At 58.9% G+C, this 115,343-nt stretch carries 97 protein-coding genes, 4 tRNA genes, 2 pseudogenes and 1 riboswitch (2 of these 104 cut by a window edge); of the genes and pseudogenes, 69 read left to right on the forward strand and 34 right to left on the reverse strand.

Annotation, left to right across the window (positions count from 1 at the left end; translation table 11 throughout):
- The 5 genes from J2T60_RS01335 to J2T60_RS01355 all read left to right on the forward strand — a co-directional run.
- On the forward strand, positions 1 to 6,624 hold the 3' portion of the coding sequence (locus J2T60_RS01335) for an RHS repeat-associated core domain-containing protein (protein WP_253444356.1). 2,892 nt of this gene lie to the left of the window's left edge; the window shows 6,624 of its 9,516 coding nt (coding positions 2,893-9,516); its start codon lies off the left edge, out of view; it ends in the stop codon at positions 6,622 to 6,624.
- Between the two features lie 1,050 nt (positions 6,625 to 7,674).
- Positions 7,675 to 8,127 carry a hypothetical protein gene (locus tag J2T60_RS01340; RefSeq protein ID WP_253444359.1) on the forward strand — a complete coding sequence of 151 codons (453 nt, stop codon included), beginning with the start codon at positions 7,675 to 7,677 and terminating at the stop codon, positions 8,125 to 8,127.
- 16 nt (positions 8,128 to 8,143) lie between these two features.
- Entirely contained in the window at positions 8,144 to 8,653 is a 510-nt protein-coding gene (locus J2T60_RS01345; protein WP_253444362.1) for a hypothetical protein, read from the forward strand.
- Positions 8,654 to 8,655: 2 nt separating this feature from the next.
- On the forward strand, positions 8,656 to 9,120 hold the full coding sequence (locus tag J2T60_RS01350) for a hypothetical protein (protein WP_253444365.1): 465 nt from the start codon (positions 8,656 to 8,658) through the stop codon (positions 9,118 to 9,120).
- 267 nt (positions 9,121 to 9,387) lie between these two features.
- Positions 9,388 to 10,032, forward strand: coding sequence for a hypothetical protein (locus J2T60_RS01355; RefSeq protein ID WP_253444368.1), 645 nt, complete (start codon positions 9,388 to 9,390; stop codon positions 10,030 to 10,032).
- A gap of 276 nt (positions 10,033 to 10,308) precedes the next feature.
- Here the strand turns inward: J2T60_RS01355 and J2T60_RS01360 are convergent.
- Both J2T60_RS01360 and ispB read right to left on the reverse strand, forming a co-directional pair.
- Positions 10,309 to 10,385: transfer RNA gene (locus J2T60_RS01360), tRNA-Pro, on the reverse strand.
- A 65-nt stretch (positions 10,386 to 10,450) separates the two neighbouring features.
- Complete coding sequence (gene ispB, locus J2T60_RS01365; protein ID WP_253444370.1) at positions 10,451 to 11,419, reverse strand: octaprenyl diphosphate synthase; 969 nt, start codon at positions 11,417 to 11,419, stop codon at positions 10,451 to 10,453.
- A gap of 256 nt (positions 11,420 to 11,675) precedes the next feature.
- Between ispB and rplU the strand changes: the two genes are divergently transcribed.
- The 3 genes from rplU to cgtA all read left to right on the forward strand — a co-directional run bounded on the left by rplU (position 11,676) and on the right by cgtA (position 13,479).
- A complete protein-coding gene (rplU, locus tag J2T60_RS01370) occupies positions 11,676 to 11,990 on the forward strand; it encodes a 50S ribosomal protein L21 (protein ID WP_253444373.1) in 315 nt (104 codons plus the stop codon).
- A 36-nt stretch (positions 11,991 to 12,026) separates the two neighbouring features.
- Positions 12,027 to 12,284, forward strand: coding sequence for a 50S ribosomal protein L27 (rpmA, locus tag J2T60_RS01375; protein WP_253444376.1), 258 nt, complete (start codon positions 12,027 to 12,029; stop codon positions 12,282 to 12,284).
- Positions 12,285 to 12,444: 160 nt separating this feature from the next.
- Positions 12,445 to 13,479, forward strand: coding sequence for an Obg family GTPase CgtA (cgtA, locus tag J2T60_RS01380; RefSeq protein ID WP_253444379.1), 1,035 nt, complete (start codon positions 12,445 to 12,447; stop codon positions 13,477 to 13,479).
- A gap of 155 nt (positions 13,480 to 13,634) precedes the next feature.
- On the opposite strand, the gene J2T60_RS01385 is transcribed toward cgtA, so the two are convergent.
- Positions 13,635 to 13,721 (reverse strand) — tRNA-Leu (locus J2T60_RS01385).
- 170 nt (positions 13,722 to 13,891) lie between these two features.
- On the opposite strand from J2T60_RS01385, the gene rnr reads away from it, so the two are divergent.
- The 8 genes from rnr to alr all read left to right on the forward strand — a co-directional run bounded on the left by rnr (position 13,892) and on the right by alr (position 21,749).
- Positions 13,892 to 16,192 (forward strand): ribonuclease R, encoded by a 2,301-nt coding sequence (gene rnr / locus J2T60_RS01390; protein WP_253444382.1) that lies wholly within the window; start codon positions 13,892 to 13,894, stop codon positions 16,190 to 16,192.
- Positions 16,185 to 16,919 carry a 23S rRNA (guanosine(2251)-2'-O)-methyltransferase RlmB gene (gene rlmB, locus J2T60_RS01395; protein WP_253444385.1) on the forward strand — a complete coding sequence of 245 codons (735 nt, stop codon included), beginning with the start codon at positions 16,185 to 16,187 and terminating at the stop codon, positions 16,917 to 16,919. Before rnr ends, rlmB begins: the two co-directional genes overlap by 8 nt.
- Positions 16,920 to 17,097: 178 nt before the next feature.
- Entirely contained in the window at positions 17,098 to 17,457 is a 360-nt protein-coding gene (gene rpsF, locus J2T60_RS01400; RefSeq protein WP_253444388.1) for a 30S ribosomal protein S6, read from the forward strand.
- A gap of 33 nt (positions 17,458 to 17,490) precedes the next feature.
- The gene (rpsR, locus tag J2T60_RS01405) at positions 17,491 to 17,721 is read left to right on the forward strand and encodes a 30S ribosomal protein S18 (protein ID WP_253444391.1); all 231 of its coding nucleotides are present in this window, start codon (positions 17,491 to 17,493) and stop codon (positions 17,719 to 17,721) included.
- 54 nt (positions 17,722 to 17,775) lie between these two features.
- Positions 17,776 to 18,681, forward strand: a complete 906-nt coding sequence (locus J2T60_RS01410; RefSeq protein ID WP_253444394.1) for a YybS family protein — start codon at positions 17,776 to 17,778, stop codon at positions 18,679 to 18,681.
- 25 nt (positions 18,682 to 18,706) lie between these two features.
- Positions 18,707 to 19,156, forward strand: coding sequence for a 50S ribosomal protein L9 (rplI, locus tag J2T60_RS01415; protein WP_253444397.1), 450 nt, complete (start codon positions 18,707 to 18,709; stop codon positions 19,154 to 19,156).
- A gap of 109 nt (positions 19,157 to 19,265) precedes the next feature.
- Entirely contained in the window at positions 19,266 to 20,654 is a 1,389-nt protein-coding gene (dnaB, locus tag J2T60_RS01420) for a replicative DNA helicase (RefSeq protein WP_253444400.1), read from the forward strand.
- 3 nt (positions 20,655 to 20,657) lie between these two features.
- Positions 20,658 to 21,749: an alanine racemase gene (gene alr / locus J2T60_RS01425; RefSeq protein WP_253444403.1), complete on the forward strand. Its 1,092-nt coding sequence runs from the start codon at positions 20,658 to 20,660 to the stop codon at positions 21,747 to 21,749.
- Positions 21,750 to 21,770: 21 nt separating this feature from the next.
- On the opposite strand, the gene J2T60_RS01430 is transcribed toward alr, so the two are convergent.
- The gene (locus J2T60_RS01430; RefSeq protein WP_253444406.1) at positions 21,771 to 22,433 is read right to left on the reverse strand and encodes an FHA domain-containing protein; all 663 of its coding nucleotides are present in this window, start codon (positions 22,431 to 22,433) and stop codon (positions 21,771 to 21,773) included.
- A gap of 46 nt (positions 22,434 to 22,479) precedes the next feature.
- Positions 22,480 to 23,301 (reverse strand): Stp1/IreP family PP2C-type Ser/Thr phosphatase, encoded by an 822-nt coding sequence (locus J2T60_RS01435; RefSeq protein WP_253444409.1) that lies wholly within the window; start codon positions 23,299 to 23,301, stop codon positions 22,480 to 22,482.
- Between the two features lie 210 nt (positions 23,302 to 23,511).
- Here J2T60_RS01435 and radA point away from each other — a divergent pair, with 210 nt between their 5' ends.
- The 4 genes from radA to bluB all read left to right on the forward strand — a co-directional run bounded on the left by radA (position 23,512) and on the right by bluB (position 29,377).
- Positions 23,512 to 24,906: a DNA repair protein RadA gene (radA, locus tag J2T60_RS01440; RefSeq protein WP_253444412.1), complete on the forward strand. Its 1,395-nt coding sequence runs from the start codon at positions 23,512 to 23,514 to the stop codon at positions 24,904 to 24,906.
- A 27-nt stretch (positions 24,907 to 24,933) separates the two neighbouring features.
- A riboswitch (cobalamin riboswitch) is annotated at positions 24,934 to 25,151 on the forward strand.
- Between the two features lie 140 nt (positions 25,152 to 25,291).
- A complete protein-coding gene (locus tag J2T60_RS01445) occupies positions 25,292 to 27,232 on the forward strand; it encodes a TonB-dependent receptor plug domain-containing protein (protein ID WP_253444416.1) in 1,941 nt (646 codons plus the stop codon).
- The gene (locus J2T60_RS01450) at positions 27,232 to 28,701 is read left to right on the forward strand and encodes a PepSY domain-containing protein (protein WP_253444418.1); all 1,470 of its coding nucleotides are present in this window, start codon (positions 27,232 to 27,234) and stop codon (positions 28,699 to 28,701) included. The genes J2T60_RS01445 and J2T60_RS01450 overlap by 1 nt, the downstream gene beginning before the upstream one ends.
- 19 nt (positions 28,702 to 28,720) lie before the next feature.
- The gene (bluB, locus tag J2T60_RS01455; RefSeq protein WP_253444420.1) at positions 28,721 to 29,377 is read left to right on the forward strand and encodes a 5,6-dimethylbenzimidazole synthase; all 657 of its coding nucleotides are present in this window, start codon (positions 28,721 to 28,723) and stop codon (positions 29,375 to 29,377) included.
- 191 nt (positions 29,378 to 29,568) lie between these two features.
- On the opposite strand, the gene J2T60_RS01460 is transcribed toward bluB, so the two are convergent.
- Both J2T60_RS01460 and J2T60_RS01465 read right to left on the reverse strand, forming a co-directional pair.
- Positions 29,569 to 30,855, reverse strand: coding sequence for an HlyC/CorC family transporter (locus J2T60_RS01460; RefSeq protein WP_253444423.1), 1,287 nt, complete (start codon positions 30,853 to 30,855; stop codon positions 29,569 to 29,571).
- Positions 30,856 to 30,942: 87 nt separating this feature from the next.
- On the reverse strand, positions 30,943 to 31,773 hold the full coding sequence (locus tag J2T60_RS01465) for a cytochrome C assembly family protein (RefSeq protein WP_253444427.1): 831 nt from the start codon (positions 31,771 to 31,773) through the stop codon (positions 30,943 to 30,945).
- 170 nt (positions 31,774 to 31,943) lie between these two features.
- Between J2T60_RS01465 and ffh the strand changes: the two genes are divergently transcribed.
- The 11 genes from ffh to sppA all read left to right on the forward strand — a co-directional run bounded on the left by ffh (position 31,944) and on the right by sppA (position 43,866).
- Positions 31,944 to 33,317: a signal recognition particle protein gene (gene ffh / locus J2T60_RS01470; protein ID WP_253444430.1), complete on the forward strand. Its 1,374-nt coding sequence runs from the start codon at positions 31,944 to 31,946 to the stop codon at positions 33,315 to 33,317.
- Positions 33,318 to 33,479: 162 nt separating this feature from the next.
- Complete coding sequence (gene rpsP, locus J2T60_RS01475; protein ID WP_253444433.1) at positions 33,480 to 33,746, forward strand: 30S ribosomal protein S16; 267 nt, start codon at positions 33,480 to 33,482, stop codon at positions 33,744 to 33,746.
- Between the two features lie 10 nt (positions 33,747 to 33,756).
- Complete coding sequence (rimM, locus tag J2T60_RS01480) at positions 33,757 to 34,299, forward strand: ribosome maturation factor RimM (protein ID WP_253444436.1); 543 nt, start codon at positions 33,757 to 33,759, stop codon at positions 34,297 to 34,299.
- Complete coding sequence (gene trmD, locus J2T60_RS01485; protein WP_253444439.1) at positions 34,300 to 35,082, forward strand: tRNA (guanosine(37)-N1)-methyltransferase TrmD; 783 nt, start codon at positions 34,300 to 34,302, stop codon at positions 35,080 to 35,082.
- 13 nt (positions 35,083 to 35,095) lie between these two features.
- On the forward strand, positions 35,096 to 35,440 hold the full coding sequence (gene rplS, locus J2T60_RS01490; RefSeq protein ID WP_253444441.1) for a 50S ribosomal protein L19: 345 nt from the start codon (positions 35,096 to 35,098) through the stop codon (positions 35,438 to 35,440).
- Between the two features lie 152 nt (positions 35,441 to 35,592).
- The gene (locus J2T60_RS01495) at positions 35,593 to 37,368 is read left to right on the forward strand and encodes a hypothetical protein (protein ID WP_253444443.1); all 1,776 of its coding nucleotides are present in this window, start codon (positions 35,593 to 35,595) and stop codon (positions 37,366 to 37,368) included.
- A 152-nt stretch (positions 37,369 to 37,520) separates the two neighbouring features.
- The gene (gene htpG, locus J2T60_RS01500) at positions 37,521 to 39,395 is read left to right on the forward strand and encodes a molecular chaperone HtpG (RefSeq protein ID WP_253444445.1); all 1,875 of its coding nucleotides are present in this window, start codon (positions 37,521 to 37,523) and stop codon (positions 39,393 to 39,395) included.
- Between the two features lie 146 nt (positions 39,396 to 39,541).
- The gene (locus J2T60_RS01505) at positions 39,542 to 40,081 is read left to right on the forward strand and encodes a peroxiredoxin (RefSeq protein WP_253444447.1); all 540 of its coding nucleotides are present in this window, start codon (positions 39,542 to 39,544) and stop codon (positions 40,079 to 40,081) included.
- 83 nt (positions 40,082 to 40,164) lie between these two features.
- Entirely contained in the window at positions 40,165 to 40,695 is a 531-nt protein-coding gene (gene ahpD, locus J2T60_RS01510; protein WP_253444449.1) for an alkylhydroperoxidase, AhpD family, read from the forward strand.
- Positions 40,696 to 41,055: 360 nt separating this feature from the next.
- Entirely contained in the window at positions 41,056 to 41,835 is a 780-nt protein-coding gene (locus J2T60_RS01515; RefSeq protein ID WP_253444451.1) for a DUF6502 family protein, read from the forward strand.
- A gap of 177 nt (positions 41,836 to 42,012) precedes the next feature.
- Entirely contained in the window at positions 42,013 to 43,866 is a 1,854-nt protein-coding gene (sppA, locus tag J2T60_RS01520; RefSeq protein ID WP_253444454.1) for a signal peptide peptidase SppA, read from the forward strand.
- 141 nt (positions 43,867 to 44,007) lie between these two features.
- Here the strand turns inward: sppA and J2T60_RS01525 are convergent, their stop codons facing one another.
- The 3 genes from J2T60_RS01525 to J2T60_RS01535 form a co-directional block, all read right to left on the reverse strand.
- On the reverse strand, positions 44,008 to 45,288 hold the full coding sequence (locus J2T60_RS01525; protein ID WP_253444457.1) for a M48 family metalloprotease: 1,281 nt from the start codon (positions 45,286 to 45,288) through the stop codon (positions 44,008 to 44,010).
- Between the two features lie 44 nt (positions 45,289 to 45,332).
- Positions 45,333 to 46,358, reverse strand: coding sequence for an L-threonine 3-dehydrogenase (gene tdh, locus J2T60_RS01530; RefSeq protein ID WP_253444460.1), 1,026 nt, complete (start codon positions 46,356 to 46,358; stop codon positions 45,333 to 45,335).
- A 182-nt stretch (positions 46,359 to 46,540) separates the two neighbouring features.
- Entirely contained in the window at positions 46,541 to 47,737 is a 1,197-nt protein-coding gene (locus J2T60_RS01535; protein ID WP_253444463.1) for a glycine C-acetyltransferase, read from the reverse strand.
- Between the two features lie 289 nt (positions 47,738 to 48,026).
- Here J2T60_RS01535 and J2T60_RS01540 point away from each other — a divergent pair, with 289 nt between their 5' ends.
- The 4 genes and pseudogenes from J2T60_RS01540 to icd all read left to right on the forward strand — a co-directional run.
- Positions 48,027 to 48,824: a DUF1295 domain-containing protein gene (locus J2T60_RS01540; RefSeq protein WP_253444466.1), complete on the forward strand. Its 798-nt coding sequence runs from the start codon at positions 48,027 to 48,029 to the stop codon at positions 48,822 to 48,824.
- Positions 48,825 to 49,230: 406 nt separating this feature from the next.
- On the forward strand, positions 49,231 to 49,611 hold the full coding sequence (locus J2T60_RS01545; protein WP_253444469.1) for an Hsp15 family ribosome-associated heat shock protein: 381 nt from the start codon (positions 49,231 to 49,233) through the stop codon (positions 49,609 to 49,611).
- A gap of 91 nt (positions 49,612 to 49,702) precedes the next feature.
- Positions 49,703 to 50,158 carry an NUDIX domain-containing protein gene (locus tag J2T60_RS01550; RefSeq protein ID WP_253444472.1) on the forward strand — a complete coding sequence of 152 codons (456 nt, stop codon included), beginning with the start codon at positions 49,703 to 49,705 and terminating at the stop codon, positions 50,156 to 50,158.
- 209 nt (positions 50,159 to 50,367) lie between these two features.
- Positions 50,368 to 51,609 (forward strand): annotated as a pseudogene (icd, locus tag J2T60_RS01555) (isocitrate dehydrogenase (NADP(+))); the annotation flags it as partial.
- 184 nt (positions 51,610 to 51,793) lie between these two features.
- On the opposite strand, the gene J2T60_RS01560 reads toward icd, so the two are convergent.
- The 3 genes from J2T60_RS01560 to J2T60_RS01570 form a co-directional block, all read right to left on the reverse strand.
- Positions 51,794 to 54,085 carry a GGDEF/EAL domain-containing response regulator gene (locus J2T60_RS01560; RefSeq protein ID WP_253444478.1) on the reverse strand — a complete coding sequence of 764 codons (2,292 nt, stop codon included), beginning with the start codon at positions 54,083 to 54,085 and terminating at the stop codon, positions 51,794 to 51,796.
- Complete coding sequence (locus J2T60_RS01565) at positions 54,082 to 55,542, reverse strand: ATPase domain-containing protein (protein ID WP_253444481.1); 1,461 nt, start codon at positions 55,540 to 55,542, stop codon at positions 54,082 to 54,084. The genes J2T60_RS01560 and J2T60_RS01565 overlap by 4 nt, the downstream gene beginning before the upstream one ends.
- A gap of 366 nt (positions 55,543 to 55,908) precedes the next feature.
- A complete protein-coding gene (locus J2T60_RS01570; RefSeq protein WP_253444483.1) occupies positions 55,909 to 56,160 on the reverse strand; it encodes a helix-turn-helix domain-containing protein in 252 nt (83 codons plus the stop codon).
- Positions 56,161 to 56,277: 117 nt separating this feature from the next.
- Between J2T60_RS01570 and J2T60_RS01575 the strand changes: the two genes are divergently transcribed.
- The 5 genes from J2T60_RS01575 to J2T60_RS01595 all read left to right on the forward strand — a co-directional run bounded on the left by J2T60_RS01575 (position 56,278) and on the right by J2T60_RS01595 (position 66,716).
- The gene (locus J2T60_RS01575; RefSeq protein WP_253444487.1) at positions 56,278 to 56,781 is read left to right on the forward strand and encodes a helix-turn-helix domain-containing protein; all 504 of its coding nucleotides are present in this window, start codon (positions 56,278 to 56,280) and stop codon (positions 56,779 to 56,781) included.
- 316 nt (positions 56,782 to 57,097) lie between these two features.
- Positions 57,098 to 60,229: a bifunctional proline dehydrogenase/L-glutamate gamma-semialdehyde dehydrogenase PutA gene (putA, locus tag J2T60_RS01580; RefSeq protein WP_301288338.1), complete on the forward strand. Its 3,132-nt coding sequence runs from the start codon at positions 57,098 to 57,100 to the stop codon at positions 60,227 to 60,229.
- 175 nt (positions 60,230 to 60,404) lie between these two features.
- Positions 60,405 to 61,775 carry an L-serine ammonia-lyase gene (locus J2T60_RS01585; RefSeq protein ID WP_253444493.1) on the forward strand — a complete coding sequence of 457 codons (1,371 nt, stop codon included), beginning with the start codon at positions 60,405 to 60,407 and terminating at the stop codon, positions 61,773 to 61,775.
- Positions 61,759 to 62,931 carry a hypothetical protein gene (locus J2T60_RS01590; protein ID WP_253444496.1) on the forward strand — a complete coding sequence of 391 codons (1,173 nt, stop codon included), beginning with the start codon at positions 61,759 to 61,761 and terminating at the stop codon, positions 62,929 to 62,931. The genes J2T60_RS01585 and J2T60_RS01590 overlap by 17 nt, the downstream gene beginning before the upstream one ends.
- A gap of 128 nt (positions 62,932 to 63,059) precedes the next feature.
- Positions 63,060 to 66,716: a bifunctional diguanylate cyclase/phosphodiesterase gene (locus J2T60_RS01595; RefSeq protein ID WP_253444499.1), complete on the forward strand. Its 3,657-nt coding sequence runs from the start codon at positions 63,060 to 63,062 to the stop codon at positions 66,714 to 66,716.
- A gap of 86 nt (positions 66,717 to 66,802) precedes the next feature.
- On the opposite strand, the gene J2T60_RS01600 is transcribed toward J2T60_RS01595, so the two are convergent.
- The 3 genes from J2T60_RS01600 to J2T60_RS01610 form a co-directional block, all read right to left on the reverse strand.
- A complete protein-coding gene (locus J2T60_RS01600) occupies positions 66,803 to 67,231 on the reverse strand; it encodes a DUF4168 domain-containing protein (protein ID WP_253444502.1) in 429 nt (142 codons plus the stop codon).
- A 207-nt stretch (positions 67,232 to 67,438) separates the two neighbouring features.
- Positions 67,439 to 68,089 carry an ankyrin repeat domain-containing protein gene (locus J2T60_RS01605; protein ID WP_253444505.1) on the reverse strand — a complete coding sequence of 217 codons (651 nt, stop codon included), beginning with the start codon at positions 68,087 to 68,089 and terminating at the stop codon, positions 67,439 to 67,441.
- Positions 68,090 to 68,245: 156 nt separating this feature from the next.
- Entirely contained in the window at positions 68,246 to 68,638 is a 393-nt protein-coding gene (locus J2T60_RS01610) for a DUF4168 domain-containing protein (protein ID WP_253444508.1), read from the reverse strand.
- Between the two features lie 204 nt (positions 68,639 to 68,842).
- Between J2T60_RS01610 and J2T60_RS01615 the strand changes: the two genes are divergently transcribed.
- From J2T60_RS01615 to J2T60_RS01640, 6 genes are all read left to right on the forward strand, one after another.
- Complete coding sequence (locus tag J2T60_RS01615) at positions 68,843 to 70,342, forward strand: sensor histidine kinase (RefSeq protein ID WP_253444511.1); 1,500 nt, start codon at positions 68,843 to 68,845, stop codon at positions 70,340 to 70,342.
- Entirely contained in the window at positions 70,339 to 71,724 is a 1,386-nt protein-coding gene (locus J2T60_RS01620) for a sigma-54-dependent transcriptional regulator (protein WP_253444514.1), read from the forward strand. The genes J2T60_RS01615 and J2T60_RS01620 overlap by 4 nt, the downstream gene beginning before the upstream one ends.
- A 106-nt stretch (positions 71,725 to 71,830) precedes the next feature.
- Positions 71,831 to 72,439, forward strand: coding sequence for a transcriptional repressor LexA (gene lexA, locus J2T60_RS01625; RefSeq protein WP_253444517.1), 609 nt, complete (start codon positions 71,831 to 71,833; stop codon positions 72,437 to 72,439).
- Positions 72,440 to 72,656: 217 nt separating this feature from the next.
- Positions 72,657 to 73,232: a translesion DNA synthesis-associated protein ImuA gene (gene imuA / locus J2T60_RS01630; protein WP_253444520.1), complete on the forward strand. Its 576-nt coding sequence runs from the start codon at positions 72,657 to 72,659 to the stop codon at positions 73,230 to 73,232.
- Positions 73,233 to 73,248: 16 nt separating this feature from the next.
- Positions 73,249 to 74,769, forward strand: coding sequence for a Y-family DNA polymerase (locus tag J2T60_RS01635; protein ID WP_253444525.1), 1,521 nt, complete (start codon positions 73,249 to 73,251; stop codon positions 74,767 to 74,769).
- Positions 74,770 to 74,970: 201 nt separating this feature from the next.
- On the forward strand, positions 74,971 to 75,768 hold the full coding sequence (locus J2T60_RS01640) for a hypothetical protein (RefSeq protein WP_253444528.1): 798 nt from the start codon (positions 74,971 to 74,973) through the stop codon (positions 75,766 to 75,768).
- Between the two features lie 9 nt (positions 75,769 to 75,777).
- Here J2T60_RS01640 and J2T60_RS01645 read toward each other — a convergent pair whose 3' ends face one another.
- Complete coding sequence (locus J2T60_RS01645) at positions 75,778 to 76,218, reverse strand: FxsA family protein (RefSeq protein WP_253444531.1); 441 nt, start codon at positions 76,216 to 76,218, stop codon at positions 75,778 to 75,780.
- A gap of 119 nt (positions 76,219 to 76,337) precedes the next feature.
- On the opposite strand from J2T60_RS01645, the gene J2T60_RS01650 reads away from it, so the two are divergent.
- The 3 genes from J2T60_RS01650 (at position 76,338) to J2T60_RS01660 (ending at position 80,523) form a co-directional block, all read left to right on the forward strand.
- Positions 76,338 to 76,640, forward strand: coding sequence for a GIY-YIG nuclease family protein (locus J2T60_RS01650; RefSeq protein ID WP_253444534.1), 303 nt, complete (start codon positions 76,338 to 76,340; stop codon positions 76,638 to 76,640).
- Between the two features lie 65 nt (positions 76,641 to 76,705).
- Positions 76,706 to 79,798: an error-prone DNA polymerase gene (locus J2T60_RS01655; protein ID WP_253444537.1), complete on the forward strand. Its 3,093-nt coding sequence runs from the start codon at positions 76,706 to 76,708 to the stop codon at positions 79,796 to 79,798.
- A 110-nt stretch (positions 79,799 to 79,908) separates the two neighbouring features.
- Complete coding sequence (locus tag J2T60_RS01660; RefSeq protein WP_253444540.1) at positions 79,909 to 80,523, forward strand: hypothetical protein; 615 nt, start codon at positions 79,909 to 79,911, stop codon at positions 80,521 to 80,523.
- A gap of 93 nt (positions 80,524 to 80,616) precedes the next feature.
- Here J2T60_RS01660 and can read toward each other — a convergent pair whose 3' ends face one another.
- The 8 genes and pseudogenes from can to arsS form a co-directional block, all read right to left on the reverse strand.
- A complete protein-coding gene (can, locus tag J2T60_RS01665; RefSeq protein WP_253444543.1) occupies positions 80,617 to 81,246 on the reverse strand; it encodes a carbonate dehydratase in 630 nt (209 codons plus the stop codon).
- Positions 81,243 to 82,124, reverse strand: coding sequence for an alpha/beta fold hydrolase (locus tag J2T60_RS01670; RefSeq protein WP_253444546.1), 882 nt, complete (start codon positions 82,122 to 82,124; stop codon positions 81,243 to 81,245). The genes can and J2T60_RS01670 overlap by 4 nt, the downstream gene beginning before the upstream one ends.
- Before the next feature lie 21 nt (positions 82,125 to 82,145).
- Entirely contained in the window at positions 82,146 to 82,757 is a 612-nt protein-coding gene (pdxH, locus tag J2T60_RS01675; RefSeq protein WP_253444550.1) for a pyridoxamine 5'-phosphate oxidase, read from the reverse strand.
- A gap of 67 nt (positions 82,758 to 82,824) precedes the next feature.
- On the reverse strand, positions 82,825 to 84,084 hold the full coding sequence (gene arsJ / locus J2T60_RS01680) for an organoarsenical effux MFS transporter ArsJ (RefSeq protein ID WP_445376047.1): 1,260 nt from the start codon (positions 84,082 to 84,084) through the stop codon (positions 82,825 to 82,827).
- Between the two features lie 12 nt (positions 84,085 to 84,096).
- Positions 84,097 to 84,621: pseudogene (locus J2T60_RS01685) on the reverse strand (type I glyceraldehyde-3-phosphate dehydrogenase); the annotation flags it as partial.
- Between the two features lie 104 nt (positions 84,622 to 84,725).
- The gene (locus J2T60_RS13265; RefSeq protein WP_301288286.1) at positions 84,726 to 84,860 is read right to left on the reverse strand and encodes a hypothetical protein; all 135 of its coding nucleotides are present in this window, start codon (positions 84,858 to 84,860) and stop codon (positions 84,726 to 84,728) included.
- An 81-nt stretch (positions 84,861 to 84,941) separates the two neighbouring features.
- Positions 84,942 to 85,733, reverse strand: a complete 792-nt coding sequence (locus J2T60_RS01690; RefSeq protein ID WP_253444556.1) for a DUF1499 domain-containing protein — start codon at positions 85,731 to 85,733, stop codon at positions 84,942 to 84,944.
- Between the two features lie 55 nt (positions 85,734 to 85,788).
- Positions 85,789 to 86,787: an arsenosugar biosynthesis radical SAM (seleno)protein ArsS gene (gene arsS / locus J2T60_RS01695; RefSeq protein WP_253444559.1), complete on the reverse strand. Its 999-nt coding sequence runs from the start codon at positions 86,785 to 86,787 to the stop codon at positions 85,789 to 85,791.
- 165 nt (positions 86,788 to 86,952) lie between these two features.
- On the opposite strand from arsS, the gene J2T60_RS01700 reads away from it, so the two are divergent.
- Complete coding sequence (locus tag J2T60_RS01700; RefSeq protein ID WP_301288341.1) at positions 86,953 to 89,040, forward strand: dihydrolipoyl dehydrogenase family protein; 2,088 nt, start codon at positions 86,953 to 86,955, stop codon at positions 89,038 to 89,040.
- 31 nt (positions 89,041 to 89,071) lie between these two features.
- Here the strand turns inward: J2T60_RS01700 and J2T60_RS01705 are convergent, their stop codons facing one another.
- The 3 genes from J2T60_RS01705 to J2T60_RS01715 form a co-directional block, all read right to left on the reverse strand.
- Positions 89,072 to 89,668: a hypothetical protein gene (locus tag J2T60_RS01705; RefSeq protein WP_253444565.1), complete on the reverse strand. Its 597-nt coding sequence runs from the start codon at positions 89,666 to 89,668 to the stop codon at positions 89,072 to 89,074.
- A gap of 71 nt (positions 89,669 to 89,739) precedes the next feature.
- A complete protein-coding gene (locus tag J2T60_RS01710) occupies positions 89,740 to 89,964 on the reverse strand; it encodes a hypothetical protein (RefSeq protein WP_253444568.1) in 225 nt (74 codons plus the stop codon).
- A gap of 170 nt (positions 89,965 to 90,134) precedes the next feature.
- Positions 90,135 to 90,353, reverse strand: coding sequence for an RNA methyltransferase (locus J2T60_RS01715; RefSeq protein WP_253444571.1), 219 nt, complete (start codon positions 90,351 to 90,353; stop codon positions 90,135 to 90,137).
- A gap of 76 nt (positions 90,354 to 90,429) precedes the next feature.
- Here J2T60_RS01715 and J2T60_RS01720 point away from each other — a divergent pair, with 76 nt between their 5' ends.
- From J2T60_RS01720 to J2T60_RS01735, 4 genes are all read left to right on the forward strand, one after another.
- Entirely contained in the window at positions 90,430 to 90,837 is a 408-nt protein-coding gene (locus J2T60_RS01720) for a secondary thiamine-phosphate synthase enzyme YjbQ (protein ID WP_253444574.1), read from the forward strand.
- A gap of 10 nt (positions 90,838 to 90,847) precedes the next feature.
- On the forward strand, positions 90,848 to 91,387 hold the full coding sequence (locus tag J2T60_RS01725) for a thioesterase family protein (protein ID WP_253444577.1): 540 nt from the start codon (positions 90,848 to 90,850) through the stop codon (positions 91,385 to 91,387).
- Positions 91,384 to 91,863, forward strand: coding sequence for a GNAT family N-acetyltransferase (locus J2T60_RS01730; protein WP_253444580.1), 480 nt, complete (start codon positions 91,384 to 91,386; stop codon positions 91,861 to 91,863). The genes J2T60_RS01725 and J2T60_RS01730 overlap by 4 nt, the downstream gene beginning before the upstream one ends.
- 52 nt (positions 91,864 to 91,915) lie before the next feature.
- Positions 91,916 to 91,991: transfer RNA gene (locus J2T60_RS01735), tRNA-Ala, on the forward strand.
- A gap of 243 nt (positions 91,992 to 92,234) precedes the next feature.
- On the opposite strand, the gene J2T60_RS01740 is transcribed toward J2T60_RS01735, so the two are convergent.
- From J2T60_RS01740 to J2T60_RS01755, 4 genes are all read right to left on the reverse strand, one after another.
- Positions 92,235 to 93,632 carry a methyl-accepting chemotaxis protein gene (locus J2T60_RS01740; protein ID WP_253444583.1) on the reverse strand — a complete coding sequence of 466 codons (1,398 nt, stop codon included), beginning with the start codon at positions 93,630 to 93,632 and terminating at the stop codon, positions 92,235 to 92,237.
- 148 nt (positions 93,633 to 93,780) lie between these two features.
- Positions 93,781 to 94,443, reverse strand: coding sequence for a response regulator transcription factor (locus J2T60_RS01745; protein WP_253444587.1), 663 nt, complete (start codon positions 94,441 to 94,443; stop codon positions 93,781 to 93,783).
- Positions 94,440 to 95,537: a PAS domain-containing sensor histidine kinase gene (locus tag J2T60_RS01750; protein ID WP_253444590.1), complete on the reverse strand. Its 1,098-nt coding sequence runs from the start codon at positions 95,535 to 95,537 to the stop codon at positions 94,440 to 94,442. The genes J2T60_RS01745 and J2T60_RS01750 overlap by 4 nt, the downstream gene beginning before the upstream one ends.
- A gap of 279 nt (positions 95,538 to 95,816) precedes the next feature.
- Positions 95,817 to 97,715, reverse strand: coding sequence for an outer membrane protein assembly factor BamB family protein (locus J2T60_RS01755; RefSeq protein WP_253444594.1), 1,899 nt, complete (start codon positions 97,713 to 97,715; stop codon positions 95,817 to 95,819).
- A 162-nt stretch (positions 97,716 to 97,877) separates the two neighbouring features.
- Here J2T60_RS01755 and J2T60_RS01760 point away from each other — a divergent pair.
- The 5 genes from J2T60_RS01760 (at position 97,878) to J2T60_RS01780 (ending at position 105,331) form a co-directional block, all read left to right on the forward strand.
- Positions 97,878 to 97,954, forward strand: a tRNA-Arg gene (locus J2T60_RS01760).
- A gap of 381 nt (positions 97,955 to 98,335) precedes the next feature.
- On the forward strand, positions 98,336 to 101,266 hold the full coding sequence (locus J2T60_RS01765) for a 2-oxoglutarate dehydrogenase E1 component (protein ID WP_253444597.1): 2,931 nt from the start codon (positions 98,336 to 98,338) through the stop codon (positions 101,264 to 101,266).
- Between the two features lie 52 nt (positions 101,267 to 101,318).
- Positions 101,319 to 102,572, forward strand: a complete 1,254-nt coding sequence (gene odhB, locus J2T60_RS01770) for a 2-oxoglutarate dehydrogenase complex dihydrolipoyllysine-residue succinyltransferase (protein WP_253444599.1) — start codon at positions 101,319 to 101,321, stop codon at positions 102,570 to 102,572.
- A 93-nt stretch (positions 102,573 to 102,665) separates the two neighbouring features.
- A complete protein-coding gene (gene lpdA, locus J2T60_RS01775) occupies positions 102,666 to 104,096 on the forward strand; it encodes a dihydrolipoyl dehydrogenase (protein WP_253444602.1) in 1,431 nt (476 codons plus the stop codon).
- Positions 104,097 to 104,188: 92 nt separating this feature from the next.
- Positions 104,189 to 105,331 carry a polysaccharide deacetylase family protein gene (locus J2T60_RS01780; protein WP_253444605.1) on the forward strand — a complete coding sequence of 381 codons (1,143 nt, stop codon included), beginning with the start codon at positions 104,189 to 104,191 and terminating at the stop codon, positions 105,329 to 105,331.
- 80 nt (positions 105,332 to 105,411) lie between these two features.
- Here J2T60_RS01780 and J2T60_RS01785 read toward each other — a convergent pair whose 3' ends face one another.
- Together J2T60_RS01785 and relA are read right to left on the reverse strand one after the other, a co-directional pair.
- Complete coding sequence (locus J2T60_RS01785; protein ID WP_253444608.1) at positions 105,412 to 106,335, reverse strand: glucosaminidase domain-containing protein; 924 nt, start codon at positions 106,333 to 106,335, stop codon at positions 105,412 to 105,414.
- Positions 106,336 to 106,354: 19 nt separating this feature from the next.
- A complete protein-coding gene (relA, locus tag J2T60_RS01790) occupies positions 106,355 to 108,517 on the reverse strand; it encodes a GTP diphosphokinase (protein ID WP_253444611.1) in 2,163 nt (720 codons plus the stop codon).
- A gap of 104 nt (positions 108,518 to 108,621) precedes the next feature.
- Between relA and J2T60_RS01795 the strand changes: the two genes are divergently transcribed.
- The 10 genes from J2T60_RS01795 to tolB form a co-directional block, all read left to right on the forward strand.
- Positions 108,622 to 109,173, forward strand: coding sequence for a YfaZ family outer membrane protein (locus J2T60_RS01795; protein ID WP_253444614.1), 552 nt, complete (start codon positions 108,622 to 108,624; stop codon positions 109,171 to 109,173).
- Between the two features lie 34 nt (positions 109,174 to 109,207).
- Positions 109,208 to 109,960 (forward strand): YebC/PmpR family DNA-binding transcriptional regulator, encoded by a 753-nt coding sequence (locus J2T60_RS01800; protein WP_253444617.1) that lies wholly within the window; start codon positions 109,208 to 109,210, stop codon positions 109,958 to 109,960.
- A gap of 51 nt (positions 109,961 to 110,011) precedes the next feature.
- The gene (ruvC, locus tag J2T60_RS01805; protein ID WP_253444620.1) at positions 110,012 to 110,548 is read left to right on the forward strand and encodes a crossover junction endodeoxyribonuclease RuvC; all 537 of its coding nucleotides are present in this window, start codon (positions 110,012 to 110,014) and stop codon (positions 110,546 to 110,548) included.
- Positions 110,545 to 111,141 carry a Holliday junction branch migration protein RuvA gene (gene ruvA / locus J2T60_RS01810; protein WP_253444623.1) on the forward strand — a complete coding sequence of 199 codons (597 nt, stop codon included), beginning with the start codon at positions 110,545 to 110,547 and terminating at the stop codon, positions 111,139 to 111,141. Before ruvC ends, ruvA begins: the two co-directional genes overlap by 4 nt.
- An 8-nt stretch (positions 111,142 to 111,149) precedes the next feature.
- On the forward strand, positions 111,150 to 112,202 hold the full coding sequence (gene ruvB, locus J2T60_RS01815) for a Holliday junction branch migration DNA helicase RuvB (RefSeq protein ID WP_253444626.1): 1,053 nt from the start codon (positions 111,150 to 111,152) through the stop codon (positions 112,200 to 112,202).
- A gap of 113 nt (positions 112,203 to 112,315) precedes the next feature.
- Positions 112,316 to 112,729 carry a tol-pal system-associated acyl-CoA thioesterase gene (ybgC, locus tag J2T60_RS01820; protein ID WP_253447522.1) on the forward strand — a complete coding sequence of 138 codons (414 nt, stop codon included), beginning with the start codon at positions 112,316 to 112,318 and terminating at the stop codon, positions 112,727 to 112,729.
- Positions 112,722 to 113,402 (forward strand): protein TolQ, encoded by a 681-nt coding sequence (gene tolQ / locus J2T60_RS01825; protein WP_253444628.1) that lies wholly within the window; start codon positions 112,722 to 112,724, stop codon positions 113,400 to 113,402. Before ybgC ends, tolQ begins: the two co-directional genes overlap by 8 nt.
- A 10-nt stretch (positions 113,403 to 113,412) precedes the next feature.
- A complete protein-coding gene (tolR, locus tag J2T60_RS01830; RefSeq protein ID WP_253444630.1) occupies positions 113,413 to 113,871 on the forward strand; it encodes a protein TolR in 459 nt (152 codons plus the stop codon).
- Positions 113,868 to 114,755 (forward strand): energy transducer TonB, encoded by an 888-nt coding sequence (locus tag J2T60_RS13360; protein ID WP_253444632.1) that lies wholly within the window; start codon positions 113,868 to 113,870, stop codon positions 114,753 to 114,755. The genes tolR and J2T60_RS13360 overlap by 4 nt, the downstream gene beginning before the upstream one ends.
- 3 nt (positions 114,756 to 114,758) lie before the next feature.
- On the forward strand, positions 114,759 to 115,343 hold the 5' portion of the coding sequence (tolB, locus tag J2T60_RS01840) for a Tol-Pal system beta propeller repeat protein TolB (RefSeq protein WP_374728463.1). It continues 753 nt past the right edge of the window; only the first 585 of its 1,338 coding nucleotides appear in the window; the start codon lies at positions 114,759 to 114,761; the stop codon falls past the right edge of the window.

Genomic DNA, 115,343 nt, shown 5'->3' on the forward strand with positions numbered 1-115,343 from the left:
ACCGGTGATGGGGCGGATGAAATTCTTTTGCCGGACGGAGCGTATCTCCTGGGAGTTTATCGTTTAAGTGATGGTGAGAGGATCGAGATTCTTGATTATGTAGTGAATGAGACACCTTATGAAATCGCCCGAGATGGGCAGGTTCAGGTGGCAGACTTCACAGGTAACGGATATCCGGATGTGCTTGTTGTAAGTCAAGGCCCTGGTACTCTACGTCCAGGGCGATTTTTCAAAAACGAGGAAGGCGTGTTGGGCGAGGATCAATACGCTGGGTTTGGGTTGGATGATGCGGAGCACATGAGCGTTGCGACAGTCCGGAATAATGGCCGTCCGGACATCATCACTTGGAGTAGTGATTGCGGAACCCCTACATGTGTTCAGGGTTGGACCTGGAGTCCGGCGGAAGAAAGTTTTGTTCGTATACCCGGTGCAGCACTGGATAATGACGATTCAACGTTGCAGGCCGTGTATCCTACTGACCTCACTGGTGACGGCGCTGCAGATCTGCTCATGGTTCGGCTCGTTGGAGGGGTAGGTAATCGACGTCAACAATTGGTTTTATATCCGGGGCGAGATGGAAGATGGGATGAAAGTGAAAGCGCTTGGGAGATAGAGGGGGAACCTGGTCGGTTCAATAGTCTTCGCCCATTAGATCTGCATGGAACTGGGCAAACAGAGGTTGTATATCAAGACCAAGAGGCGACTTCTTGGAAGAGGCTTGAGTGGGATGGTAGTGAGGAGAGTGTTTCAGTCCGAAGTTTTGGGGCACCCCTAAGATTTGATCATACTCAATTGAGGATGCTGGATTTTGAGGGCGATGGACGGGCTGGTCTCTTTTATCCCAATGGTCGCGGCGGCTGGGATTGGCGGGCTCCGGAAAATAGTAGCTCCAGGCAGATCGAGACGATTACCAACGGCTTGGGGAGTGAAACTCGCATTGCCTATGGCCAGTTGAGCGAGCGTTCAGGCGTCTATGGCGGCCATTCCGATGACGGCCTGTCGGGCGATGTTGAGTTTCCATTCTTCCACAGTCGTGGAAATGGCTTTGTAGTGAAGGCAACGGCTACTGATGTTGGTCCACACTCCGGTGGATCAGAGAGTAGTTATGTCGCCACATCCTATCGTTATCACGGCGGAAAGATGGACACTTCAGGGCGGGGGTTTTTAGGATTTCGTCGGGTTGATGCGGTCAATCACAACACCGGCATTGTGACAACCAACCATCACCGTCAGGATTTCCCATTCACGGGAATGCTGGAAGAGTCTGCACAGTATCGCCCTCCAAATGTTGCTCCTTCGCCATTTGATGAGCAACACTGGTCTGGCATTGTCTATGTTCCAGATGGTGGTTTTTGTGATGAGGCTGGTGCTTGCCGTGACTTGCCTCTTGGTGAAGATGCCCCGCTGTTGGCTACTGGTAGCGACGACTACGAAGGGCTGATCAAGAAAACCACGCAATCGTTGGATAGCCTTTCGAGTGCCGAAGCAGGAAGACCTTATCCCTATGTGGCCCAGAAAGAAAAGCGGTCTTTTGAGCTGGGCACTGGCGAGGAATACAGACGGGAAGTCACGGGCACGCAGTATGACTCCTGGGGCAACGTTGTTGATGTTTCTGTCAGTTATAGAGACGGTAGTGGCTCGGAATCTCTAAGTATTCACACAGTAAATTCCTATGATCAAGATGATCCGGGGAGCTGGTGTCTTTCGCGTCTGACCGAGAGCATGGTAACCCATTCCAACTCCGCTGGCAGTGAAACCAGGAGAGCGAGCTTTAATTATAATCCGTCCACCTGTGCGCTGGTGGAAGAAGTTTCCGGTGATCCGGATTCAGGTGCCTACAAGGTGAGCAGCTATCAGTACGACACAGATGGAAACCGTATAGTGGTCGAACGTGGGGGGCGAGGGTCGGATGGTACAGATGCGCCTACGCGAACGAGTAGCGTTGAGTATGATGCGTCTGGCCGCTATACAGTCAGTCAAACGGATGCGGAAGGCCACACGACATCTTTCTTGCGTGAACACCCTTTGCGCTTGAAGACCAGAGAAATAGGGCCGGATGGCGTAGCTCAGCACTGGAGTTATGATGACTTTGGCCGCAAGACCGGATGGGAAGGTAATCTTGATACCCAAAGTATGAGTATAAGCCGGTCATGGTGTGGCACCGCGGATGCTTCCTGTGAAGACGAAGGTCGGTCTCTTTATACGGTGAGCAGAAATCACTCCATTGAAGGTAGCTCGCGTACGGAATATGACCGATTAGGGAGGGCTGTCTGGGAATCCGAGCAGGATGCATTGGGCAATACCGTGACTGCGGAAACCCATTTTGATCCTCTGGGCCGGCCTTATTTGACGTCAAAGCCCTACCGGGATCGTTCCAGCGCTGCCTGGAGCCTTATTCGTTATGATGCACTTGACCGCCCCGTTATTGAAGCAGGCAGCACCGCGTCCGATTGCGTTGGGAGCCCGAATTCGCTCGGGATTAGCCATGATGATCCAGAGAGTACCGGCTGTCTGACGGTTTTCTCTGAAACAGCCTACAGTGGGCTTTCAACGATTAGCAAAGATGTAAATGGCCGTGTAAAAATGCATGTCAAGGATTCGGCGGATCGACTGTTGGCAGTAGTTGACGATCCCGGCGGAAAAAATATATCCACGGAGTATCAGTATCATCCGGCTGGAGATACCTGGCGAGTACTCCGCGACGGTGGCAATCATGTGACTGAGATCCATTATGATGCGCTGGGTCACAAGCTCGAAATGTCTGATCCGGACATGGGCACTTGGACCTACCGACACTCGCCGTTCGGTGACTTGGTTGAGCAAAGTAATTCACTGGGCGAGACTACGCTTATTGGATACGACCGGCTTGGGCGTCGATTGCACCGGGACGAGCCCGATCTCCAGACGGACTGGATTTATGATGACCAAGGGCGTCTGATTGCCGAGGTTTCTTCAAATGGTTATGCGGCTTACAGTTCCTATAACCAGCACGGTCAAATAGAGCGTCAGACGACCGTTATTGATGGGCAGGACTTCGAGACCCAATATCTTTATGACGAAGAGGGCCGGGTCGAGAGTAAAGTCTACCCGACTGGCATGGATCGTGATTACTGGATTACGGCCAATGCGAACCAGGCAGCCGGGGGCGTTGAGCTGGCATGGGGTATTCGAAGGGAACACCGGGCTTATGAATTGCATCGGCTTCCCCAGTCGGATAGTGACGTCCCCGAGAAGGTTTGGGCGTACTCTGACGGAGCAGGTGCACAAGAAGGCGTCGAAACCTTGGCGGATGATATTGTCGGCGAAGTCCAGGATTATGATGGAGAAACATTCGATTATGTACTCAAGGAGTGCATGCCGGATGGGTCCGCCTGCAGTGAGGTCGCACGGCGCTCTGATGTACATCTTCCACCACCCTTGCCGACTCAGCCAGGGTCGCCGAAGATTGATGTACCAGAGGGGCCAGTTCCCTATGGGGTCTATTGGGTCCAGTGGGGGGATGCCGAGTGGAGTGGCGACGGTTCGATCAGCTATCATGTCCAACGTTCCGGTACACGCTCATTTGACCTGAACGAGTCTGTCTCCGATGGCGAACCGGACGGCCCCTGCGGTGATGTGGAGACGGCGGCCAGCGGTGAAAATGAGTCGCTGGCGCATCGGTCACTCATGTGTCCCCGGCAAAGTGGGGACTACTACCACCGCGCCCGCGCCTGTTCTGAACTCTCTTCAGAGTGCAGTTCGTGGACCGATGAGCAGCAAGATCCAACTCAGCTTGAGCGCCGGCCCTTATTGCCAAGCGACGGTCTTGATTTTGTGGATGTTGTTCAGGTAGGGCTCACCGATACCACATTTTCCTGGGATACGCCTGAAAACCTACCCTCCGTTCAGGAGGGAACTATCGAGTACACCCTGCAACGGGTGACGGATGGTGATACCGAGACTCTCTATCAGGGAACGAGCCAGGAGTTTACGTGGAGCATCTATCACGAATGCCCTGAAGGCTATCGAATGCGGGAAGATCTGGAGCCCACGCCCGAGCCCGCCATTACACCCAGAACAGAAAGTTTCCAATTCCGTGCTTGTGATACCGGACGCTCCGGCTCGGATCGCTGCAGCTATTGGTCGCCGGAATTTGATGAAATCATCCAGCACCCGGCTGGCTTCGATCCCGTAAATGGAGACTGGTGTGAGCTTGACGACACCGGCGGCGGTGGGGGCGGCGGAGGTGGAGGTGGAGGAGGTGGTGGTGGTCACGAACCCTGTGACCCCAGCCATCCCTGGTGTGACGGTGGCGGAATTGATCCCCTGGACGGCGGGATTTACAACACATCCTCGGTGACAAACTGGGGTGATCCGGGTACCGCGAACTACCAGACCCGCTGGTCGGGACAGGGCGAAACGGGTCAGCTTGAAGAGCTGAAAGCGCCGGATGCCGAGGTTCCGCCAGAGTTCCAGGAAGTCCAACGACCAGCCTATGTTGTGACCTACGCTTACTCTAACACCGGTGCGGTTGTCAAGGTGAAGGGTGGTCTGGAAGACCGAGAGCAGAAAAGTCACTGGGTCCTGGATACGGTGGATGCAAATGGCCGAGTCACCGGCGCCAGTCTCGCTGGAGGGGCTGTCGAAGACCAATATAATTTTGACCCGCAGACCGGTAGTTTGGATAGCCGCTTGACTCGTCTTAATGACAGCACGGAAGTGGATCGCAGCTACGACTGGGATCTGGCCGGCAACCTTACAGGGCGGACAGACCATCGGCGTGGGCTTGCAGAAAGTTTTACCTATGATGCCCTCTATCGCCTTAAGGATGTGACGCGCAGTTTGCCAGGATTCGGCTCCGATGCGGTAAGCCCCGCGACATTGACCCATGAATACGATGACCTGGGTAACCTTCGCTCGAGAGGGGTGGTGACTGATTACCGTTATGAGGGCAGTGGCCATGACCATGCACAGCCGCACGCGGTCACTCGCGTCAATGCCGGTCGCGAGACTCGGACCTTCGAGTACGACGAGGCAGGCGGTATCACCAACAGCTCTCGCTATCAGGTGGAATGGACCAGTTTCCGCAAGCCGGCGTCTATCGAGAGCGAAGACGCCAGCTCCGAGTTCCGCTATGGCCCCAATCGGGCCCGCTTCCACCACGAAGTGCGGGATAAGGACAACCTGGTCCGCGAGACCTGGTATGTGGGGGGCGACTTCGAGCGCATCGTCGACCATGAGGACGGTAAGGTGATTGACCGCCACAACATCCGTGCTGCCGGCCATGTAGTGGCCCAGGTGGATGTGCCCCTGGATCCCGCCTGGGAGGACGATGACAGCCCGGATCCAGATCTTACTGTCCGCCACCTGATTCGTGACCACCAGGACTCGGTGATTCTGACGATCACGGGCATTGGCGGCTCTGCCAGTGTTTCAGAGCGGATGGACTACGAAGTCTGGGGCGAGCGGCGCCCTGCCGTGGGCGGCTGGGACATGAGCACACTGGAGCAACTGCAGGCCAGCCTGTCCGCCTCCGAGCGGGGCTACACGGGCCACGAGCACCTGGACCACCTGGGCCTGATCCACATGAACGGGCGGGTCTATGACCCCTTCATTGGGCGTTTTTTGAGTCCGGATCCATTCGTGCAATTCCCCCGTAGCACCCAGGGTTTCAACCGCTATACTTATGTGGGTAATAACCCCCTGTCGCATACGGATCCCAGTGGTTATTTTGCGGACGCCATTGCGACGGCATTCATATCGGTTTTGAGTGTGGCGGTTCCACCGGCTGGAGCGGCATTTGCTGCAGTTTGGGGCTACATGACGACTGACAGTCGAACCGTTGCGGTTTACTCAGCCGTTGCGTCCTATGCTGGCGGTCAAGTGGGTTCTGCTGCCGGATCGATGGGCTGGGGGGTAGCCCGGACAGCACTTGCGCAAGGGGTTACCCAAGGTGCGCTGTCATATGCGGCTGGAGGCCGGTTCCAGGACGGGTTTATTGGCGGGGTATCTGGCTCGCTGGTAGGCCAGCTCCAAGGTGGGAGTCTGGATACAGGCAGTGGTATGGTGGTGGCGTCGATCGTTGGCGGGACGGCGTCCCGGATGACCGGCGGACGGTTCACAAATGGGGCGGTGAGTGCCGCTTTTGCTTATGCGTTTGCGCAGGCGGGTTCTGAAGGTGAAGGTACGACGCAAAGGGACGCCCAGTCGGACGGTGAAGTTACTCCAGGCGAAATTGACCCAGATGGGCCTCTTTCGCATTCAGAAGTTCGTGGGGAAATGCGTGAAGCGTGGCATGAGAGCCTTCCTGGATCGGCTTCACCAAGAGAGCAAGGCGGTTGGATTGTGAAGTACGAAGGAGCTCTGGGGAAACTCCGGTCTGCGCTCGGCATGTCTGAGGTTTCGGTTCATCGCGCACCTCCGGGACGGGCTGATGCCATTAATCTCGGGTCAGCGCCTAAGTTTGGAACAGTCATCGGAAAGTTTCATACGCATCCGCTTTCGGATTTCCCAGTCGGTACCTATCCAAATGATCTGTATAACGCTGTCCCTGCATATGTGATCGCTGGGGGCGGCGTCACGAGGATTAATTTGGACAATACTCAGAACTATTTAGGAACGCGCCAAGAAGTGCTGTCACCGTGACCATTAGGAGTCTATATTGTGAAAATGTCTTATCAGCAGAAACTGCTACTGGCGTGCCTCTTTCTGAGTCTTTTCGCCGTCACTGTTGCAATTGGCCCTTGGCTGAAGCATCGAGGCGAGGCGGTTTCTAGTCGAATATTCGATCGCCCTATTGAACCAGCTCCTATCCAGCTAGTCTCGCATCCTGGCCGGTTTGATCACGCACTAGTTTCAATTGTCGGGCAGTGCGTAATTCGATTCGAGCATATGGTGGTCCAGGGCTCGAGTGATCCCAATAATTGGACTTCGGGTGTTTGGTTGGTACTCAATGAAGATCAGGTTGATCATTGGGAAACACTGGAGCCAAAGTCGTGCCGGGTGACCGGTGTTATTAGGAAAGGCCCGGGTGGGCATATGGGACGATGGCCTGCTGAGTTGACTCCCGTCCGTGACATCATCTTCTACAATAATTAAAACTCACCTGGGTCAGTTTTCACAAACGGGGCGGTGAGTGCGGCTTTTGCCTATGCGTTTGGGCAGGCGGCGCAGAGAAACCGGGTCACCGTTACTGGATCCGGTGCTGATGGTGGCGATTCGGCAGCGGTGCCCGAAGAAGATGTCGTCGCAACACCTGAAATGGACGAAGCGGCGGAGGCCCATAGATCTAAACTGGAGAGGCACCGTCATAAAGAATCCGGAGTTGTGGTTCTAAAAGATGGATCGACGGTGGATCCAGTCGCTTGTAGTAATTATCACTGCGACTTCGATGTAGACTTATCTCAAGTTGATTTCGTAGTCCATCGTCATGTGGAGAGTAATCATCCTGATCCGCAAATTCGTAGGGCAGAGACGGCTGCGAGGGAATACCCGGGGCCAGGTGATCATATGTTCCCTGTAAGAGCAGGTGCACCGAATTATTTTGAGACGCCAACCGGGGCTTTCCGAGTCTTGGAGTACGCCGACGATGCATGGCGCGTCCGGACAATATCAGGAAGACGTGTCAGGAGTTCTGGTTGGAGTCCGTGAATGCGATGTACGGCCCCATGATCGGTTTCCACGATGAGGTTAGTCATGATTAGAACGGCTTTTCTATTTCTAATGCTTTTTTATTGTTTCTTGCCTTTGAAAGCTTTAGGTGAGCCATTGAAGTGTCAAACCGAATTTACAGAGAAGGCAACAGACGATGAGCGGTACAAGCCACTCAAGCCTGTATCGATATTCTCCGTTATTTCTGATCCTGAAGAGTTCCATGGGGAGCGAATCAGTGTTGTTGGTAGGCTTAAGGTATACCAGGATCGGATAGCTATATACCCAACGAAAGAGCACCTTTCGCACGGAGATATTTCTTCTTCGTTTTGGGGGCATATGCCACGCTGCGCAACACTGGAGGATCGCGAGAGATTGACGAATTGGGAGGGGCAGTTTGTTCAGGTTAACGGGGTATTTAACTCGAAACTGAAGAACTGGAGCGTGGGTACATTGGAGCATGTTGAGTTAATCCAGCTCTGGCAGACAGGCCGGTAACTTCACAAACGGGGCGGTGAGTGCGGCGTTTGCGTTTGCGATGGGGCAGGCGGCTCAACGCGAGCAGGATGAAGGACGTTCGCTGACAGAAAATGAGATTGAGGCTGCCCGTAGCGAGTACGGTGACGACATAAATTATGATGAAGTCCGGGTTTACGACCGCAAATGGGCCTTCTTCCAAGGGGATGACTTCGCAATGGCGCCTGACGGAAATATTTATTGGCCCGGTGCGGAGCATTGCACCGATCTGACGGCATGTACGATCACCTTATCAGATGGGCGTCAAGTGGAGACGCTGGGAACGTTCATACATGAGATGGCTCATGTGAAGCAGCATCAACAAGGTGTGAATGTTGTGGCGAGAGGGTTCTGGATACAGGCCAGGCGTTTTTTCTCTGGGCAGATGCGAACGCCCTATATGACTCGACAGCAATTTCATCAAATTCCAGGGCCAGAAGGACTGAATATTGAGCAACAAGCTGATTGGCATAGGCATAATTTCTGCTCGCGGTCAGGGAGGTGCTGATCATGACTCGTTGTTTCTATTCGGCATGTGTGGCTGTATTCATTCTATCTTCAGCGTGCTCTGCAGGAGAGTTGCAGTCGGGAGCGGATTGCCAGAGTTACAGGTTTGAGGGAGATGTTGATATTCAGGTCCAGGACCGGTTTGTTAAGACAATAAACATGCTCCTGGAGCATAGAGCGCCGGATGTCCTAACCAGTATGAGGCTTAATTTACACGGGGTGGATAGTATTGATTTGGGGGTTTCAATAGAGGAGGCTCATATCGCCGCATATTTCCGTCCGTTGGAGAATGGTCAGGTTGAATGCCAGCTTATTGAGAGTTCAGAGAATTCACGCTGCTACATGGTTTTGCCTGATCTCTCAATGCAAGTCGCTGCTGTTTTTCGGATGGAAGATGATCTGAATGTTGCTTCGATCATGGAGGATCTGGGTGATTGGGTTAGAGCGGAAGCTCTTGATTGTGAATAAGCGTATTTACTCAAGCCGACTTCGACAAAAACTGTACTAGTTTAGTTATTACCCGGCACCCGAGGTCTCCGTCGGCATGCGGCTTGATTGGCAGTAGATGTTTCTCTTTTGAAACGAGTGAGCATGGGTGGCGTCGGTTCTGGCAGCATTTCAGAGCGGATGAGACTGCCAAAGTCTGGGGCGATCGGCGTCCTGCTGTGGGCAGCTGGAACAGCGTAAGCGGATCCAAAAGTGAGTTTGGCTATTCGACCGATTATGGAGGGGGCTATGAAGAAATCTTCGTTTTTTTTGTTGGTTTTATCTCTTCTATTGACTGCCTGTACCGGTGGGCAAAGGGCTCTTGATAATATTCAATTGCCGGAATCCACAAGTGAAGGTGAGGCATCTGGAGAGGTCTATATAAAAAGCATAGTGGATGAACGCAATTTTGTAGAAAATCCCAGGGATCCATCTGTTCCTTCTCTGGCGCATCATTTGCGCGATGCCCCTGAAGAGGAGCTTTCCACCTTGATTGGAAGGCAGCGAGCCGGGATTGGGGCTGCAATGGGCTATATCACACTCCCGGAGGGAGTTACGGTCCAGGATATTGTACGAGAGGTATTGGTTGAGGGCCTGGAGAGTCGTGGATATACAGTCGTAGAGAATGGGGGCGCCGAGCACCAGGTGTCTGTAGAAGTGGACCAATTCTGGGCTTGGTTTTCTCCCGGGGTGACATCAGTCAGTTTTGAGAAGAATATAGAAACCAGTATTTCATTTGTTCATGAATCTTACTCTGAATTCTTCAAGGTGGAAGGCTATAGTATAAATCGTGGGAATCTCCCAAGTAGCGAGAATTGGGAGCTAGCGATTGAGAAAGCACTCGATGACTTTTTGAATAACCTGAACCAACGGCTTGATGAATTGGATTTATAGCATCAGTTGGATCGCCCTAATTCGGGGGCGCCAGTTCAAATTCTCATCCGCAAAATTGATGGGCACAAAAAAGCCCACTGTCGGGAACAGTGGGCTGCTAGCCAATCTAGTGGTCGGGCTGAGCGCCCGGGCCAAGGATGGCCCGGGCCGGGTTTTCCGTAAACGAGGCAGGATAGCCGAGTAGGAAAATGAACCGGAGGTTCAAATCCTCGCCCGCAAAATCGATAGACACAAAAAAGCCCACTGTCGGGAACAGTGGGCTGCTAGCCAATCTAGTGGTCGGGGTGAGAGGATTTGAACCTCCGGCCCCTGCCTCCCGAAGACAGTGCTCTACCAAGCTGAGCTACACCCCGACGGCAGCGCGAAATGATACGGCATACCCTGTGGCTTTGCAATCAGCCTCTGGGCCTGACGGGGCTTAGCTGGCCCGTTCCACGGAGAAGCGGGCCAGCTTGCCCAGGGCTTCCTTGTAGGGGCCGTCGGGCAGGGGGGCTAGCGCCTGTTCGGCACGGTCGGCGGCGGCGTGGGCCTGTTGGGCAGCGTATTCCAGGGCACCGGTTTCGCCCAGGGTCTTGAGGATGGCCTCGATCTGGTCCAGACCACCCTGCTCGATGGCCCGGCGGATCATCTCCCGGTCTTCCCGGCTGCCTTCCCGCATGGCGTGGATCAGCGGAAGGGTCGGCTTGCCCTCGGCCAGGTCATCACCCACGTTCTTGCCCATATCCTCGGCCGAGGCGCTGTAATCCAGCACGTCATCAATAATCTGGAAGGCCTCGCCCAGGGCCATACCATAGTCTTGGAGGGCCTTTTCGGTGGCCTCCGGGGCATCGGAGAGAATGGCCGCCGTTTGGGTCCCGGCGGCGAACAGGGTGGCGGTCTTGCGGCGAATGACTTCCAGGTAGCGTTCTTCGGTGGTGTCCGGATCGTTGCAGTTGAGCAGCTGCAGCACCTCACCCTCGGCGATCTGATTGGTGGCATCGGCCATCACGTCCATGATCCGGGGCCGGGCCAGGGAAACCATCATCTGGAAGGAGCGGGAGTAGAGAAAATCGCCTACCAGCACGGCTGCCTCGTTGCCCCACAGCGCATTGGCGGTGTCCCGGCCCCGGCGCAGTTCGGAGGCGTCCACCACGTCGTCGTGCAGCAGGGTGGCGGTGTGGATGAATTCGATGACTGCGGCCATGGTGACCGGCTTTGCCCCCTCGCTGCCCGCGGCCCGGGCGGCCAGCAGGACCAGCAGCGGGCGTAGGCGCTTGCCGCCACTATTGATAATGTAGTGGCCGAGCTGGTTGATCAGCACGATATCGGAATTGAGCTGGCGCTGAATTTCCTGGTCCACGGCCGCGAAATCGTCCCGGACCAGTTCGCGAATCGACTGCAGGGGCATGGTTTGTCATCGTCCACAGTATGTAAAGGCGGGGGAATCCTAGCAGCCCGGGGCAGGGGCGACAAATCAGTCTTGTCCGTAGCGGGATTGGGCCCGGAATTAGCCCCTTTTCGGGGCTTCGGGCCCTGGCGGGCTTGCCCATTCGGGGGGGGCTGGGGCATTCTATCTGCGGACGTAAGTGAGCGTTTGACCTCTCGGCCCGGTCCCGCTACAATGCGCGGCTTCGCTCAAGGGCCTTTAGTTGGAGAAAGTCCTGATGTACGCCGTAATTAAAACAGGCGGGAAGCAATACCGCGTCAGTGAAGGTGACACCATTCGCGTCGAGACCCTGGGCCTCGGTGAAGGTGAGTCGATCGAATTCGACCACGTTCTCATGGTCGGGGAAGAGGGCAAGGAGCCGACAATCGGCGCTCCCTACGTGGAAGGTGGCAAGGTGACCGGCACGGTCAAGGCTGAAGGCCGCCACAAGAAAATCGACGTGATCAAGTTCAAGCGGCGCAAGAACTATCGCCGCCACTATGGTCACCGCCAGCCCTATGCGGAAGTGGAAATCACTGGCATCAAGGGTTGATTGAGACATCCGCAACCGGTTGCGAGGTAATGAGAGATGGCACATAAAAAGGCAGGTGGTAGTACACGCAACGGTCGCGATTCCGAGTCAAAACGGCTTGGGGTCAAGCGCTTTGGCGGTCAGGCCGTAAATGCGGGCAGCATTATCGTGCGCCAGCGGGGCACCCAGTTCCACCCCGGTGAGGGCGTGGGTATTGGCAAGGATCACACCCTGTTCGCCACGAAAGATGGCAAGGTGTCCTTTGTGACCCGCGGGCCGAAGAGCCGGAAGTTCGTCTGCGTCGAAGCAGACTGAACACCGCTGCTGGCCAGTTAGTCGAGACCCCGTCAGCCCTTGGCTGTCGGGGTCTTTTCGTTTGTGCATTTTATTCAGGCGGTTTCTTCCGATCGGGAGCGGGCCTTGCGGATGGTGTTCATCAGCTTGCGGCTTGTAGCTTGAAGCTTGGAGCTTTGCAGTGAAGTTTGTAGATGAGGCGACAATCAAGGTCCAGGCCGGGGACGGCGGCAGCGGCTGTGTCAGCTTTCGCCGCGAGAAGTACGTGCCCAAGGGCGGCCCCGACGGCGGCGATGGCGGTGATGGCGGCAGTGTCTGGCTGGTGGCCGACGAGGGCATCAACACCCTGGCGGATTTCCGGGTAACCCGAACCTTCAAGGCCCAGCGTGGCGAGGACGGTCGGGGCAAGAACATGACGGGCCGTAGCGGAGAGGACCTGGAAGTGCCGGTGCCCATCGGCACCCTGATTTATGACGCCGACACCGGCGAGCTGATCGGGGACCTGGTGGACCATGGGCAGCGCCTGCTGGTGGCCCATGGAGGCTGGCACGGCCTGGGCAATACCCGCTACAAATCCAGCGTCAATCAGGCCCCACGACAGTTCACCACCGGCACCCCCGGGGAACGTCGCAGCCTGGAGCTGGAGCTCAAGCTGCTGGCGGATGTGGGCTTGTTGGGCTTGCCCAATGCCGGCAAGTCCACCTTGATCCGCGCGCTGTCCAATGCACGCCCCCGGGTGGCGGATTATCCCTTCACCACTCTGCATCCCAATCTGGGGGTGGTCTCATTGGGGCCCTTGCGCAGCTTTGTGATGGCCGATATTCCCGGTCTGATCGAAGGGGCCGCGGAAGGCGCCGGCCTGGGTATCCAGTTTCTCAAGCATTTGCAGCGCACCGGTCTGTTGCTTCATGTGGTGGATGTCTTGCCGCTGGAGGGCGATCCGGTGAGTGATGTGAAGACTGTGGTGAACGAGCTGTCCAAGTTCAGCGAGGCCCTGGGGGATCGGGAGCGTTGGTTGGTGCTCAACAAGATGGACACCTTGGCCGAGGAAGAACGGGCCGAGATGCAGTCGCTGATGGTGGACGAGCTGGGTTGGGAGGGTCCGGTGTATCGGATTTCCGCTGAAACCGGCGAGGGCACCCAGGCCTTGGCCCAGGCGATCATGAGCCGCCTGGAAGAAAAGCGGGAAGCGGCTACTGAGCAGCCCGACGCTTGAGGTCCACGAGGAAAGATATCGCCGTAGGAGCGGATTCATCCGCGATAACCATAAGCGCCCTCGCGATATCGACAGGGCAATCGCGGATGAATCCGCTCCTACAGCTAATATGGAGAGATAAAAAAAGGGCTCCCGAATGGGAGCCCTTCTCAAGATGGTGCCGAGGAGAGGACTTGAACCTCCACGGGGTTACCCCCACCAGCACCTGAAGCTGGCGCGTCTACCAATTCCGCCACCTCGGCAAGGATCGTTTCGCGGCTGCGAACTCGATCAAGGCCGCGCACTTTACCGCCAGCGGATGGGCTTGTCAACGCTTTAGCGGCGAACCAAGCCCGGCCTGAAGGCCGCCCCGGGGACCGCTTGGGGCGGCTGGGGCTGTCCGTTGGACCGCGAATAATGAGACAATGAGCATATGACTGATACAAACAACAAAACACGCTGGAAAGACGACCCGAAGGCGGGCCGCGAGGCTCGTCGTTACGAGAAACCCATTCCCTCCCGGGAGTACATCCTCAAGCATATGGAGGAGTTGGGCGAACCCCAGGAGTTTGATGAGCTGGTGGAGAGCCTGGGCCTGATGGATCCGGAAGAGGTGGAAGCCCTGGGTTTCCGGATCAAGGCCATGATCCGCGATGGGCAGCTGATCACCAACCGCCGCGAGGCCCTTTGCCTGGTGGACCGGGTGGGATTGGTCACCGGCACGGTGGTGGCCCATCGGGACGGCTTCGGGTTTTGCACGCCCGACGACGGGGGCGGTGATATCTTCATGCCGCCCCGGGAAATGCGCGAGATCATGCACGGTGACCGAGTGGCCGTGCGGGTGATTGATGTGGACCGGCGGGGACGCTCGGTGGGCTCACTGGCCCGGATCCTGGAGCGCAATACCGAGGATCTGATCGGTCGCTATTTCGAGGAATCCGGCATCAGCTTCGTGGTGCCGGATAACAGCCGTTACAACCAGGACATCTTCGTGCCGCCGGAGAAGCGGGGCGGGGCCAAGCACGGCCAGATCGTGCAGGTGTTGCTGGAAATGTACCCCTCCCGCCGCAACCAGCCCATTGGCCGGGTGGACAAGGTCCTAGGTGCCCATCGCGATGCCGGTATGGAAATCGATATCGCCGTGCATTCCCACGGCCTGCCCCGGGACTGGCCCGAAGGCGTGGAAGCGGAGGCCAAGGCCTTTGGTGATTCGGTGGCCGAGTCCAGTAAAGCCGGCCGCAAGGATCTGCGTGATCTGCCCCTGGTCACCATCGATGATGAAACCGCCAAGGATTTCGATGATGCGGTGCTCTGCGAGCGCCTGGATAACGGCGGTTTCCGCCTGATGGTGGCGATTGCCGATGTGGCCGAGTATGTACAACCCGATAGCGCCCTGGATGCGGAAGCCTATCGGCGCGGGACTTCGGTGTATTTTCCCGGCCATGTGATCCCTATGCTGCCGGAGGTGCTTTCCAACGGTCTGTGTTCCCTGAATCCGGACGTGGATCGCCTGACCATGGTCTGCGAGTTGATCATGGACAAGGAAGGAACGGTCAAGGAAAGTCATTTTCACGAAGGGGTGATTCGCTCCCACGCCCGTCTGACCTACAACAAGGTCTCGGCCATGTTGCAGGGGGACAAGGCTCTTCGCGAGCAATACCAGCATGTGCTGGGCAATGTGGAAAACCTGCATGAACTGTTCAAGGTCCTGATTAAGCGCCGTCAGCAGCGGGGTGCGATTGATTTTGACACCATCGAGACCAAGTTCGTCTTTGATGATTTCGGCAAGATCGAGAAGATTGTGCCGGTGGAACGCAACGACGCTCACCGCATTATCGAGGAGTGCATGATCGCGGCCAATGTGGCCACCGGCCGTTTCCTGGCCAAGCACGAGATGCCCACCCTGTACCGGGTGCATGAAGGCCCGGCGGAAGAGAAGGTCAGTGATCTGCGGGACTTTTTGGGCAAGCTGGGCCTGACCCTGAAGGGCGATGAAGAGCCCGATCCCGGGCACTATGCCGAGGTGCTCAAGCAGGCCCAGGGCCGGGAGGATTCCACCCTGATCCAGACGGTCTTGCTGCGTTCGCTAAAGCAGGCCGTCTATAGCCCCAAGAATGTGGGCCACTTTGGCCTGGCGCACGATACCTATCTGCATTTCACTTCGCCGATCCGGCGTTACCCCGATCTGCTGGTTCATCGCGCCATCAAGCATGTGCTGAGAAAGCTGCCCGAGGATGAATATCCCTACAGCGTCAAGGATATGGAGCGGATCGGCGGGCATTGTTCCTCCACCGAGCGTCGGGCCGACGAAGCCACCCGGGATGCCGCCGATACCCTCAAATGCGAGTTCATGCAGAGTCGGGTGGGCGAAGAGTATGACGCCATGATCGTGGGGGTGACCTCTTTCGGTCTGTTCGTGAAGCTCAAGGAAGTGCATGTGGAAGGGCTGGTGCATGTCACCGGCTTGCCCAATGACTATTACAAGTTCGATCCCGCCGGCCATCGCATGGTGGGGGAGCGCTCCGGGCGTATCTTCCGACTGACCGACACCATTCGGGTGCGCGTGGTCCGGGTGGATCCGGATGAGCGCAAGATCGATCTGGAACCGGCGGAAGCCAGCGAGGAAAAGCCCTCCGACCGGGGTGGTCGCAAGCCCAAGCGCAAGCGGGGCGGCAAGAAGGGCAGCCGTAAGAAGGCCGCGAAGAAGCCGGATAGCGAGGGCAAGGGTGACTGAATTTCTGGCTGGCGTGCATCCGGTTCGGGCGGCCCTGGCTGCCGGCCGGGTGAAAGAGTTGCACGTGGCCGCCAGCAATCGCCGGGTGCGTGAGCTGGCGGATACCGCCCGGGGGGCGGGCATTCCCGTGCTAAGTACCGACAAGCAGCAGCTCACCATCCTGGCCGGCACCGACCGCCACCAGGGCGTGGCGGCCCGGGCCGAGATCGGTGAGAACCAGACCGATATGGACCAGCTGGTCCAGCGGGCGGAGGCGGGCGAGTCCCTGTTGCTGCTGGTGCTGGACGGGGTTCAGGACCCTCAGAACCTGGGGGCATGTCTGCGCACTGCCGATGCCGCCGGTGTGGATGCGGTGATCGTCCCCAAGGACCGTTCCAGCCCCCTGAGTCCGGCTGCCCGCAAGGTGGCCGCCGGGGGTGCCGAGACCGTGCCTTTCCTGCAAGTCACCAATCTGGCCCGGTCCCTGGAGCAGCTCAAGACTGCCGGGGTGTGGGTGGCCGGCTTGGCCGGGGAGGCCGATCAAAGCCTCTACGAGCTGGATTTGACCGGCCCCCTGGCCCTGGTCATGGGGGCGGAAGCGGATGGATTGCGGCGGTTGACCCGGGAACATTGTGATTTCCTGGGCTCGTTGCCCATGGCCGGGACGGTGGAAAGCCTGAATGTCTCGGTCACGGCCGGGGTATGCCTCTACGAAGCCGTCCGTCAGCGGGGCGGAGGGGGGCGGTGAACTGGGGCGGGCTTGCCTCTGTGGCCGCCTTGCTCTAGAATTCGCTGACTAATCCCCGGGCCCAGGTCCGGGGGTTTTTGTTTTTTACTGCGGCGCTGGATGGTCCAGGTCGCACTCTCTGCTTCACCGTCCGGGATGGCCCTGGCGGGAGGCCGAATCCGAAGGGAGTTTTAACGCAATGCGTCATTACGAAATCGTTTTTCTGACCCACCCGGACCAGAGTGATCAGGTCCCGGCCATGGTCGAGCGCTACCAGTCCATTATCGAGTCCGCCGATGGCAAGGTTCATCGCATGGAAGACTGGGGCCGCCGTCAGCTGGCCTATCCGATCAACAAGGTGCTCAAGGCTCACTACGTTCTGATGAACGTGGAGTGCACCAAGGAAGCCCTGGACGAAATCCTGTCCGCCTTCCACTTCAACGATGCCGTCATTCGGCATCTGGTCATCAGCCGTGAAGAGGCCGTGACCGAGCCCTCTCCGCTGTCCAAGCCGGAAGGCGAAGAGAAGAGCAGAGAAGAAGACACCGCCAGCGCTTAAGCGCGGCCATCGATCGGATCAGGAGTACACCACATGGCACGTTTTTTCCGTCGTCGTAAGTTTTGTCGTTTCACCGCTGAGGGCGTCAAGGAGATCGATTACAAGGATCTCAGCACCCTGCGGGCCTATGTCACTGAAACAGGCAAGATTGTTCCCAGCCGGATTACCGGTACCGCCGCCTTTTATCAGCGTCAGCTGTCCAAGGCCGTAAAGCGGGCCCGTTATCTGGCGCTGCTGCCCTACAGCGACAGCCACTCCAACTGAGTGGCTGCCTCGCCCGAGCCTTCGGGCCGGGCGTGGCGCCGATAGGAGCACCCCATGCAGGCGGTACTCGCTTGGATAATGAGCAGCCGCTGGCGGGCCGTCCTCAGTGTCTGGATGATGGGCGCTGTGCAGTGGCTGGGCCTGCTGGGCGGCGGTCTGGTGGCCCTGGTGGGTCTCAGGCAGGGGCCCCGGGAAGGGTTGGGTGTGGCCTTGCTGGCCGCGGCGGGATTGATTCCTGTTTCCCTGATGGTTGGGGCTTCGGCTTGGCAGATTTCGGCCGCCGCCCTGTCACTGTGGTTGCCGGTGTTGGTCATGACCTGGGCGCTGCATCGCAGTGGCTCCTTGGCACGGGCCTGTCAGCTGGCCGCGATATTTGCCATCGGCCTGGTGCTGATGCTGCATACGGCCGAAGATGAGGTCATTCGTCTCGGCCGGGCGATCATCGATCAATGGCTGATGCCCTTGTTTGAAGAGCGCCCGCAAGGGCCGCCTTCTGATCAGGAGCTGGATCAGATGGCCCTGAGATTGCCGGGTATGTTGGCGACAGCCTTCAGCCTAGCGCTGATCCTCAGTCTGTTTCTGGGGCGCTGGTGGCAAGCCATCCTGTATAATCCGGGTGGATTTCGGGCGGAGTTCCACGAATTCCGCCATGGGCAGGTCGCGATCCTGCTGGGTGGGGCACTGTTTATCCTCTCGGCTGTGACTAACCTGGCCGTGCTGGATAACCTGGCCCTGGTGGCCATCATGGTGATGATGCTCCAGGGGCTGGCCGTCTGCCATGCCATGGTGCATCGACGCGGCCTGAGCGGCTTCTGGCTGTTGCCGGTCTATGGCCTGCTCTTGCTGTTCTCGGTAGCGGCCATGAGTGTGCTGGCGGCATTAGCCATACTGGACAATGTGATTGATTTCAGAGCCCGTTATGCGCCGGCTAAGCAGCCGCCGAACGGTTCGGATGATTAACCAAAAAACCACGTAGGTAGACGCTATGGAAGTCATTCTTCTCGATAAGGTCGAAAACCTCGGCGCCCTGGGTGACAAAGTCACCGTCAAGCCCGGTTACGGCCGTAACTATCTCGTTCCTTACGGCATTGCCAAGCCGGCGACCAAGGAAAACGTTGCTGAGTTCGAGGCCCGTCGTGCCGAGCTTGAAAAACAAGCCGCCGAGGCCCTGGAAGCGGCCAAGGCCCGCGCCGAGAAGCTGGAAGGTATTAACCTGGAGATCACGGCCAAGTCCGGCTCCGAGGGTAAGCTCTTCGGCTCCGTGGGGCCCATCGACATCGAAGCCAAGCTCAACGAGCAGGGCCACGAAGTCGAGCGCAAGGAAATTCGCATGCAGGATGGTCCCATCCGCGAGGCCGGCGAGTATCAGGTGGATTTGCATCTGCATAGCGATGTGGACGTGAGCATTACGGTCACGGTCATCGGCCAAGAGTAAGTTATCGGTGCACCGCCGGGTATCCACCCGGCGGTGCATAATCAGTGATTGATCCCGGCCACGGCCCGGCCTGGGGTGAATGCATGTGCTAGTCCGTCGGGGAGGCAGTATGGTCGGCTCGGCAGAATCCTTTTCCAAGGGTGACCCGGCGGCGGACGCCATCAAGGTCCCGCCTCATTCCGTTGAGGCCGAGCAAGCGGTGCTTGGTGCCCTGATGCTGGACAACAGCAGCTGGGACCATGTGGCCGATCTCATCTCCGACAGCGACTTCTATCGTCGCGATCACCAGATCATCTTCCGTGCCCTGGCCGCATTGGCTGAAAAGGGCGATCCCAGTGATGCGGTCACCGTCTCCGAGTTTTTGGACAATCGGGGTGAGCTGGATGACGCCGGTGGTCTGGCCTATCTGGGTGCCCTGGCCAAGGATACCCCCAGTGCCGCCAATGTTCGCGCCTATGCCGATATCGTTCGCGAACGCTCGGTACTGCGCCAGCTCATTCGCATCGGCAATGAGCTCAGCGAAAGCGCTTTCGTGCCGGATGGCCGGGGCAGCAAGGAGCTGATCGAGGACGCCGAGAAGCTGGTCTTTGAGATTGCCGAACAGGGCAGTCGCAAATCCCAGACTTATATCCCCATCAAAAGCCTGTTGCGAGATGCGGTTGAGCGGATCGACGAGTTGATCAATTCCGATGAGTCCCTCACGGGGACCGCCTCTGGAATCGACAAGTTCGACGAGATGACCTCCGGCATGCAGCGCAGTGACCTGATCATCCTTGCGGCACGGCCCTCCATGGGCAAGACCTCCCTGGCCATGAACTTTGCCGAGCATGCGGCCATTCATTCCAAGCAGCCGGTGGCGATTTTCAGCATGGAGATGTCCGGTGAACAGCTGGCCATGCGGATGATTTCTTCCCTGGGCCGGGTGGATCAATCCAAGGTTCGCAACGGTGATATCTCCGAGGAAGACTGGCCCCGGATCACTTCGGCCATTCATCTGATGTCCGAGGCGCCCATTTTCATCGATGACACCCCGGCTCTGACGCCCACGGAACTGCGGGCCCGCTGTCGGCGTATCAAGCGGGAGCACGGCCTGGGCCTGGTGGTGGTGGATTACCTGCAGCTGATGCGGGTGGCGGGCATGTCCGAGAACCGTACCAATGAGATTTCCGAGATCTCCCGGGGCTTGAAGGCCCTGGCCAAGGAGTTGGACGTGCCGGTGATTGCCTTGTCCCAGCTGAACCGTAACCTGGAGCAGCGTCCGGACAAGCGGCCCAAGATGGCTGACCTGCGTGAATCCGGGGGCATCGAGCAGGATGCCGACGTGATTGTGTTTATCTACCGGGATGAGGTCTATAACCCGGACACCCCGCACAAGGGCATGGCCGAGTTGATTATCGAGAAGCAGCGTAACGGACCCACAGGCAAGGTGATCACTACCTTCCTGGGCAGCTTTACCCGCTTCGAAAATTACATCAGTGAAGACGAGTTCATGGAGTAATCCTTGACGCGTGCGACCCGTGCCCGAATCAACACCGATGCCCTGCGTCACAATCTGACCCGGGCCCGTGAAATCGCCCCGGGTACGCGGATCATGGCCTGTGTGAAGGCCAATGGCTATGGACACGGTTTGGTAGAGGCGGCTCGGGCCTTTCGGGGGGCGGATGCCTTTGCCGTGGCCTGCCTGGAAGAAGCCCTGGAAATTCGTTCAGCCGGTCTGGGACATCCGGTGGTGCTATTGGAAGGCATTCATCGTCAGCGGGAAGTGGAGCTGGTTCGCGAGAATGGCTTTGAGTTGGTGCTGCACGATCATGCCCAGCTGGACGTGCTGGAAGCCTCCGGCCTGCCCCAGAAGCTCTGGCTCAAGATCGACACCGGCATGCATCGCCTGGGTTTTCCCCCCGAGCAGGCAGAAGCCGTTCTGGCCCGGATACAGCGGGGCAATCTGGCCGAAGGCCCCCTGCGCTACATGACCCATCTGGCCTCCGCCGATGAACTCCAAGGCACGCCCGATACCGGCGAGCAGATTCGCCAATTCAAGGCATTGACCCGGGATTGGCCGGGTGAACGTTCCATCGCCAATTCCGCGGGTGTTATCGACTGGCCGGAATCCCATGAACAATGGATTCGCCCGGGTATCATGCTCTACGGCGTTACCCCCTTTAGCGATCGTCATGGCCGGGATGTAGGTCTGCTGCCGGCCATGACAGTCAGCACCGAACTGATCGCCATCAAATCGGTGGAAAAGGGCGGTCGTGTGGGATATGGCGGCGGCTGGTCGGCCGCCCATGACATGCCTCTGGGGATTGCGGCCATTGGCTACGGCGATGGCTATCCCTGGCATGTGGCGAATGGCACGCCGGTATTGATCAATGGTCGGCCGAGCCGGGTGGTGGGCAGGGTATCCATGGACATGATCACCGTTGATCTCAGCGATCATCCCCAGGCTCGGGTGGGGGATGAAGTGATTCTATGGGGGGAAAGCGAAGGCGGTGAGGCCCGGCTACCGGTGGAAACGGTGGCCCGCCATGCGGGCACCATTCCCTATGAGTTGCTTTGCGGGGTGACCCGGCGGGTCAAGTTCGATGTGGACTAGGCCTCGCCAGCCCGCCGCCTGCTAGACCGGGTTCTGCCGGAAGGCCAGGCGGACACCGGCCACTTCCAGTTCATCGCCATCGTTCAGCCGCACCGATGCGGGGCCATTCTCGCGCCCGTTGATTCGAGGACTGCCGCCGGCCACCGGCACCAGATAGAAACCGTCCCGGCGCCGGGTTACCGCAGCCACCTGCTTGCCCCGCACGCCTACCGTGGTGATGGCTTCTTCCAGCACCAGAGCCTCACCGGCATTGTTGCCGTTGAGTACCTCGATGCGACTTTCCTTCCCATCATCAATGGGGTCATCGGCCACTTCCGCCATGACCTGATCCACATCGGATCGGGAATCCTTAATATCATCCAGGTGGAGAATCATGGTGTCCTGAAAGCTGGGAGGGGCGCTGGGCCCGCTGAAGCGGACCTGGAAGGGGCCGATGTGAAAGGCATCGCCGTTCCGAAGGCCCACCCGGCGGATGCGACGATCCCCCAGGTAGGTGCCATTGGTGCTTTCAAGATCCTCCACACAGAAGTGATCATCCCGAATGACCACCCGGGCGTGGTGACCGCTAACCGTGGATTCATCCAGGTGAATATCGTTATCTTTCTGGCGACCGAGGGTTGCCCGTTTTTTGATTTCGAATTCGCTGTAGAGCTTGCCTCGATAGAAAACACTCAGCTTTGCCATTCTGTTCTCCCTGGGGTGTTCGGTACGAATAGGTCCTGCTTGTCGATCATGGCTGGGCCCGTTTGGATTTGAGCCACTCTCCCAGTTGCCTGGCCAGCTGTAACAAGGGAGAGCGGTCCAGGCCTTCCAGCGTCTGGCCGGCCTGGACCAGGATGACCGAGATATTGTCCCGTCCGCCCAGCTCGTTGGCGCGCTTGATCAGCTGATCGGCCCGTTCCTGCAGATCACCCCCGGCATTTTCCAGGGTGTATCGAATGCTGTGGTCATCCACCATGTCGGTGAGGCCATCCGAGCAGAGCAGGAAAATATCCCCATCCGCCACGGTTTCCTCACAAATGCTGGCTTCCACCTGCGGGCCGACACCCAGCGCACGCGTGATCACATGCCGGTTATTGGCCTGGCGGGCTTCCAGGCGGGTGTAATAGCCACGGTCCAGCAGTTCCTGGTTCAGGGAATGGTCGGTGGTGAGTTGCTTGAGCCGTCCCCGGCGCAAGCGATAGACCCGGGAATCCCCCACATGGGCCAGGGTGACGCGCCGGCCCCGGAAAAGGCAGATGGCCACCGTGGTGCCCATGCCCTGGCGGTCGGGATCTTCCTGGGCCTTTTCCAGAATGATGCGGTTGGCCTTGGCCACGGCCTCCTGTAATACCCGGTCGCCGCGTTCCATGGGGCTGGCATTACGGACAACCTGCAGGACGGTTTCCACGGCCAGTCGGCTGGCCACTTCCCCGGCGCTGTAGCCGCCCATGCCATCGGCCAGCACCATCAGGCCGGCTTCCGGGGCCATTTCAATGGCATCCTCATTGTGCGGACGCTTGCGGCCGGTGTCCGTGCGGCCGGCTGCAGCCAACTGTCCCTCGGCAGCCATACGATCCCCTGTCCGCAGTCTCTCCCCGGCCCATTATTGCAAAGGGCCGCTGCCGAGCCTGCCTGAACCACCCGGAGGGGGGTCCCCCCGAACCTCAATGGACCTGAGTATACCGGCAACACCGGGTGGCGCGGCAAGCACCCGCTTGGGCAATGATAAGATGCTTCACCGCAAACCATGATTCATTTGGATTCAATCAGGGATTGAGCTATGGCCAAGGCAAAGACCGTTTATGAATGTGAGGCCTGTGGTGCCCAGGCACCCAAGTGGTCCGGGCAGTGCATGGATTGCGGTGCCTGGAATACCTTGGTGGAGAGCCGCATCGGGGCCACGCCTCCCAAGGTCGGGGGCGGAAGCGCCGGCGGTCGCAACCGGGGCCAGTACGCCGGATCATCGGGTGTGGTGGTGAGCCTCAATGAGGTGCAAAGCAAGGAAGCCCCCCGGACCTCCACCGGCGTGGGCGAGCTGGACCGGGTGCTCGGCGGCGGTTTGGTCTCCGGTTCGGCCGTACTGATCGGCGGTGATCCGGGCATCGGGAAATCCACGCTGTTGCTCCAGGCCTGTGCCCGGCTGTCCGAAAACCGGGGCGTGTTGTATGTCACCGGGGAGGAGTCCCTGGAGCAGGTTCGTATTCGGGCCGAGCGGCTGGCCGTAGGGGAATTCCCTCTGCGCCTGGCCGCGGAGACCTGCGTGGAGCAGATCATTGCCACCGCCGAGGTGGAAAAACCCCGGGTCCTGGTGGTGGATTCCATCCAGACCATCTTTTCCGAGGGGGTGCAGTCGGCCCCCGGGGCCGTGGGCCAGTTGCGTGAATCCGCCTCCCAGCTGGTGCGTTTTGCCAAGCAGACCGGCACCGCCGTCTTTCTGGTGGGCCATGTCACCAAGGAAGGCCAGATTGCCGGGCCCCGGGTCCTGGAGCATATGGTGGATACGGTGCTGTACTTCGAAAACGACGCCGGCAGTCGTTATCGGGTAATCCGGGCGGTGAAAAACCGCTTTGGCGCCGTTAACGAGCTAGGAGTATTCGCCATGGACGAGGCCGGCCTGAAGGAAGTTCGCAACCCTTCGGCCATCTTTCTTTCGGGCCACCAGAGCGATGTCAGCGGTTCGGCGGTTATGGTGGCCCGGGAAGGCAGCCGGCCCCTGCTGGTGGAAGTCCAGGCCCTGGTGGACAGCTCCCAGACCCATAATCCTCGCCGGGTGGCGGTGGGCCTGGATCAGAACCGCCTCTCCATGCTGCTGGCGGTGATGCATCGCCATGGCGGTATTGCCATGGGGGATCAGGACGTCTTCATCAATGTGGTGGGGGGGCTGAAAGTGGAAGAAACCGCCGCCGACCTGCCCCTGCTGCTGGCCGCCTTGTCCAGTTTCCGGGACAAGCCCTTGCCCAAGGGTATGGTGGTGTTCGGCGAGATTGGCCTGTCCGGCGAGGTGCGGCCGGTCTACAACGGTGAAGAACGCTTGTATGAGGCGGCCAAGCACGGGTTCAAGCTGGCCATCGTCCCGCGCGCCAATGCCCCCCGCAAGAGCCCCGACGGCATGAAGATCATCCCCGTCCGGCGTCTGGGGGATGCCATCGACGCCATCCTTCGAGATGCCGAATAGATCTTTGACGATTACCCTCCAGAAAGGTAGATTAGCCACCGCTTCGGAAAGCGCCACTTTTGGGTGGTGCAGGGAACCCGGTGAGAATCCGGGACTGACGCGCAGCGGTATTGGGGAACGAGGATCACAGGGGGCGACCCCAGGCACTGTCCCGCACGGGATGGGAAGCCGTGATCCAAGGTCCATGTGACGATCCGTCACACTCGCCCCTAAGTCCGAATACCTGCCGAAGCGCGGCCGATTGATCGGCCGCTGACCGAGCCTTCGCGTCTAAGGTGTTCGGATCCAAGGTATCTTCCTCTGCCCCCCTGGGCGCAATAACCTTGTATCCCCGATAACGCTTCGTGAGGGCTCCATCACTTACCTGTAGTGAATGGAGACCTGAATGTTTAGATTACGACCTGCCGTTTTTTGTCTTGTTTGCCTTCCCCTTTTGGCCAGTGCCAGCGATCACGGCCTGAACCTGGACACCGTGGTGGTCCATGGTTCGTCTTTGGAAGAAACCTTGCCGACGGATCTTTCCCGCTATGGCGCCGAGTTGTGGATTCTCGACCGGGAGGTGTTGGATCGTAGCGGCGTCAGTGATGTGGGTCAGGCCTTGCAGGGCAGTGTGCCGGGTCTGTTCGTCTCTCCCCGGGCCGGGCGCGGGGATTATGCCTCTGTCTCTCTGCAGGGCTCTCGCAGTGAGGACGTGCTTTGGTTGGTGGATGGGGTTCGGATCAACAACCGTCTGTTTGGTGACACCTCTCCCCTGGACTCCATCAGCACCCACATGATCGAGCGCATTGAGGTGCTGAAAGGCGGGCAGGGCCTGTTTTATGGGACCCAGGCGGTGGCCGGCGTGGTAAATATTGTCCTGCGCAAACCCGGCCCCGAATCCGGCGGCAGTATGAGCGGGGCTGTGGGCTCCTTGGGGGATCGCCGCCTGGGCGGCCATGTTCGCGGCAGCGATGCCCTGGGGCATTGGATTGTTTTCGCCGAGCAGGATCAGTCAGAAGGCTATCAACCTTACCGGGATGAAGCCTACCAGGAGAACGCCCGGCGCCTGCCCCGGGGCTTTAACCGGACTTCCTACGGTGGCCGCTATCATCTGCCGCTGGGCCAGGACCAATCCTTGAATTTGCTCTTTCTGAGAAACGACGTGCGGGCGGACTTTCCCCGGCCCGTGGCCAATTTCGAAAGCTTCAATGACCGCTCCGAGCACATCCTGTCGTTGAAATGGGATCAGCAGTTGAGCGAGCGAACGGGCTATTTCCTCAAGGCTTATTGGCATGAATGGTGGACGGACTACACCCGACTGTCCCTCGACCAGGACGGCCAGGTGGATGTGATCAATGATCGGGATCCCTGGGGCTTTGATGACCAGGGCATCAACCTGACCGCCCGTCATATCACCGAGTCCGGCTCAGAACTGCTGGGTGGATTGGATTACCAGCGCTACCAGGGGGAGGACTTTGTACTGCGTATTGACGGCAAGGCTGAAGCCGTCGCGGCCGCCTTTGTCCAGTACCGGCCGCGATTGAGCTTTTCCCCGGACAGCCGATTGGCAGTGGGGGCGCGTTTCAACCGCTCTGATTTCGGTGGTGATCAGTCGATCTGGAACCTCAGCTTTGCCCAGCCCCTGCCCGGGCACTTGGAATTGACCGCCGGTGCCGGCAGCAACTTCCGTTTGCCTTCCGCCTTTGAGCTATTCGTGGTTGATGAAGATTTTCCCGCCGGCAACGAGGACCTGTCGCCGGAGGAAAGCCTGAATTTCAATCTCGCAGTCAGCGGGCCCTTGGGCCTGAATGCTCAATGGCAAGTCGGTGGTTTTTATCGGGAAATCCAGGACCTGATCTCGGTGGCCGACGGCATGTATATCAATAGCGAGCGATCGGTCCGGGTTCGCGGTGGTGAGGCCACCCTGACGGTGGGTGGGCAAACAGGCTGGTCGGGGGATTTAAACCTCACCTGGGCCGATGCCCGGGAGAAAGGACAATCCCAGCAGATTGACGGCATTCCGGAATGGTTTATCAATGCCCGTGTTGCCTGGAATGCGCCGCAATATGGTTGGCAGTTACAGGCCCGCCACACAGGTTCCAACACCAGCACCCTGGCGGATTTCGGTCCCCAGCAATACGGTGATTTCACGGTTCTGGATGCCAGTGCTTGGCGTGCCTTTGGTGCTCATGGCGAGCATCGGCTTACGGTTCGCCTGGAGAATCTGCTGGATCACCGCTATGCCTCGGGGGTGAGTCAGGCGATGACGCCAGACGGCGGGCCCTTTCAATACGAGACCCTGGGCCCACCCCGTAATCTTCAGCTGGCCTATGGCCGGCGGTTCTGATGGCCGGCTCGCTGAAAAAACAGCTGCTGCGATGGCTGATGCCCCTGCATCGCTATCTCGGTTTGGGGCTGAGCCTGCTCATGCTGCTGTGGTTTATCTCCGGCATCGTCATGATGTTCCATGGTTATCCCCGAATGGCGGACAGTGAACGCTTATCCGCCTTGTCGACAATGGAAACGGAGAAACTGGCGGTCCCAGTGGAAGCAGCGGCATCCCGTCTGGGGCTGGAGGCGATCGATGGTGTTCGCCTCAATCAACCCTGGGATCGCCCCAAGCTGCATGTCCTCAGTGAGCACGGTTGGCAGAGTCTCTATGCCGATTCCGGCGAGGTAGTCCCTCCACTGGACCGGGTCACCCTCGAATCCCGCCTGGATGAAGAAACGGCCTGGGTGGTCCGGGCGATTGATCGTCTGGAACGCCCCGATCAGTGGACTCTTTCCGCTGGCTTCGATGCCTTTCGTCCCCTGTGGCGGGTCAGCTTGGCGGATTCGGTGTCCACCACACTCTATTTCTCGGAAGCCACCGGGGAGCGGGTCCATCAGACCACCGGATCAGAGCGTGGCTGGGCCTATGCCGGTGCCATTGTTCACTGGATTTACCCCACGCGACTGCGGGAGATGAGTGGTTTTTGGCGGCAGCTGGTGATGTGGCTGGCCGGCCTGGGACTGCTTGCTTGCCTGAGTGGCCTGATCCTCGGACTGATGATGCTGAAACGCCGGCGCCGTAAGGGCATGAGCCCTTACCGGGGTTGGATGCAATGGCACCATTACCTGGGGCTGGCCTTTGGTGTTTTGGTGGCCACCTGGCTGCTCAGTGGCTTGCTCTCCCTGGACCCTTTCCGATGGGCCTCCGCGGATCGTGCGCCAGTCTCCATGGATGTCACCATGGGCGCGCCCATGAGTGGATCACTGGGGCAGTGGCTGGCCATTGAACCAGCGGGCGTTCCAGAGCGGCACGCATCCTCAACACGGGAGGTCAAGCTATGGCAGTTTATGGGCCGGCCGTATCTTCTCCTAAGCAATGAAAGCGGTGAGCGTGAATTGTGGTCGGCTTCCGAAAGCCCCTCTGAGATGTTTTTGTCTCGGCAGCAGATCAGAGAGGCGGCTGATGGTTTGCCGGGCATGAGTCTGCAGGGGTTTCATCGGCAAGCGGATTATGATCATTACTATTATCCTGGCCGTGCCGCGCGGGTCAGAGGGGAAAAGCCACCCTTGCCGGTTTATCGGGCCGAGTATGACAATGGGGTTCATCTCTACATTTTCCCCAAGACCGGCGAAGTCTTGCGCCAGTCCACCCCCCGCCGTCGCTTGAATCGCTGGCTGTACAACGGCCTGCATAGCCTGGACTTTCCGGTGCTTAATCCCGGGAGTATGGGCTGGTACGCATTGGTGGTTGTGTTGATGAGTGGTGGGGCCTTGTTTTCCTTGACCGGTGTCTGGTTCACGGTTCGTTACTTTAAACGCAAATAACGCAAACAAGGGGAATTTCATGACATCCCATGCCTTCAGTGAAGCCGAGCGGGCTGCGGTTTATCGCGTCATTGCCGAGCGACGGGATATGCGTCATTTCCTCCCGGATCCGGTATCGGAGGATTGTCTGGCCCGGGTGCTTTCAGCCGCCCACCAGGCCCCCAGTGTGGGCTTGATGCAGCCCTGGCGCTTCATCCGGGTGACGGACCGTGCTGTGCGGGAAGGCATCGGCGGGGTGGTGGAGGCCGAACGGCAACGCACGGCCGAGGCCTTGGGGGAGGACGGCAGTGCATTCATGCGTCTTAAAGTGGAAGGGATTCAGGAGTGCGGAGAGTTACTGGTGGTGGTATTGCCCGACAAGCGTGAGCAGCATGTCTTTGGACGGCGGACCATGCCGGAGATGGATCTGGCCTCCGCCGCCTGCGCCATTCAAAACCTTTGGCTGGCGGCCCGGGCGGAAGGTCTGGGCATGGGCTGGGTGTCGCTCTTCGAGCCCGATGCATTGGCCCGCTTGTTGGCCTTGCCGGCGGGGGCCAGTCCCATTGCCGTTCTCTGCCTGGGCCATGTAGAGGCCTTTTATGAACGACCCATGCTGGAGCAGGAAGGCTGGACACGTGCCGAGGCCTTGGAGCACTTCCTGATGGGAAACCGTTGGGATGAGAGCAAGTCCTTTTGATCATCCCCATGCCAGGGACGCATGGACCCATCCCTGGGGCTCTGTGCGCGACATCCCTGCCGCGCACAGCCCTGGCCAGTCCCACCCTGCACTCGATCCTCCAGGCTGAAAGCAGTGGAGGTGATGAGTTCGCTTGGGCTTAGTTCGAATCGCCCAGTCGTGAGGCCTGCTGCTCAGCAGGGCTGGGTGGCTTAGGCCGTGGCCTCCCCATCGTGGTCCGGCAACCGTGGCTTGATGCGGACGGTTTTCACCGCGCTGGCACTGCTCTGGACGATCTCCAGAGGATAGCCGGCCACCTTGATGCTGGTGCCGGGTTCGGGGATGGTCTCCATATGCTCCAGTACCAGGCCATTGACCGTTTTGGGGCCGTCGGTGGGAAGCTTGATGGACAGGATCCGGTTCAGCGTCCGCAGGGGCATATTGCCGTTGACCATGCAGCTGCCGTCTTCCTCCCGGATAATTCCCTTGATACGGGTGGCGGTGGGATCGGTGGTGAACTCGCCCACGATTTCCTCCAGGATATCTTCCAGGGTGACCAGGCCCTGGATATCCCCGTACTCATCCACCACCAGGCCGATACGGCGCTGGGTATTCTGGAAATTGATCAGCTGCCGGTGCAGTGACGTGTTCTCCGGGATGAAATAGGGTGGCCGAACGATATCTTCCAAGGTCTCCCGGGTCAGCTCCCCCCGGGAGGTGGAATTGAGCACTCGGCGGGAATGCAGTATTCCCACGATATTGTCGATGTTCTCCCGGAAAACCGGCAGGCGGGTGTGCTGGCTGTTGGTGAGGGCTTCCAGGATCTCGTCCCAGGGATCCGCCAAGTCGATGCCGACAATCTCATTGCGCGGCACCATGATGTCTTCCACCGTGGCCTGTTCCAGATCCAGGATGCTCACCAGCATTTTCTGGTGACGTTTGGGGATTAGACGTCCCGCCTCGGTGACCACGGTGCGCAGTTCATCCGGACTCAGGGAATCATCTTGATTCAGGCCGGGACGAATGCCAAAGGGCCGGAGCAGGGCGTTGGCAATCAGATTCACCATCCAGATGACAGGGTAGAGAATCCTGATCAGGGGCGTATAGACGTAGGCGGCTGGATAGGCCAGACGTTCCGGGTGAAGGGCTGCCAGGGTTTTCGGCGCCACTTCGGCGAAGATCAGGATAACCAGGGTCAGCAAACCGGTGGCAATGGCAATGGCCGCCTCACCCCCCAGGCGAAGGGCGATAACCGTAGAAAGTGCGGACGCTGCAATATTGACGAAGTTGTTGCACAGCAGAATCAAACCCAACAGGCGATCGGGGCGGCTCAGCAATCGTTCGGCGAATACGGCCCCGCGGTGCCCATCCTGAGCCTGGTTGCGCAGGCGATAGCGATTGAGGGTCATGAGGGCGGTTTCGGAGCCGGAAAAGAACCCGGACAGTACGATGAGAACGCCCAGCGTGCCGAATAGAGCACCTAAAGGAATGGATTCCAAAGTGTTTTCAACCTCCCCCGAGAAGTGGGTGACTATTGTCGCCGAGCGGAGGAAGCCCGGGCAAGTGGATTGGGTGAATCACCCCGGTCAACCCCAGCGTTGACCCAGGAACACTTCCAATACGATGCGGCTGCCGAAATAGGCCAGTGCCAGGAGGGCGAAGGCGGACAGGGTCCAGCGAATAGCCACCCGGCCGCGCCAGCCGAATTGCAGCCGTCCCCACAGGAGGGTGCCGAACAGCACCCAGGCGGCCAGGGATAGAACGGTCTTGTGGACCAAGTGTTGGGCGAAGAGGTTGTCGACAAAGAACAGGCCGCTGAACAGTGCCAACGTCAGGCCGGCGAAGCCCAGGGCAATCAGCTGGAACAGCAGTCGCTCGGTGATCTCCAGCGGCGGCAGGATGCGAAGCAGGCCGCCGGGATGCCGGCCACGCAAGCGGCGCTCCTGGAAACTCAGGACAATGGCCAGCACCGCAGCGATGCTCAACAGGCTATAACTGGCAATGGAGAGAAAAACATGACTGACCAGGACCGGATAGGGCTGATCAACCAGGGTGGGTAAACCTTTATCGCTCAACAGGGTGGATAGGACTGCCAGCGTACCCACCGGGAGCAGGGGAATGGCCAGGTTGAGCACTCGCTGTCGCAGGGCCGATAGCAGCATGACGCCGGTGACCACCCAGCCCACCAGGGAAATAATGTTGAGCAGGCCCAGATTCAGTCCGGCAGGGTGGACCACCACCATCCAGAGACTGACCCCATGCAGGAAGGTGCCCAGCAAGCCCACGGTGAGGGCCGTGCCCCGCATGCGGTCGGTGGCCAGGGGCGAGGCGGTTCTCCGTACCAGTCGGATGACCAATAGGAGCATGGCCAGCAGGTAGCAGACAGCGGCAGTGACGGTGATGATGGGGCCTAGCATGATGCGCCTGAATTTCCCGAGTCGGTATTTGGGCGCCGTCCATCGACGGCTGATTGCCCGATATTCTCTCAGATTACCCGGAAAAGGCGCCTGTTGGGAACCGGCGGGATGCGAAAGTCGGGTCAGGACAGGTAGAATACCCGTCTTCTTGCCTTATCCAGAGTTTACGCATGTTCAAGGGTCTTAGCGAAAGAATTGGTCATAGCCTGGACCGGGTCAAGGGTCGCGGGCGGCTTACTGAAGACAATATCAAGGACACCCTGCGGGAAGTGCGCATGGCCCTGCTGGAGGCCGATGTGGCCTTGCCGGTGGTCAAGGAGTTCATTGAGCAGGTGCGCGAGCGGGCCGTGGGCCAGGAAGTGCTCAAGAGCCTGACCCCCGGTCAGGCCCTGGTCAAGGTGGTCCATGAAGAGCTGATCCGGGTGATGGGCTCGGAGCGTGAGGCCCTGAACCTGCGGGGCCGGCCGCCGGTGGTGATCCTGCTGGCTGGCCTGCAGGGGGCGGGCAAGACCACCACCACAGCCAAGCTGGCCCGCTATCTGCAGGAAACCGAGAAGAAAAAAGTCGCCCTGGTGAGTACCGATGTTCGCCGGCCGGCCGCCATCGAACAGCTGGAAACCCTGGCCGGCGAGGTAGGCTCGAGCTTCTACCGGGCGGCGGAGGGCACCGCGCCGAAGCAGATTGCCGACCAGGCCATGGAATACGCCCGGCGTCAGCATGCCGATGTGCTAATCGTGGATACCGCCGGTCGATTGCATGTGGATGAGGACCTGATGCAGGAGGTCCGGGACATCCACGCGGCCGTGGAGCCCCTGGAAACCCTCTTCGTGGTGGACGCCATGACCGGCCAGGACGCGGTTCGCTCCGCGGAGGCTTTTGGACAGGCCCTGCCCCTGACCGGCGTGGTGCTGACCAAGGCGGATGGCGATGCCCGTGGCGGGGCGGCCCTGTCCGTACGCCATGTTACTGGTAAGCCCATCAAATTCATGGGCATGGGCGAGAAAAGCGATGCCCTGGAGGCCTTTCATCCCGATCGGGTGGCCTCCCGGATTCTGGACATGGGCGACATGCTCAGTCTGGTGGACGAGGTGGAGCGCAAGGTTGATCGCGACAAGGCCGAGAAGCTGGGCAGAAAGCTTAAGAAGGGTCGGGGCTTCAATCTGGCGGATTTTCGGGATCAGCTGGAGCAGATGCAGAGCATGGGCGGGGTCAGTGCCCTGATGGAAAAAATGCCGGGTGCCGGCAAGCTGCCGCCCGGCATGGCCAATCAGTTCGATGACGGGGTGATCCGGCGCCAGGTGGCTATCATCAATGCCATGACCAAGCAGGAACGGCGCAAGCCCGCGGTGATCAACGGCTCCCGCAAACGGCGCATTGCCCAGGGTTCCGGGGTCCAGGTTCAGGATGTGAACAAGCTCCTCAAGCAGTTCACTCAGGCGCAGAAAATGATGCGCAAGATGGGCAAGAAGGGGGGCATGAAGAAGATGATGCGGGGCATGCAGGGCAAGTTGCCGCCCGGCATGGGGGGCGGATTCCCCGGCTAGCCCGCCGGTTCCGCCCGATGCTGTCTGCCCGGGCCGGGGCGGCTTGGGTCGCTGCCCGGAGCTTGTAGCTTTCTGCCGCTTCGCGTAAAATGCCCGGTTTACCGAAGCGCCGGTCGTTGGCCGGTGCCGGAAACCTTTTGTCCGAACCGAAAGAGAGACGGCATGGTCACGATTCGTCTAGCCCGGGGTGGTATGAAAAAACGCCCCTTTTATCATCTGGTTGTTACCGACAGCCGCAATTCCCGCGATGGTCGCTTTGTGGAGCGTCTGGGCTTCTTCAACCCGGTTGCCCGGGGTAATGACGAGAAGCTGCGGGTGGATCTGGAACGCGCCGATTACTGGCTCTCCCAGGGTGCGCAGCCGTCCGAGCGGGTTGCCAAGCTGCTGAAGGTTGGCCGCAAGCAGGCGGAATCCCAGGCCGAAGCCTGAGACACCGGCCATGATGGACCGGCCCGACACGGCCCGCAGTGATATGCCCCCGGACACCGAAATGGTGGTCATGGGGCGTGTCTCCGGGCTGTTCGGGGTACGCGGTTGGGTGAAAATCTATTCCCATGCCCGGCCGCGGGAATCCATTGTGGATTTTCAACGCTGGTTTCTGCGCGGCCCCGGCGGTTGGCAACCCTATTCGGTTGTCACTGGCCGCAAGCATGGAAATGGCGTGGTTGCCCAACTGGAAGGTGTGGACGACCGGGATCAGGCGGCAGGCCTCATGGGGCGGGATATCGCCATCGCCCGTGACGATCTGCCGGCCACGGATCCGGATGAGTTTTACTGGGTCGATCTGATCGGCCTGGTGGTGGAAACCGAGCAGGGTGTAACCCTGGGCCGGGTTGTCGACCTGGTGGAAACCCCGGCCAATGATGTGCTGGTGGTTCAGGGCGACCGGGAGCGGCTTGTGCCGTTCGTGCAGGGCCCTTTCATAAAGACCATCGATCTGGATGCAGGTTGCATGGTGGTGGATTGGGATCCGGAGTTCTGAATGCTTCGATTCGCCGTCATCACCCTGTTTCCGGAATTGATCCGGCCGGTCACTGAATCTGGCGTGACCGGCAGGGCGGTGGACCGGGATCTGATTTCGGTTGAGACCTGGAATCCCCGGGATTTTGCCCGGGACCGGCATCGTACGGTGGATGACCGGGCCTATGGCGGTGGCCCCGGCATGGTGATGCAGGTGGAGCCGCTGGGCGAGACCATTCGCCAAGCTCGGTCCCAGCTGCCGGCAGGCAGTAAAACAATCTATCTCAGCCCCCAGGGTCGTCTGCTGGATCAGGCCCTGGTGGAGGAATTGGCCGCTGCACCGGGTTTGTTGCTGGTGGCGGGACGCTACGAAGGCGTGGATGAGCGACTTCTGGAGCAGGAAGTCGATCTGGAAGTGTCCATCGGAGACTACGTCTTGAGCGGTGGCGAGCTTCCGGCCATGGTGGTCATCGATGCCCTGGCCCGGCTGCAGCCGGGGGCACTGGGGCATGCCGAGTCCGCCAGTCAGGATTCGTTTTCTGCGGAGGGTCTTTTGGACCATCCGCATTTCACCCGGCCGGAAACGGTCGAGGGACGGGCTGTTCCGCCGGTGTTGCTGGGTGGCGATCATGAAGCCATTCGGCAATGGCGGTTGAAACAGGCCCTGGGAAGAACATGGCAGCGTCGCCCGGACTTGTTGGCGCGCCGTGAATTGAGTGAAGAGGAGCGCCGCCTGCTGGACGAGTTTATCGCCGAGCAGAGTGGACAGGATGGGGCGACGTGCTCCGGCAAATCAGAAGACTGAAGCAGGTGAAGTCATGAGCGACATCATCAAAGAACTCGAGCAAGAACAGATGAAGACCGATGTGCCGGAGTTTGGTCCCGGTGATACCGTGCTGGTCCAGGTGCGCGTGGTGGAAGGTGACCGCGAGCGTCTGCAGCCCTTTGAAGGCGTGGTCATTGCCAAGCGTAACCGGGGGCTCAATTCCGCCTTCACCGTGCGCAAGACCACCCATGGCGAAGGTGTGGAGCGGGTGTTTCAGACCCACAGCCCCAATGTGGCCGAGATCAAGGTCAAGCGTCGGGGTGATGTGCGTCGTGCCAAGCTCTATTATCTGCGCGACCGTCAGGGCAAGGCCGCTCGAATCAAGGAAAAGGTCTGATCCAGACCGATTCCGGCGTTGTGCCGAATCTGGCGGGCGGCTTCCTTCGGGGAGCCGCCCGTTTTTTGTGGTTGTCTGGATAAGCCGCGTCTTTTGCTGGACAATCCCGTCTGGAGGCCGTCCCTTTCCGTTTTGGAATCATGGATACCACGATGCGTGTTCTAGTCCTGACAGCTCTGATTGCCACAATGTTATTCGCTCAGCAGGTGCGGGCAGCGGATATCCAGGAGGTCTCGGGGATTGCCCGCTCCGGGGCGGTGGAGCTGGCCATGGAGCTGATGGATCGGCATCAGCCTTCGGTGGACGAGGATCCGGTGGCCTGGATGCGCTGGGAACGGGAGCGATTGTTCCTCTATCGCAGTCGCAGCCAATGGGCCCGGATGGAAGAACGGGTGGCCGATTATCCCGAGAGCCTGAATCGGGATTTTCTGCGTTGGGCCAATACCGAACGGGTTCGTGCCCTGCTGTCCCTGGACCGACCCGAGGAAGCCCGGGCCGTCCTTCGTACACTGATCTGGTCCACCAATCCCGCCGATACTGAACGACAACGCCCCTGGCGGCGGCTGGTGGTGGAGTCCTATCTGGAAGCTGGAGAGGTCCAGGCCGCTCGAACGGCATTGCGCCGCTTTCGTCAGGATTTTGGCGATGAGGACGGCGGCAGCCGGTTGATGGAAGCCCGGCTGTATCTTCAGGAGGGCGATGGTCACCAGGCCTTGCGGGTGTTGCAGGCTTTGCCCGAGGCTGACTATCGAGCGCTGCGTCTGGCTGCCTGGTTGATGGCGGAGCCGGATCAGGCCGGTGAAATCCTGAGCCGTTCCATCCAACTGGGTTTTGACGAGGATGCGGATCTGGCGCAACGACGCATGGCTTGGTCCCTGGCGGCTCGGGCCGCGGAGAAGACCGGCAATCGATCAGCCCGTATCGGCGCGCTGGAGCGCGGCTTGGGCTACCGGGAAGATCCCGAGCGCCTGGACCCCATGTTTCGCCTGGACATTGACGAACTCTGGACGGCCTATCAGGAATATGGCGAGCGCCTGGGGAATGAGGCCCGCATCCTGGTCGGTGATGATCCCATGTGGTTCGACAAGGCTCAGGGCTATTTGGGCAGTGACCCTATCAAGGCGCGGGCCCTGCTCAGTGTGATTGCCCATGAGAGTTATGAATCCAGCGCCAGAAACCGGGCCCATGCCCTGATCGCCGGCAGTCTGGACACTGTCCGGCATGGACCGGCACTACTGCGCCGGCTCTATCTCGACAGCCATCGATTCCCGGATGCCGAAAGCATTCCCCGTTCCGTTCGCTATCAACTGGCGGAAGTGGCTCTGGATGAAGCGGATATCCCCCTGGCTTCCGAGCTGATGCGAGGCCTGCATGAGGCCCCGGAAGGCAGCGATCCCCAGGAATGGCAGTTGCAGAGAGGGCGAGTGCTGCTGCTGGGCGGTCAACGTGCGGAAGGCTTGGCCGTGCTGGAAGGACTGCTATCCGATATCGAGGCATTGGATGTGGATCGTTTTCTGCAAGTGATCTTTGATATGCAAAACATGGGAGACCATGAACCAGCCTACGAGATGCTAATGACCTTGATGGAAGGGGAGCTCAGCGATCGCCAGCATCGGGAAATCCTCTTCTGGGCGGCGGAATCGGCGGAAGGGCAGGGGGACCAGGCTGAGGCGGCCCGTCTCTATCTGCGCTCGGCCGGCTATCTGGATCCCTTCTCAATGGATCAGTGGGCCCAGACAGCCCGATACCGGGCGGCGGATGCCCTGGCGGATGCCGGTTTGGTGAATGATGCCCGCCGGCTTTACCAGTCCCTGCTGAATGCCACGGATGACGAGGCGCGCCGTTCGGTGCTTCGCAATCGAATCCAGCGGCTCCAGACCCGCCCCCTGGAGTTGACGCCATTGGAAGACAGCCCTCGCCCGGAATGAAGCGGTTCTGAATCGGCGACGGGGAATCCGTTTCCGCGCTCACTTAATCTTTTTGCCTTGAAATCATCAGCATCGTTCCCATATTGGCGGTGAGCCGATAAAGGCACCCCGTTTTCTTGAGTTTCATCGTTTCGGAGAGAGACAGGATTCCCATGGCTAAAGCGAACGCAGAGACCCGTCAATTCGAGGCCGAAGTCCAGCAGATTCTGCAGTTGATGATTCACTCCCTGTATTCCAATCGGGAGATATTCCTGCGGGAGCTGATATCCAATGCCTCGGATGCCTGTGACCGATTACATTTTGCCACCCTGAAGGATGAAACCCTGTTGCAAGGCGAAGGGGATCTGGCGATTCGCATCAGCGCTGACAAGGAAGCCGGAACGGTGACCGTGAGCGACAACGGCATCGGCATGAGCTATCAGGAAGTGATTGACAACCTGGGCACCATCGCAAGCTCCGGCACCAAGCGTTTCCTGGAATCCCTGTCCGGGGATGAGCGCAAGGATGCCGACCTCATCGGCCAGTTCGGCGTGGGTTTCTATTCCAGCTTCATCGTGGCCGAGCAGGTCACGGTGGAAACACGCCGAGCGGATGAGGATAAGGGCGTGCGCTGGCAGTCCGATGGCAGCGGTGAGTTCACCATTGAGGAAATAGAGCGGTCCGAGCGGGGAACCACCATCACCCTCAAGCTTCGGGACGATGCCGAGGAATTTCAGGCACCGGAACGGCTGCGCCATATTATCCGGCGTTATTCCGACCACATTGGCCGTCCCATTCTGATGCCATCCGATGAGGAAGGGCAGGACTGGGAGAAGGTCAATGAAGCCGCCGCGCTCTGGACCCGTTCCAAGGAAGAGTTGGAAGACAAGGATTATGAGGGCTTTTATCAGCATCTGACCCATGACCCGGAAGAGCCCCTGGACTGGACCCACAATCATGTGGAAGGCCGCCAGAGCTACAGCCTGCTGATGTACATTCCCCGGCGGGCGCCTTTTGATCTCTGGGATCGGGAACGGCGTCGCGGTATTCGCTTGTATGTACGCCGGGTCTTCATCATGGACGAGGCCGAGCAGCTCATGCCCGGCTGGCTGCGTTTTGTGCGCGGGGTGGTGGATTCGGCCGACCTGCCGTTGAATGTCTCGCGGGAAATCCTTCAGGACAATCGCCTGGTACGCAGCATTCGTGCCGGTGCGGTGAAAAAGGTCCTGGGCCTGCTGGAAGACATGGCCCGAAATCGGCCCGACGATTATGCCCACTTCTGGGAGCAGTTCGGCAAGGTGCTCAAGGAAGGCCCGGCGGAAGATCCGGATAACACCGATCGCATCGCCAAGCTGTTGCGTTTCTCCTCCACCCGGGAGCCGGATGGGGAGACGGTATCACTGCAGGACTATGTAGATCGGATGAAGCCGGATCAGAAGGCCATCTACTATGTGACTGCCGATAATCACGAGACAGCCCTCAACAGCCCGCACCTGGAGGCCTTCCGCAAGCAGAACGTGGAGGTATTGCTGCTTTCGGATCGGGTGGATGAATGGCTGGTGGCCAACCTCACCGAGTTTGACGGCAAGCCCCTGCGTTCGGTGACCCACGGCGAGCTGGAAGCGGATGAAGTGGGCGACAGCAAGGACGACGAGGCCAAGGATGAGCGCCACAAGCCCCTGCTGGACAAGCTCAAGGGGCAGCTGGAGGATCAGGTTTCGGATGTGCGGGTTTCCCGGCGTCTGGTGGATTCGCCGGCTTGCCTGGTGGCCGAGCAGGGCGGTCTCAGCCTGAACCTGCAGCGCCTGCTAAAAGAAGCCGGTCAGACGGTGCCCGAATTACGTCCGATCCTCGAGGTGAACCCGGACCATCCCCTGGTCCGTCAGTTGTCGGAGTTGGAGGATGAGGCCCGGCTGGGGGACTGGTCCCAGTTGCTGTTTGATCAGGCCTTGCTGGCTGAGGGGGGGCAGCTGGCTGATCCGGCCGGCTTCGTCCGGCGTTTGAACGCTATGTTGACCGGTCAGTCCCGTCAGTCTGAGCAAGCCTGAACGACTTGTCTTGGCTGAGTGATAGTAGCGATCTATGCCGCTGATAGGTTTTCTTTCCTTGACCGATGATGGCGAATTGCGTTGTAATAGTCATATCAAATTGATAGTTAGTTTTTAATAGCAAAACCACAACAGGAGGTTATTTAATGCTGGGTATTGGTGAAAAATTTCCCGAGTTTTCCGTGAACGCCACCGTGTCCACGGACGAGAAGAACGCCTTTGAAGAAATCAACAACAAGAGCTTCCCGGGCAAGTGGACCATCTACATGTTCTATCCGAAGGACTTCACCTTCGTGTGCCCGACCGAAATCCAGTCCTTTGGCGACATGGCCGACGAGTTCGAAGACCGGGATGCCCAGCTGATGGTGGCCAGCACCGACAGCGAATTCGTGCACCTGGCTTGGCGCACCCATGACGAGCGCCTGAAGAACCTGCCGGTGCCGATGCTGGCCGACCTGAACCGCAACTTGGTGTCCCAGCTGGGCATCCAGGACAAGGAAGAGGGCGTTGCCCAACGTGCCACCTACATCGTTGATCCGGACGGCATCATCCGCCACGTCTCGGTCAACGACATGAGCGTGGGCCGCAACCCCAATGAGATCCTGCGGATTCTGGACGCGCTGCAGACCGACGAGCTCTGCCCCTGCAACTGGGAGAAGGGTCAGGAGACCCTGAGCGCCGCTTAAGACGGTCTCAGTGGAGTTTTTGGGGCCGTCTCCCGGCGGGAGGCGGCCCTTTTTTTAGCGCCGAATGATTTAGGAGGTGACCCATGAGTGTTACGGAACTCAAGCAATCCCTGCCGGATTACGCCAAGGATATCCGGCTCAACCTGTCCTCCGTGCTCAAAAAAGAAGGGGCCCCGGGCCTCAGCCAAGAGCAGGTCTATGGCACGGCCTTGGCTTCAGCCTACGCCTCGGACAATGTAGTGTTCGCACGCCAGGTGGAAGCTCTGGTCAAGGACGAAGTCGCGGAAGAAACCGTCAATGCTGCCAAAGCGGCAGCGTCGATCATGGCCATGAACAACGTTTATTATCGTTTTCTGCATCTAGTGGGCGACGAGGAATATGCCCGCATGCCAGCCAATCTGCGTATGAATGTGATTGGTCGTCCGGGAGTGGAGAAGGTGGATTTCGAGCTGTATTCCCTGGCTGTTTCTGCCATTAACGGCTGTGGCCTGTGCGTGGAGAACCACGAAAAGGCCTTGCGCAAGGCGGAAGTCAGTCGTGAGGCGATCCAAAGTGCCGTGCGGATTGCTGCGGTGATCAAGGCGGCTGCCAGCACCACTCGATTCGCTGCTTGAAGCATCCGCTGATCGACAAAAAACCCGGTGTTTCCGGTACCTCAGCGCCGTCTTGACTGTGAGGTTTTGACCGAAAGGACCGGGTTTTTTGTTTCCCGGCACCCGGTTTGTCGGTTAAGTTGGATGAGCGGTGGCAGTTTCTTGCCAGCTGGGCGATTCTGTCCAGAAAAAATGGCTTGCGTGGGCTTCTCGGGCTGGCTAGAATTTATCCCGGAGCTGTTTTTAGAATCAATCTATTTTGCATAAGACGGAATGGCGATTGAGGGTGAGACCGTTTGGCGTGGGGACCTGACGGATTAGCCCTTGTATTTGTTTGAGTGAGTCGTCCATTGCAAACTTTTTACATAAGAGAGTTAACCCATGAAGCAGAACGAGCATCTCAACAAGGCCCTGGCGGCCATGCTTCGTCCCCTCGCCCGCATGCTGCTGCGTAATGGGGTCAGCTATAAAGCGTTTGCCGAACTGGCCAAACGGGTCTTTGTGGAAACGGCCCGGGAGGAATTCCGTATTCCGGGGCGCAAGCAGAGTGATTCCCGTGTGTCGGTGATTACCGGTTTGTCCCGGAAAGAGGTCAAGCGGGTTCAAACCGAGCCGCCCCGGGAAGGCGAAGGCATGCTGCGTCTCTACAATCGGGCGGCACGGGTGATCTACGGATGGGTAAATGATCCGGATTTCCAGGACGGCAATGGTGAGCCGGTTCGCTTGCAGATGGAGTCGGAAGCAGGGGAGCTGGATTTTGTACGTCTTGTGCGTCGTTATAGCGGCGATGCGCCGGCCCGGGCCGTCCTGGACGAACTGGACCGGGTCCATGCCGTGGGACGTCATGATGATGGTTTCCTCTCCCTGCGGATTCGCAGCTACGCGCCCCCCAATGAAATGGACCCGAAAAAACTGGATTACCTGGGCCAGGCGGGCGCGGCCCTGGTGGAGAGTGTGGATCTGAACTGGCAGGACAGCGATGCTGCCCATTTCCACGGACTGACGGCTCACTCGGTGTCGGCAGAGAGTCTGGCGGCTTTCCGAGCGGCTGCGATGGACAAGGGCGACAAGGTTTTCCAGCAGGCCGAAGCCCTGTTGCCCAGCCAGAAATCCGGCTCGGATCAGGAAGCGGGGGTGGTTTTTTTCACCTTCGAGCGATAATGCCATCGCCGATTGCGCGATGACTTTTATGAAGCCGGCCCTGGGGGGCCGGCTTTTTTGTGTCTGTCTCCCTGTGGACTCGAACCTTTGCGCTAGCCTGTCCTGAGGGTATAGTCATGCCTTTATGACCCACCTTGGTGGGTATTTCTCAGTGTTTCTGCAATGGAGTGGCTTGTCATGAGCACAGGTTCTGAGCGTCCCGGCTTGATGCGACGCATTGGTCGGGGCATGGATACGACCCGACGCGTGATCGTCAACCTGGTTTTCTTCCTGGTTCTGCTATTCGTCCTGGTATTGCTTTTTTCGCCCGAGGATCGGCCCGAGGTTGAGGACGGCGTGGCCATGGTGGTCAATCCCCAGGGATTCCTGGTGGAACAGAAGACCGGCACCCTCCTGGAGCGCGCGCTCGATCGGGCTCTGGGGCGGGAAATTCCGGAAACCCTGGTCCGGGATGTGGTTCGCAGTATCGACTTGGCGACGGAAGATGACCGTGTTGATGCGCTGGTACTGGACCTGGGCGATCTTTACGGTGGCGGTCTGAGTAAGCTTCAGACCATCGCCGAGGCCATCGACCGCTTCCGCGATACGGGCAAGCCCATCTACGCCCTGGGTGATTCCTACTCCCAGCCCCAGTATTTCCTGGCCTCTCAGGCGGATGAGATCCTGATGCACCCGGGGGGGATGGTGATGCTGACCGGGTTTGAGACCTATCGGAACTACTACGCCGGTACCATTGATTTGCTGGATGCGGAATGGAATGTCTTCCGGGTGGGCGAGTACAAATCCTTCGTCGAACCGTATACCCGGGACGATATGTCCGAGGAAGACCGTGAAGCCCGCTTGGCCTACATGAATAGTCTCTGGGACGGCTGGCTGGCGGATGTGAGCGAGCGGCGGGGCATGGGGCCGGATGATATCCAGTCCTATATCAACGACATTCCCGATAATCTGGAAGCCCGGGATGGGGATTTCTCCGCGCTGAGCCTGGAGCTTGGGCTGGTGGATCAGCTTATGCCCCGTGATCGCATGCGTGACCGGGTGATCGAACAGGTGGGTGAAGATCCGGAGTCGGGTAGTTTCCGGCAGATATCCATGAGCCAGTATCTGGAAGCCAAGCCAAAGCGCAAGCACCGGGAGCGTGGCGGTCGCATCGCCGTGGTACCCGCGGTGGGTCCGATCATGGATGGGGTTCATCCGCCCGGCACCGTGGGGGGGGATTCCACGGCTGCCTTGATCCGGGAAGTCCGGCGGGACGATGCGGTGGAAGCCGTGGTCCTGCTGGTGGACAGCCCCGGTGGCTCAGCCTTCGCGTCGGATGTGATCCTGCGCGAGCTGGAGCTGGTGCAGGAGGTCGGCAAGCCGGTGGTGGTGTCCATGGGGAGCGTGGCCGCTTCCGGTGGTTATTGGATCGCCATGGCGGCCGACGAGATCTGGGCCCATCCCACCACCATTACCGGCTCCATCGGCATTCTGGCCATGTTCCCCACCTTCGAGGAAACCTTGAGGAAAGTGGGGATCACCACGGATGGGGTGGGCACCACGGATCTGTCCGGTGCCTTCCGCCCGGATCGCGCTCTGAATCCGGACGTGGCCCGGGCCCTGGAGCTTTCCATTGAGCATGGCTACGAAGAATTCATCAGCAAGGTGGCCGATCATCGGGATATGTCCCGATCGGAAGTGGATGCCGTGGCCCGGGGGCGGGTCTGGAGCGGGGTCGATGCCCATCGGGCCGGCCTGGTGGATCAACTGGGGGGCTTGGAGCAGGCCATCGAGAGTGCGGCTCGGCTGGCGGATTTGGAAGAGTGGCATATCCGTTATCAGGAGCATGAACCCAGTTGGCAGGAGAAGCTGATTGCGGACCTACTGGGTGGGGCCAGTGCCCAGCTGCCCAGCGCCTTGGAGCGCCGGGTGCATCAGGCCCCCCACCGCCAGCTGCTGCAGTCCCTGCAGGATGACTTGGAGCAGCTGGACAGCTTCAACGATCCCAATCACCTCTATTACTACTGCCATGCCTGTGTGATAGAAGACTGATTGCTGTCGTAGCAAGCCTTAAAAAGCCCCGGTTTCCACCGGGGCTTTTTTTTGGGGTCTTCGTGATTTCCCCCGGAATTCCATGAGGAACGCTTCATAGGGGGCGTGGTCGTTCTTGCTGGAGGAGCGCTTGAACAGGGTCTAGCCCAGCCCCATCTCCTCAAGTGCGCTGCGTGCCTGGCGGCCGGCTTCGGAGTCGGATTGGGCGGCGGTTTGGTAATGCTGGATGGCCGCTTCCCGGTTGCCGGCTCGGCGCTCGATATGGCCCAGGTGAAGATGGGCCGGGGCGGTGGGGAGCAGATCGATGCTGCGCTTCAGTGCCTGTCGGGCCTCGTCATCCTCGCCTTTGGATTCCCGCAGCATGCCGATCATCAGGTGATGCTGGAAATAGCCATCCTCCAGATTGGCGGCTTGACGATAATGGGTCAGGGCTTCTTCCTCGTTGCCCCGGCTTCGGTAAATATCACCCATCAGGCCTCTGAAGCGGGCTTCTTCAGGGACCTGGGACTGGGCCTTGCGGGCCAGGGCCATCGCCTCGTCGGGCTTGTCGGCCTGCAGCTTTTCCCGGGCTTGCTGCGCCAGCTCGTAGGCCGGGGCATGGGTCCGCAGGGTTTTCATGGCCTGTTCAAAGCGATCTCGATGCCATTCCCCCTCCCGGCCCAGGCGTTCAGCGGTCTCCTGATTGGCCCGGACTCGTTCCTGGGAAGGCGGATGGCTGGCGAACATGCCCTCCAGCCAGTTTTCTCGACGGCCCTCTGAAAGCGCCATGAAGCGCTCCATGAGCTTGACCGAGCCGTCCGGGTGATAGCCGGCCGCGTGCATGTAGCGGGTGCCATAGAGATCCGCCTCCAGCTCGGCGCTGCGGCTGTATCGTTGCCCAATGAGGCCGGCCCCCAGGGCGGCTGAGCCCACGATGGCACCGGCGTAGCGGCTATCCGAGCTGGCTGCGGCCACCGCCAGAACACCGGCCTGCAAGACCAGTTGCCGTTCCATTTGCTGGGCACTGTGCCGGGCCGCCGAATGTACGATTTCATGGCCCAGCACGGCGGCCAGTTCCGCTTCGCTTTCGAATTCCATCAGCAAGCCCCGATTGATGGCAATTTTTCCGCCGGGCAGGGCCCAGGCATTGGGGACATCGCTGTGAATTACCACGAACTCATAGGGCAGGTCGGGGCGGTCGCTTTCCCTCGCCACCCGCTGGCCCACTTCGTTGACGTAGTCGCTGAGGGCCGGGTCCACTTGATAGTCGCCGCCCTGCATCTGGCGTAGGGGCGCGTAGTTTTGCTCCCCCATGGCGATTTCCTGGCTTTCGGACACCAGGCGGAACTCGCGTTCGCCGGTAACGGGATTGACGGCGCAGGCGGACAGCAGCCCCAGGAGGAGGGCAAGACCAATAAGACGGAGATGCGGGGCAATGGCCATGGTGATCCTCCTGGGGTGTTGATCACTTCACTATTGGTGAAATATCAGGACCAATCAAGCACCACTTTGCCGGATTGCCCAGAGCGCATGATATCGAAGCCCTTCTGGAATTCATCTGCCCCCAATTCATGGGTGAGAACGGGGGAAATATCCAGTCCCGAGTCCAGCATGGCCAGCATCTTGTACCAGGTCTCGAACATCTCCCGGCCGTACACGCCCTTGAGAAACAGGCCCTTGAAGATCACTTCATTCCAGTCGATGGCAGTGTCGGAGGGCGGGATACCCAGAAGAGCGACGCGCCCGCCATTGGTCATGCTGCTGATCAACTGGCGAAAGGCCGGTCCGGCGCCGGACATTTCCATGCCCACATCGAAGCCTTCCACCATGCCCAGCTCGTCCATGACCTGCTTGAGGTTCTGGTTCTGAACATTGACCGTGCGGGTGGCCCCCATCTGGCGGGCCAGGTCCAGGCGGTAATCATTCATGTCCGTGACCACCACATTGCGGGCACCGGCATGCTTGGCGATACCCGCGCCCATCATGCCGATGGGGCCGGCCCCGGTGATGAGCACATCCTCACCCACCAGGTCAAAGGACAGGGCGGTATGAGTGGCATTGCCGAAGGGATCCAGGAAGGCGGCGATCTCATCCGACAGGGAATCCGGCAGGGGATAGGCGTTTTCCGCCGGGATCACCAGGTACTCGGCGAAGCAGCCCGGGCGATTGACACCCACGCCCACGGTGTTGGGGCAGAGGTGGCGCCGCCCGGCCCGGCAGTTGCGGCAGACCCCGCAGGTAATATGCCCTTCGCCGGAGACCCGCTGGCCCTTTTTATAGCCCTTGACCTCCGAGCCCATGTCCACCACCACGCCGGAGAACTCATGGCCCACGGTCATGGGAACCGGGATGGTCTTCTGCGCCCATTCATCCCAGTTGTAGATGTGGATATCGGTGCCGCAGATGGCGGTTTTCTTGACCTGGATAAGCAGATCGTTGGGGCCGGGTTCCGGCTCCGCCACGTCCTGCATCCAGATCCCTTCTTCCGCATGTTTCTTCACGAGCGCGCGCATAAGCACCCCTTGATGATTGATTTGAATTCCTGGAACCATCGACGATGCCGATTTGCCGAGAGCCCCTCCGTAGGAGCGGATTCATCCGCGATGGCGTTCGGATGCCACCGCGGCGCTCTACGCCAATCGCGGATGAATCCGCTCCTACGGGGCCAACTCGGTGATTCCCCTGTTTTTCCCGCTTATTGGATAATGCCCATATCCCGGCCTACCTTGGCGAAGGCGGCCACGGCCCGGTCCAGTTGGTCCCGGCTCAGGCCGGCGGACATCTGGGAACGGATGCGGGCCTTGCCCCGGGGGACTACGGGGAAGGAGAAGCCGATCACATAGACCCCTTCCTTGAGCAGGCGGTCCGCCATTTCGCTGGCCAGCTTGGCATCACCCAGCATCACCGGGATGATGGGGGTCTCGCCCGGCAGCAGGTCAAAACCCAGCTTTTCCATTTCAGTCCGGAAGTAACGGGTGTTGTCCCACAGCCGGTCCCGGAAGCTGTCGTCTTCGGACAGCATTTCCAGCACCCGGATAGAGGTCTGGGTAATCACCGGCGCCAGGGTATTGGAGAAGAGGTAGGGCCGGGAACGCTGACGCAGCCATTCCACGATTTCCTTCTTGGCCGAGGTGTAGCCGCCGGAGGCACCGCCCAGGGCCTTGCCCAGGGTGCCGGTGAGAATATCCACCCGGCCCATCACATCGCAGTGTTCATGGGTGCCGCGGCCGGTTTTGCCGAGAAAGCCGGTGGCATGGCAATCATCCACCATCACCAGGGCATCGTATTGATCCGCGAGATCACAGATGGCCTTGAGGTCGGCGATATAGCCGTCCATGGAGAAGACTCCATCGGTGGCGATCAGCTTGAAGCGGGCTCCTTGCTCTTCGGCTTCCTTGAGCTTGGCTTCCAGGTCCGCCATATCGTTATTGCGGTAGCGGAAGCGCTTGGCCTTGCACAGGCGCACCCCATCAATGATGGAGGCGTGGTTGAGTTCGTCGGAGATCACCGCGTCCTCCGGCCCCAGCAGGGTCTCGAACAGACCGCCGTTGGCGTCGAAGGCGGAGGGGTAGAGGATGGTGTCTTCCTGGCCCAGGAAATCGGAAATCTTGCTTTCCAGGTCCTTGTGGATGTCCTGGGTGCCGCAGATGAAGCGCACCGAGGACATGCCGAAGCCGTGGTCGTCCAGGGACTTGTGGGCGGCCTTGACCAGCTCCGGGTGGTTGGACAGACCCAGGTAGTTGTTGGCGCAGAGGTTGATCACCTCCTTGCCGTCGGCCAGGGCGATTTCCGCCTCCTGGGGCGTGGTGATGACCCGCTCGGCCTTGTATAGGCCTTCCTCGCGGAGGGTGTCCAGTTCTTTGCGAAGATGCTCCAGGATGTCCGCTTTCACGCTCTGCCTCCAAAACGGTGGGAAAGCCTCAGATTATAACAGTTTGGCCCGTGGCCCCGCCGGAATACCCATTCACGACCGCGGTCATGTTTGCAAAATTAATTGTAAGTTAGTTGCATCGTTATTGTATAATTTAATGTCACAAGACAGCGACAGAGAGTCAGTGGCGCATGTTCTTCATGGCCAGCGAAGAGTTTTTTGCTTTCCGCAACAGCGAGGAATGGTGGGTCTCCCATTATCTTTTTGAAAAGCCAGCGGTCTATTTTTCCAGGCCAATGAGGAGCAATTCATGTTCGAAAACCTGATAACGGCTGCCTTGGCCGGCCTGGGCGTGGCCATTGGCCTGATGGTTTTCGTTTGGTTGATTAGTCTGTTCTGTCGGGATGCCAGTCTGGTGGATCGCTATTGGGGGCTGGGTTTCGTGGTCTTGGCTTGGTTCTGGTGGCTGACGGGCGCCCGAGACGAGTTGGCTTTGATCCCGGTCGGCTTGGTCACCCTGTGGGGCTTGCGCCTGAGCCTGTATTTGACCTGGAGAAACTGGGGTCATGGCGAGGACTATCGTTACCGGGAAATGCGGGACAAGCACCAGGGCCATTTCTGGTGGGTCAGCTTGTTTACGGTGTTTCTGCTTCAGGGGGTGATCATGTGGGTGGTGGCCATGCCGCTACTCGTGATCGGTCAGGTGCTGCCCGAGCTGAGCGGGCCGTTCGTGGCCCTGTTCTGTCTTGGGGGCCTATTTTGGCTCACCGGTTTTGTCTTCGAATCCCTGGGCGATTGGCAGCTGGCCCGGTTCAAGGCGGATTCGGACAACCAGGGACGGGTCATGGACCGGGGCCTATGGCGCTATACCCGCCATCCCAACTATTTCGGTGATGTCTGTGTCTGGTGGGGCTATTGGCTGATGAGTCTGCCGGCGGGTGGTTGGTGGACGGCCTTCGGTCCGGCCCTGATGACTTTCGCCATTATCCGTTTTTCCGGCGTCAGCCTGCTGGAGAAAAGCCTTAAAGATAAAAAGCCGGAATACGTTGACTATGTCCGCCGCACCAATGCCCTGATTCCGGGTCCGCCTCGGCCCCGTGGAAGTTAATGATGCGATGAGCGAAGACACCAGCGAACCCCGCTTCCGCGAACGTATTTTGGGGCGGCGTTAGGGGCTTGAATTGGTATAAAAGCAGTGACACGAAGGACACGAAGGAATGATTAATGCGCGAAAAGGGTTGGGGATTTGGAAAGGGCCGGGCAAGGCCTAACCCCAGCATTGCTCCGTGATCTCCGTGGCCCTCCGTGTCCTCCGTGTTCCTTTTATAGATTGGAAATTTAACACGGAGCTCACGGAGAACCACGGAGGACACGGAGAGGAAAAAGCGCAAGCGCCTCCCACCGAATACCCCCTTCGTGCCCTTCTGCTTTTCTTCGTGTCCTTCGTGTTCGCCTTTACCAAGCTGATACCGCCCCCAATGCCCTCAACCGCCCAGGCTTGCTAGAATGACCCCATGAGTGATGTTCGGATCGACAAGTGGTTGTGGGCGGCACGGTTTTTCAAGACCCGGGCCATGGCCCAGAAGGCGGTGGCCGGGGGCAAGGTGCATGTGAACGGGCATCGGGTGAAGCCGTCCCATGGGCTTAAGCAGGGCGATGAGGTCCGGGTCACCAAGGGCCCGGTGCAGTTCGATATCGTGGTCCAGAGCCTGTCGGAAAAGCGGGGCCCGGCCAAGGTGGCCGAAGGCCTCTACGAGGAAACCGAGGCCAGTATCGAAGCACGCCGCAAGCAGGCCGAGATTCGCAAGATGGAACGCCTGGCCCGGCCCATTCCGGAACGGCGCCCGGACAAGAAAGAGCGCCGCCAGCTTCGCAAGATGACCGGCAAGACCTGATCCTTCGGACCTGAAGGGCGGGGCGGTTTTACGCGATCCGCGGCCCAATCCTGTTATCCTCCCAGCAACATCTTTGTTAACGGGAGTCTCCATGCCTCGACCCGAAACCCCTTTGCTGACCGTGGACGTGGTCATTGAAAAGCCTGATACGGGCGATGGGCGGATTGTGCTCATTGAGCGCCATCACGAGCCTTTGGGCTGGGCCTTGCCGGGGGGCTTTGTGGATGTGGGCGAGACGGTGGAGCGGGCCGCCATGCGGGAGGTCTGGGAAGAGACCGGCCTGGATGTGCGCCTGGTGACACTCCTGGGTGTCTATTCTGACCCCCGCCGGGATCCCCGGGGGCACAATGTCTCGGTGACCTATGTGGGCCGGGCGGTTGGTACGCCCCGAGCCGGCGATGATGCCAAGGCCATCCAACTGGCCGACCCGGCCCACCCGCCGCCCCTGGCTTTCGATCACGGCCTGATCCTTCATGATTACCTGCGTTGGCGGGACAAGGGCGAGTGCGCCCCCGTCCGCCCCCTGCCCATTCCCAACAACAGCTGAAGACCCGTAGGAGCGGATTTATCCGCGATTGCTTCCGGCGGTTACCGTGCCGCGCTATGGTAATCGCGGATGAATCCGCTCCTACGGCAGATCGGTGTACACGATAGCCTCGGGAAATAGCCGGCGAATTTCGGTATAATGACTGTTTTTCGCCCCCGGCGCTCGGCTCGGGGGCGGTTTCGTATTGGAAAATCCTCAAGGAGTGCCCCATGGCTTATCAGCATGTGAAGTTGCCGGAAGGCGGCGAAAAGATCACGCGTGAAAACGGCGAACTGAAGGTGCCTGACAATCCCATCATCGGCATGGTGGAAGGCGACGGGATCGGTGTAGACGTCAGCCCGCCCTGCCGGAAGATCTGGGATGCCGCCGTGGAGAAGGCCTATGGGGGCAAGCGTAAGATTCACTGGGCCGAGCTCTACATGGGTGAGAAGGCTGCCGGCATTTATGACGGTGACTACTTTCCCGCCGAAACCCTGGAGGCCATGAAAGAGCTCCAGGTGGCCATCAAGGGCCCGCTGACTACGCCGGTGGGCGAGGGCTTTCGTTCCCTGAACGTGTCCCTGCGCCAGAACCTGGATTTGTTCGCCTGTGTGCGTCCGGTGAAGTATTACAAGGGCGTGCCCTCGCCGCTGAAAAAGCCGGAAGAAATCGATGTGGTGATCTTCCGTGAGAACACCGAGGACGTGTATGCCGGGATCGAATATCAATCCGGCACCGATGAAAACAAGAAGCTGGCCGGCTTCCTGCGCGACGAAATGGGCGCCAAGTTCTTCGACGATGCCGGCCTGGGCGTGAAGCCCATCAGCCCCTTCGGCTCCAAGCGTCTGGTCCGCAAGGCCATCGAATGGGCCATCGAGCAGGGCCGTGAAAGCGTCACCCTGGTGCACAAGGGCAACATCATGAAGTTCACCGAGGGCGCCTTCCGCCAGTGGGGCTATGAAGTGGCCAAGGAAGAGTTTGGTGACAAGGTGATCACCGAGGACGAACTCTGGGACAAGTACGACGGCAAGCGTCCCGAAGGCAAGGTGGTGATCAAGGACCGCATTGCCGACATCATGTTCCAGCTGATGCTGCTGCGGCCTACCGATTTCGATGTGATCGCCACCATGAACCTCAACGGCGATTACCTCTCCGACGCCTGTGCCGCGGAAGTGGGCGGGATGGGCATTGCCCCCGGCGCCAACATCTCCGATGAGGTGGCCGTGTTCGAAGCCACACACGGCACGGCTCCCAAGCACGCCGGCAAAGACAAGGTAAACCCGGGTTCCCTGCTGTTCTCCGGCACCATGATGCTGGATTACATCGGCTGGGGCGAGGCCAGTGCCCTGATCGAGAAAGCTTATGAGAAGACTGTGGCCAGCAAGCAGGTGACCTATGACTTCGCCCGTCTCATGGACGGTGCCACGGAAGTCAAGACCAGTGAATTTGCTGATGCGGTGATCAAGAACATGTAATCAACACGTTGATTGCTTAACATCGCTGATTTACGTGATTAAAGGCCTGCTTTCCTTGTTATTGGAAGCGGGCCTTTTTTTGGGCTGGGTGATTCAGGTATTGATGGGTCTATCCGGTATTTCCTTACTTTCCGCCTTCATGCAAAAATCCGCATGCCAATGGTCATATCCAAAAAACGGCTCAACGATCCTGCTGTGGCTTGTATAACGATTGGAATTCCTCGGCCGGAATCGCCTTGCTGAACCAGAAACCCTGGCCCCATTGCACCCCCAGGTCTTGCAGGTGTTTTCGTTGTTGGTCGGTTTCGATTCCTTCGGCAATGGTTTCCAGGCTCAGGCTCGTCGCCATTTTCTGGATGATGGGAGCCAGTACGGCCCCTTTGGTGTGAGTATGGCAAATTTCGTTGACGAAGCTCCGATCGATTTTGAGGGTGTGAATGGGCAGGTGTTGCAAACGGCTCAGGGAAGAGTAGCCGGTTCCGAAGTCATCGATGGCCAGGCGAAATCCATGACCATTGAGTTCTGTCAGCAACCCCTCGATTACTTGTGGCTCACGCATTAGCGCATTTTCCGTCACTTCCAGGTGAATGTGGGAAGGATGGACAAAAGGTTTGACCCGTTTTGCCAGTGCTTCGGTATCGCCGTGTGGGTAGAGTTGATTCAGGCTCAGGTTGATCGCCATCCACAGTGGCATGCCCTGATCTTGCCAAGCTTGCAGCTGTCGGGCGGCCGTCTCCAGCACCCAGTCACCCAGCGGCCGGATCAGTCCAGTTTCTTCCATCAACGGCATGAAACTGCCGGGCATCAGCAGTTCGCCGTCCTCCTGTGGCCAGCGGATTAGGGCCTCGGTGGACACGATGCGTAAAGAGGCGAGCTCGAAGATGGGTTGGTAGTGCAGGGTAAATTTCTGGTGTTCCAGCGCCTGGCGGAGACGGGCTTCCATGGACAGGCGTCTATGGCGTTTTTCGGTGATGTCTTCCGAGAAAAGATGCCCCCGGTTGTCTTTCCGCTCCTTGGCCGCGAACATGGCCTTGTCCGCATTCTCGATTAGCGTGGCGGCGTGATGGCCGTGATCAGGACAGAGACTGATTCCCACACTGGCGCCGAGCCGATGACTGTGGCCGCCGGCGGTCAGCGGTTCATTCAGGTGCGTAATGATTCGCTCGACCAGAATGTGAACATTTTCCAGGAATGTCTCCCCGTCATCCACTTCGCCCCGGCGTGGTTCATTGAGCATCACCACGATGAATTCATCACCGCCCTGTCTGACGACCAGGTCGGAATCACGCACAGAGGTCTGGAGACGTTGACCGATCTGAATAATGACCTCGTCGCCAACATCATGGCCCAGGGCGTCATTGATCAGTTTGAAACCGTCCATGTCAATGAATAGGACGGCAGCCTGAGTTTCCTCTGTTTGGTTTCGACTTAGCGCCTTGTCCAGGAAGTCGAGAAGATGGCGACGGTTAGGCAGCCCTGTCAAGGCATCCGTATAGGCCAGGCTGTGAATCTCGGTCGCCTGGGCTTCACGTTCCTGCCGCATGCGAAGTGTATTGATGCCAAAGACGAGGTTATCGGCCAGTCGGGAGAGTAATTGCCGCTCTTCCACGGAGAAGGGTCTGGGTGTTGCCGAGTATATTGTCAGGCAGCCGGTCGGGCCGGTGGTCGGTTTCAGGGACAGGGTGATGGCGGCGCCCAGACCGTGTGTCAGGGCGTGATCACGGGCAGCGGATGCCGGTTCCATGGCGATATCATGGATTACGGCGGTCGTGCCACTCCGAATGGTACGAAGAACGCTGCTTTGATTGGCAGAGTTTTTCCGCCAGCTACTTTCAAGCGCTTCAACAAAGCCTGTCGCCGGCCCCGCACTGGCCCGGATTCTGACTGGGCAGCCCTTGTCCTGGTGGACAAAACCGATCCAGGCCAGGCGATAGCCTTCCTCGTCGATAATGGTCTGGCAAAGGGTCTGCAGAAGTTCATCTTCACTTTGTGCGCGAACCACAATGCTATCGCAGGCATTCAGTGTACTCAGCGCATTGACTACACTGCTTAACTGCTTGCGAGATGCTTCCTGCTCCCGCGACAGGCGTCCGAGACGTAGCAGGTTATCGATTCGGGCCAGCAGTTCGGCCCGGCTGGTGGGGATGCGGAGGATGTCGTCTACGGTATCGCCCAGTTCTGCCGTGATACGTGAATTGGGTCCCGCCCGATTGTCGGTGACCAAAAGTACCGGCAGAAAGGGGTGGTTCGTCTGTGCGCGTAGCGTCTTGATCTGATCTCGGTGGTGATTCAGTGAGAAGCCATCAACGATGATCAGTTCGCAGTTCTCAAACTGGTTGCCGTCTCCTTCGAGACCCCGATGCGAATCGTAGTCATTGCCGAGCAGGCGTTCCAACAGTTGGGCATTCGCGGCGTTGACCAGACCGATGGTGATCAGAGGTGGTGCACGAGTGGGAGCCGGAGGGGCTGTCATGACGAGCCTTCCTCCCTGGGGGTGAGCACTTCCGGGGTACCGCTGAGTATTCCCCTGAGCCCCCGCAAGGGAGCGCCAATATTGATGCCTTCCGCCGTGATATCAAATTCGCGCAGACTTTTCTCGAATCCGCCGGTACGCTTTTTCAGTACACCGACGGTCTTGCGCAATTCGCCGTCTATTTCCAAGTAACGCAGCAGCAAGATGTTGTCGGCAACATAGCTGAGGCCGTACTCAGAAACCCGAGCCTGGGTGCCGGCGATGGAAAAGACTTCGTTAACCAGGATGACGGTGACGCCCATGTTGATCAGATAGCGACAAAGGGCGTGAACCCGGGCTTGCAGATCTGCGCCGCGCACGGATTGTTCGTAGCCGGAGAGGCTGTCGAGCATCACCATGGTGGTGCCGTTCTCTTCCACATCCCGCCGTACCTTGGTCGCGAATTGGTCCGGGTGGTAATGCAGAGGCTCGATTGCTTCGGCGTGAAGCATGCCCTTCTCGATCAATGCGTCCACCGGCATTCCCAGTTGTCGGCAGCGGGTGATGAAAGTGGACCAGTTTTCGTCAAAGTTGTAGATTGCGCCCCGCTGATTCTGCTCGGCGGCGGCTAGCATGAGCTGGGTACCCAGGGTGGTTTTACCCACACCCGTGGGACCGGACAGCAGCGTTACCGTGCCGCGTTCAATTCCTCCGCCAGTGAGCCGGTCGAGCTCGGGGACGCCGGTGCTCAAGGGAATGTGCTCCACCGTCCGGTGGTGGTGTCTGGGAATCAGTCGGGGAAAGAGTGTGATGCCGCCTTCGCCCAGATAATAGAAATGCTCACCGGCGGCGAAGTCTGAGCCTCGGAATTTGCTGACCTGGCACAGGCGGCCATGGGCTGTATGTGCCAGGTTGATGACGCCATCGCTTAGGAAGGGCAATGCCTCATCGTCTTCCGTGGGTGATTTCTCGGAAGTGGACATCACAGTGGCGCCGCCGCCGATCAGTACACGGAGCAGTGACATGACCTGTTTTCGGAACTGGAAGGTATCGGCCGACAGGAATCGCATCTGGCTGAGCGAGTCGATCAATATGCGACGGGGGCGATACTTTTGGGCATATTCGATAATGCCATCGTGAATGGCATTGCCTTCCACATCCCAGCTTTCCAGCAAGCTGTAGGTGCCGCTATGCTCATCCGTCTTGCCCGGGGACAGATCAAGCACCTCTATACCGTCCATGGACAAGCCCATGAGTGCGGCGTCCTCGCGCAGCTGAGTTTCCGTTTCCCCCAAGGTGACGAACAGGCTCTCGCCCACGGGTTCGGTAGCAAGGAAATGCAGTCCGAGGGTGGTTTTGCCGCAGCCGGGGCCCCCGCCCACCAGATAGCTTCGGTGGGGTAACAACCCCCCATTCAGGACCTGATCCAGACCTTCAATACCTGTGCTGATGCGTGGTGTGTTGGTGGTGGAATCCATATCATCTCCATTGTTCGGGCTTGTCTTGTTTGCCTGAACTTGAGGGCTGGGGAGCGGTCAAGAGGAAAACATTGGCCATGGCAGAGTCCGGCGGTAAATGCCGGGTTGCGGGACTTGGTCTAGGCCGGTTATTCCTGTACTTAGCCGTGATTGGTTTCAATCTGTCTTTATGGGACCTCCTGACGCCCGGGCCCTTTGGCGATGATCACCATGTAATGGCCCGGCGATTGCCCCCAATGAATGGTCTGAGCGGGGTTTGTTTTGAAGCGGAGTGCCCACGAGATCCATTAAGGGGCACTTGTTTCAAGGCTTGAGAAAAAGGTCATGCCACCGGCCTGTTTTTGTTCGGATCAATAATAATTGGGCTCAAGTGTTACGCTTGTCCGAATAACGGCTTGGCCAGAGCTCGGCCGGATTCATGTTGAGGGCCTCGGCGATCAGGCGCTCGCCTTTCGGCCAGGGGCGGTCCAGGGCATGGGTCAGCGTGGTCGGAGAGGCATAACCGTGATGTCGCGCCAGCCGTCTCAGGCTCCAGCCCGCCTTGCGCAGCGCCGCGACGATGTCGGCGCGGTGCCAGTCTTGAAAAGCCGAGCTTTTTTGAGCGTGGTATTTGGTCATGTGCTAAAAAGTCTTCAGTCCAAGTTAATTTGAGCCAGCTCTATAGAGCGAGCTTGTTTTCATAATGTAGCACTCAAAAGTGAATATTCACACAATAGTGCCCTTTAATGAGTCGATATGGCTAAAAAACCAACAAAAACAGACCCTGAGAGTCTCTATATAGTTTTGGCAGAGGAGCTGCAAAAGGAGTTCCCCCATCGACTCAGACAGGCAATTGGACCTCGCTCGGTGCTTTCCTTTGCCCGCGCCTGCGGCTTAAGTGACAGCTTGGTCAGGAAATACCTGAGCGGCTCCCTGCCGGGGTTGGGCAATGCCCTGGTGATGGCCCGGGAGGCGGGGGTGAGCCTGGAATGGCTGGCTACCGGCCGCGAGTGGGTGGCTCCACGAGAGTCATCAGAAGCAGATCCCAAGGCCTATCTGACCCGCATGGAGGAGGTGATTGCCTTCTCCCGGCTGCAATTCCAGCGCCGCGGGATCGAATTGCCGCCCGAAAGCGAAGCCAAGGTGATTCGCGTGATCTATGAGGCCTATGTGCGGGATGGTCGCGAGATGGACGGCGCCAGCCTGGAGGATATGGGCGTGGGCGTGGACATGGATGCGGAAAAAACCATCCCGGACTAAGGATCCCTGATCCGGCCCGGATCCGGGCACCGGTCCCGGTCCCGGGGCAGGGAGTGGGGCCAGCCGCTTAGCCGGATTGACTCATTCGAGCAGTGCCCCTGCCGATCAGGACAACGCGCCGTGTTAGGTGCGGACACCAGCAATATCTGACCCCCGTGGCTGTCAGCGCCTGCCTATTTCGTTAGAATGTCCCTTTACGGCCCTGTGCGGGCGCCATCCAGTTCTAATAGCAATCGCGGGAGTCTTAATCGTGGCACTACCCGAGCGTACCCAAGCAGCAACCACCCCTTTCATCTTCGAGCATGGCCGTCCCGAGATGGACGATCTGCGAGCGGAGATGAACCAGCTCTACCTGGCCGATGAGGCCGAATGCATGGAGCAGCTGCTGCCCCAGGCCCGGTTGGATGACGCCACCCGCCGCCGCATTGTGGCCAAGGCCGAGTCCCTGGTGGAGGTGGTTCGCAAGAAGGGCGGCAAGAAGACGGGTATTTCCGCCTTCATGCAGCAGTACGACCTGTCTTCCCAGGAAGGGGTGGTACTGATGTGCCTGTCCGAGGCCCTGATTCGGGTGCCGGATTCCATCACCGCCGACAAGCTGATCCAGGACAAGATCGCCTCCGGCGACTGGCGTTCCCATCTGGGCGAGAGTGATTCCCTGTTCGTGAATGCCTCCACCTGGGGCCTGATGCTCACTGGCGGCGTGGTCAAGGTGGACAAGCGCACCCGCAAGGATGTCTCCGGCTTCATGAGCCGTCTGACGGCCAAGATGGGCGAGCCGATGATCCGAGGTGCCATGCGCCAGGCCATGCGTATTCTCGGCTTTGAGTTCGTCATGGGTCGGGATATCAAGGAAGCCTTGAAGCGCGCCCGTAGCAAGGATCACCGGGATTACCGCCACAGTTTCGACATGCTGGGTGAAGCGGCGCTCACCTGGACGGATGCGGATCGCTACTGGCAGGCCTATGCCGACGCCATTGACGCCACCGGCAAGAGCGTGGGCAAGGATGAGACCATCTGGCAGGCCCACAGTATCTCGGTGAAACTCTCCGCCCTGCATCCCCGTTATGAGTTTGCCAATCGGGAAGCGGTACTGGATGAGCTCACCCCCCGCTTGCTGCGTCTGGCCGAGCGCGCCCGGGATGCAGGGATCCAGTTGACCGTGGACGCAGAAGAGGCCGATCGCCTGGATCTCTCCCTGGAGGTGATCGAAGCGGTTTATCGTTCGCCCTCCCTGGAAGGGTGGGAAGGCTTTGGCCTGGCCATTCAGGCCTATCAGAAGCGCTGCATCAAGCTGGTGGACTGGCTCAATGTGCTGACCAATGACGTGGGCCGCAAGATGCCGGTTCGCCTGGTTAAGGGTGCCTATTGGGATAATGAAATCAAGTGGGCCCAGGTGGAGGGTGAGCATGGCTATCCCGTATTCACCCGCAAGGTGAACACCGATGTCTCCTTCCTGGCCTGTGCCAAGAAGCTACTGCAGGAATGCGATCAAATCTATCCCCAGTTTGCCACCCATAACGCCCATACCCTGGCCAGCATCCTGGAGATGGCCGAAGGCCGCTCGGATTACGAGTTCCAGCGCCTGCACGGCATGGGCGAAGAACTGTATGAGGAAGTGATGGGGGAGCGGGCCGAGATCGCCTGCCGGGTCTATGCCCCAGTGGGGCGACACAAGGAGCTGCTGCCCTATCTGGTGCGCCGTCTGCTGGAGAACGGCGCCAATACCTCCTTTGTGAACCACATCATGGATTCCAAGGTGCCGGTGAGCCAGATCACCCGGGATCCGGTGGCGGAAGTGGAAAAGCTGGAGATCATCCCCCATCCCAAGATTCCCCTGCCCAAGGACATTTATCGCAGCTTTGGCCAGGAGCGGGAAAACTCGGCCGGTGTGAACCTCACCGACCCCGACGAGTTGGCGCCTTTGGCCGAATCCATGGAAAAAGCCATGGAGCAGCGCTGGGAAGCCCGCGCACTGATTGGCGGCAAGATTCACGGCGGTGGCAAGGAAGTCCGGGCGGTGGACCCCAGCGACAACCGCCGTTCCCCGGGGGTCTACTACGAGCCGGAAGAGTCGGCCATCCGTGAGGCCATCGGTGTGGCCCACAAGGCCCAGCCGGAATGGGATGCCACCCCGGCCGCCGAGCGGGCCGCGATTTTGCGCAAGGCCGCCGATCTTTACGAAGAGCATATGGGCGAGCTCATGGCTCTGTGTAGCCGGGAGGCCGGCAAGACCATCCCGGACGGGGTGGCTGAGGTTCGTGAAGCAGTGGATTTCCTGCGCTACTACGCCAATCAGTGCGAGGAAAAGTTCGGCGCCGAGATTCCCCTGCCGGGCCCCACCGGCGAGAAGAACACCCTGCGTTTGACCGGCAAGGGGGTGTTTGTCTGCATCAGCCCTTGGAACTTCCCCCTGGCCATTTTCACCGGCCAGGTCACCGCAGCCCTGGCCGCCGGCAATGCCGTGCTGGCCAAGCCGGCGGAACAAACCTCCCTGATCGGTTCCCTGGCAGTCAAGCTGCTGCACAAGGCCGGTATTCCCGGTGAGGTGCTCAACTTCCTGCCCAGCCGGGGCAGCACCATCGGCAAGGTCGTCACCCCGGATGAGCGAATTATCGGTGTCGCCTTTACCGGCTCCACGGAAACCGCCCATGTGGTCAACCAGACCCTGGCCCAGCGAAAAGGCGTGATTCCCACCCTGATTGCCGAGACCGGTGGCCAGAATGCCATGCTGGTGGACAGCTCGGCCCTGCCCGAGCAGGTGGCGGACGATGTGGTGCAATCCGCCTTCCATAGCGCCGGGCAGCGTTGTTCGGCCCTGCGGGTCCTGTTCCTGCAGGAGGAGATTGCACCCCGGGTGCTGGAGATTCTCAGCGGCTACATGGACACCCTGATCGTGGGTGATCCGGCCCTGTTGCGGACCGATATCGGTCCGGTTATTGATGATAAGGCCTACAAGGGGCTCAAGGAGCATGTGGAATGGGTCAAGACCCAGGGCAAGCTGATCAAGGAAGCCCCCCTGAGCGCTGAATGCGCCAATGGCACCTTCCTGGCCCCTGTTGCGGTGGAGATCGACGACATCAGCCTGCTGGAGCGGGAGCAGTTCGGCCCGGTCCTGCATGTGGTTCGCTATAAGGCCAAGGACCTGGACAAGGTGATCGATTCCATCAACAAGACCGGCTATGGCCTGACCCTGGGTATTCATACCCGCATTGACAGCGAGGCCGATTACATCCAGCGTCGCATCAAGGTGGGCAATGCCTATGTGAACCGCAACATGGTGGGTGCGGTGGTGGGCGTTCAGCCCTTTGGCGGCCAGGGCCTCTCTGGCACCGGCCCCAAAGCCGGCGGCCCCCATTACATGCTGCGCTTCGCCAATGAGCGTACCCTGACCATCAACACCGCGGCCGTTGGCGGCAACGCCAGTTTGCTGGCCTTGTCTGACGAATGAAGCTTCAAGCAGGCCGTGCTAGCGGCGATGCCGTGCTGTTTCGGGAGATAATGTGCCTGTTTAAAGCTTGCAGAAGGCACTAGTTCTGCAGATGCAGTAGGCCACAAATGTGGCATGGTCAGCTTGAAGCTTGCGGCTTGTAGCTTGCAGCTAAAAACCCGAAGGAGTTTTTCCAGTGGCAGTCAGTGTATTCGACATGTTCAAGATCGGGATCGGGCCGTCCAGCTCCCACACCGTGGGGCCCATGCGGGCGGCGCTGGCTTTCTGCGAAGACCTGAAAGCCCAGGGTGGTCTGGAAGCCACCCGCCAAGTGGTGGTTAAGCTCTACGGTTCTCTGGCCTTGACCGGAATAGGGCACGGTACGGACAAGGCCGTGATCCTTGGGCTTATGGGGGAGACCCCCCGGGATGTGAATCCCGATACCATCGACGACATGCTCGCCCGGGTACAGGAAAGCAAGCGGATATCCCTGTTGGCTAGCCATGAGATCGCTTTCGATCCCCAAATTGAGATCGAATTTCACAAGGACGAGCGTCTGCCGCGCCATTCCAATGGCATGGGGCTGGTGGCCTTTGACGAAAAAGGCCAGGTGCTTCATGAAGAGATTTTCTATTCCATTGGCGGTGGTTTTATCGTCCGTGAGCACGAAGAGGACGGCGATGGGGCTTCCGATGAAGGGGGCCAGATTCCCTATCCCTTCAATACCGCCGAGGATTTGCTGAGCCACTGCCGGAACAACCAGCTGGCCATTTGGGAGTTGATGCTGGAAAATGAGAAAACCTGGCGGGACGAGGCCACGGTTCGCAAGGAGTTGCTGGCCATCTGGCAGGTGATGCAGGAATGCACCCAGCGTGGCTTCAGGGTGGAAGGCAATCTCCCGGGCGGTTTGCAGGTCAGTCGTCGGGCCCCCCGCCTGTACAAGGAACTGCAGGAACAGCATGACGATGAGCATCTGGATCTGCTGGATTGGGTGAATATCTTTGCCATGGCGGTGAATGAGGAGAATGCCGCTGGCGGCCAGGTGGTTACCGCCCCCACCAATGGCGCGGCCGGTATTATCCCTGCTGTTCTTCACTACTATAAGCGCTTTGTCACGGACGCCTCCGATGAAGGCGTCATCCGCTTCCTGCTGACAGCCGGCGCCATCGGCATCCTTTACAAGAAAAACGCGGGGATTTCAGGCGCCGAGATGGGCTGCCAGGGGGAAGTGGGGGTTGCCTGCTCCATGGCAGCGGCCGGATTAACGGAAGCCATTGGCGGTAGCCTGGGGCAAGTGGAAAATGCCGCGGAAATCGGCATGGAACACAATCTGGGGCTGACCTGTGACCCGGTGGGCGGCCTGGTCCAGATCCCCTGTATCGAGCGCAATGCCATGGGCTCTCTCAAGGCCATCAACGCCTCCCGCATGGCCATGCGGGGGGATGGCAAGCACAAGGTCTCGCTGGACCAGGTCATTCGGACCATGCGCCAGACCGGCGATGACATGAAGAGTATTTACAAGGAAACCTCCCAGGGTGGCCTGGCGGTTAATGTTCCCGAGTGTTAGATGGCCGTTACTCGGCCTGGCAGCTCTGTTGCTGGGCGGCTGCGCCAGCCAGCCCATTGAACCGGGCCCCATGGCAGATGGTGAGCTGGCTGGTCAGTCGCTTTCTGTTCCCCTGGATGACCCCAAGGCCCGCTATTATCTGACCACCTATCCCGAATCCCATCCGGAAGGCTGGCATGAATGGTTGGCCGAGATTGAGGCCCAGCTGGAAGACGGCGTGGTGGATGGCGGTGAGCTGGGGCCATTGATCGATGAAAATGTCTCCGTGGATTTGGCCGCTTTGCTGTTCATTTACGGAGTCCTGTCCGATCCCCAAAATCGCCGTTGGCAGGAATGCCTGAATCGCGTGAGTGATGCGGTGAGTTTGGGATATATCGCTTACGAGGATCTTCTGCCCGAATGGCATTCGGACTACAAGATCGTGTTTGCGCCGGGCTATCTCTATGAAGATCATCCCCAGACTGAAGCGGATTTCTCCAGGACACGACAAACCCTGAGTTCCCAGGATGTGCCTTACCATTTCATTCCCAGCGTGCAGGATGCTTCGGTAGAGGAGAATGCGGAACAGATCGCGGATGTAATCCGCTCGTATCGGGATGATGGCCGGGAGCTGATTTTGGTTAGCGCCAGCAAATCGGCCTCGGAAGTCCATTGGGCCATGGGGCATTTGCTCTCAGAGGAGGAGTCAGCCCATGTAGTGGCTTGGCTTAATGCGGGGGGCGTGGTGGCCGGTACCCCGCTGGTGGACCGGTGGACGCGGTTTCCTCGCAGCCTTATGGCAAGGGGAGCCTTCCTTTGGTACGGCTGGTCTTTTGATAGTCTCCGCTCCATGCGTACGGATCGCTCCCAGGATCGCCTGTCTGCCTCCCAGCTACCGGAGGACCTGTTTATATTGAATTATGTAGCTGTTCCCATGCGTGCCCAGGTAAGCCCTGCCGCACAGGAGCGTCATCGCTATCTGGCCCGTTATGGCCCCAGTGACGGTCTTGCGCCTTTGTGGAAAACGAAGGTTTATCAAGGGGTTACTATGGTAGAGCCCGGTGCGGATCACTATTTTCATGCCGTCGACATCCGGCTCCGAACCCTGGTTCTCATGGCCATGACGCTTAACCATTTGCAGGGTAAGGGATGTCCTGATGTGCCTGAAGAGGGCTAGAAGCGGCTCCAGCTCACCTTATCCAGTATTTTGCATTACACTCGGTCTATGGCTGTTCTATACATAATAGATGGGCCGGTTGATGTCGGGCAGCACTCTGATGGCTACTTATGGCGGGGGTGGTTGTTGTGAAGTTTGCCGAGTGGTTGAGCCGCGGAACCCCCAGCCAGGACAGTGGCCACCCCCAGGTTTTGTTCAGTCTTTCCCTGATCGCTTTATGCCTGCTCCTAATATTGATCACCCTGGGAGCTTGGCGCCTGGCTCTCCAGGCGGAGCGGGTAGAGCAGCACAGTGAATTGCTATCTCAGCTGGGCGGTGTAAATCGAGACATTGAAACCAAATTGGGGCAATACTTTGCATTACTCCGATCCGGTTCAGCGGCCATTGGCTTTATGGGAGAGCCCGAGCCAAAGGCCTGGCATCGCTTTGTTGAGGGATTGGATCCCTCAATAAATTATCCCGGCATTGCCAGTATGGCCTATCTTCGTCGAATCCCAAGGGATGAGGCGGCTGTATTTGAGCGCCGTATTCGCGAGAACATGTACCCGAATTTTCAGATTGTCAGCGATTACCAGCGGCCCTATCTCTGTGTGATTCTCCATTCGGCCCTCTCCGGCGGAGGAGGGGCAGTGGGTTATGATGCCTGTCAAAGCCATACTTCCCGTGAAGCACTGGAAGCGGCTTCTCATCAGCGGGAACCGGTGATTTCCGACATGTTGCAGCTGATTCGGGAAAGTCCAAACCAGCAAGTGGATGCTGAACATCAAGGGGAGCCCGGGTTCGTAGTGGTTAATCCGGTTGGTGACCGGGGTGAAGATGGATGGGGATATTCCAGTGGATGGATAGCGGCAACAATAACGTCGGAAGCGCTCTTTATTCCTCTGGTGGAGAGGCTTGGAGAACAGCATCTTCTCATACAAGACGAGCACGATGGCCAGTTGACGACCTTGTTTGAGGCCGGTGAAAGGGAGATGCGGGCAGAGGCGTTAACGGCATCTGAGGTGCTTTTGATCGGGGACCGACAGTGGCGTATCCATCTCAGCCAGGGCTTTCAGCCCGGTCCCTTTCCCCTTGTGGTTCTGGGGGGCGGTCTGTCCCTTAGTCTTTTGTTTATTGTCCTTGTTCGGAATAGTTATCACCTGCGCTCACGGGCAGAGGCGTTGGCTGAGCGCATGACCGATGCATGGCGGCAAAGTGAAGAAAGCCGCAGAAGAACAGAAGAGATTGCTCTGGTAATGGTGACCCATGTGGACCCGAAGGGCTGCTGGGAAAAGGTTACGCCAAGACTATGCTCACTGCTGGGATATCCTGAATCCCGTCTGATTGGTCATTCTTTTCTGGACTTTCTGCATCCTGATGATCAAAAGCCCTTTGAGAATACGCTTAATGCCCTGGTGGAAAGCGCTGACCATTCCTTGCGACAGGAAGGCCGTTTCCTAAACGCTGAGGGCACTGTGGTCTGGATCGAAGTTAATGCTTCTCCCGTTCGGGATGAGACAGATCAGCTGATCTGTCTATTGATGTTTATCCAGGATGTGAGTGACAGAAAGGCCTGGGAGAGGCAGCTTCATCAACGTGATCGTTTGCTGGAGGCAGTGGCAAGGAGCCTGAATCGTTTAATTATGCCTGGCGATTTTGATGCTGCGGTTAATGATTCACTTGGGATTCTGGCCAGAGCCGCCGATGTGGATCGTGCTTACATCTTTACCAACCATCCTCATTCAGTGACGGGGTTGCCGGCCCATAGCATGCGCTATGAATGGGTCGCGCCAGGTATATCACATCAAATCAATAATGCTGCGATGCATGACCTTCCCTATAATGACCTACCGGAAGAGTGGTATGAGTCATTGGAGAATGGTCGTCCTGTTCGTGCGTTTCCCCGGTATCTTGAGGGGCCGGCACGAGAAATGTTGTTATCCCAGGATATCCAGTCCTTGTTGCTAGTTCCCATTATGCTGCAGGGAGGATTTCAGGGCTTTGTCGGTCTGGATGATTGCCATCGTGAACGCCAGTGGCCGGAAAGTGAGGTGGCAACTCTGATGGCAGCGGCTGCAAGCATGGGAAATGCCTTTCATCGGCAACAGACAGAAGAAGAGTTGGAACATAATAGGGAGCTTCTGACTTCCATCACGGATAATATTTCGGAAGGCATATACCGAAGCACTCCGGAAGGGAAACTGGAGTACGTGAATAATGCATTAGCAGAGATGTTTGGCTATTCGTCGCCAGAAGAAATGATGCAGGTTTCTGCGCCTATCCATTATGTGTCACCGCTTCGTCGTCGTGAATTGGCGAAGAAAGTGGAAGAAAGGGGCTATTACCGGGATGAAGAGGTAGAGTTTCTCCGTCGGGATGGGAGCCGCTTTATTGCCCTGAATAATACAGTGGCAGTGAGTGATGAGGTGGGTGGTGTTCAATATCTTGATGGTGTGATCTCGGATATTACTCAAAGGAAGGAAGCTGAGCGAAAGATTAATTACCTGGCACATTACGATACATTGACAGGCCTTCCAAACCGAACTCTACTTCGGGATAGAATGGAGCAGGTTTTGGCGAAGGCACGCCGGGATAGCACTCGTGCAGCAGTTCTTTTTATAGATCTTGATCGCTTCAAGAACGTGAATGATTCACTGGGCCATGCGGTGGGTGATCGCCTTTTGTCAGAAGTGAGCCGACGCTTGCAGAAGGCTACGCGCGCTAATGATACGGTGAGCCGGCAGGGCGGTGATGAGTTTATCGTTTTGCTTCCAGAAATAGATGAAAGTAACGAAGCGGCGCAGGTGGCTTCAAAGCTTCTAGGTGCATTGGGTGAACCGTATCGAGTGGGTAATCATGAGTTGCATGTTACCCCCAGTATCGGGATCAGTCTTTTCCCTAGTGATGCCGAAGATATTGATGATCTGATCCGAAACGCGGATGCAGCCATGTACCAAGCCAAGGAGCATGGGCGCTTTAACTTTCAATTCTTTACCCATGATTTGAGTGTGCAGGCCTGGGAGAGGCTGTCTCTGGAGAATCAGCTACGTCGCGCCATTCAATGGAAAGAGTTTGTCTTGTACTACCAACCTCAGCTTTCCTTGGAGACTGGCGAGATTGTCGGTATAGAGGCACTCATTCGCTGGTGGCATGAAGGACGGCTAATTTCTCCATCGGTCTTTATTCCGGTGGCAGAGCAGACAGGGATGATTGTTGAGATTGGGGACTGGGTAATGGGCGAGGCCTGTCGGCAGCTGAGTAGCTGGCAGGCAGAGGGGTTGGCCGATATTCCTGTTTCAGTGAACCTCTCGCCTTTGCAGTTCCGTCGTCGTGACATCCGTAGTCATATCCAGCAGGCCCTTGCCAGTTCAGGTCTTTCGCCCGAATACCTCATGCTGGAACTGACGGAGAGTACGGTCATGGATGAGGTGGATGAAAGTGTTCGTATGCTGGGCCAACTCAGTCGATTGGGCGTACGCCTTTGCATTGATGATTTCGGTACCGGCTACTCCAGCCTGAGTTACCTCAAGCGCTTCCCCATCGACAAGCTAAAGATTGACAAGTCCTTTGTCTCTGATATTCCCACGGATACGGATGACATGGCCATTACGGCCGCCGTAATTGATATGGGGCATAATTTGAATCTGACAGTGGTTGCAGAAGGCGTGGAAACGCGTGAGCAACTGGAGTTTCTCAGGGAGCGTCGTTGTCAGGAAATGCAAGGTTTCTTGTTCAGCCGGCCGGTGACGGCAGAGGAGATGGCAGAGCTGTTACGTAGGAAAGCAAGTTTGGACCTGGTCTCTTGAGATCCAGGTACTTCTAAAAAAACAGCCCGGGTTCTCACCCAGGCTGACAAACCTCGTTCGCGATGGATTTCCTACAGGCCGGTGTTTTAGTCCCGACGTATTGCGGCCACTTCGGACATGATCTTTTCGTGAATATCCGTGTCAGCGCGGGAAGCGCTGCGGATTGCATTGTACTCATCAAGATTCAAGCCGGTGTCTTCAACGGCGGAAAGCTTCAGGCTCTGCGCTTCCTGTCGTGCTTCCGCTACCGCATCCTCATCTTCCAGGCCTTGGGTCTTTTCCGCGTACTCATCCCGAATGGCATTGACTTGCTCATAAGCTTGGGCGAAACGTTTGGCATCCTCTTCCGATACGTCGATATCCAGGCTTACTTCTTCATCGGCTGTGGACTCTTCCGGCAGAGGTTCAATGTCTCCCGCCTGATCCTGAGTTTCAGGTGCCTGCTGGGCCTGCAGCGCCGGCGCACCCATCAGGCCGATTCCCACAATTAGGATAATTAGCGACGGCATTTTCATGGTTGCCTCCTAGGCGTATTGGATACAGGGTTGATCGCTTGAAGGTTACCGTTGCATCTCTCATGCCAGAATGCCGAAAGGCCTTCGATGGCGGCTTCGTGGCTTTTCAGGTGGGGTTTGGCGGCGGTCAGGGATGGCGATTGTTGCGATTTAGAGCGTTGCAGTCTGTGACATGTCCGAAAACCGGGACCATGGCTCAGCAAGGTATCAGAGAATATCGGCGATCTCGTCGAATCCATTGTCCACAGCCAACTCGGCGGGACGCAATCCATTTGGGGCTCGCAACTCGGGATCGGCACCATGATCACCCAGCAAGGCAACCATCTCGATTTGGCCAGTGGCGGCGGCCGCCATCAACGGTGTCAGACCATCTCCCTGGCGGCGATCCACCATGGCGCCCGCATCCAGCAATTCTTCTGCGCTTTCCAGGCTGGCGCCTGCTACGGCCGCATGAAGTGGAGTGAAGGCCAGGGGGTTTTCGGAGATCATGTCAGGCGGCGTGCCCCGTGCCAAGAGCAGGGCCACCACCGTGGGTTGGTCAAAGCGAGCGGCGAAGTGCAGTGCATTCATGCCGTCGGCACTGATGTGATGTCCGGCTTCTGGATCCATTTCCAGGCTGCGTTCCAGATGGCTTAGCAGCCCCAGGGATGCTGCCTCGAAGATATCCAGGCCACTGCGCTGGTCGGCGATTAGTCGGGCCAGCCGTCGTTGGCCGGTATACATGGCAAGCATGAGGGCGCTGACACCGGCTGCGGTTCGGGTATCGGCCAGGCCGGGGTTGGCGGCCATCAGATCGGCCAGCTGGTTGACGTCCTGATCCTTGATGGCCTGTATGACGGTCTCTTCTTGTGGACTCATGGTTGGCCCCCTTGCCAAAACCCCATTATAGAGCAGGCTGGCAAATGACTTGCAAAAAGTGCCGCTGCGCTTCGGCTGACCTCGGTGGGATGCGGTGCCAAAAAAAACCCCGGTCACCTGCCGGTGCCGGGGTTTTTGGGTCTGTTAGCTGGCGACTTAAAGGACGCCGCGTTCTTCCAGCATCTGTGTGACCTGCTCACGCACATCAGAGTCGGCACTGACGGCCATGGCCACATTCTGATATTCCTCAACGCTCAGGCCACTGTCCTCGATGGCGGCAGTCATGGCGTCATTGGCTTCCATCTGCAGGGCCTGGGCTTCTTCCTGGTCTTCGGCTTCCTGCAGACGCGCGGTGTACTCTTCCCGCACATCGTTCACGGCCACATAGGCATCCACGAAGCTGGCGATTTGCTCATCGCTCACCTCGGGTGCTTCCTGTTCCTGCGGCATGGGCTGGGCCTGCTGCTGTTGGCCTTGTTGGGCCAGGGCCAGCGGGCTTGCCAGCAGAGCGGTCAGGGCCAGGGTAAGAATGGTCTTGTTCAGTTTCATGAGAAATCCCCTCTATTTGTGTGAAGTCAGTAACTTATAAAAGCACGAAACATGCCATTTTCGGATTTGTAGGCGAAATTTCTACAAGTGTATGAATTTATTAGGGGGAGGTGGGGTCTCTAGGCGGTATGGGACTTTTATTGATCTTCAAAAAGATGTAACAATATGAAACATGTTATGCCATGTTACACATTCGGAGGGGCCATGGGCCGCTTATCCCGCCTGAGTCTTCACCTCCGCCTCAGTCTCCGTGTTCGTCTTCTGTTGGGGATTGTGCTGCCCTTGTTGGTGGCGGTTTTGCTCACCATGACGGCGGTGCTCGCAACCATTGAGCAGCGGGCCGAGCAGCGGATGCAGCAGGATATTGAACTGATCGCTCATGCGATCCAGCTTCCGGTGAGTTACAGCATGGAGCGGGATCGTCGTGGTTCCGTCCACCAGGCACTGGAATCGGTATTTCAGCTGGATCAGGTCTACGGGGCCTATGTCTACGATTCGGACGGGGAGCAGATTGCCGCTGTCGGGGCGGTCAGGCCTCGCCATGAGCCGGATATTGTTCAGGATGTCACCCTGACCGGTGAAGATGAGGCCGGCCAGTATGAGGAGATTGATGGCCGGGATGTTTATTCCCATTACGTCGCGCTGACGGATGACGCGACCGGCCAGATTATCGGCTGGTTACAGGTGACGCGACGGGCCAGTGATTTCGAGGAGCATCGCCAGGAAGTCCAGCGTCAAATGCTGGCGGGCCTGTTGGCGGGGACGGTGGTGGTGTTGCTTCTGGTCATGGTCGGTCATCACCGGGCGGTGGGCCGTTATCTGGGGCCGCTTTCCGGCATCATGTCCCGCATTGAGAAGGGTGAGCGGGGCGTTCGGGCGGATGTGGATGGCCCGCGGGAATTGTCCATGCTCGCCCGTTCCCTGAATACCATGCTGGATGCCATTGAGCGGGCGGAGCAGGAGATTCAGGAGCGCCGCAATACTCAGCTGGAACTGGAAGAGCGTCTGCGGCATTCGGAGAAGCTGGCAGCCATCGGCCGCCTGGCAGCCGGTATCGCCCATGAGCTGGGGGCCCCCCTGTCGGTGGTGGACGGGCGCGCACGACGGTTGCTGAAAGCGGAATCGGAATCCCTGAGCCTGAAGGAGCAGGGCAACCTGAAGGATATTCGTCATGAAGTTCAGCGCATGAGCCATATTGTGCGCCAATTGCTGGATTTTGGCCGTGCTTCCAGTCGAGAGCGGCGCCCTATTGATTCCGCTTCCTTGGTAGATTCCTCCGTGGAACAGGTTCGCGAATTGGCTGAAGCGCGGGCAGTGAGTCTGCAGTTGGATGGTGAAAGACCGGGGCCCACTCTGGAAGTGGATCGCATTCGTATTGAACAGGTTTTGGTGAATCTGCTGCGGAACGGGATTCAGGCAGAAGGGGTCAGCCGGCTGAAAGTACAGTGGCAGGCAGAAGACGAGGGGGTCTGCTTTACAGTGGAAGATGATGGCCGGGGAATTGATCCCGAGGATATGCCACGCTTGTTCGAGCCCTTCTTTACTACCAAATCCGTAGGTGAGGGAACCGGTCTGGGATTGGCCGTGGTCCACGGCATTGTCAATGAACATCATGGCTGGATTCGGGCGGAGGACAGTGAACTCGGCGGCGCCTGTTTCCGTCTCTGCTTACCGGTACGAATCGAGCGGGAGGAAGAACGATGAAAAAGCATCAGGAGCGTATTCTGCTGGTGGAAGACGACCCTTCCCTGTCCCGGCTTATTGTGGAAGAGCTGGAAGAGGGGGGTTGGGAAGTCCGGGCTGTGGATACGGCGGAGAAGGCAGTGCCCTTGCTTGAGCAGTGGGACCCGGCCCTGGTGTTGAGTGATCTGCGTCTTCCGGGGGCCAATGGCATGAGTCTGCTTGAGGAAGCCCAGTCCATGTCTCTGCCACCGGCATTTGTGATTCTCACCGCCTTTGGCAGCATTGAACAGGCCGTGGAAGCCCTCAAGGCCGGTGCCGACGAGTTCCTCACCAAGCCCATTGATGTGGACCACCTGCTACTTACGGTCAAGCGGGTATTGGACAATCATCGTCTGCGCTCCGAGGTCCAGCAGTTCCGGGAAGTGTTCAGTGGTGATGATTTCCACGGCATGGTGGGGGAAAGCCGGGAAATGCATCGTCTATATGACGAGATTCGTAGTGTGGCGGTGGCCAGTGGTCCGGTGCTGGTGATTGGTGAGAGCGGTACTGGCAAGGAGCTGGTGGCCCGGGCCATCCACGAGGAAAGCGAACGCCGGGACGGACCTTTCCTGGCGGTCAACTGTGCCGGTATTCCGGCGGACTTGCTGGAAAGCGAATTTTTCGGCCACACCGCGGGGGCTTTCACCGGGGCGGTAAAACGCCATGAAGGGATTTTTTCCCAGTCCGATGGGGGCACACTGCTACTGGATGAGATCGGCGAGATGCCCATGAACCTGCAGGCCAAGCTGCTTCGGGTTTTGCAGGAAGGGGTGATCCGTCCGGTGGGCGGAGAATCGGACATCTCGGTGGATGTGCGTATCGTGGCGGCCACCAACCGCAATCTGGAAGAGCTGGTGGCGGATGGCGGTTTCCGCGAGGATCTTTTTTATCGCATGGAAACCTTTGCCTTGAATGTACCCCCTTTGCGGGACCGGGGAATGGATCTGGAAATGCTGGCCGCCCGCTTCATGCGTCGCTTCAGCTTGCAGCAAGGCCGGGAGGTGGAAGGCTTTTCCAGTGAAGCCATGGCGGCCCTGAAGCGCCATCCCTTCCCCGGCAATGTCCGGGAGCTGCAGAATGCGGTGGAAAGGGCCGTGACTTTCTGCCACGGCGACACCATTCAGGTGGAGCACCTGCCCACCCGCATTCGCAATTATCGGGAGGACGAGACCAGTACCCATGCGGGCGGTGTTCGTACCGGCCTGCTGGAAAAGCTCACCGAAGGCCAGGCCCTGCCCAGTCTGGAAGAACTGGAGGGACGCTATATTCGCCATGTACTTGAGCAAGTGGATGGCAACAAGCGCCAAGCTGCCAGCATTCTGGGGGTCAGCCGTCAGACCCTTTATCGCAAACTGCCTTCCTGACCCTCCCCTGAGCTGATGCGAATTTTTCCCGTGTAGGGCTTGTCCTGCGGCAATGACTGTATATACTGACAGTAACTGTCAAAACATACAGTCCCGGAGGTAGGCAATGGATGACTTGACACTACGCCAGGCCGAAGTGCTTGAGCTAATTCGGCAAGTGATTGAAAACACAGGTCGCCCGCCCACCCGGGCCGAGATTTCCGAGCATCTGGGCTTCAGCTCGGCCAATGCCGCCGAGACCCATTTGCGGGCCCTGGCTCGCAAGGGTGCCATCGAGCTGGTGGCCGGCTCCTCCCGGGGGATTCGCCTGGTGGAGCTGGAAGAACCAGGCCTGCCGGTGGTGGGGCGGGTTGCCGCCGGTACTCCCATTCTGGCGGAAGAGCATGTGGAAACCCGTTACCGGATGGACCCGGAAGTATTTCAGCCGCGTGCCCATTACCTGCTACAGGTCAAGGGCATGAGCATGAAGGATGTGGGTATCTTCGAGGGTGATCTAGTGGCCGTGCATCGTGCCACTGATGTACGCAATGGGCAGATCGTGGTGGCGCGCCTGGACGACGAAGTCACCGTAAAGCGCTTCAAGCAGCGGGGTAAACAGATCTGGTTGCTGCCCGAAAATGAGGAATTCGAGCCCATCGACGTGGATCTGGAAACCCAGACCCTGGTGCTGGAAGGGGTCGTGGTTGGTGTCATCCGCAACGGCCGAATTCAATGAGCACCCCGCTGATTCATCAGCGGGGTGCTAGCTACAAGCCACAAGCTACAAGCAGTTAGGTGGCATCCCTGACCACCTTGCAGAAATTGGCTCATGCAGATGGGAGTCATTTGTTAGGGAAGGCTGTGATCTCTGGAAAAGCCGCTTGCAGCTTGTCGCTTGAAGCTTGTAGCTCCTCCTTCCTATGTCTCTTGAAGACGTTTTAGCGGATCCGCGGGTGTTTCGGCCGCGGCGGGCGGATCAGTCGGCCGGTCCGGTGTTGTCCACCGGATTCGCGGCGCTGGACCAGGTCCTGCCAAGCGGTGGCTGGCCGCGAGGCGTGCTGGTGGAATTGCTGGCCGAACAATGGGGCATGGGGGAATTGCGTCTGATCATGCCTGCGCTGGCTTCACTGTCGGCCCGGGGGCGCTGGCTGGTATGGGTGTCACCGCCCTATCTGCCCTATGCACCGGCCCTGTCTGCCCAGGCGATCAATCCGGGCCATTGCCTGTTGACCCGGCCTGATCATCGGGAAGAACGGGTCTGGGTGGCGGAGCAATCGCTCAAATCCGGGGCTTGCGGAGCCGTGCTGGCCTGGGATTGTCCCATGAGTGACCGCCATGTCCGGCGTCTGCAGCTGGCCTCGGAAGCCAGCGATGCGCTGGCTTTCATCTTTCGGCCTGTCAGTGCTGCCCGTCAGCGTTCACCGGCCGCGTTGCGCTTGCAATTGGCGCCGGAACCGGCGGGTCTGCGGCTTACCCTGCTGAAGGTGAGAGGCGGCCAGGCAGGTCGTGTCAGCCTACCTCTGGATTGATTCGAGTCAGTGCCTTATGACCCTGCCCCTGTTTCCGGAACTGCATGCCTCTTCGACCCAGCCGGCCACCTCGCGGCAACCTCATCTTAAGGCCCTGGCGCCTGCGCGTCCGACTGTACGAAAGCGTCATCCGGTGCTCTGGCTGTGTCTGCGTTTTCCCGGGTGGTCCCTGCAAGCGTTGAGTGGTGAGCGGGATGTCCCCCTTGTGGTGCTGGAGGGGGAAGGCGGCATGGCCCGGGTGCTGACTATGAACCATATTGCGGCCAGGGCGGGGGTGTTGCCCGGGATGCGGCTTTCCGCAGCCCTGTCCCGCCTGGACCGGTCCTGTCTGTTGCACCGGTCTGATGAACGGGAACAGGCTTGCCTGGCAAACGCGGCGGAGGCGGCCATGGCCTTCACCGACCGGGTGAGTCTGCTTCCTGGGGAAGGGCTCCTGCTGGAAGTGCGGGGCAGTCTGCGATTGTTTGGGGGATTGGAACCATTGCTGGCGGCGGTGAGCCGGAGCATGCAGGGATTGGGGCTGGTGTTTCGTCATGCCGTGGCCCCCACGCCCCTGGCGGCCCAATACCTGGCCCGGGCTGCACCGGCGACGGTGGTGGAAGACAGGTCGGCGTTGGCTGCTGTGCTGGGCCGTTTGCCCTTGGGCTGCCTGGTCCTGGATGCCCGGACGCAGGCGCAATTGCAGGGAATCGGCTGCCGACGTTTGGCGGATGTGCTGCGTCTGCCCCGGGATGGATTGATGCGTCGTTTTGGTCCCGAATTGAGCGGCTTGCTGGATCGGGCCCTGGGGCGTCAGCCGGATCCGCGGCCTTGCTGGCGGGGACAGCTGCGGTTTTATGCGGAGCAGGAATTGCCATCGGAAACCGACCGGATTCCCACGCTGATCCGTCATTGCCGGCCCCTGCTGGTCCGGTTTTGTCATTTTTTGCGTCGACATGACAGCCAGGTGGCTTGCTTGACCCTGTATGGCCGAACGGAAAGCGGGCCGGCGCTTAGTCTGCGTCTTGCTTTACTGGACAGCCCCCGCACAGCGGATCATTTGGCCGAATTGCTGGCCATTCGTCTGGAATCACAGCGTCTTGAGGCCCCCATCCGGGAGATTGAACTTGAGAGCAGCCCCCTGTATCGCTATCAGGGCAGAAGCCGGGGCCTGTTTCCTGAAGCGGGTGATGCGGGTCGGGAAGGGGAGTTGCTCAATCGTCTGCGCGCCCGTCTGGGGACGTCCCGGGTTTATGCGCTCACCGGCCGGCCCTGCCATGACCCGGCCCATAGCTGGCAGATCTGTGAGCCGGGGGAGAAAGGGCCGGATTATCGGCGTTCGGATCGCCCTCTCTGGTTACTGCCCCGGCCCCGGCCCATTAGCGATCTGTCGGCCTATCGGCCGCTAGCCGGCCCGGAGCGGATCGAGACCGGCTGGTGGGAGAGCCGGGACATTTGCCGGGACTACTATCGGGCCATTGGCCGGGACGGGGGCGAGGCCTGGATATTCCGAGACCGCAGAAACCGATGCTGGTATCTTCACGGCCTGTTTGGCTGATTCACGCCCAATTTTTCGGTGGAACCATGAATGGAACCCTGCGCTTTCTTCATCAAGAATCTGCTTTTCAGCCTCTGCAATATGCTTGAATGCGTTGGTCGCATCCTGCGGATCGTTGCTGATGTCACATGGGAACTTCCATTGTTTCATTAAGACTGATGAAGGGAGGTGGATGTGGTCTAGCATTGGATGGGAGCCGTCATGGTTCGCAAGGAGGCTGGAAGTTTCGATAACCCTTTTCTGTCAAATGGATCGGGCCGAGGTTCTCATCGACATATTCACTGGATGTTGCTTGTCTCCCTGGGGTTGCATTTAGGTTTAGTGGTTATGCTTGTAAGCTGGCATCCTTTTTCTTGGCCTGTGGATGATGAGTCGGTAGTCAGGGAGTATGTCGTTTCCCTAAACTTGGCGCGTCAAGATCAGCCTGGGACCGACGGTAGTGAGGGGGCAGTCGCTGACGAGGGGCCAGTGGAGGAGGAAGAGACTGAGGAGGGAATCCAGGAAGAAGCGCCTCAGAGCGAAACGGAAACCGAGGAGCAGACAGAGCCAAGCGAGGAGGACGCACCCCCCGAGCCTGAAGCCCAGGAAGAGCGTTCGGACACTCCCGCGAGGACCAGAGCGGAGGACGATGATGAGCAAGCAGAACCGTCACATCGTCTGGATACCAGCACTTTGAGTGAGGATGTACAGTCAGCTGCCCGCAGTGTGGTTGAAGATAGTCAGGTAGATCAGGATGGAGAGGGAAGATATGGACATGTCTTCAGCCCATCGCTTCGGCAAGATTTGTCACAAAGCCAACGCCCGGAACGTCCTCAGCCAGCCGGCTCGGAGCGGGTGCAGTCATTCTATGGGGACGATTATATCTTTGGCGAAAACCACTGTTTTCGTGTCAGCGCTACCCAGCACAGTGGTGAATCGATCGTTTTCCCCATTCCCTGTCCCGATACCGGAGAAGACTCCTTTTCCTTGGATGGCCGCCAAGGTGGATCAGAGCCCTGAGCGGTTGGATCAGTCCCGGCGTTCGTAATCCCCTTCCAGGGTTCGGCGTCCCGCCCGGTCGTGGCCCGGGTGCTGTTGTTGCCAGGCGGGCCCGTACTGGACCTGCATGCGGGAGAGGGCCCGCTTGATGGCCAGACGACGCAGGGCGGGGATCAGCATGAAAAAGCCCAGCACGTCGGTGGCAAAGCCCGGGGTCAGCAGCAGGCCCCCGGCAATGGCCAGGGCCACGCCCTCCAGCATTTCCATGGCCGGGGCCATGCCCTGATCCAGATTGCGCCGGGCCCGCATCAGGGTGGACAACCCCTGCATGCGGATCAGGGTGGCCCCCGCAACCGCAGTGAGAATACAGAGCAGAATAGTGGACAGGGCGCCAATGGACTGACCCACCTGGATCAGAATATAGAGTTCCACCAGTGGGACGCCGAAGAACAGCAGCAGGAGAAAGGGCAAATGACACCTCAATTGGCCAATAATGAGTTTGTTCAGACAGATTTGGGGGTGATTCTGTTCAATTCAAGCGCAAATGCCTCTGATATGAGGCTGCGTCCATATTCAATTGAGTCCTGATCATGGAAAGTGCCTGGTATCTTTACCTGCTGGATTGTGATGGCCGTCTCTATACTGGCGTGAGCACGGATGTAGCGCGCCGTCTGCGTGAACATCGTCAGGGCCGTTCCCGGGCTGCCCGTTTTACCCGCGGTGCAGGGCAGATCGAGCTGGTTTATCAGGTGGCATTGCACAACCGCAGCGAGGCCTTGCGCGCCGAGGCCCGCTTGCGTCGCTTGCGGCGGGCGAGCAAGCAGGCCGTGATTGAGGCAGAGCTGGACAGGGAGGCCTTGCTGGATCGTTTGAATATGAGGGCTGGGATTTAGGTGATCTCTTGGCCCGTTTGGCCTAATGCGATACTGTATGCATATACAGTTTTCGTGGTAGGCCCATGTCCCCTTACGCCGAACTTCATTGCCTAAGCAATTTCAGCTTCCTGCGCGGGGCCTCCCATCCCGAGGAACTGGTTACGCGTGCGGCCAAGCTGGGTTACCGGGCGCTGGCTATTACCGATGAATGTTCTGTGGCGGGTTCTGTTCGAGCCCATCGGGCGGCTCTTGCTCAGGGCCTGCCCCTGATTCACGGCAGTGAGTTTCATCTCGACGATGGTCTTCGCTTTGTGGCTCTGGTCACGGACCGCACGTCATGGGGCCGGCTGTGCGCCCTGATCACCACGGGTCGGCGGGCTGCGGCGAAGGGGACGTATCGCCTGTCCAGCCAGGATGTGGCCGATAACGGCCTGGCGGGGTGCCTGATTCTCTGGCTACCGGAGCGGACGCTGGACCTGGCCGCCCTGGCCTGGCTGAAGGGACAGTTCCCGGGCCGGCTCTGGATTGCCGTGGAGCTGCTGGCCGAAGGCGATGATCGCCACCGCCGCGAGATCCTCATGGCCCTTGGCCGACGAGAGGGACTGCCTTGTGTGGCCGCCGGGGATGTGCACATGCATGTCCGTGGCCGCCGGGTGTTGCAGGATACCCTGACCGCGCTGAGACATCGTCTGCCTTTGTCCGAGGCCGGTCTGCGCCTTTTTCCCAGTGGGGAACGGCATCTTCGTCCCCGGCAGTGTCTGGCGCGGATGTATCCTGCTTCCCTGCTGGAGGAAACCGTTCGCATTGCCCGGCACTGTACCTTCAGCCTGGCCGAGCTGCGTTATGAATATCCCGCCGAGCTGGTGCCGTCCGGGGAAACTCCCACCACCCATTTACGCCGCCTGACCCTGGAAGGGCTGTACCGTCGCTGGCCCTCGGGAGTGGCCTTTCGCATACGCCGGCAGATTGTTCGGGAGCTCAAACTGGTGGCCGAGATGGGCTATGAGCCTTTTTTTCTCACCGTCCATGACGTGGTGCGCTTTGCCCGTAGCCGCGGCATTCTCTGTCAGGGGCGGGGGTCGGCGGCCAATTCCATGGTTTGTTACTGCCTGGGTATTACCGAGGTGGATCCGGCTCGCCTGGAGGTGCTGTTCGAGCGTTTCATTTCCCGGGAGCGGGGAGAGCCACCGGATATTGATGTGGACTTTGAGCATGAGCGCCGCGAGGAAGTGATTCAGTATATCTACGGTAAATACGGCCGCCGTCGGGCGGCTCTGGCGGCCACAGTGATTACCTACCGGTCCCGTTCGGCGGTCCGGGATGTGGGGCGGGCCCTGGGGCTGGATCCAAGCCGGCTCGATCGCATGGCCACGGCCTTTCAGTGGTGGGATGGGCAGCAAGCCCAGGGGGCGTGTTTGCGGGAAGTGGGGGAAGACCCGGAGAACCCGGTGATCCGGTGCTTGATGGAACTGGTCAATTGCCTGGTGGGTTTCCCCCGCCATCTTTCTCAGCATGTGGGTGGCTTTGTCATCTCCCAGGGGCCGCTGCATGCCTTGGTGCCCGTGGAAAACGCCGCCATGGCGGCGCGTACCGTGATCCAGTGGGACAAGGATGATCTGGAAGCACTGGGGCTATTGAAGGTGGATGTGTTGTCCCTGGGTATGCTGACCGCCATCCGCCGCAGTTTTGACCTGATCGAACAATGGTGGGGACAGGGGCGGGGCAGGGGTTTGACCCTGGCCAATATTCCGGCCGAGGATCCCGCCGTCTACGACATGCTTTGCCGGGCCGACACCATGGGGGTTTTCCAGGTGGAATCCCGGGCCCAGATGAGTATGCTGCCCCGGCTCAAGCCCCGCTGTTTCTATGATCTGGTCATTGAAGTGGCCATTGTCCGCCCCGGACCCATTCAGGGGGACATGGTGCATCCCTACCTGGCCCGTCGGGATGGCGAAGAGACAATTGAATATCCCAGTGAGGAGGTCCGGGGTGTTTTGAAGCGGACCCTGGGTGTGCCCATCTTTCAGGAACAGGTCATGCAAATGGCTATCGTGGCCGCCGGTTTCACCCCCGGTGAGGCGGATCAGCTGCGCCGGGCCATGGCAGCCTGGAAGAAGCGGGGCGGCCTGGGCCATTTTGAGGATCGTCTGATCCAGGGCATGCGCGAACGGGGCTATTCCGAGGATTATGCCCGCCGGATCTTTCGCCAGATTCAGGGCTTTGGGGAATACGGCTTTCCCGAATCCCACTCCGCCAGTTTTGCCCTGCTGGTCTATGTGTCGGCCTGGCTCAAGTGCCATGAGCCGGCTGCCTTCTGTGCAGCTCTGCTGAACAGTCAGCCTATGGGCTTTTATGCCCCGGCCCAGTTGGTTCGGGACGCCCGCGAGCACGGCGTGGAGGTGCGTCCGGTGGATGTGTTGCACAGCCAGTGGGAATGCAGCCTGGAGCCGGGGGCCGGACAGGAACCGGCCCTGCGTCTGGGGCTGAATCGGGTCAAGGGTCTGTCCCGGGTGGCGGGGGAAAGGGTTGTCGCGGCGATTCGCGGTCACGATGAACCGCCCTTGAGTTTGGAGGCCCTGTGCGTGCGGGCTCGTCTGGACCGGCGGGCCGTGGATGCCCTGGCCGATGCGGGGGCCCTGTCCGGTCTCCTGGGCCATCGTCACAAGGCCCGCTGGGCCGCCGTGGGGGTTGAGGCCCCCACACCCCTGTTTGGTGAAATGGCCGTGGCCGAGGCCACGCCCATGCTGGCCGTGCCTGCCGAGGGGGAAGATATCGTTGCCGACTATGGACGGCTGGGGCTCACGCTGGGCCGCCATCCCTTGGCCTTGTTGCGTGAGCAGATGGCGGCCCGAGGCGTCATGAAGGCAGCCCAGCTCTGGGAGCAGCCGTCCGAGAGTCTCGTCATTACGGCAGGGCTGGTCATTAACCGTCAGCGCCCGGGCAGTGCGAGGGGGGTGACCTTCATGACCCTGGAGGATGAAAGTGGCATCATCAACCTGATCTGCTGGCGCAAACTGGCCGAGCAGTATCGCCCGGTGGTACTCAATGCCCGTCTGTTGCTGGTATCAGGCATCGTGCAGCGGGAATCGGGGGTTCAACATGTGATTGCCCGGCACCTGGAAGACTGGAGCCACTGGCTGGGCCGGTTGCAGACCCGGTCCCGGGATTTTCAGTGAGCCCGATGCGGATCGCCCCCTCAAATGGGGGATTGCTCCGGCGCGAGCCCGCCCATCAAGCTAGCTGGCATGATGATCCGAGGATAGAAACATTGACGGGAGATGGATGTATGAGAGGACGGATGCGGGTATTGGCTATGACGGCGCTCATATTGCCCGGGCTTTGGGCCTGTGGTCATCTGGAAGACCAGCTGGACGAGGCCCAGGGGGATCTGGATCAGGCCGAACGGGAAGCCCGCCAGGAAGCTGAACGGCCGGAGCGTGAGGCGGAGCAGACTCGCCGGGAAGCCGAGTCGACCCAACGGGAAGCGGAAAGCGATGCCCGTGCCCCCGAAAGAGAGCTTGAGCGGCAAGAACGGGAGGCCCGCCATACCGCGGAACGACCCGAGCGGGAGACACGCGCGCGACAGGAAGCGCTCGAACAGGAGATCCGGGAGCTGGAACAGGAACTGGAGCGTGAAGAGGCCGATGTCCGTCACCAGGCCGGCGCTCCGGAGCGGGAATTGGAATCACGCCAGCGCGAGGCCGAGCGTCTGCGCCAGGCACCTGAACAACGGCTGAACACGGTACAGGAGGAATTGGAGACCCGGGAGCGGGAGCTGGAACAGGCGACAGACCGCCCGGCTGCCGAGCGCCGTGAAATCGAACGCGAAATTGCCCAACTGGAACGGGAACAGCAGGAACTGGAAGCGGAAGTGGATCAACAGACCGGACAGGGTCGCTGAACCTCCCATTGAATCGTCTTTGGCGCAGGAAAGTCATAGCAGGCGGGTCATGGCGTAGCCATGATCCGCCTGCTGGCATCTGACTTAGTAACCCTAGCGGGTATGGAAAACGACAGGGACTTCCCCGGCGCTGGAGACATCCACTTCCAGGTCTTTGAGCAGGCCGTCCTTGATATTGTAAATCCAGCCATGGACTTGCAGAGGCTGGTCCTGCGCCCAGGCATTTTGCACGGTTGCGCTGTGCGCAAGGTTGCGGACCTGGTTGATGACATTCAGCTCGCATAGTCGGTTGACCCGGGCGTCTTCATCCCCCAGGGCATCCACTTCCTCGGCATGGCGCAGGTAGATGTCTTTGATGTTGCGTAGCCAGTTGTGGATCAGGCCATGATCCTTTGCTTCCAGCGCGGCCTTTACCCCACCGCAGGCATAATGGCCACACACCACCACATGCCGAACCTTGAGTACGGCCACGGCAAACTGGATCACCGACTGGCAATTCATGTCGGTATGCAGCACCAAGTTGGCGATGTTGCGATGGACAAAAACCTCACCCGGCATCATGCCGGTGATTTGATTGGCCGGTACGCGGGAATCGGAACAGCCAATCCATAGAATATCCGGCTTCTGTTGCGCGGCCAGACGGTCAAAGAATTCTGGATCCTTTTCGCGGACGGAATTGGCCCAATCCCGGTTTCGTTGGAATATTTCTTTTTGAAAGCTCATGGCTGGATCTCCTCGTGGAATTCCTCGATCAGGGGTAGCAGCTTGTCCGGTGCTTCGAAATTCGGCGCATGACCCAGTTTCCCCACCATGGTGCGGCGTTGTTCCGGCAGGGCACGCCGGAAGGCCGCTTCCATGCGGTGACCGGCGATGGGATCTTCCGGGCCGGCCACTACCTGGAAGGGGCGTTGAGTTTCCTGCAGGCCCCGAATCCAGCGCTTGCCCCGGCGCATGAGTTCCTGATGGTAACGGGCATGGGCCGACCAGACGCGCCTGCCGCCATCCCGGGTCATCATCCGCCAGAGCCGATTGACCTCGGTGGGCGTGGGGCGGCTGTAAGGGCCTGACAGGTCATTGAGATAATCCCAGAACAGCTTTTTGGTGCCCAGATACTGGAAGAGTTCGCCAAACTGCATGGCCAGTAGTCGTTCCACCCGGGGGCGTTGAGAGAATTCGGCAAACAGGGGCGGATTGACCAGGAACAGACTGGCCGGGTCGATACGTGGATCACGGCCTTCCCGAAGACGTCCTTCCGCCCTTGCCATCAACTCAATACCGGCCATGGCGCCGATACCCTGACCCAGCACATGGAAGCGTTCGACAGAAAGTTCGGCCATGAGGCTTTCCAGGCGATCAGTATGGGCCACTACCGAGTAACGGGCATCCTTTGGCCGGTCGGAGTAGCCAAAGCCCAGCAAGTCCGGTATCACCATCCGGAACTGCCGACTCAGAGGCTCGACGAGCTTGTGCCAGCTCCAGGAGGCGCCGGCCATGCCATGCAGGCACAGCAGCACCGGGCCTTCGCCCTGTTCGTGGACGAAAACACGATGGCCGTCAATGTCGCGAAAGCCGTGTTGCTGATACCACTCGGAGGGTTTCATAAAAGCACTCGGTTCAAGGCCTCAAGGATAGAGTCGCTGAATCTGCCAATGTTCACCGTCTTTCAGATAGACAATGCGGTCATGGAGTCGGAAGGCTCCATCGTCCCAGAATTCGATTTCCCGGGGAATCAGTCGATACCCACCCCAATGCGGGGGGCGTGGGATGGGATCATTGCCAAATTCTTCATCCAGCTGGGCGACCCGTTTGGATAATGTATCAGGGCTGTCCAGGGGGCGGCTTTGCTGGGAGGCCCAGGCCCCCAGCTGACTGCCCCGGGGACGACCGGCGAAATAGGCATCGGATTCCCGCTCGGCCACTTTCTCCACCTGGCCGCAGACGCGGATTTGGCGGCGCAGTTTGTCCCACCAGAAGAGCAGGGCCCCATGGGGATTCTCATGCAGTTCCCGGGCCTTGCGGGACGTGTAGTTGCTATAGAAGACAAAACCCCGACGGTCCCAGTGCTTGAGCAGGACAATGCGGTTGGAGGGGCGTCCTTGGGCATCGGCGGTGGCCAGGCTCATGCCGCTGGGTTCCTTCATGCCTGATTCCGCCTGGGCCTGGGCCCACCATTGGCGGAACAACTCATAGGGGTCATTGGGGATTTGGGACTCGTCGATACCGCTGCCACTCATCGCTGGCTCCTCGTTCAGGTCAAAGACGCATGATCGCACCGAGAGCCGAATTCTACCTTGATTGTGCTCAGCTTTGGATTCTGCCGCGTTGTTTGTGGGTATGTGGTTTGGCCTCGGGTGAGGGCAGGGTGGTGGCCAGCAGGGCGGACAGCAGCACGAAGGCGGTGGCGGCCACCAGGCAGGCCACCATGCCCTGTTGTTGGTAGATCAGACCGGACAGCAGGGTACCCACCAGTCTGCCGGCCGCATTGGCCATGTAATAAAAGCCCACATCCAGAGAGACGCCGTCTTCCCGGGCATATTCCAGAATCAGCCAGGAGTGCAGGGAGGAGTTAATGGCGAACAGAAAAGCAAACAGGCTAAGCCCAATCATCAGGCTGGTGGCCGGATAGAGATCATGGGCCAGACTGACCGCCAACAGACCGGGTGCGGCCGCCAGCAGCAGGGCCCACAAAATGGTAGCGCGTTTGCCGCGCCGGGCTGCGTCATTGCCCTGAAGTCGGACAAAACGGGGCGCGCCGGACTGGATCAGGCCATAGAAGATAATCCAGCCCGCCATAAAGGCCCCGGTCTGGGTATGACTCCAGCCCAGCACCCCATGCAGGAAAACCGGCAGGGCCACCACGAACCAGATGTCCCGGGCACCGAAGAGGAAGAAGCGTGCGGCCGAGAGAAAGTTCACGGCCCGGCTCTTGGACAGAATGTGCTTGAAGGGGGTCTTCTGCTTGGCTTGACCAATGCCTTTTTTCAGCAGCAACAGCGAAAGCAGCAGGAAGAGACCGATCCAAGCGGCCATCACCAGCATGCCGGCCCGAAATCCGATGGTTGCCAGCAGGGCACTGCCAATGAAAAAACCAACCCCTTTCAAGGCATTCTTGGAGCCGGTCAGGGCCGCCACCCATTTGAACAGGCGGCCACTCTCACCATTCGGCGCCAGGAGCTTGACGCTGCTCTTGGCGCTCATCTTGTTCAGGTCCTTGGCAATGCCTGACAGGGCCTGGGCGAGCATGACATACACCACGCTTAGCCAGGCGTCCGGGACGGTCAGCATCAACAGAGCCACAATCTGGATCAGCATGCCGGCATAGAGGGTGCGGTGGAGACCGAAACGGGCCCCGATCCATCCCCCCAGCAGATTGGTAATCACGCCAAACAGCTCGTACAGCACGAACAACAGTGCCACTTCAAAGGGGGAGTAGCCCAGCTGATAGAAGTAGAGCAGCACCAGCATGCGCAGGGCGCCATCGGTGAGGGTGAATGACCAATAGGCCATGGTCACCACCATGTATTGGCGCAGGGCTTCGGGCAGTTGCTTGATGCGTTGGATCATGGTTGCTACTCAGGCAATACGTCGGGCCAGGTCCAGCATGCGGCAGACGTAGCCCGTTTCATTGTCGTACCAGGCCACCACCTTCAGCTGTGTGCCGTCCACCACCATGGTGGATTGGGCATCCACGATGGAGGAGCGCCTATCACCACGGTAATCGCTGGAGACCAGGGGACGATCCTCATAGCCGAGAATCCCGGCCAGCGGGCCTTCATTGGCCGCCTTCAAGGCCTGGTTGACCATATATTCATCCACCGTCTGATTCAGCTCGAAGACCGCATCGGTCAGCGAGGCATTGAGAATGGGGACCCGTACTGCCATGCCGTTGAGGCGACCCTTCAATTCGGGGAATATTTCGGTGATGGCCTTGGCCGAGCCAGTGGTGGTGGGGATGAGGTTTTCCCCGGTGGCCCGTGCCCGTCGAAAATCCTTGTGGGCCGAGTCGATGACCCGCTGGGTGTTGGTGGCATCGTGGATGGTGGTGATGGCCCCATGCCGGATGCCGAACTGTTCATGAATGACTTTCACCACGGGGGCCGATACCACTACATGATTGACGGTTTCAAGCCAGGGGGGAAGGCTGTCCTGGTCGCGATACTGTCCGGAGCATTCCAGGGCCAGTGCCGCCTGGCAATCCTGGGTCAGGGCTTCAGCGAGTCATGCTGGCTGAAACGGATCCGATGGGAGCTTCTTAGCTGATTGAACAGGCCTTCGGGGCAGGCCTCGGGGTTGCCGTCGCAGCAATCCTCGAAGAGATGGGCCATCAGGGCGTTCATGGTTTCCAGTCGGACTTGGTAGAGACGGCGACGCCCGTCCCGGCGATGGCGGATAAGCCCCGCCCGCCCTCGATGGATTCTCTAGTCGCCGCTGTTATCGTCACTCTCTCCTAGTCGGGCCTCCATGCGGCTCCTGAATTGCCGAATTCGTTCCGCATTGGTTCCTACATCTGAGCGGCCCACCCGGGATTTGGAACGAATATCCAGCTCACTGCCATCCGTTGTGTCCCGAATGCGGATGACCACATCGTCCTTGAAACCAAACCAGCGAGTGGTGGCGGTAGCCTCGATGCGTCCTTCGCCGGCATCCACGCTCACCAATTCCCAGCCCATCTCCTGGCTCACCGTCACCGCCGTATCCATCACCATCTCCGGAGCGGTGGTGAACTGCAGGGTGTCGATATCTGGATAGGCCTCCCGTTGCTGTTCAGCGGTTTCCTCGCCGGAGTATTCCACCGGATTGGGGGCATCCTCGCGCAGAGGGGCGATATCCTGGAAAGCCGGTGGGTTGGTGGTATCGGTGGTAATGTCGTGAATCGGCGGCACCGAATCAGCCTTCTGCTGCCAGTTAAAGGGGATGGCGGCCGTGGTGGTGCCAAGAATAATGGCCAGGCCCGCCAGCACAATGGCGCGTCTTGTCTCACCCACGTAGAAAGCCAGGCCCAACACGGGCAGCCCCAGAAGGGCAATCAGCAGTCCGGCCCAGGCGGCATATCGCAGTAGGCTGAAAGCGGCGGACAACTCCAGCAGCTCAAAGCGGTAGCTGGGGCCGGCTGAGATCAGGGCAATGCCGGCGATCAGGCTGGCGAGCAGCAGCAGAGCAGCAATGGGGGGCAAGCGCTTTCGAATGGTGCTTAGGCGTGCCTTAAACATGGTTGCTTATCCCAGGATCAAGTATTGTTTGAGTATAGCGTTGTTGAACAGGGAGTCATCCCGTCTGACCGGCGGCCCGGGGCATGGGAGCGGCTTCCTCTTCGCTCAAGGCACCCCCGCAACTGGACCCCTGACCGGCAGTACAACCATAGCAATGGCCCGAGACGCGAATCGGGTCACCGCGCAAGTCCCGGTCCAGCAGTTCGGACAGATGGGTTCGTTTGCCCCCCAGCCCCATTCCCAACATCTGATTGAAATCACAATCATACACATAACCCTGCCAGTCCACGCTGATCAGGCTCCGGCACATGACCTGGGCCATGTTCTCGGAGCGATGGGCGCCCTGCAGGGTATCCATGTAGTCATCGAACTGGTTGGTAGAGAGCAGCAGGCTGCCCCAACGCTTGATGGGCATATTAGTCAGGGCGAACAGGCGGTTGAAACGAATACCGAACTGTTTCCACAAAAACTGCTTGTAGTTCTGCTCCAGCTGATTTTGATCCGGAGGCAGATGGGCACCTACCGGGTTGTAGACCAGGTCCAGCTCCAGGCCACTATCGGGGTCACCGTAGCCCTGTTCATTGAGTTTCTGCAGTCCGGCGATGCTCTTGTCGAAACTCCCCTTGCCCCGTTGTTTTTCCACATTGTCGGATTGGTAGCAGGGCAGGGAAGCCACCACCTGAACCCGATGCTCGGCCAGGAAGGCGGGAATCCAGTGGTAGCCTTGTTCCTCGATAATGGTGGGATTACAGCGATCCATCAGCTGAATGCCCATGGCATGGGCCCGGCTGAACAGCGTCCTGAAATGGGGGTTCATCTCTGGTGAGCCGCCGGTAACATCCAGGGTTTCAATGTCCTGACGCTGCATGAAGGCTAAAGCGGTCTCCATGGTCTCCCAGTCCATCAGCTCGGTGCGATTGGGACCGGCGGCCACATGGCAATGAACACAGGAGAGATTGCAGAGATAACCCAGGTTCATCTGCAGGGTTTGAATACGGTCCCGTCGCAGGCCCGGGAAGGGAATCTGCTCCAGTCGATCCAGGGTGTCTCTCATGGGGCGCTCCGCTACCTTGAATTCGCTGTATGGTGCTTTCTATGACAGGATTCACTGTAACAGTTCCTCGAGAGTGACGTCCCACTCCCCCGTGCAAACGATAATAACCGGGAGTTCAACGTGCTGAAAAAGACCCTGCTTGCCTTGGCCATACTGGCCCTGTTGATGGTTGTTTACGGTCTGGACTTGCATCAGTACCTGGATTTGGCTGCCCTGCAGGAACGCCGTGGGGAACTGGATGGCCTGTTGGATGCCCACCCCTTGTGGTTCATGCTGGGCTTCTTCCTGGTGTATGTGGTGGTAACCGCCCTTTCCATCCCCGGGGCCGCGGTGATGACCCTGGCGGGCGGTTTTCTTTTCGGTTTGCTTTGGGGGGCCTTGCTGGTTTCCCTGGCCTCCACTTTGGGCGCCACCCTGGCCTTTATGATTGCCCGCTTTCTTTTTCATGACGCGGTGCAACAGCGCTACGGGGACAAGCTGCGGACCCTGAACCGGGGTATTGAGCGGGAAGGGGCCTTCTATCTCTTTGCCCTGCGTCTGGTGCCTATTTTCCCCTTTTTCGTGATCAATATCGCCATGGCCCTGACACCGCTCAAGGCAATGCCCTTCATGTTGGTGAGCTGGGTGGGCATGTTGCCGGCCACGGTGGTGTATGTGAACGCCGGCACGCAACTGGCTCGCATCGACAGTGCCGGGGATGTCCTGTCCCCGGTCTTGATCGGCTCTTTTGTGTTGTTGGGGCTTTTCCCGTTGATCACCAAGCGCATCATGGAGTGGACAAAGCGCCGCCGGGCGCTGAAAGGCTGGAAAAAGCCCTCCACATTTGATCGCAACCTGGTGGTGATCGGCGCCGGTTCGGGTGGTCTGGTGGCGGCTCTGATCGCGGCCACCGTCAAGGCCCGGGTGAGTCTCATCGAACGGGACAAGATGGGGGGGGATTGCCTCAATACCGGCTGTGTGCCTTCCAAGGCTCTGATCCGTTCTGCCGCCTTCATGGCCCAGGCAAAGAAGGCTGACCAGCTGGGGTTCAGTCAAGTCCAGGCCACCGTCAACCTCAAGGATGTGATGGCGCGGGTGCAACGGGTGATCAAGACCATCGAGCCCCATGATTCCGTGGAGCGTTTTGAAAGTCTGGGCGTGGATTGCATTCAGGGCGAGGCCCGGATTATTTCACCCTGGGAAGTGGAAGTAGAAGGTCGTCGACTGACCACCCGCAACATCATCGTGGCCACCGGATCGGCGCCGTTTGTGCCGCCCATTCCGGGCCTGGATGAAATCGATTACCTCACCACCGACAGCCTCTGGTCCCTGGAGACCCAAGCCCGGCGGCTGGTGGTGCTGGGAGGTGGACCCATCGGATGTGAATTATCCCAGGCCTTTGCCCGGCTGGGTAGCAAGGTAACGCAGGTAGAGATGGCCGGTCAGTTGCTGGGGCGCGAGGACGAGGATGCCGCCGAGTTTACTCGCCAGAACCTGTTGAATGATGGCGTTGATGTGCGTCTAAACCACAAGGCTACTCGTGTTGAGGCGCTGGATGAAGGTGGCTTCCGTCTTCATCTTCAGACGCCAGAGGGGGAAATCACGGTTGAAGGGGATCGATTGCTAGTGGCGGTGGGGCGACGCGCAGTCACCGAGAAGTTGGGCCTGGGGCAGCTCGGTATTACCACCCGGCCCAACGGCACCATTGAAACCGATGCGTTTCTTCGCACTCGGGTGCCCAATATCTTTGCCTGCGGGGACGTGGCCGGCCCGTTCCAGTTCACCCATGCCGCCTCCCACCAGGCTTGGCATGCGGCGGTTAACGCTCTGTTCGGCTGGGCCAAGCGATTCCGGGTGGATTATCGTTTTCTGCCCTGGGTGACCTTCACTGAGCCTCAGGTGGCCCGCTTGGGGCTGAACGAGCGGGATGCCCAAGAGCGGGGCGTGACGGTGGAAGTGACCCGCTATGACTTCGCCGAACTGGACCGGGCCATTGCCGATGAATCGGCCAGCGGCTTTGTAAAAGTGCTTACCCCCCCGGGCAAGGACCGGATTCTGGGAGCGACCATTGTGGGGCCCCAGGCCGGGGAATTGATCAGCCAGTTTACCTTGGCCATGAAGAATGGCATTGGCCTGAACAAGCTGTTATCAACCATCTACCCCTATCCCACCCTGGGCGAGGCCAACAAGTTTGCTGCCGGCAACTGGAAGAAAGCCCATGCACCCCAGGGGGTTCTGCGTCTGATGGAGAGGCTGTTTCGCTGGCAGTGCTAGTCGCTTGGCCCTGCAGGTGGGCGGATAGTTACTACCAGTGGATCTGGGCACCCAGGCGCCATTGACTGTCATCACCGTGATAATCGTAACTGGCGGTGATGGCTATCTGGCCTGATACTGTCAGGCGACCGTGGATGCGCATCATGGATTCGCCCTGTTCCGGATCGAGGCGGCTACGACTGCCCAGCCTGGGGCCACCACCCAGCTCAAAGCGGGGGCTGATCTGGGTGCGCACCCCGACGGCGGCCACAAGGGATCGTTGACTTTCATTGCCACCCACTCGAACAACGGCGGGACCACCTTCCATATACAACATGCCTTCATCGGTAACCCGGTAGCCCCCACCGAGTAGCAGAGCGGTGTATTCTCGCTGGATCCGCTGCTCATTTTCGAAAGGGTCAGTGGACAGGTCGTCCCGTTCCACGGCCAGCCAGATATCTTCCTCACCCATGAGGGTGAGACTGATGCGTCCACTGATGCCCGTGGCGGACTCCCCCTCATCCGGGTTCATACGACTGTTTTCCAGCTGTAGATAGCTGTGGGGAAAGGGACGCTCCTGAGCCTGGCCGACGCCCCAGAGGCTGGCCAGGCCCAGGGCCAATGCGCTGATCAGAAAGCGGTTACTCATCAAGGCTCTCCCGGGAGCGAATGCAAGGCAAAGACGAAGCCTACACCAGGCGTCGGACTCGGTGCGAGTGACTATTCGTCTTCTTCCAGATATTCATCCGACAACTCATTTTGCAGGCGACGCGCCTCCATGTACTCTTCCACCGAGCGCCACTGGCTTTGCCGTTGGCTGTTTTTGGGTGCGGGGCGATTGGCCGGTTCCGTGGCGGCAAACAGCTTTTCCAGTTCATCGGCCTCACTCAAGTCCAGGTCGTCATCCAGGTCATGGTTATCAACGTTCTTCTTCTTGGATGCCATCTTCTTGCGATCCTCCAGAAATGCCAATCCAGGGCCGGCCCCACCATGGGGCACTTTTCGGGCGGAGGACTTTATATAGATTCTTTCCCAAGAAGGAAAGCCCCGGCGGCGAAAAATGTTCCGGCCGCTGCTGGTCATAGAGACCGGAATTCTGTCTTTGTCGTTAAACTTCATACAGAATCAGTGCGGCCGCTGCCCGAGGTTAGGTGGTAACGCTGAATGGCGCGTCCAGGCGAGACGCCATGGACCTTCATGATGTCCACCGCATCGGCGGTCCGCAGGCTGGCGGAAAGGTTGTGATCCTTGTGAACATTGTCCATCAGGACCGTCAGATCGGGTTGGCGACGTGCCAGAGTGGTTTTGAGTTTCTCGAATCGTTCAGGGGACATGGTTTTGAACCCAGCGCCTGTCTGAAAATTCGAAATAGCCTATCATGGGCAAGCGAATTCATCGGGAGGGTTTTTCATGTACAGAGAGACCTTGCAGCTGGACATGCCGGGCCGGGGTACACGGGAGATTACCGGCGAGGTAGAGGCCGCAGTGGCACGCAGCGGCACACGCACCGGCCTCTGTCATGTTTTCTGTCTGCATACCAGCGCTTCACTGGTGATCTGCGAGAATGCCGATCCCACCGTGCGGGATGACATGGAACGGTTTCTCAGCCGCCTGGTACCGGACGGTGACCCCCTGTTTCAGCACGATGCAGAAGGGCTGGATGACATGCCGGCCCATGTTCGGTCCATGCTGACCCAGACTGCGCTTACCCTGCCCGTGGAGCAGGGAAGATTACTCACGGGCAACTGGCAAGGGCTCTACCTTTATGAGCACCGTAGCGGCGCCCATCACCGCAAGGTAGTTGTTTCCGTTTACTGAGGAGTCTGATTTGAATCTCTGGTTTCGAATGATCCGGGTCATTCTGCGGGCCGTTTTGGGGAAGAATCTATCGCCCCTGGAGACCTCCCGGGTGCATTTCCGGGTCTGGCCCCATGACCTGGATATCAATATGCACATGAATAATGGGCGTTACCTGACCCTGATGGATTTGGGGCGACTGGATCTGATGATCCGCACGGGCATGGGGCGATTGGTCCTGCGGGAGAAATGGATGCCAGTGGCCGCTTCGGCCATGGTTCGGTTTCGGCGTCCGCTGCTTCCCTTCCGCTCGTTTCAGCTGGAGTCCCGGCTGCTTTGCTGGGATGATAAGTGGTTCTTTCTGGAGCAACGCCTGGTGCGGGGCGGGCGGACCATCGCCTTTGCTCTGCTCAAGGGGTGCATCCGCCGTTCGGGCGGACATGTACCACCTGGCGATATTTTTCAGCAGGTGTTGGATGAGCCCTTGGCTTCTCCGCCCATGCCCGAAGCCGTGCGCCACTGGATCGAGACCGAAGAAGACATTCAAGTACCCGAGGGGGAACTGTCATGAGCCAGGACCAGATTAAGATTCGCCCCGCACAGCCCGATGATGCGGCGGTGATTGTGGATTTCAATCGTCAGCTGGCCCAGGAAACTGAAGGCTTGATACTGGATGAATCCCGGGTCCGTCCGGGGGTGGAGGCGGTACTGGTTAATCCCAGCCTGGGCCGCTATTTCATCTCGGAGCTTGCCGGCGAGGTGGTGGGCCAGATCGGGTTGACCTATGAGTGGAGTGACTGGCGCAATGGTCATTTCTGGTGGATCCAGAGTGTCTATGTGTTGCCCCAAGCTCGCCGGGCAGGTGTATTCCGTGCCCTCTATCATCATGTGGAAGCCATGGCCCTGGAAGACCCGGCCTGTACAGGCTTGCGGCTATATGTCGAGCCGGAGAATCAACGCGCCATCGATACCTACAAGGCCCTGGGCCTGTCAGATGCCCCCTACCGCATGCTGGAGTTGGATTTCTCCGAGCCCGAACGGGATTGAGGCCAGCCGCTGGTATTTTCCCGCAGCCGGGTGCTAGAATCCTCCGCCTAATGGGGCCGTAGCTCAGTTGGGAGAGCGCAGCAATCGCACTGCTGAGGTCAGGGGTTCGACTCCCCTCGGCTCCACCATATTTCAAATAAAATCAGTAAGTAAGGCGGCATGAGGCTGTTAACCCCTTATCCGGGCCCACAAAAAAATTGCGCTTCCAGCCAGCTTTATCCAAGGGCTTGTCCATTCGGGCAGGCCCTTTCTTTTATATCCCAATGGGCAAAAATGCTTATCCCTATGACACCTCGAACCTCGCCATCATATTCTCCTCCGATGGATCGCGGTGGTGTTGAGATGAAATAAGGTAGGCGTTTGCCAGCCCCTCAGTAGGGGCTGGCAATGGTGGCGGAAGAATTGTGGGTGTCCTGGGCTGAACGGCCGTTGAGGGTGCGTCGGAGTTCATTGGTATTCTCGCGAAGTCGATCGACAATGTTGAAGATCTCTTCTGCGCCCCGCGCGTTGGACTGCGCAGCCCGATCAATTTCCTCTGATGCGGAAGTGAATTCAGCCATATTGGTGGTTTGTCGTCCAAGATCTTCAGCAATGGCCTGGATGCGTTCGGCTACATCCAGCACGAAACTGTCGCCCTTTGTGATAGTGCCCGTGGCCTGCTGAACCAAGTATTTTATGTTCTCCGAAGAGTCCTTGGTTTTAGCCGACAAGGCTCGGACTTCATTGGCTACCACCGCAAACCCCTTGCCATTTTCACCTGCACGAGCTGCCTCAACGGAGGCATTCAGGGACAACAGGTTGGTCTGAAAGGCGATATCGTTAATCAGGTCAACGATTTTGGCGATTTCCTGCGAGGCAGCGCCGATGTTTTGCATTGCCGCTGTCAGAGATAAGGTTTCCTCCGTGCTATTTTCCACGGTCTCATTATTGCTTCCATTGTTACCAACGGTGATGTCTGCCGTTTCTTTAACCCGTTCGTCATTCTTGGACACAGACTGACGGATATGTAGAAGGGTTGCGTTCATCTGCTGAATGGAAGCGGCTTCCTGTTGGGCGGAGCTAGACAGGCTCTCGGCCTTCGACCGCAGACGGTCCATAGCCTCCCCGAACTCTTCGCAGGTCACGGTTACTCTTTCCAGCAGTTCCCGCAGGAAATTCTTCGCGGAATTAACGTGGTCGGACAGGTCTTCTTTCTCATTATGGATTTGGATGATCTGTTCCAGGTCGCCCAGTTCTCCGAGTAGATCCACCAGGAAGCCATCGGAAACAGCTTGCATATCCAGTAGCATGAGTCGCGTCAGCGCTCTCCGGGCACGATTGCGGAACCAGGGGCGAAAGAAGAAATCCCGCCGCAGCTGCTGCTCGATTAGATCCATATAGAGGGCATAGCTGCCCATGTACCATTTCTGGGGTAGGCCGATCTGATTGTGCAGTTGACCGACTCGAAGGCGGCGTTCGAAATACTTAAGGTCGATGCCTTCTTCTCCCGCCATTCCCCACTGCAGCATGTACTCGGTTTGGGCAGACTCCAGGTGTTCACGCAGACGTTCCAGGTCCGTGTTATTACGTTCGGCATAGAGTCTGAAGAACTCAAGGCTGGCTTCGTGATCAAACTGGAAGGCATAAAATGCCTTAGCGATAGAGTTGGCCCGTTTATCCAGCCAGGGCTTGAGGCGTCGAAGGGTGCTCTGTTCTTTCTTGCCCAGTCCTAGAAAGCTCAGGCGAAGGGACAGATTCACTGGGTTGATCCGCAGCTTTTCACAAAGCATGGCGCCTCCCTTGCCGCTTTTGCGGTGGTCGTCCCCTGTTTAGCCAGAAGGGTGGAAAAAGGTGATAACACTATCGTCTAATGTTTGATGAAACAGACGATTTTTCCATGGTGGTTTTCACCATACAGTTTGGGGGCTATTTCGTGGTTCAGTTGTGGGGTAGCTCCAGCTCCATGGCCAGGCGGTAAAGCTCCGAAAGGCGGGTGACGCCAAGCTTTTTCATAATGTTACGTCTGTGGTTTCCTACGGTGTTGGTGCTAATGTTGAAACGTTTGGCTAGTCCATTGGCACAAAGCCCTTCGGAAATGGCCCGGATTAAGGCCATTTCACGCTGGGTGAGTTGGTCGATCCGGATTGGGGTGGGTAGACTGCCCACCTCATCGAGTGCCTGCCTAGATGTCGGACATAGGTAATGTTCGTGGTGACTGACCGCGTGGAGTCCTTTTCTTAGTTCCCTAATGCTTGAGCGCTTGTTGATATAGGCGCTGGCACCCAGTTCCAGGGCGCGGTAGATGATGCCTGCATCGCGGTGGCGGCTAAAGACAACGATGCCCAATGGAGGTCCGGCCTGCTGATGAAGTGCCTGGATAAGGGATAGGCCGTCTTCATCTGGAAGGGAGAGGTCCACGACGGATATTCCAGGGTTATGCTCGCGTAATTTAATACGAGCCTCTGCGGCGTTGGCACATTCCAGGCAGGAAAATTCATCTGCAAGCGCTTGCCGAATGCCCATGCGTACTACTGAATGGTCATCTACCAACAGCAACTTGACCTTGGCTCTAGAATCCTCCTTCAGTAGGGTCTTGGTCATGATAATTCACCCTCAATAGGGAATATGCCACTCACACGAAATCCGCCCCAGGGCGATGTGCTGGTGGTGAGATGACCGCCAAGAGCCGTGCACCATTCCCGCATTTGCTGAATGCCAATGCCCGACCGTTTCTCTGTGTCCGATGGTTGGCAGCCATGACCATCGTCGTCAATCCTTAGAAGCAGACGACTCCTCGATGGCCCGGATTTCTCTATTCGGATTTCAAGGCTCACCTTCGAAGCGGCAGGTCTAGCATGACGCATGATGTTGGTAAGTGATTCCTGAACGATACGGTAGGCAATGGTTTTTGCGGGGTCCTGAAGTTGTTCCACATCGGGGTCAATCATTTCCTCGATGATTAGGCCGCTGTCACGGATGCCCAGGCGGCGTATGCAATCAGCTACGGCTTCAGCCAGGGTGAAGCTGTCGAGAAGGGGGAGCCGAGTTTGATTGATCAGTTGGTCAACTGTGTCATGAACCCTCTGTATTGCGTTATTGATGCGAGTGAATAGCTCTTCCAGTTCACGCTTTTGTTCAGGGATGTACTGTCGCGCTAGTTCGAGGTTAACGCCAATGCTGACCGCTTCCTGGGATAGGTCGTTATGGATTAATTGGGCCAGTCTGCGGCGATAGTCGTTTTCCCGTTTGAGCAGCTGGATACCATTGCGACGGTTCTGTTCAAGTAGCCGTCGCAGCTGTTCGTTGCTCTCCCGGCGTTCCGAGGGAGCTACAATTACGGCTGTTGCAATGGCCGAGTCGCCGGTGCCAGTGGAGTAGAGGGTGATGAGTACCTCGAATTCCTGACCCTCTGCATTTCTTGCCCGCACGGGGCGTCGAGGGGCCATGGTCCGGTCCTGTGGGCTGCAGTTGAGGAAGTGGTGAGCCAGTTGACTGTGATGTCGAGCTACCGGGGCTGGCAGCAGACGATCCAGGGAGGTACCCAGCATTTCCCCGCGGGAATAGCCGAACATCCGTTCCGCGCCTCGGTTAAAGGCCACGATACGTTGATCGCTATTGATGGTCACGATGGCTTCATGGGCAATTTCGACAATTTGCTCCAGATGACCAGGGTCTTGCTTATACGGGGTGATCATTCAATCTTGCTTCCGTTGAAAAAACTCTGACACGCCGGCGTGTCAGAGTTTACCCTTGGTGCAGGGTGATTCTGGAAGGTCTCCTCCTCGTGACCAGCTTCTTGCTTTAACCCGAGTGAATTGATGCAATTGTTAATAGTCGCAGGGGAGTCTGCCTGGCTGAATGGTGAAATTCACTATTGGTTAATAAAAAAGCCTACCTGCGTCGAGGGGGCGTATCATGATAAGGGGCCCGGCCTGCCAAAGACCGAGCCCCTTATTGCCTTTCATCCCTTCTGCTTACAGGGTGTAGCGGAACAGTCTTGCCCGATCGCCGACAATGTAGGCGTATTGGCCGTCATCGGTTACGAATACATCGGACAAGGGGCCGAAGCGCAATCTTTCGGGGAGATCCCAGGCGGCCAGCTGACCCAGGTTTCCGCTGGGCAGATCCAGTGCCACCACGCCGGAGGGGACGGAGCTTGTGCTTGAGGTCCGGATGTTGTCTCCGGTGCGGGGGTCCATGGCGCTTGGGCCGTCGTCGCCATTGGCCGGCTCCGCCATGGCCATGATCCCGCCGGCACTCACCTTCAACACCAGGCGATCGTCGCGGTGGAAATAGTCCGTGATGTTTTCGGTTTCCACCTGGAAATGCTGTTCGCCGTTGTTCATGTCGTAGGCGGTGACGCCATCCTGTCCGATGACGATCAACGCCCCGTTATGTTCGGTCAGGCCAACGGTATCGCCCAGTCCCGTATCCGCCAGGTTGCGTTCCAGGATTTGTTCACCATCTCTGATCCTGAAGCCATAAAGCTCTTCGGGACCGGCGATGAAAACATGTTCCTTGTTGGCGTCATAGACGGGTTCAACCACCCATTTTGATTGTGATACCAGACCCGGGGTTTCCATTTCTGGACTGTTCCAGAGGACTTCACCCGTTTCGGGATTCAAAGCCGCGATGCCGCCGCCGTCATGATCACCGAAGAATTCCCCGGCACCCCAGACAATCAGTTGATCATCAATCTTCTGGAGTTCGCCAAAGAAGGTATCCACTTCAGGTGTTTCCCACCGGGTTTCCCCGGTGTCCATGTCATAGCTGCGGATCCGGTGGGGAAAGCCGGTGCTGACGAAACCGCCGTCTTCCCCATGGGCGCTGGCTGCCTGATACAGGGCGTTGTCGCTGAGCAAGGGGGCGGGTTGGGGGAGTGCTCTGGGATCGGTGTGGTCATCCATCCTCCAGCGCTCAGGCCCCTGCCACAAGTTCTCACCCTGATCCAGATCGAAGACTTCAATGGTTTCCCCGTCCACAACGACATGATTGGATGCGAGATGGAGTCCTTGGGTATTGTCACCGCTATGCTCATTGAGCCAGCGGAGCTCTCCTTCAGGAGAGATTCGGGCCAGATGGTAGGCGTCGGCAACCTGGAGGCGGCTCAGGTCCTGCCCGGTGGATGCAACGAGATAGTCGCCATTGTCCAGTGTTGCTACATCCAGGATTCCGGGGCCACCAAATTCACGGACTTGCCAATGTTGATTGCCGGTTTCAGCGTCCAGTTTGACCAGTCCCTGGAAGGTCTTGAAGATAATCGCATCTCCATCGTCCACTGACTCCACCAGGGATTGAGCGAACAGGTATTGGCGGGCCCGACGGTTTTCGGCCGATTCCCCACTGCCTTCTCCACCCAGTACGGTGCTCAGGGCCTGACCGGCTGCTTCGGTGGCCCGGCGGATATGCTGCTCATATTGCTGCACACTGTAGTTGAATTGATCCGTGTGCCATTGGGTATCACCGGAATCAATATCCACGGCGGTGACTTTCTCGGAATGGTGCTGATAGTTGAAAATCAGCAGTTTACCGGCCTCGGGCAACAGCACAACATTGCTGTTGCGAGCTTCCAGCGGGTAGTCGGGATTACCGGCGACCGGGTTGAAGGCTCTGCGCATCTGATCACTGAAGCTTTCCTCCAGTTCTCCGATGCCCCCGATCAATTCGCCATCACTGCCGTCCAGCAGGAATACATGCCGGGAGCCTGCCAACACTAGCCGTGAGCCGTCTGCGGTAGCGGCGGTTTCCGCACCCGCCCAGGCTTCGGATTCCCAGTCCGGGTCGACTTCCGATTCCAGGCTGGCGCAACCCTGGAGTGCCAGCACGGTGACTGCCGCGCTACTGACTAAAATGCCACTCAAACTTGTATTCATGGTGTCCTCCTTGAACGTATTGATACATATTCTGGGCAGTGTGACGGTGGCCGAAGCCACCGGGGGAGTTAAACCCCCCGTGTGAGGGTCTCCATGACCGGGATGGGGTGGAGTCAGGGGGTGATGTGGCGGGGTAGAGGCGGTAGAATGGCGTACTTTCCAGCCCCGGTAGCTCAGCAGGATAGAGCAGCCGCCTCCTAAGCGGCAGGTCGCAGGTTCGACTCCTGCCCGGGGCGCCATCTTGCTTGGTTCCGAGTAGCCAGTGCTACGTTCTTCCCAAAACTCACTGGAAAGGGCAGTCGTCAAACCTGCGGGTTATTGGATGGTTGCAGGGCGCACTGCGCAGTGCCCTATGTGCCCAACTCCCCATTTCGGCGGGCATTTTCCCCTGACCACGGTTCCTTCCCGGCGTCAAATCATATACACTATGGCGCCGTTGCAAACCCACTTTGGAGCGGCACCCAGGATGCGGCGCAATACGCTTCCCGGCTACAAACCGGACGGGCTTTTTAAGCCTGAATCCTTGGCCCGTGCCTGCAACATCCCCACCCATTCTCGTGCCGATAGCGCTGGCGCTATCCGGCAAGCCGTCCTTGTACGCGACTCAGTGACCGATACCGATGAGTGAAACTCTCGAGCAGAAGTACGCAACTTCTCACCTTTTCGGCGCCAATGCGCCGTTTATCCTGGATATTTACGAAAAGTTCCTGGAAGACCCGGATGCCGTGCCTGACGAGTGGCGCACCTATTTTCGGGGTTTTCTGGACGCCGCCGGCGGCCAGGGCCAGGGCGCGGACGTGCGCCACGGGCCCATTATTGAAGAGATGGCCGAGCGGGCCCGCGCACCGCGCGCCGCCGGGCCGGCGGCGGGAGATGGCTTCGATCCCCGACTGGCCGAGAAGCAGGCGGGTGTGGCCCGCATGATCCAGGCCTATCGTGGTCGGGGCCATCGCGTGGCCAATATTGATCCCCTGGGGCTTCGGGAAAAGCCGGCCCTGGATGAGCTGCAGCCTGCCTTCCATGGTCTGTCGGATGCCGATATGGACATGGAATTCTCTACCATGGGGTTGTTCGCCAAGGATTTCATGAAGCTGCGCGACATCATCGCCCAGTTGGAACGCCTCTATACCGATGCCATCGGCTTTGAGTATATGCACGTCACCGACCCGGAGGAGCGCCGCTGGTTGCAGGAGCGTTTCGAGCGGGGCCTGTCGGAAGCTTCCTTGAGTGATGAGGAAAAGAAGACCCTGTTGCGCCAGCTGACCGGTGCCGAAGGGATTGAGCGTTATCTGCACAAGAAGTATGTGGGTCAGAAGCGCTTCTCACTGGAAGGTGGTGAATCCATGATCCCCATGCTGGAGGATCTCATCCAGCAAGGTGGCAAGGAAGGCCTGGAAGAGGTTGTGGTGGGCATGGCTCACCGGGGCCGCATCAATGTCCTGATTAATGTTCTGGGAAAGAGTCCGGAAGAACTGTTCTCGGAATTCGAGGGCATTTATGACGATGACATGGAAGACCGTTCCGGGGATGTGAAATACCATATGGGCTTCTCCTCGGATCTGGAGACCCCCGGCGGCAATGTCCATGTGGCACTGGCCTTTAACCCCTCCCACCTGGAGTTCGTCAATCCGGTGGTGGAAGGCTCCGTGCGGGCGCGTCAGGATCGGCGCGAGGACGAAGTGGGCAGTACTGTCATGCCCATCTTGATTCACGGTGATGCTTCCTTGGCCGGCCAGGGTATCGTCCAGGAAACCCTGCAGATGTCCCAGACCCGGGGTTTTTATACCGGTGGGACCTTCCACATCACGGTGAATAACCAGGTGGGCTTTACCACCAGTAATCCCGAGGATGCCCGGTCCACGCCGTATGCGACTGATGTAGCTAAGATGATCGAGGCGCCCATCCTGCATGTGAATGCCGATCACCCGGAAGCCGTGGTCTTTGCGACCCGCCTGGCCTTTGAATACCGCCAGCGCTTCAACAAGGATGTGATGATCGATCTGGTCTGCTATCGCCGCCATGGGCACAACGAGGCGGATGAGCCGGCGGTGACCCAGCCCGATATGTATTCGGTTATCCGTTCCCACCCCACCACCCGGGAAATCTATGCCGAGCATCTGGCGGATACTGGTGTGGTGGGTGAGGATGATGCCCAGAAAATGCTGGATGACTATCGTGACAAGCTGGATGCCGGCCAGATGGTGGCACCCAAAAGCCAGGGTATGATCGGGAACCAGTACACGGTGGACTGGAGCGAGTTCAATCTCAATGAATGGGATGAACACGTGGAAACCACCATCGATGTAGACCGTGTCCAGGAGTTGGTGAAGGGGCTCACGGAGATTCCTGATTCCTTCAAGCTGCACAGCCGGGTGCAGCGGATCATTGACGATCGCAAGAAGATGGGGAATGGTGATCTGCCCATGGACTGGGGCTTTGCAGAGAATATGGCCCATGCCAGCCTGCTCACCGAGGATTTCGGTGTTCGCATCGTTGGTCAGGACAGTGGCCGGGGAACTTTCTTCCATCGCCATGCCCGCCTTCTGGATCAGAAGGAAAATAAACCCTATATCCCACTGCAGAACCTGAGCGAGGACCAGGCGCCTTGCTATGTCTATGATTCCCTGTTGTCTGAGCAGGGCGTGGTGGGCTTTGAATATGGTTATTCCACCACCAATCCGGATACTCTGGTGATCTGGGAAGCCCAGTTTGGTGATTTCGCCAACGGCGCCCAGGTGATCATGGATCAGTTCATCAGCTCGGGTGAGGCCAAGTGGGGGCGTTACTGTGGGCTGGTCCTGTTCTTGCCCCATGGGTATGAAGGGCAGGGGCCGGAACATTCCTCGGCCCGCCTGGAGCGCTATCTGCAGCTCTGTGGCCAGCACAATATGCAGGTTTGTGTGCCATCCACACCGGCACAAATGTTCCACATGCTGCGCCGTCAAATGGTGCGCAAGTATCGCAAGCCCTTGGTGGTGCTCACCCCCAAGAGCCTGCTGCGCCACAAGCTGTCCACCTCGCCCCTGAGCGATCTTTCGGAGGGCTGCTTCCACACGGTCATCCCGGAAGTGGACAAGCTGGATGACAAGAAGGTCAAGCGCATTGTCTTCTGCGCCGGCAAGGTTTATTACGATTTGCTGGAGGCCCGCCGCAAGGAAGACATCCAGGACGTGGCCCTGGTTCGGATTGAACAGCTTTATCCCTTCCCGCAGAAGTCTTATCGGGAAGCCATTAAGCAATACCCCAATGCCACGGAAGTGATTTGGTGCCAGGAAGAACCCAAGAACCAGGGGGCTTGGTACAACATCCGCCATCGCCTGCATGCGCCACTTACCGACAAGCACAGCTTGCGTTATGTGGGCCGGGCTACGGCGGCGTCCACCGCCGCCGGTTATTTCAAGCTGCATGTGAAACAGCAGAAGGAAGTAATCGAGTCGGCCCTGAACACCGGCGGCAAGGCGAGTGGTGGTCAAAGCAAAGCGGCCACGAAAAAAACCAGCAAGAAAAAGACCACTAAGAAAAAAGCATCTGGCAAGAAAACCAGCGCCTGAATGGCGCGGTGAACCGAATCAATAAATCATCCAAGAAATTCTCGGAGACAGCATGAGCACTGAAGTCAAAGTACCGCAACTACCGGAATCCGTTTCCGACGCCACGTTGGTGGCCTGGCACAAGAGTGCCGGCGATGCCATTAAGCGTGATGAAAACCTGGCCGACCTGGAAACCGACAAGGTGGTGCTGGAAGTACCGGCACCCGCCGATGGGGTATTGAAAGAGATTAGGGTGGAAGAAGGCACCGTCACCAGCGGTGATGTGATTGCCATTGTCGAAGTGGGTGCCACGGCCGAGGCCTCCGGTGGCGATGAGAAGGATGATGGTGGGGAAGAGAAGGCGGAAGCGAAAGCGGATGAAGGCAAGAAAGCCGAGAGCGATGACAAGTCCGCCGCCGACAAGCTGTCTCCCTCGGTCCGCCGCCTGGTGGAAGAGCATGATCTGGATCCTGCCGATATTGACGGGAGCGGCAAGGGTGGTCGCCTGACCAAGGCCGATGTGATGGCCTTTATTGATGAGGGCGGTGCGGACAAGAAGAAAGAGGCCAGCAAGCCCGCCGATTCCGGTACCGCCAAGCCGGCTGCCCAGGGGGTTGTCAGCGGGTCCCGGGAAGATCGTCGGGTGCCCATGAGCCGGATGCGGGCCCGGATCGCCGAGCGCATGGTGGAATCCCAGTCCAATGCGGCCATGCTCACCTCCTTCAACGAAGTGGATTTGACGGAAGTCATGGCGCTGCGCAAGCGCTACAAGGAAACCTTCGAGAAAGAGCACGGCGTGCGCCTGGGCTTCATGTCCTTCTTCGTGAAGGCGGCGGTGGAGGCCCTCAAGAAGCACCCCATTGTTAACGCCTCCGTGGAAGGCACGGATGTGATCTATCATGACTATTGGGATATCGGCATTGCCGTTTCCAGTGACAAGGGCCTGGTGGTGCCGGTGGTCCGTGATTGTGATCAGAAGGGCTTCGCCCAGATCGAGGGCGATATCGCCGACTACGCCCAAAAGGCCCGCAAGGGTGGTCTGGGTATGGATGACCTGACGGGTGGTACTTTCACCATCACCAATGGCGGTGTCTTCGGCTCCCTGATCTCCACGCCCATCATCAATCCGCCTCAAAGTGCCATTATGGGTATGCACAAGATTCAGGAGCGGCCCATGGTGGTGGATGGGGAGATTAAAGTGCGTAACATGATGTATCTGGCCCTGACCTATGATCACCGCATTATCGACGGCAAGGATGCGGTCCAATTCCTGGTCTCCATCAAGGAGTCCCTGGAAGATCCGGCCCGTTTGATGCTTCAGGTCTAAGCATGCTCATGTGGCCGGGGTTTTTGGCCCCGGCCACATCGTTTGATTCCGAGATAGAATTTCTTTTTCCAGGTTCTTACCCAAGGGTGATTCATGAGCAAGTCCTTTGATGTGGTTGTGATTGGTGGCGGTCCCGGTGGCTATGTGGCTGCTATTCGTGCGGCACAGAATGGTCTGACGACCGCCTGTGTGGATAACTGGCAGAACCGGGATGATTCCCATGCCTTCGGCGGTACCTGCCTGAATGCGGGCTGTATCCCCTCCAAGGCCATGCTGGAGTCCTCCGAGCTTTACCACCGGGCCGGCCATGAGTTTGATCAGCACGGTATCAATGTGGGCAAGCCCAAGTTGGACCTGGCGGCCATGCTTAAGCGCAAGGATGGCATCGCCAAGCAGTTCACCGGCGGCATTGCCCAGCTGTTCAAGGCCAATAAGGTGGAAGGCATTCCCGGTACCGGCAAGCTGCTCAAGGGCAACAAGGTGGAAGTCACCCCCCTGGGTGGCGGCAAGAAGCAGACCATCGAAGCCAAGCACGTGATCCTGGCCACCGGTTCTACCCCGGTGGAGCTGCCGTTTGCCAAGTTCGATGGTGAGCGGATTGTGGACTCCTGGGATGCCCTGGAATTCGAGGAAGTGCCCAAGCGCCTGGGTGTGATCGGCGCGGGTGTTATCGGTCTGGAAATGGGCAGTGTCTGGAGCCGGCTCGGCTCTGAGGTCACCATGATCGAAGCCCAGGATAAGTTCCTGTTCATGGCGGATCAGCAGATTGCCAAGGATGCCCAGCGCCAGTTCAAGAAGCAGGGCCTGGACATCAAGCTGGGCGCCAAGCTGGTGGAAGCCAAGGCCGGAAAGAAGGACGTCAAGATCGTCTATGAAGACAAAGACGGCAAGCAGGAGGCCACCTTCGACAAGCTACTGATTTCCGTGGGCCGTCGCCCTTACACTGATGATCTGTTTGGCGATGGTGTTAAGGTGGAAACCGATGACCGGGGCTTTATCAAGGTGGATAAGCAGAACAAGACCTCGGCCAAGAACGTCTGGGCCGTGGGTGATTGCGCCCCGGGGCCCATGCTGGCCCACAAGGCCTCGGAAGAAGGCGTGGTGGTGGCGGATCTGATCGCCGGCAAAACCGCCGAGATGAATCACGATACCATTCCCAACATTATTTACACCGCACCGGAAGTGGCCTGGGTCGGCAAGACCGAGGAAGAGCTGAAGGAAGAGAAGGTACCCTACAAGGTAGGCACCTTCGGCTTCGCCGCCAACGGCCGGGCACAGGCCATGAACCAGGCCAGCGGTATGGTCAAGATGCTGGCCCATAAGGAAAGCGATGAAGTTCTGGGGGTTCATATTACCGGTCCCATGGCTTCCGAGCTCATTGCTGAGGCCGTGTTGGCCATGGAATTCCGGGCCAGTGCCGAGGACATTCAGCTGACCATCCACGCCCATCCGGCGCTGGGTGAGGTTATCCACGAGGCTGCCCTGGCCGTGGATAAGAAAGCTCTGCATGGCGTCAATCGCTGATTCAGGGCTTGTTCAGTGAAGCAATGAGGCGGGGTGTCCGGTAACGGGCGCCCCGTTTTTTTATCCGGTTTTCAGCTTAATGAGGTTTGCCCATGTTCCTACTGCGCTTGATGGTTTTATTGCCTGCCTTGCTCCTGCTTGGCTGTGACGAGAATGGCGGAGAAATGAACACAGATGATGCCGGGGCCGATACCAGGCAAGCCGACAACTCCGGGGAGTTTGACGGTGCAGCGTCCGGAGAGGATGGTGCCGTGATTTTGATGTACCACCGCTTTGGTGAGGATCAATACCCCTCTACCAATATCCGAATGGAGCAGTTTAAAGACCACCTGGATTATCTGGAGTCGGAAGATTTCAACGTCTGGCCGGTGGAAAGGATAGTGGACTATCTCAAGGAGGGCCGGGAGATTCCGCCTAGAACCGTGGCTATCACCATTGATGATGCCTATGTTTCCATTCATGAGAATGCTTTCCCGTTGCTGAAAGAGCGGGATTGGCCCTATATGGTTTTCGTGAATACGGACGGGCCTGATGGCCGTGCCGGCGGCAGCTATATGAGTTGGGATCAATTGCGGGAGTTGGCCGAGAACAGTCGAGCCAGTTTCGCTAACCATTCGGCTAGTCATGCCTATCTGGTGGCTCGGGAGGACGGGGAAAGTGAGTCGGACTGGGAGGCCCGGATACGCGGAGAGATCGAGCAGGCTGAAAGCCGTTTAAGGGAAGAGCTGGAGGAGTATGTGCCGGATGATCCGCCCCTGCATGCCTATCCTTATGGGGAATATGACACCGCTGTAAAATCGATCATGGAAGATATGGGTTATGTGGCCTTTGGGCAGCACTCAGGGCCGGTGGGGCATCATTCGGACATGCTGGCTCTGCCACGATTTGCCATGGCCGAGGCCTATGGGGATCCCGATGATTTCCGCATGCGGGTCAATACCCGACCCTTGCCGGTGACCGCCATTTCACCCGAGGATCCCACGGCCATTGATCAGCAAAATCCCCCCATGCTGGAATTGACCTTTGCCGAAACCGATATTGCCCTGGATCGAATCAATTGCTTTGCCGGTCCGGGCTCGGCAGAGCTTGAGTGGATCGGTGAAAACCCGCGGGTATTGGCCGTAACCGCCCAGCAGGCCATGCCGGAGGGGCGGAGTCGTTATAACTGTACGGTGCCCGCCCAGGGTGGTGGTTTCCACTGGTACAGCTTCCAGTGGATTCACGGCCGAAAATAAAGGCAGCGTATCCAGCCTGGATGAACCCCGGGGCAGTAGGGCTTTCCCAGCCCCGGGGTGGCGACGAGATTTACCGCAGTTTATTCAGGCTGTTCCAATTCCAGATCCTGCGGCAGGTCTTCCAGCTGGTTTTGCCGAATCATGGACTGGACTTCCCGAATATAAGCCTGCCCACGCTCCGAATAACGTTCCAGGCCTTCGGCAAGCCGCAAGCCATCCGGTGTCTGACCACCGGCCCGCAACTGGGCACGTGTCTGGCGCAGGGCGGTATAGGCATGGCCGGTATTCAGATTGTGAATATAGGAGCGAACCGAACCTCTGAGGTTGGTAAAGATTCGGACAAAGTGAGTGGCACCCTCCACTCGGCGTTGAGGCATCAAGCCTTGACTCTCATCCCAGGTCCATTCCCCGAACAGATTATTGGCTTCCTGGGTGAAGCGTGAGCTGCCCCAGCCACTTTCATTGGCCGCCTGGGCCAGCGTCAGAGAGGGCGGTACGATATCCAGGCGGCGGAGTAGCCGCTCCCGCTCGCTGGTATCCCGCAGATCACCATCGATGCGATAGCGTTGGCTCAGGTGGTCCAGCAGGATAGCTTCCTCTTCGGAGAGTTCCGCATCCCGGTCCTGGTTGAGGCGGTCATGAATGGGAAGAAAGGCCCGACGTTTTTCCTCAATGCGTTGATTTTCCGCCAACACCAGGGGCAGCAGACTGCGAAAGAACAGGGACTTGCGCTCGTCCACGCCCAGTTCGGCCATGCCATCGGGGAAATGGCTGAGGGACAGCGGGGGTACCGTGCCTTCCGGGGGCCACTGGTAGTCCCGTTCGGCAAAGACCATGGCCAGTTCCTGGGGCGTCTCGGCGGTGATTTCAGTCAGATCCACCGGAGGCGGTACCACTTCGTCCGCAGGTTCAATGAACCACAGAATGATCAGGCCCGCCACCACTAGCGGCAGCAGGGGGAGTGTTCGAATCAGCCAATCCCGGGGGGTGAGCTCATCATGCATGGAGATGCCTTCTTTATGGTTATTGTTTGATCCGTTTGGCTTCGGTGACGTTGGCTAGCTGGGCCAGCCGCTGAAGGGTCTGGCTTAGTTGGTTGCGATTGGCCAGTTCCACGGTCAGCCGAATGCGAGCCGTATGGTTTTTGGCGTCGGTCTGGGTGGCAATATTGGTGATGTTGACACCGTCATTGCCCAGCAAGGTGGTGATGTCTCGGAGCAGGCCCTGGCGGTCCCAGGCGGTGACCTGGATGTCGGCGGCATAGCCGCGACCATCATCCCGCTCCCAATCCACCTCGATCAGGCGTTCTTCCTGATCCTCGGCCAAGCGCAGCATATTGCCGCAATCCCGACGATGGATGCTGACACCGCGACCGCGGGTGATGAACCCCACGATCTCATCCCCGGGCACGGGACGGCAACAGCGAGCCATGGTGGTGGCCAGGTCACCAATGCCCAGTACTCTCACGCCGCCCTCGGAGGCCCGACTGGGGCGGGTCCGAATGGTCTCCGGAGTGGGATCTTGGGGTTCCAGCCAGCGACTCAGACGGTTGCCGATCTGATCCCCGGTGACATCCCCGCGCCCGATGGCGGTGAGTAGTTCTTCAATGGTTTGGTATTTGAATTCCCGGGCCAGGCGTTTCCGGTCGGGTAATTCCACGCCCAGGCGGCTGGCTTCCCGATCCAGGATTTGGCGGCCCTGTTCCAGGTGGTTTTCCTGATTTTGTTGCCGGAACCAGTGGCGTATTTTGGCACGGGCCCGACTGCTGGCCACATAGCCCAGTTGCGGGACCAGCCAGTCGCGGCTGGGGCGGGCGTGCTTGCCGGTGAGGATCTCCACCCGATTACCGTTTTTCAGCTCATGATTCAGGCTGACAATGCGCCCGTCCACCTTGGCGCCCCGGCAACGATGCCCCACCTGGGTGTGGATGCGATAGGCAAAATCCACCGGCGTGGCCTTGGGCGGCAGGTCCACGATGTCGCCGCTGGGTGTGAGGGCATAGATACGGTCCTCGAAGACCTCGGACTGGAAACGGTCCAGCAGGTCGTGATCCCCTTCGTCCGGGTCCACTGGTTCCAGTAGCCGGCGAAGCCAGGCGATGCGTTCGTTCAGCGCCGGGTCGCCGCGTTGGCCACCTTCCTTGTAACGCCAGTGTGCCGCCACCCCCAGCTCGGCATGCTCATGCATGTCCCAGGTACGAATCTGGACTTCTACCGCCTTGTCATCCGGGCCGAATACGGCGGTGTGCAGCGACTGGTAATTGTTTTCCTTGGGGTTGGCGATGTAGTCGTCGAACTCGTGGGGAATATGTCGCCAGAGGCCGTGAATCAGGCCCAGCACGGCATAGCACTGGGGAACGCTTTCCACCAGGATACGGACGGCACGTACATCAAAGAGGTTTTCAAAAGACAGGCCCTTGCGCTGCATCTTTTTCCAGATGCTGTAGATATGCTTGGGCCGACCCTTGACGTCTCCGTTGATGCCGGCCGCTGATAATTCCTGCCTGATGAGTTCCACCAGGTGAGTGATGTAGGCTTCACGTTCGGCTCGGGTTTCCCGCAACAGCTTGGCGATGCGGTGATAGGTTCTCGGCTCCAGGAAACGGAGGCTTAGATCTTCCAGTTCCCACTTGAGCTGCCAGATACCCAGCCGGTTGGCCAAGGGAGCGTACAATTCCCGGGTGGCAATGGCGGAGACCCGTTGGGTATGGGGGTCACCGTGGCGCAGGCTGCGCATGGCATGGAGCTGATCGGCCAGGCGCAGAACCACCACCCGGATATCCTGGGCCATGGCCAGCAGCATCTGGCGCAAGGCTTCGGATTGGGTGCGGGAGAGGATCTGCCCCGGATCCGCCCTGCCCAGGTCATCGAAACGGGGCATGTGGATCATGTCGTCTACCAGGGTGGCGACGGTAGGCGAGAAATGTCCGCTCAGTTTCTCCACGGACAAAATCCCGGCATCCACTGCCGGGAAGAGCAGGGCAGCGCACTCCAGTTCGGCGGGCATGTCCAGGTCGGATACAATCCTGGCAATCCCCTGAGCCCGCCCCAGGGCCTCGCTATCCGGCTCGGCCAGGCGCTCGAGTAGGGCCCGGGCGCGGTCGGGATCATCCGGGGCCGGAGTGGAGGATGTGGTGGCTTGCCGGGGGGCGGCGGCAAGCGCCTTTTTGAGCTCCTTCTGGCTCATAGGCTGCGGAATGGCTCCTCGCCGTGTTTTGTATGGGCTAAAACCGTTATCATACGCGCTTGTGTTCTCGCGATCCTATAACCCCAGACCAGGAGAGTAAGGGGATGTTCAAGGTACTGAAAATCATAACCATTTCTTTTTTCCTGCTGGGCTCGGGCCCGGTTGCTGCGCTGACCCTGGATCTCAATCTCAGCGATGAGTCTGCTGAGCTCAAGGTCGCCAATCAGGGTGGCATACTGGAAACCCAGTTCAGCTGGATTCACGAACAGGATCACGGTGATGTGCTGGGCTTGGCCTTGCACATGGTGGATGACGCCAATCCGGGTGGCTCCCGCCTCGACATGGGTATCGGTGGCCGCGTGCTGGCCGTGGATACCCCGGGCCCGGATGGTTTGGCCCTGGCCATCGGCGGCTATTTCCGATACACCATTCCCAACATGAATCGTCTCGGCATTGGGGGTGATCTCTACCACGCCCCGTCCATTGTTTCCGGCGGGGATCTGGAGCGCTATACCCAGTGGGCGATCCGGGGTGAGTACCAAATATTGCGCCAGGCCAATGTCTATCTAGGTTATCGGCAGGTTCGTCCTGACTTCGGGGGCGGCTCCGAGACCTTGGACTCGGGGATTCACGTGGGCTTGCGCCTTAATTTCTAAGCCGATTTACCATTGACAGCGTTCGGGGAGTTTTATGGCCGGTCATAGTAAATGGTCCAATATCAAGCATCGCAAGGGCGCTCAGGATGCCAAGCGGGCCAAGATTTTCACGCGCCTGATCCGGGAGATTACCGTTGCCGCCCGTGAAGGGGGCGATCCGGCGTCCAATCCCCGCCTGCGTCTGGCCATCGACAAGGCCTTGGGAAGCAATATGCCCAAGGACAAGATCGAAAAGGCCGTCGCCAAGGGCACCGGCGAGGATGGCGGTGATGCCTTGGAAGAGGTCCGTTACGAGGGCTATGCCCCGGGCGGTGTGGCCATCATGGTGGATTGCATGACCGACAACCGTAATCGTACCGTCTCCGAGGTTCGTCATGCCTTTTCCAAGCATGGCGGCAACCTGGGCGAGGATGGTTCGGTGTCCTATCTTTTCAGTCAGCAGGGCGTGTTGAGCTATCCTGCCGGAACCGGCGAGGACCGGGTCATGGAAGCGGCTTTGGAGGCCGGTGCGGAGGACATCGTCAATCACGAGGATGGCAGCATTGAGCTGGTTACCACGCCGGAAGATTATTCCGATGTGAAGGCGGCCATGGAAGCCCAGGATCTGGCGCCCGAGCAGGCGGAGGTTACCATGCGCCCCTCCACCTCCATTGAACTGTCTCTGGAAGAAGGGGAGAAGGTCCTCAAGCTGCTGGATCGTCTGGAAGACCTGGATGATGTTCAAACCGTCTATTCCAATGCCGACTTCCCCGAGGCCCTGTTTGATGAAGAACAGGAGGCCGGCTGAGGGTGGTTGCCGCAATAGCCGGTTTAGCCGGGATACCCGGAGACAGTGCTGATGGATAACACGGCGCGCCGTATTCTGGGGATTGATCCGGGCTCGGTGAAAACCGGCTGGGCGGTGGTAGATGCCCAGGGGAATCAGCTCCGACATGTGGACAGTGGTCATATCGAGGCTGGCAAGGGCGATTTTCCGGATCGACTGCGGCTGATTTTCGAAGGGATCAGGGCGGTGGTGGAGCGGTGCCAGCCGACGGCGGTGGCCGTGGAGCGAGTGTTTGTGGCCCGCAATGCGGATTCGGCCATCAAGCTTGGCCAGGCCCGGGGGGCTGCCATCTGTGGTGCCCTGCAGGCTCAATTGCCGGTGGCCGAGTACTCCGCCAGTGAAATCAAGCAGGCAGTGGTGGGCAGCGGGCGAGCGGCCAAGGAACAGGTTCAGCACATGGTGGCCATGCTGCTCGGCATTCGGGAAAAGCTGCAGTCCGACCAGGCCGATGCCTTGGCGGTGGCGGTTTGCCACGCCCATACCGAGGCATCGGCTCTGACCCTGGCCCAGCGCAGTCTGGCCACCGGACGACGAGGAAGAAGGGCATGATCGGTTTTCTCCGAGGGACATTGGCGGCCAAACAGCCGCCCCAGTTGCTGATTGACGTCAATGGGGTGGGGTATGAGGTGGAAGCACCCATGTCCACGTTTTATAGTCTGCCGGAGACTGGCAGCCCCGTGGAGCTTTTGACTCATCTGGTGGTGCGGGATGATGCCCATATCCTGTTCGGTTTTCTCACCCAGGGTGAGCGTCGCCTCTTTCGGGACCTGATCAAGGTCAGCGGGGTAGGTGCCAAAATGGCCCTGGGGGTTTTGTCCGGCATATCGGCGTCGGAATTTGCCCAGTGCGTCCAGGACCGGGATATTACCAAGCTCACCAAGCTGCCCGGCATCGGTAAAAAAACCGCCGAGCGATTGGTGGTGGAGATGCGAGACCGGATCAGCCTGTCCGGCATTGAGCGAACGACGGCAGTCCCCGCGGCCAGCCAGGGCCCCGTCCAGCCGGCCGACGAGGCCTTTGATGCCCTGGTGGCCCTGGGCTATAAACCCCGGGAGGCCTCTCGCATGATCGCCGCAGTAGACCATAGAGAACTCAACAGCGAAGAAATTATCCGACAGGCCCTGCGGGGCGCGGCCAAGTGACCAGCCCCATGAGTGAAGAAGATCGATTGATCAGTCCGGATATCCGCAGTGACGATGAGCGCTTCGACCGCGCCATCCGGCCTCGTCGTCTGGACGATTATGTCGGCCAGGCAGCCGTGCGCGAGCAGATGGGCATCTTCATGGAAGCAGCCCGAAAGCGCGGCGACGCCCTGGACCATACCCTGATCTTCGGCCCCCCAGGGCTGGGGAAGACCACCCTGGCCAATATCATTGCCGAGGAAATGGGCGCCAACCTGCGTCAGACCTCTGGTCCGGTGGTGGAGCGCCCCGGTGATCTGGCGGCTCTACTCACCAATCTGGAGCCCGGAGACGTGCTGTTCGTGGATGAAATCCACCGTCTCAGCCCAGTGGTGGAAGAAGTGCTGTATCCGGCCATGGAAGACTATCAGCTGGATATTGTCATCGGCGAAGGCCCGGCGGCTCGCTCCATCAAGCTGGATTTGCCTCCCTTTACCCTGGTAGGGGCGACGACCCGAGCCGGTTTGCTGACTTCGCCGCTTCGCGCCCGCTTTGGCATCGTCCAGCGTTTGGAATTCTATGATGAGGCGGAGCTGGCCTTCATTGTGAAACGCTCGGCGGATATTCTGAATTTGCCGGTGGAAGAGGCCGGGGCCCGCCAGATCGCCAGCCGCTCCCGAGGCACCCCCCGAGTGGCCAACCGCCTGTTGCGGCGGGTGCGCGATTTTGCCGAGGTCAAGGCGGAGGGCCGGGTCACAGAATCCGTGGCCCAGCAGGCCATGGATATGCTGGAAGTGGACCCCAACGGCTTCGACATCATGGATCGCAAGCTGATGCTTTCCATCATCGAGAAGTTTGATGGCGGGCCGGTGGGGGTGGACAGCCTGGCGGCGGCCATCGGGGAAGAGCGGGGCACCATCGAGGATGTGATCGAGCCCTACCTGATTCAGCAGGGTTTTATGAAGCGCACCGCGCGGGGACGCATGGCCACATCCTCCGCCTGGCTTCATTTTGGCCTCAAGCCGCCCGGTCATCGTCCCGGTGAGGGTGAACCGGATCTGTTTGATGATCCGCAGACGTAGGATAGAGAAGTTACTTTTCTGTCTTATGTCAGCTTGATGTCTGTCAGGAAAACTTTCTGAATCAATTCCGCTCAACACTGTCCATTGACCGTTGAGTGAAGCTGCGGGGGAATATCTTGTCTGCGCCATTCGAGTGGCCCGTTCGGGTCTATTACGAAGATACCGATGTGGGTGGAGTGGTGTATTACGCCAACTACCTGCGATTCATGGAACGGGCGCGTACCGAATGGTTACGCAGCCTGGGTTTTGAACAGGATCGGTTAATCCGGGACGAGGGTGTGCTGTTTGCCGTGACCTCGGCCCAGATCAATTACCGGGCACCCGCCCGTTTCAATGATCTGCTGCATGTGACCGCCCGGATCAGCGAGCAGCGTCGCTCCCGTATTGTGTTTGAACAAGCCGTCTACCGGGTGGAAGACGGCCAGCATCTTACTGATGGGGTCATCAAGGTTGCATGCCTGGATGCGGAACGTTTCCGGCCCCGTCCCCTGCCTGAATCAATGCAAAGGATCTTCTTCGATGAATAATGGCGATATGTCCATTCTCGCCCTGATTGCCGAAGCCAGTCTGCTGGTTCAGCTGGTGATGCTGATCCTGGTGTTGGCTTCGGTGGCGTCCTGGGCGGTGATGTTTCGAAAGCATCAGATGCTCAAGGAAGCGGAAGAGGCCGCCGGTCGCTTTGAAGAGGCCTTTTGGGCCGGCGGTGATCTGAGCGAGCTGTATCGGGAAGTCACCGAACGCCCGGATTACCTGGAGGGAATGGAGGCTATCTTCGAGGCCGGCTTTGCCGAATTCGCGGCCGGACGGGGCCGACCGGGGCAGACGCCCAGCAATGCGGTAGAGAGTGCTCGGCGGTCCATGCGCATTGTGCATATGCGCGAGATAGATCGCCTGGAGGACAATCTGGCGTTTCTGGCCACGGTGGGTTCCACCAGCCCCTATATCGGCCTGTTTGGCACGGTCTGGGGCATCATGAACTCTTTCCGGGCCCTGGGCCAGGTCCAGCAGGCCACCCTGTCCATGGTGGCTCCCGGCATTGCCGAAGCCTTGATTGCCACCGCCATGGGCTTGTTCGCCGCGATTCCGGCGGTGATTGGCTACAACCGTTATGCCAATAAGGTGGAGCGCCTGGAAGTGCGCTTCGATACCTTCGTCGAGGAATTCTGCAGCATCCTCGAACGCAACGCCCACGCCGAGTGAGGAGGCGCTGATGGCATCAGGCAGACGCAACAAGCGGCGCATGATGGGCGAGATCAATGTGGTGCCCTACATTGATGTGATGCTGGTGTTGCTGATCATCTTCATGGTCACCGCCCCCCTGTTGATCCAGGGGGTGGATGTGGACCTGCCCAGCATGGACGCCGAGCCCATTGATCCGGATGAGCTGCAGGATACCCAACCCATTACCGTGACGGTGGATCGGGAAGGGGCCTATTTCATTAGTATCGGTCAGGGAGACGACCAGCAAGTGGATGCCGACCAATTGCTGGATATCGTGGCCGAGGCCCTGGATGAGCGCCCGGACAGTCCCGTCTATGTACGTGGGGACCGTAATGTGAACTATGGCCGGGTGATGGAGGCCATGACCATGCTGCGCTCCGCGGGCGCTCCCAGTGTAGGGCTGATTACCGAGCCGCCCGGGGAAGTTGCGGGAGGTGAAGGCGCGTGACGCCGCAAGAGCATCAGAGCTGGCGAAAGCCGATTCTGGTATCTGCGCTGCTGCATCTGCTACTGGGCAGCACGCTGCTGTTGTCGCTGGAGCGGGATGAACCCATTCCCGAAGATGCCGCCGAGGCCCCGGGGGAGGTGATCCAGGCCACCAGTATTGATGCGACAGAGCTGGATGCCGCCCAGGAAACCCTGGCGGTCCGGGAGCGACAGCGGGAGGAGGCCGCCCGTGAGGCGGCCCGGGAGGCCGAGCGCCGGGCCGCCGAGGAAGAATCGGCCCGCCAGGCGGCTGCTGAAGAGCAGCGCCGCCAGGAAGAGGCTGAACAGCAGCGTCAGGAAGAAGAGGCCCGTCGCCAGGCTGAGGCCGAGGAACAACGGCGCCAGGAGGCCGAGGAACAGCGTCGTCAGGAAGAAGAGGCCGAGCGTCAACGCCAGGAGGAAGAGGCCCGCCGCGAGGCGGAGGAGGAAGAACGCCGCCAGGCTGAGGAAGAAGAACGCCGCCGTCAGGAGGAGGAAGCCGAACGTCGGCAGCAGGAAGCCGAAGAAGCCATGCGCCGCGCCGCCGAGGAAGAGGCCGAGCGACGGGCGGAGGCGGAACGACAGCGTCGGGTTCAGAGTCTTACCGCTGAGTATGCGGCAGAGGTGCGCAGTCATGTGGAGCGACACTGGATTCGGCCGGCCGAGGTGCCTTCGGATCTGGAGTGCGTGGTGACGGCCAACTTGATTCCCGGTGGGGATGTGAGCAATGTGCGGGTAAGCCAGTGCGATGCGCCGGCCTCGGTGGTACGGTCCATTGAAACGGCGGTCTATCGGGCCGCCCCCATGCCCACGCCACCGGAAGAGCTTTCCATTCGGGAGTTCCAATTCGTATTTCGGGGAGATTAATAGATGAATCGCTGTCGATGGATGTCGATCTACGGATGGTTGGTCCTGTGTCTGCTCAGCCTGCCTGTGTCGGCGGATGTATTGCGGGTGGATATCACCTCCGGTGTGGATGCGGCCGAACCCGTGGCGGTGGCCCCCTTTCAGTGGACCGGCTCGGGAGAGCTGGACGAGGATGTGGCCGAGATTTTGCGAGACAATCTCCGCCGCAGTGGTCGTTTTGATCCCCTTGCTGTATCCGACATGCCCGAGCGTCCCGGCTTGGATACCACGCCCAGTTTTTCCCAGTGGCGTGGTGCCGGCGTGGACAACTTGATTGTCGGTGAGATCCGAGAGGATGGGGATCGCCTGGATATTCGTTTCCGGGTCTTCGATGTCCATCGCGGGGAGCAACTGCTAGGCTACAGCTTGCCCACCCGTCCGGATCGACTTCGCCGGGCCGCCCATCAGATCAGTGACATGATCTATGAGCGTCTGACCGGCCAAGCGGGGGCGTTCAATACCCGCTTGGCTTATGTTCAAACAGAACATCGGGGTGACCGCGAGCGTTTTCATTTGGTGGTCTCTGATTCCGATGGCTTTAATCCCCGG

Origin of the sequence: Natronospira proteinivora (assembly GCF_024170465.1) — a bacterium.
GTDB lineage: Bacteria > Pseudomonadota > Gammaproteobacteria > Natronospirales > Natronospiraceae > Natronospira > Natronospira proteinivora.

Excerpts from the sequence above, each read along its gene's own strand:
- J2T60_RS01340 (WP_253444359.1), top strand. The coding sequence starts at position 7,675 with ATGATTAGAACGGCTTTTCTATTTCTAATGCTTTTTTATTGTTTCTTG.
- J2T60_RS01350 (WP_253444365.1), top strand. The coding sequence starts at position 8,656 with ATGACTCGTTGTTTCTATTCGGCATGTGTGGCTGTATTCATTCTATCT.
- J2T60_RS01355 (WP_253444368.1), top strand. The coding sequence starts at position 9,388 with ATGAAGAAATCTTCGTTTTTTTTGTTGGTTTTATCTCTTCTATTGACT.
- ispB (WP_253444370.1), bottom strand. The coding sequence starts at position 11,419 with ATGCCCCTGCAGTCGATTCGCGAACTGGTCCGGGACGATTTCGCGGCC.
- rplU (WP_253444373.1), top strand. The coding sequence starts at position 11,676 with ATGTACGCCGTAATTAAAACAGGCGGGAAGCAATACCGCGTCAGTGAA.
- rpmA (WP_253444376.1), top strand. The coding sequence starts at position 12,027 with ATGGCACATAAAAAGGCAGGTGGTAGTACACGCAACGGTCGCGATTCC.
- rnr (WP_253444382.1), top strand. The coding sequence starts at position 13,892 with ATGACTGATACAAACAACAAAACACGCTGGAAAGACGACCCGAAGGCG.
- rpsF (WP_253444388.1), top strand. The coding sequence starts at position 17,098 with ATGCGTCATTACGAAATCGTTTTTCTGACCCACCCGGACCAGAGTGAT.
- rpsR (WP_253444391.1), top strand. The coding sequence starts at position 17,491 with ATGGCACGTTTTTTCCGTCGTCGTAAGTTTTGTCGTTTCACCGCTGAG.
- J2T60_RS01410 (WP_253444394.1), top strand. The coding sequence starts at position 17,776 with ATGCAGGCGGTACTCGCTTGGATAATGAGCAGCCGCTGGCGGGCCGTC.
- rplI (WP_253444397.1), top strand. The coding sequence starts at position 18,707 with ATGGAAGTCATTCTTCTCGATAAGGTCGAAAACCTCGGCGCCCTGGGT.
- dnaB (WP_253444400.1), top strand. The coding sequence starts at position 19,266 with ATGGTCGGCTCGGCAGAATCCTTTTCCAAGGGTGACCCGGCGGCGGAC.
- J2T60_RS01430 (WP_253444406.1), bottom strand. The coding sequence starts at position 22,433 with ATGGCAAAGCTGAGTGTTTTCTATCGAGGCAAGCTCTACAGCGAATTC.
- J2T60_RS01435 (WP_253444409.1), bottom strand. The coding sequence starts at position 23,301 with ATGGCTGCCGAGGGACAGTTGGCTGCAGCCGGCCGCACGGACACCGGC.
- radA (WP_253444412.1), top strand. The coding sequence starts at position 23,512 with ATGGCCAAGGCAAAGACCGTTTATGAATGTGAGGCCTGTGGTGCCCAG.
- J2T60_RS01445 (WP_253444416.1), top strand. The coding sequence starts at position 25,292 with ATGTTTAGATTACGACCTGCCGTTTTTTGTCTTGTTTGCCTTCCCCTT.
- J2T60_RS01450 (WP_253444418.1), top strand. The coding sequence starts at position 27,232 with ATGGCCGGCTCGCTGAAAAAACAGCTGCTGCGATGGCTGATGCCCCTG.
- bluB (WP_253444420.1), top strand. The coding sequence starts at position 28,721 with ATGACATCCCATGCCTTCAGTGAAGCCGAGCGGGCTGCGGTTTATCGC.
- J2T60_RS01465 (WP_253444427.1), bottom strand. The coding sequence starts at position 31,773 with ATGCTAGGCCCCATCATCACCGTCACTGCCGCTGTCTGCTACCTGCTG.
- ffh (WP_253444430.1), top strand. The coding sequence starts at position 31,944 with ATGTTCAAGGGTCTTAGCGAAAGAATTGGTCATAGCCTGGACCGGGTC.
- rpsP (WP_253444433.1), top strand. The coding sequence starts at position 33,480 with ATGGTCACGATTCGTCTAGCCCGGGGTGGTATGAAAAAACGCCCCTTT.
- rimM (WP_253444436.1), top strand. The coding sequence starts at position 33,757 with ATGATGGACCGGCCCGACACGGCCCGCAGTGATATGCCCCCGGACACC.
- trmD (WP_253444439.1), top strand. The coding sequence starts at position 34,300 with ATGCTTCGATTCGCCGTCATCACCCTGTTTCCGGAATTGATCCGGCCG.
- rplS (WP_253444441.1), top strand. The coding sequence starts at position 35,096 with ATGAGCGACATCATCAAAGAACTCGAGCAAGAACAGATGAAGACCGAT.
- J2T60_RS01495 (WP_253444443.1), top strand. The coding sequence starts at position 35,593 with ATGCGTGTTCTAGTCCTGACAGCTCTGATTGCCACAATGTTATTCGCT.
- htpG (WP_253444445.1), top strand. The coding sequence starts at position 37,521 with ATGGCTAAAGCGAACGCAGAGACCCGTCAATTCGAGGCCGAAGTCCAG.
- J2T60_RS01505 (WP_253444447.1), top strand. The coding sequence starts at position 39,542 with ATGCTGGGTATTGGTGAAAAATTTCCCGAGTTTTCCGTGAACGCCACC.
- ahpD (WP_253444449.1), top strand. The coding sequence starts at position 40,165 with ATGAGTGTTACGGAACTCAAGCAATCCCTGCCGGATTACGCCAAGGAT.
- J2T60_RS01515 (WP_253444451.1), top strand. The coding sequence starts at position 41,056 with ATGAAGCAGAACGAGCATCTCAACAAGGCCCTGGCGGCCATGCTTCGT.
- sppA (WP_253444454.1), top strand. The coding sequence starts at position 42,013 with ATGAGCACAGGTTCTGAGCGTCCCGGCTTGATGCGACGCATTGGTCGG.
- J2T60_RS01525 (WP_253444457.1), bottom strand. The coding sequence starts at position 45,288 with ATGGCCATTGCCCCGCATCTCCGTCTTATTGGTCTTGCCCTCCTCCTG.
- tdh (WP_253444460.1), bottom strand. The coding sequence starts at position 46,358 with ATGCGCGCGCTCGTGAAGAAACATGCGGAAGAAGGGATCTGGATGCAG.
- J2T60_RS01540 (WP_253444466.1), top strand. The coding sequence starts at position 48,027 with ATGTTCGAAAACCTGATAACGGCTGCCTTGGCCGGCCTGGGCGTGGCC.
- J2T60_RS01545 (WP_253444469.1), top strand. The coding sequence starts at position 49,231 with ATGAGTGATGTTCGGATCGACAAGTGGTTGTGGGCGGCACGGTTTTTC.
- J2T60_RS01550 (WP_253444472.1), top strand. The coding sequence starts at position 49,703 with ATGCCTCGACCCGAAACCCCTTTGCTGACCGTGGACGTGGTCATTGAA.
- J2T60_RS01560 (WP_253444478.1), bottom strand. The coding sequence starts at position 54,085 with ATGACAGCCCCTCCGGCTCCCACTCGTGCACCACCTCTGATCACCATC.
- J2T60_RS01565 (WP_253444481.1), bottom strand. The coding sequence starts at position 55,542 with ATGGATTCCACCACCAACACACCACGCATCAGCACAGGTATTGAAGGT.
- J2T60_RS01570 (WP_253444483.1), bottom strand. The coding sequence starts at position 56,160 with ATGACCAAATACCACGCTCAAAAAAGCTCGGCTTTTCAAGACTGGCAC.
- J2T60_RS01575 (WP_253444487.1), top strand. The coding sequence starts at position 56,278 with ATGGCTAAAAAACCAACAAAAACAGACCCTGAGAGTCTCTATATAGTT.
- putA (WP_301288338.1), top strand. The coding sequence starts at position 57,098 with ATGGACGATCTGCGAGCGGAGATGAACCAGCTCTACCTGGCCGATGAG.
- J2T60_RS01590 (WP_253444496.1), top strand. The coding sequence starts at position 61,759 with ATGTTCCCGAGTGTTAGATGGCCGTTACTCGGCCTGGCAGCTCTGTTG.
- J2T60_RS01600 (WP_253444502.1), bottom strand. The coding sequence starts at position 67,231 with ATGAAAATGCCGTCGCTAATTATCCTAATTGTGGGAATCGGCCTGATG.
- J2T60_RS01605 (WP_253444505.1), bottom strand. The coding sequence starts at position 68,089 with ATGAGTCCACAAGAAGAGACCGTCATACAGGCCATCAAGGATCAGGAC.
- J2T60_RS01610 (WP_253444508.1), bottom strand. The coding sequence starts at position 68,638 with ATGAAACTGAACAAGACCATTCTTACCCTGGCCCTGACCGCTCTGCTG.
- J2T60_RS01615 (WP_253444511.1), top strand. The coding sequence starts at position 68,843 with ATGGGCCGCTTATCCCGCCTGAGTCTTCACCTCCGCCTCAGTCTCCGT.
- J2T60_RS01620 (WP_253444514.1), top strand. The coding sequence starts at position 70,339 with ATGAAAAAGCATCAGGAGCGTATTCTGCTGGTGGAAGACGACCCTTCC.
- lexA (WP_253444517.1), top strand. The coding sequence starts at position 71,831 with ATGGATGACTTGACACTACGCCAGGCCGAAGTGCTTGAGCTAATTCGG.
- J2T60_RS01635 (WP_253444525.1), top strand. The coding sequence starts at position 73,249 with ATGACCCTGCCCCTGTTTCCGGAACTGCATGCCTCTTCGACCCAGCCG.
- J2T60_RS01640 (WP_253444528.1), top strand. The coding sequence starts at position 74,971 with ATGGTTCGCAAGGAGGCTGGAAGTTTCGATAACCCTTTTCTGTCAAAT.
- J2T60_RS01650 (WP_253444534.1), top strand. The coding sequence starts at position 76,338 with ATGGAAAGTGCCTGGTATCTTTACCTGCTGGATTGTGATGGCCGTCTC.
- J2T60_RS01655 (WP_253444537.1), top strand. The coding sequence starts at position 76,706 with ATGTCCCCTTACGCCGAACTTCATTGCCTAAGCAATTTCAGCTTCCTG.
- J2T60_RS01660 (WP_253444540.1), top strand. The coding sequence starts at position 79,909 with ATGAGAGGACGGATGCGGGTATTGGCTATGACGGCGCTCATATTGCCC.
- can (WP_253444543.1), bottom strand. The coding sequence starts at position 81,246 with ATGAGCTTTCAAAAAGAAATATTCCAACGAAACCGGGATTGGGCCAAT.
- J2T60_RS01670 (WP_253444546.1), bottom strand. The coding sequence starts at position 82,124 with ATGAAACCCTCCGAGTGGTATCAGCAACACGGCTTTCGCGACATTGAC.
- pdxH (WP_253444550.1), bottom strand. The coding sequence starts at position 82,757 with ATGAGTGGCAGCGGTATCGACGAGTCCCAAATCCCCAATGACCCCTAT.
- J2T60_RS13265 (WP_301288286.1), bottom strand. The coding sequence starts at position 84,860 with ATGAACGCCCTGATGGCCCATCTCTTCGAGGATTGCTGCGACGGCAAC.
- J2T60_RS01690 (WP_253444556.1), bottom strand. The coding sequence starts at position 85,733 with ATGTTTAAGGCACGCCTAAGCACCATTCGAAAGCGCTTGCCCCCCATT.
- arsS (WP_253444559.1), bottom strand. The coding sequence starts at position 86,787 with ATGAGAGACACCCTGGATCGACTGGAGCAGATTCCCTTCCCGGGCCTG.
- J2T60_RS01700 (WP_301288341.1), top strand. The coding sequence starts at position 86,953 with ATGGTTGTTTACGGTCTGGACTTGCATCAGTACCTGGATTTGGCTGCC.
- J2T60_RS01705 (WP_253444565.1), bottom strand. The coding sequence starts at position 89,668 with ATGAGTAACCGCTTTCTGATCAGCGCATTGGCCCTGGGCCTGGCCAGC.
- J2T60_RS01710 (WP_253444568.1), bottom strand. The coding sequence starts at position 89,964 with ATGGCATCCAAGAAGAAGAACGTTGATAACCATGACCTGGATGACGAC.
- J2T60_RS01715 (WP_253444571.1), bottom strand. The coding sequence starts at position 90,353 with ATGTCCCCTGAACGATTCGAGAAACTCAAAACCACTCTGGCACGTCGC.
- J2T60_RS01720 (WP_253444574.1), top strand. The coding sequence starts at position 90,430 with ATGTACAGAGAGACCTTGCAGCTGGACATGCCGGGCCGGGGTACACGG.
- J2T60_RS01730 (WP_253444580.1), top strand. The coding sequence starts at position 91,384 with ATGAGCCAGGACCAGATTAAGATTCGCCCCGCACAGCCCGATGATGCG.
- J2T60_RS01740 (WP_253444583.1), bottom strand. The coding sequence starts at position 93,632 with ATGCTTTGTGAAAAGCTGCGGATCAACCCAGTGAATCTGTCCCTTCGC.
- J2T60_RS01745 (WP_253444587.1), bottom strand. The coding sequence starts at position 94,443 with ATGACCAAGACCCTACTGAAGGAGGATTCTAGAGCCAAGGTCAAGTTG.
- J2T60_RS01750 (WP_253444590.1), bottom strand. The coding sequence starts at position 95,537 with ATGATCACCCCGTATAAGCAAGACCCTGGTCATCTGGAGCAAATTGTC.
- J2T60_RS01755 (WP_253444594.1), bottom strand. The coding sequence starts at position 97,715 with ATGAATACAAGTTTGAGTGGCATTTTAGTCAGTAGCGCGGCAGTCACC.
- J2T60_RS01765 (WP_253444597.1), top strand. The coding sequence starts at position 98,336 with ATGAGTGAAACTCTCGAGCAGAAGTACGCAACTTCTCACCTTTTCGGC.
- odhB (WP_253444599.1), top strand. The coding sequence starts at position 101,319 with ATGAGCACTGAAGTCAAAGTACCGCAACTACCGGAATCCGTTTCCGAC.
- lpdA (WP_253444602.1), top strand. The coding sequence starts at position 102,666 with ATGAGCAAGTCCTTTGATGTGGTTGTGATTGGTGGCGGTCCCGGTGGC.
- J2T60_RS01780 (WP_253444605.1), top strand. The coding sequence starts at position 104,189 with ATGTTCCTACTGCGCTTGATGGTTTTATTGCCTGCCTTGCTCCTGCTT.
- J2T60_RS01785 (WP_253444608.1), bottom strand. The coding sequence starts at position 106,335 with ATGCATGATGAGCTCACCCCCCGGGATTGGCTGATTCGAACACTCCCC.
- relA (WP_253444611.1), bottom strand. The coding sequence starts at position 108,517 with ATGAGCCAGAAGGAGCTCAAAAAGGCGCTTGCCGCCGCCCCCCGGCAA.
- J2T60_RS01795 (WP_253444614.1), top strand. The coding sequence starts at position 108,622 with ATGTTCAAGGTACTGAAAATCATAACCATTTCTTTTTTCCTGCTGGGC.
- J2T60_RS01800 (WP_253444617.1), top strand. The coding sequence starts at position 109,208 with ATGGCCGGTCATAGTAAATGGTCCAATATCAAGCATCGCAAGGGCGCT.
- ruvC (WP_253444620.1), top strand. The coding sequence starts at position 110,012 with ATGGATAACACGGCGCGCCGTATTCTGGGGATTGATCCGGGCTCGGTG.
- ruvA (WP_253444623.1), top strand. The coding sequence starts at position 110,545 with ATGATCGGTTTTCTCCGAGGGACATTGGCGGCCAAACAGCCGCCCCAG.
- ruvB (WP_253444626.1), top strand. The coding sequence starts at position 111,150 with ATGAGTGAAGAAGATCGATTGATCAGTCCGGATATCCGCAGTGACGAT.
- tolQ (WP_253444628.1), top strand. The coding sequence starts at position 112,722 with ATGAATAATGGCGATATGTCCATTCTCGCCCTGATTGCCGAAGCCAGT.
- tolR (WP_253444630.1), top strand. The coding sequence starts at position 113,413 with ATGGCATCAGGCAGACGCAACAAGCGGCGCATGATGGGCGAGATCAAT.